The sequence below is a fragment of the Burkholderia sp. APQ4-4ca genome (assembly GCF_057837105.1).
This window is the reverse complement of sequence record NZ_JBYQCG010000232.1, coordinates 1-115,343: the sequence shown is the minus strand read 5'-3', so window position 1 is coordinate 115,343 and position 115,343 is coordinate 1. Positions and strand designations below refer to the sequence as shown.

Annotated in this window: 98 protein-coding genes and 4 tRNA genes (1 of these 102 running past the window's edge); 38 read left to right on the top strand and 64 right to left on the bottom strand. The window is 67.9% G+C overall.

Annotated features, from left to right (window positions below):
- From thiC to AC3IFE_RS28295, 5 genes are all read left to right on the top strand, one after another.
- Nucleotides 1-846: the 3' end of a phosphomethylpyrimidine synthase ThiC gene (gene thiC / locus AC3IFE_RS28315; RefSeq protein ID WP_089467059.1), read on the top strand. 1,086 nt of this gene lie to the left of the window's left edge; the window shows 846 of its 1,932 coding nt (coding positions 1,087-1,932); the start codon falls outside the window, past its left edge; its stop codon occupies nt 844-846.
- Between the two features lie 232 nt (nt 847-1,078).
- Complete coding sequence (locus tag AC3IFE_RS28310; protein ID WP_011545020.1) at nt 1,079-1,291, top strand: YMGG-like glycine zipper-containing protein; 213 nt, start codon at nt 1,079-1,081, stop codon at nt 1,289-1,291.
- A 228-nt stretch (nt 1,292-1,519) separates the two neighbouring features.
- A complete protein-coding gene (locus tag AC3IFE_RS28305; RefSeq protein WP_089467058.1) occupies nt 1,520-1,759 on the top strand; it encodes a hypothetical protein in 240 nt (79 codons plus the stop codon).
- Nucleotides 1,760-1,911: 152 nt separating this feature from the next.
- On the top strand, nt 1,912-2,838 hold the full coding sequence (locus AC3IFE_RS28300; RefSeq protein WP_089467057.1) for a DMT family transporter: 927 nt from the start codon (nt 1,912-1,914) through the stop codon (nt 2,836-2,838).
- 485 nt (nt 2,839-3,323) lie between these two features.
- Nucleotides 3,324-4,604: a sensor domain-containing phosphodiesterase gene (locus tag AC3IFE_RS28295; RefSeq protein WP_489193397.1), complete on the top strand. Its 1,281-nt coding sequence runs from the start codon at nt 3,324-3,326 to the stop codon at nt 4,602-4,604.
- Between the two features lie 49 nt (nt 4,605-4,653).
- Here the strand turns inward: AC3IFE_RS28295 and arfB are convergent, their stop codons facing one another.
- The 4 genes from arfB to recC are packed head-to-tail and all read right to left on the bottom strand — an operon-like array spanning nt 4,654 to nt 14,424.
- A complete protein-coding gene (gene arfB / locus AC3IFE_RS28290; RefSeq protein WP_489193395.1) occupies nt 4,654-5,058 on the bottom strand; it encodes an alternative ribosome rescue aminoacyl-tRNA hydrolase ArfB in 405 nt (134 codons plus the stop codon).
- Nucleotides 5,055-7,382 carry an AAA family ATPase gene (locus AC3IFE_RS28285; RefSeq protein WP_489193393.1) on the bottom strand — a complete coding sequence of 776 codons (2,328 nt, stop codon included), beginning with the start codon at nt 7,380-7,382 and terminating at the stop codon, nt 5,055-5,057. The genes arfB and AC3IFE_RS28285 overlap by 4 nt, the downstream gene beginning before the upstream one ends.
- A complete protein-coding gene (gene recB, locus AC3IFE_RS28280) occupies nt 7,379-11,089 on the bottom strand; it encodes an exodeoxyribonuclease V subunit beta (protein ID WP_489193391.1) in 3,711 nt (1,236 codons plus the stop codon). Before recB ends, AC3IFE_RS28285 begins: the two co-directional genes overlap by 4 nt.
- Complete coding sequence (recC, locus tag AC3IFE_RS28275; protein ID WP_489193389.1) at nt 11,086-14,424, bottom strand: exodeoxyribonuclease V subunit gamma; 3,339 nt, start codon at nt 14,422-14,424, stop codon at nt 11,086-11,088. The genes recB and recC overlap by 4 nt, the downstream gene beginning before the upstream one ends.
- A 180-nt stretch (nt 14,425-14,604) precedes the next feature.
- Here recC and AC3IFE_RS28270 point away from each other — a divergent pair, with 180 nt between their 5' ends.
- Together AC3IFE_RS28270 and AC3IFE_RS28265 are read left to right on the top strand one after the other, a co-directional pair.
- Complete coding sequence (locus AC3IFE_RS28270; protein WP_301739460.1) at nt 14,605-16,896, top strand: FUSC family protein; 2,292 nt, start codon at nt 14,605-14,607, stop codon at nt 16,894-16,896.
- Nucleotides 16,897-17,187: 291 nt separating this feature from the next.
- Entirely contained in the window at nt 17,188-17,838 is a 651-nt protein-coding gene (locus tag AC3IFE_RS28265; RefSeq protein ID WP_489193526.1) for an amino acid permease, read from the top strand.
- Nucleotides 17,839-17,984: 146 nt separating this feature from the next.
- On the opposite strand, the gene AC3IFE_RS28260 is transcribed toward AC3IFE_RS28265, so the two are convergent.
- Nucleotides 17,985-18,146: a hypothetical protein gene (locus tag AC3IFE_RS28260; protein ID WP_006476417.1), complete on the bottom strand. Its 162-nt coding sequence runs from the start codon at nt 18,144-18,146 to the stop codon at nt 17,985-17,987.
- A 243-nt stretch (nt 18,147-18,389) separates the two neighbouring features.
- Between AC3IFE_RS28260 and AC3IFE_RS28255 the strand changes: the two genes are divergently transcribed.
- Genes AC3IFE_RS28255 through AC3IFE_RS28245 form a run of 3 tightly spaced genes read left to right on the top strand, consistent with a single transcriptional unit; the run spans nt 18,390 to nt 21,898 of the window.
- Nucleotides 18,390-19,433 (top strand): Fe(3+) ABC transporter substrate-binding protein, encoded by a 1,044-nt coding sequence (locus AC3IFE_RS28255; RefSeq protein WP_489193386.1) that lies wholly within the window; start codon nt 18,390-18,392, stop codon nt 19,431-19,433.
- The gene (locus AC3IFE_RS28250; RefSeq protein WP_489193384.1) at nt 19,423-21,120 is read left to right on the top strand and encodes an ABC transporter permease; all 1,698 of its coding nucleotides are present in this window, start codon (nt 19,423-19,425) and stop codon (nt 21,118-21,120) included. Before AC3IFE_RS28255 ends, AC3IFE_RS28250 begins: the two co-directional genes overlap by 11 nt.
- Nucleotides 21,121-21,124: 4 nt before the next feature.
- Nucleotides 21,125-21,898, top strand: coding sequence for an ABC transporter ATP-binding protein (locus AC3IFE_RS28245; protein WP_489193382.1), 774 nt, complete (start codon nt 21,125-21,127; stop codon nt 21,896-21,898).
- A gap of 29 nt (nt 21,899-21,927) precedes the next feature.
- Here the strand turns inward: AC3IFE_RS28245 and AC3IFE_RS28240 are convergent, their stop codons facing one another.
- The 4 genes from AC3IFE_RS28240 to AC3IFE_RS28225 form a co-directional block, all read right to left on the bottom strand.
- Nucleotides 21,928-22,398, bottom strand: coding sequence for an Lrp/AsnC family transcriptional regulator (locus AC3IFE_RS28240; RefSeq protein ID WP_489193380.1), 471 nt, complete (start codon nt 22,396-22,398; stop codon nt 21,928-21,930).
- 238 nt (nt 22,399-22,636) lie between these two features.
- A complete protein-coding gene (locus tag AC3IFE_RS28235) occupies nt 22,637-23,278 on the bottom strand; it encodes an NAD(P)-dependent oxidoreductase (protein WP_489193378.1) in 642 nt (213 codons plus the stop codon).
- Nucleotides 23,279-23,434: 156 nt separating this feature from the next.
- Entirely contained in the window at nt 23,435-23,890 is a 456-nt protein-coding gene (locus AC3IFE_RS28230) for an Rrf2 family transcriptional regulator (RefSeq protein ID WP_175788300.1), read from the bottom strand.
- A gap of 90 nt (nt 23,891-23,980) precedes the next feature.
- Nucleotides 23,981-24,409, bottom strand: a complete 429-nt coding sequence (locus tag AC3IFE_RS28225) for a BCAL1086 family glycoprotein (protein WP_301739464.1) — start codon at nt 24,407-24,409, stop codon at nt 23,981-23,983.
- A gap of 195 nt (nt 24,410-24,604) precedes the next feature.
- On the opposite strand from AC3IFE_RS28225, the gene AC3IFE_RS28220 reads away from it, so the two are divergent.
- The 8 genes from AC3IFE_RS28220 to AC3IFE_RS28185 all read left to right on the top strand — a co-directional run bounded on the left by AC3IFE_RS28220 (nt 24,605) and on the right by AC3IFE_RS28185 (nt 38,547).
- Complete coding sequence (locus AC3IFE_RS28220; RefSeq protein WP_089467044.1) at nt 24,605-24,940, top strand: hypothetical protein; 336 nt, start codon at nt 24,605-24,607, stop codon at nt 24,938-24,940.
- Nucleotides 24,941-25,195: 255 nt separating this feature from the next.
- Nucleotides 25,196-26,389, top strand: coding sequence for an ammonium transporter (locus AC3IFE_RS28215; protein WP_489193375.1), 1,194 nt, complete (start codon nt 25,196-25,198; stop codon nt 26,387-26,389).
- Between the two features lie 190 nt (nt 26,390-26,579).
- Complete coding sequence (locus AC3IFE_RS28210; protein WP_489193525.1) at nt 26,580-28,538, top strand: PhoX family protein; 1,959 nt, start codon at nt 26,580-26,582, stop codon at nt 28,536-28,538.
- 606 nt (nt 28,539-29,144) lie between these two features.
- The gene (locus AC3IFE_RS28205; RefSeq protein ID WP_089467041.1) at nt 29,145-29,969 is read left to right on the top strand and encodes an IclR family transcriptional regulator; all 825 of its coding nucleotides are present in this window, start codon (nt 29,145-29,147) and stop codon (nt 29,967-29,969) included.
- A gap of 254 nt (nt 29,970-30,223) precedes the next feature.
- On the top strand, nt 30,224-31,588 hold the full coding sequence (locus tag AC3IFE_RS28200) for an MdtA/MuxA family multidrug efflux RND transporter periplasmic adaptor subunit (protein ID WP_489193373.1): 1,365 nt from the start codon (nt 30,224-30,226) through the stop codon (nt 31,586-31,588).
- A gap of 15 nt (nt 31,589-31,603) precedes the next feature.
- Complete coding sequence (locus tag AC3IFE_RS28195) at nt 31,604-34,717, top strand: MdtB/MuxB family multidrug efflux RND transporter permease subunit (RefSeq protein WP_089467039.1); 3,114 nt, start codon at nt 31,604-31,606, stop codon at nt 34,715-34,717.
- A gap of 3 nt (nt 34,718-34,720) precedes the next feature.
- A complete protein-coding gene (locus AC3IFE_RS28190) occupies nt 34,721-38,029 on the top strand; it encodes an efflux RND transporter permease subunit (RefSeq protein ID WP_089467038.1) in 3,309 nt (1,102 codons plus the stop codon).
- Between the two features lie 134 nt (nt 38,030-38,163).
- Nucleotides 38,164-38,547 carry a VOC family protein gene (locus AC3IFE_RS28185; protein ID WP_089467037.1) on the top strand — a complete coding sequence of 128 codons (384 nt, stop codon included), beginning with the start codon at nt 38,164-38,166 and terminating at the stop codon, nt 38,545-38,547.
- Nucleotides 38,548-38,645: 98 nt separating this feature from the next.
- Here the strand turns inward: AC3IFE_RS28185 and AC3IFE_RS28180 are convergent, their stop codons facing one another.
- Nucleotides 38,646-40,121, bottom strand: coding sequence for an NYN domain-containing protein (locus tag AC3IFE_RS28180; protein WP_489193370.1), 1,476 nt, complete (start codon nt 40,119-40,121; stop codon nt 38,646-38,648).
- Between the two features lie 269 nt (nt 40,122-40,390).
- On the opposite strand from AC3IFE_RS28180, the gene AC3IFE_RS28175 reads away from it, so the two are divergent.
- On the top strand, nt 40,391-41,020 hold the full coding sequence (locus tag AC3IFE_RS28175; RefSeq protein ID WP_489193368.1) for an SDR family oxidoreductase: 630 nt from the start codon (nt 40,391-40,393) through the stop codon (nt 41,018-41,020).
- Between the two features lie 85 nt (nt 41,021-41,105).
- Here the strand turns inward: AC3IFE_RS28175 and AC3IFE_RS28170 are convergent, their stop codons facing one another.
- Nucleotides 41,106-41,654 (bottom strand): peroxiredoxin, encoded by a 549-nt coding sequence (locus AC3IFE_RS28170; protein WP_089467034.1) that lies wholly within the window; start codon nt 41,652-41,654, stop codon nt 41,106-41,108.
- Between the two features lie 278 nt (nt 41,655-41,932).
- On the opposite strand from AC3IFE_RS28170, the gene cdpA reads away from it, so the two are divergent.
- Both cdpA and AC3IFE_RS28160 read left to right on the top strand, forming a co-directional pair.
- Nucleotides 41,933-43,675 carry a cyclic di-GMP phosphodiesterase CdpA gene (gene cdpA, locus AC3IFE_RS28165; RefSeq protein WP_218828341.1) on the top strand — a complete coding sequence of 581 codons (1,743 nt, stop codon included), beginning with the start codon at nt 41,933-41,935 and terminating at the stop codon, nt 43,673-43,675.
- Between the two features lie 27 nt (nt 43,676-43,702).
- A complete protein-coding gene (locus AC3IFE_RS28160) occupies nt 43,703-45,211 on the top strand; it encodes an HDOD domain-containing protein (RefSeq protein ID WP_301739469.1) in 1,509 nt (502 codons plus the stop codon).
- 93 nt (nt 45,212-45,304) lie between these two features.
- Here the strand turns inward: AC3IFE_RS28160 and AC3IFE_RS28155 are convergent, their stop codons facing one another.
- The 16 genes from AC3IFE_RS28155 to hpnI form a co-directional block, all read right to left on the bottom strand.
- Nucleotides 45,305-46,099 (bottom strand): ABC transporter substrate-binding protein, encoded by a 795-nt coding sequence (locus tag AC3IFE_RS28155; RefSeq protein ID WP_089467031.1) that lies wholly within the window; start codon nt 46,097-46,099, stop codon nt 45,305-45,307.
- Nucleotides 46,100-46,452: 353 nt separating this feature from the next.
- On the bottom strand, nt 46,453-47,562 hold the full coding sequence (gene astE, locus AC3IFE_RS28150; RefSeq protein ID WP_489193523.1) for a succinylglutamate desuccinylase: 1,110 nt from the start codon (nt 47,560-47,562) through the stop codon (nt 46,453-46,455).
- A 7-nt stretch (nt 47,563-47,569) separates the two neighbouring features.
- Nucleotides 47,570-48,910 (bottom strand): N-succinylarginine dihydrolase, encoded by a 1,341-nt coding sequence (gene astB / locus AC3IFE_RS28145; RefSeq protein ID WP_301739470.1) that lies wholly within the window; start codon nt 48,908-48,910, stop codon nt 47,570-47,572.
- Between the two features lie 14 nt (nt 48,911-48,924).
- The gene (gene astD / locus AC3IFE_RS28140; RefSeq protein ID WP_489193365.1) at nt 48,925-50,388 is read right to left on the bottom strand and encodes a succinylglutamate-semialdehyde dehydrogenase; all 1,464 of its coding nucleotides are present in this window, start codon (nt 50,386-50,388) and stop codon (nt 48,925-48,927) included.
- A 7-nt stretch (nt 50,389-50,395) separates the two neighbouring features.
- The gene (gene astA, locus AC3IFE_RS28135; RefSeq protein WP_489193363.1) at nt 50,396-51,427 is read right to left on the bottom strand and encodes an arginine N-succinyltransferase; all 1,032 of its coding nucleotides are present in this window, start codon (nt 51,425-51,427) and stop codon (nt 50,396-50,398) included.
- Nucleotides 51,424-52,491, bottom strand: a complete 1,068-nt coding sequence (gene aruF / locus AC3IFE_RS28130; protein WP_489193361.1) for an arginine/ornithine succinyltransferase subunit alpha — start codon at nt 52,489-52,491, stop codon at nt 51,424-51,426. Before aruF ends, astA begins: the two co-directional genes overlap by 4 nt.
- Before the next feature lie 30 nt (nt 52,492-52,521).
- Complete coding sequence (locus AC3IFE_RS28125; protein ID WP_489193359.1) at nt 52,522-53,754, bottom strand: aspartate aminotransferase family protein; 1,233 nt, start codon at nt 53,752-53,754, stop codon at nt 52,522-52,524.
- Nucleotides 53,755-54,755: 1,001 nt separating this feature from the next.
- Nucleotides 54,756-55,796, bottom strand: coding sequence for a GlxA family transcriptional regulator (locus AC3IFE_RS28120; RefSeq protein WP_089467024.1), 1,041 nt, complete (start codon nt 55,794-55,796; stop codon nt 54,756-54,758).
- Nucleotides 55,797-55,817: 21 nt separating this feature from the next.
- Nucleotides 55,818-56,618, bottom strand: a complete 801-nt coding sequence (locus AC3IFE_RS28115) for an ABC transporter ATP-binding protein (protein WP_089467023.1) — start codon at nt 56,616-56,618, stop codon at nt 55,818-55,820.
- Nucleotides 56,619-56,638: 20 nt separating this feature from the next.
- Entirely contained in the window at nt 56,639-57,352 is a 714-nt protein-coding gene (locus AC3IFE_RS28110; RefSeq protein WP_006476443.1) for an ABC transporter permease, read from the bottom strand.
- Nucleotides 57,349-58,038 carry an ABC transporter permease gene (locus AC3IFE_RS28105; protein ID WP_012328180.1) on the bottom strand — a complete coding sequence of 230 codons (690 nt, stop codon included), beginning with the start codon at nt 58,036-58,038 and terminating at the stop codon, nt 57,349-57,351. The genes AC3IFE_RS28110 and AC3IFE_RS28105 overlap by 4 nt, the downstream gene beginning before the upstream one ends.
- A 363-nt stretch (nt 58,039-58,401) precedes the next feature.
- Nucleotides 58,402-58,956, bottom strand: coding sequence for a hypothetical protein (locus AC3IFE_RS28100; protein WP_089467022.1), 555 nt, complete (start codon nt 58,954-58,956; stop codon nt 58,402-58,404).
- An 86-nt stretch (nt 58,957-59,042) separates the two neighbouring features.
- Nucleotides 59,043-60,092, bottom strand: coding sequence for a lysylphosphatidylglycerol synthase domain-containing protein (locus AC3IFE_RS28095; protein WP_301740311.1), 1,050 nt, complete (start codon nt 60,090-60,092; stop codon nt 59,043-59,045).
- Entirely contained in the window at nt 60,089-60,973 is an 885-nt protein-coding gene (gene hpnK / locus AC3IFE_RS28090; RefSeq protein ID WP_489193355.1) for a hopanoid biosynthesis-associated protein HpnK, read from the bottom strand. The genes AC3IFE_RS28095 and hpnK overlap by 4 nt, the downstream gene beginning before the upstream one ends.
- 3 nt (nt 60,974-60,976) lie before the next feature.
- Entirely contained in the window at nt 60,977-62,398 is a 1,422-nt protein-coding gene (hpnJ, locus tag AC3IFE_RS28085; RefSeq protein WP_489193353.1) for a hopanoid biosynthesis associated radical SAM protein HpnJ, read from the bottom strand.
- 154 nt (nt 62,399-62,552) lie between these two features.
- Nucleotides 62,553-63,728: a bacteriohopanetetrol glucosamine biosynthesis glycosyltransferase HpnI gene (hpnI, locus tag AC3IFE_RS28080; protein WP_489193351.1), complete on the bottom strand. Its 1,176-nt coding sequence runs from the start codon at nt 63,726-63,728 to the stop codon at nt 62,553-62,555.
- A 639-nt stretch (nt 63,729-64,367) separates the two neighbouring features.
- Between hpnI and AC3IFE_RS28075 the strand changes: the two genes are divergently transcribed.
- A complete protein-coding gene (locus tag AC3IFE_RS28075; protein WP_050011426.1) occupies nt 64,368-65,366 on the top strand; it encodes an LLM class flavin-dependent oxidoreductase in 999 nt (332 codons plus the stop codon).
- Nucleotides 65,367-65,402: 36 nt separating this feature from the next.
- Here the strand turns inward: AC3IFE_RS28075 and AC3IFE_RS28070 are convergent, their stop codons facing one another.
- A complete protein-coding gene (locus AC3IFE_RS28070; RefSeq protein WP_489193348.1) occupies nt 65,403-66,464 on the bottom strand; it encodes an alpha/beta fold hydrolase in 1,062 nt (353 codons plus the stop codon).
- 184 nt (nt 66,465-66,648) lie between these two features.
- On the opposite strand from AC3IFE_RS28070, the gene pdxY reads away from it, so the two are divergent.
- The 4 genes from pdxY (at nt 66,649) to AC3IFE_RS28050 (ending at nt 71,636) form a co-directional block, all read left to right on the top strand.
- Nucleotides 66,649-67,509, top strand: coding sequence for a pyridoxal kinase PdxY (gene pdxY, locus AC3IFE_RS28065; protein WP_050011428.1), 861 nt, complete (start codon nt 66,649-66,651; stop codon nt 67,507-67,509).
- 3 nt (nt 67,510-67,512) lie between these two features.
- Nucleotides 67,513-67,854 carry a hypothetical protein gene (locus AC3IFE_RS28060; RefSeq protein ID WP_489193346.1) on the top strand — a complete coding sequence of 114 codons (342 nt, stop codon included), beginning with the start codon at nt 67,513-67,515 and terminating at the stop codon, nt 67,852-67,854.
- 120 nt (nt 67,855-67,974) lie between these two features.
- Nucleotides 67,975-70,119, top strand: coding sequence for a phosphocholine-specific phospholipase C (locus tag AC3IFE_RS28055; protein WP_489193344.1), 2,145 nt, complete (start codon nt 67,975-67,977; stop codon nt 70,117-70,119).
- Between the two features lie 368 nt (nt 70,120-70,487).
- Entirely contained in the window at nt 70,488-71,636 is a 1,149-nt protein-coding gene (locus tag AC3IFE_RS28050) for a branched-chain amino acid ABC transporter substrate-binding protein (protein WP_489193342.1), read from the top strand.
- Nucleotides 71,637-71,776: 140 nt separating this feature from the next.
- Here AC3IFE_RS28050 and AC3IFE_RS28045 read toward each other — a convergent pair whose 3' ends face one another.
- Nucleotides 71,777-72,526, bottom strand: a complete 750-nt coding sequence (locus tag AC3IFE_RS28045) for a FadR/GntR family transcriptional regulator (protein ID WP_089467013.1) — start codon at nt 72,524-72,526, stop codon at nt 71,777-71,779.
- A gap of 352 nt (nt 72,527-72,878) precedes the next feature.
- Between AC3IFE_RS28045 and gudD the strand changes: the two genes are divergently transcribed.
- Complete coding sequence (gene gudD / locus AC3IFE_RS28040) at nt 72,879-74,231, top strand: glucarate dehydratase (protein WP_489193339.1); 1,353 nt, start codon at nt 72,879-72,881, stop codon at nt 74,229-74,231.
- 114 nt (nt 74,232-74,345) lie between these two features.
- On the opposite strand, the gene AC3IFE_RS28035 is transcribed toward gudD, so the two are convergent.
- Both AC3IFE_RS28035 and AC3IFE_RS28030 read right to left on the bottom strand, forming a co-directional pair.
- Nucleotides 74,346-75,146, bottom strand: coding sequence for a hypothetical protein (locus AC3IFE_RS28035; RefSeq protein WP_089467011.1), 801 nt, complete (start codon nt 75,144-75,146; stop codon nt 74,346-74,348).
- A 239-nt stretch (nt 75,147-75,385) separates the two neighbouring features.
- Nucleotides 75,386-76,450, bottom strand: a complete 1,065-nt coding sequence (locus AC3IFE_RS28030; RefSeq protein WP_006476459.1) for a glycosyltransferase family 4 protein — start codon at nt 76,448-76,450, stop codon at nt 75,386-75,388.
- A 559-nt stretch (nt 76,451-77,009) separates the two neighbouring features.
- On the opposite strand from AC3IFE_RS28030, the gene AC3IFE_RS28025 reads away from it, so the two are divergent.
- Nucleotides 77,010-78,842: an ABC transporter ATP-binding protein gene (locus AC3IFE_RS28025; protein ID WP_489193336.1), complete on the top strand. Its 1,833-nt coding sequence runs from the start codon at nt 77,010-77,012 to the stop codon at nt 78,840-78,842.
- Nucleotides 78,843-78,926: 84 nt separating this feature from the next.
- Here the strand turns inward: AC3IFE_RS28025 and otsA are convergent, their stop codons facing one another.
- On the bottom strand, nt 78,927-80,312 hold the full coding sequence (otsA, locus tag AC3IFE_RS28020) for an alpha,alpha-trehalose-phosphate synthase (UDP-forming) (RefSeq protein WP_124463587.1): 1,386 nt from the start codon (nt 80,310-80,312) through the stop codon (nt 78,927-78,929).
- The gene (otsB, locus tag AC3IFE_RS28015; protein WP_089467008.1) at nt 80,309-81,061 is read right to left on the bottom strand and encodes a trehalose-phosphatase; all 753 of its coding nucleotides are present in this window, start codon (nt 81,059-81,061) and stop codon (nt 80,309-80,311) included. The genes otsA and otsB overlap by 4 nt, the downstream gene beginning before the upstream one ends.
- A 309-nt stretch (nt 81,062-81,370) precedes the next feature.
- Between otsB and AC3IFE_RS28010 the strand changes: the two genes are divergently transcribed.
- Genes AC3IFE_RS28010 through AC3IFE_RS28000 form a run of 3 tightly spaced genes read left to right on the top strand, consistent with a single transcriptional unit; the run spans nt 81,371 to nt 83,338 of the window.
- Nucleotides 81,371-82,003 (top strand): SCO family protein, encoded by a 633-nt coding sequence (locus tag AC3IFE_RS28010; protein WP_489193333.1) that lies wholly within the window; start codon nt 81,371-81,373, stop codon nt 82,001-82,003.
- An 8-nt stretch (nt 82,004-82,011) separates the two neighbouring features.
- Nucleotides 82,012-82,458, top strand: a complete 447-nt coding sequence (locus AC3IFE_RS28005) for a copper chaperone PCu(A)C (protein ID WP_489193331.1) — start codon at nt 82,012-82,014, stop codon at nt 82,456-82,458.
- A 10-nt stretch (nt 82,459-82,468) separates the two neighbouring features.
- Complete coding sequence (locus AC3IFE_RS28000; RefSeq protein WP_301740321.1) at nt 82,469-83,338, top strand: cytochrome c oxidase assembly protein; 870 nt, start codon at nt 82,469-82,471, stop codon at nt 83,336-83,338.
- A gap of 22 nt (nt 83,339-83,360) precedes the next feature.
- Here AC3IFE_RS28000 and AC3IFE_RS27995 read toward each other — a convergent pair whose 3' ends face one another.
- Both AC3IFE_RS27995 and AC3IFE_RS27990 read right to left on the bottom strand, forming a co-directional pair.
- A complete protein-coding gene (locus AC3IFE_RS27995; RefSeq protein WP_089467004.1) occupies nt 83,361-83,852 on the bottom strand; it encodes a GNAT family N-acetyltransferase in 492 nt (163 codons plus the stop codon).
- 134 nt (nt 83,853-83,986) lie between these two features.
- Nucleotides 83,987-84,853, bottom strand: coding sequence for a pirin family protein (locus AC3IFE_RS27990; RefSeq protein ID WP_301740322.1), 867 nt, complete (start codon nt 84,851-84,853; stop codon nt 83,987-83,989).
- A gap of 111 nt (nt 84,854-84,964) precedes the next feature.
- Between AC3IFE_RS27990 and AC3IFE_RS27985 the strand changes: the two genes are divergently transcribed.
- Nucleotides 84,965-85,882: a LysR family transcriptional regulator gene (locus AC3IFE_RS27985; protein ID WP_301740323.1), complete on the top strand. Its 918-nt coding sequence runs from the start codon at nt 84,965-84,967 to the stop codon at nt 85,880-85,882.
- A gap of 102 nt (nt 85,883-85,984) precedes the next feature.
- Complete coding sequence (locus AC3IFE_RS27980) at nt 85,985-86,488, top strand: GAF domain-containing protein (RefSeq protein ID WP_301740324.1); 504 nt, start codon at nt 85,985-85,987, stop codon at nt 86,486-86,488.
- A gap of 103 nt (nt 86,489-86,591) precedes the next feature.
- On the opposite strand, the gene map is transcribed toward AC3IFE_RS27980, so the two are convergent.
- Both map and AC3IFE_RS27970 read right to left on the bottom strand, forming a co-directional pair.
- A complete protein-coding gene (map, locus tag AC3IFE_RS27975; protein ID WP_301740325.1) occupies nt 86,592-87,398 on the bottom strand; it encodes a type I methionyl aminopeptidase in 807 nt (268 codons plus the stop codon).
- Nucleotides 87,398-87,634, bottom strand: coding sequence for a ParD-like family protein (locus AC3IFE_RS27970; protein ID WP_301740326.1), 237 nt, complete (start codon nt 87,632-87,634; stop codon nt 87,398-87,400). Before AC3IFE_RS27970 ends, map begins: the two co-directional genes overlap by 1 nt.
- Nucleotides 87,635-87,780: 146 nt before the next feature.
- Between AC3IFE_RS27970 and AC3IFE_RS27965 the strand changes: the two genes are divergently transcribed.
- Nucleotides 87,781-88,401, top strand: a complete 621-nt coding sequence (locus AC3IFE_RS27965; protein WP_489193327.1) for a helix-turn-helix domain-containing protein — start codon at nt 87,781-87,783, stop codon at nt 88,399-88,401.
- A 51-nt stretch (nt 88,402-88,452) separates the two neighbouring features.
- On the top strand, nt 88,453-89,001 hold the full coding sequence (locus tag AC3IFE_RS27960) for a GNAT family N-acetyltransferase (protein ID WP_489193325.1): 549 nt from the start codon (nt 88,453-88,455) through the stop codon (nt 88,999-89,001).
- Nucleotides 89,002-89,087: 86 nt separating this feature from the next.
- On the opposite strand, the gene AC3IFE_RS27955 is transcribed toward AC3IFE_RS27960, so the two are convergent.
- From AC3IFE_RS27955 to uvrC, 6 genes are all read right to left on the bottom strand, one after another.
- Nucleotides 89,088-89,161, bottom strand: a tRNA-Cys gene (locus AC3IFE_RS27955).
- 98 nt (nt 89,162-89,259) lie between these two features.
- Nucleotides 89,260-89,335 (bottom strand) — tRNA-Gly (locus AC3IFE_RS27950).
- Between the two features lie 52 nt (nt 89,336-89,387).
- Nucleotides 89,388-89,463, bottom strand: a tRNA-Gly gene (locus tag AC3IFE_RS27945).
- Between the two features lie 52 nt (nt 89,464-89,515).
- Nucleotides 89,516-89,591: transfer RNA gene (locus AC3IFE_RS27940), tRNA-Gly, on the bottom strand.
- 140 nt (nt 89,592-89,731) lie between these two features.
- Nucleotides 89,732-90,319, bottom strand: a complete 588-nt coding sequence (gene pgsA, locus AC3IFE_RS27935; RefSeq protein ID WP_011544951.1) for a CDP-diacylglycerol--glycerol-3-phosphate 3-phosphatidyltransferase — start codon at nt 90,317-90,319, stop codon at nt 89,732-89,734.
- A 90-nt stretch (nt 90,320-90,409) separates the two neighbouring features.
- Entirely contained in the window at nt 90,410-92,467 is a 2,058-nt protein-coding gene (gene uvrC, locus AC3IFE_RS27930; protein ID WP_489193323.1) for an excinuclease ABC subunit UvrC, read from the bottom strand.
- A 76-nt stretch (nt 92,468-92,543) separates the two neighbouring features.
- Here uvrC and earP point away from each other — a divergent pair, with 76 nt between their 5' ends.
- The 3 genes from earP (at nt 92,544) to AC3IFE_RS27915 (ending at nt 96,082) form a co-directional block, all read left to right on the top strand.
- Nucleotides 92,544-93,734: an elongation factor P maturation arginine rhamnosyltransferase EarP gene (gene earP, locus AC3IFE_RS27925; RefSeq protein ID WP_489193321.1), complete on the top strand. Its 1,191-nt coding sequence runs from the start codon at nt 92,544-92,546 to the stop codon at nt 93,732-93,734.
- A 137-nt stretch (nt 93,735-93,871) separates the two neighbouring features.
- On the top strand, nt 93,872-94,429 hold the full coding sequence (gene efp, locus AC3IFE_RS27920; protein ID WP_044844759.1) for an elongation factor P: 558 nt from the start codon (nt 93,872-93,874) through the stop codon (nt 94,427-94,429).
- 267 nt (nt 94,430-94,696) lie between these two features.
- On the top strand, nt 94,697-96,082 hold the full coding sequence (locus AC3IFE_RS27915) for a sigma-54-dependent transcriptional regulator (RefSeq protein ID WP_089466995.1): 1,386 nt from the start codon (nt 94,697-94,699) through the stop codon (nt 96,080-96,082).
- 173 nt (nt 96,083-96,255) lie between these two features.
- Here the strand turns inward: AC3IFE_RS27915 and nagZ are convergent, their stop codons facing one another.
- The 21 genes from nagZ to rpmF all read right to left on the bottom strand — a co-directional run.
- Nucleotides 96,256-97,284 carry a beta-N-acetylhexosaminidase gene (gene nagZ / locus AC3IFE_RS27910; protein WP_489193318.1) on the bottom strand — a complete coding sequence of 343 codons (1,029 nt, stop codon included), beginning with the start codon at nt 97,282-97,284 and terminating at the stop codon, nt 96,256-96,258.
- A 16-nt stretch (nt 97,285-97,300) separates the two neighbouring features.
- Nucleotides 97,301-97,738, bottom strand: coding sequence for a holo-ACP synthase (gene acpS / locus AC3IFE_RS27905; protein ID WP_301740248.1), 438 nt, complete (start codon nt 97,736-97,738; stop codon nt 97,301-97,303).
- Between the two features lie 78 nt (nt 97,739-97,816).
- Nucleotides 97,817-98,593 (bottom strand): pyridoxine 5'-phosphate synthase, encoded by a 777-nt coding sequence (pdxJ, locus tag AC3IFE_RS27900; protein ID WP_011544945.1) that lies wholly within the window; start codon nt 98,591-98,593, stop codon nt 97,817-97,819.
- Complete coding sequence (recO, locus tag AC3IFE_RS27895) at nt 98,590-99,426, bottom strand: DNA repair protein RecO (RefSeq protein ID WP_006476492.1); 837 nt, start codon at nt 99,424-99,426, stop codon at nt 98,590-98,592. Before recO ends, pdxJ begins: the two co-directional genes overlap by 4 nt.
- Nucleotides 99,413-100,312: a GTPase Era gene (era, locus tag AC3IFE_RS27890; protein WP_050011463.1), complete on the bottom strand. Its 900-nt coding sequence runs from the start codon at nt 100,310-100,312 to the stop codon at nt 99,413-99,415. The genes recO and era overlap by 14 nt, the downstream gene beginning before the upstream one ends.
- Nucleotides 100,313-100,372: 60 nt before the next feature.
- A complete protein-coding gene (gene rnc / locus AC3IFE_RS27885) occupies nt 100,373-101,611 on the bottom strand; it encodes a ribonuclease III (protein ID WP_301740252.1) in 1,239 nt (412 codons plus the stop codon).
- 154 nt (nt 101,612-101,765) lie between these two features.
- Nucleotides 101,766-102,659 carry a signal peptidase I gene (lepB, locus tag AC3IFE_RS27880; RefSeq protein WP_489193314.1) on the bottom strand — a complete coding sequence of 298 codons (894 nt, stop codon included), beginning with the start codon at nt 102,657-102,659 and terminating at the stop codon, nt 101,766-101,768.
- A 16-nt stretch (nt 102,660-102,675) separates the two neighbouring features.
- The gene (gene lepA, locus AC3IFE_RS27875; protein ID WP_301740249.1) at nt 102,676-104,469 is read right to left on the bottom strand and encodes a translation elongation factor 4; all 1,794 of its coding nucleotides are present in this window, start codon (nt 104,467-104,469) and stop codon (nt 102,676-102,678) included.
- A 196-nt stretch (nt 104,470-104,665) separates the two neighbouring features.
- Entirely contained in the window at nt 104,666-104,902 is a 237-nt protein-coding gene (locus AC3IFE_RS27870; protein ID WP_089466989.1) for a glutaredoxin family protein, read from the bottom strand.
- Nucleotides 104,903-104,909: 7 nt separating this feature from the next.
- Complete coding sequence (locus AC3IFE_RS27865) at nt 104,910-106,415, bottom strand: DegQ family serine endoprotease (RefSeq protein ID WP_489193311.1); 1,506 nt, start codon at nt 106,413-106,415, stop codon at nt 104,910-104,912.
- A gap of 16 nt (nt 106,416-106,431) precedes the next feature.
- On the bottom strand, nt 106,432-107,484 hold the full coding sequence (locus AC3IFE_RS27860) for a MucB/RseB C-terminal domain-containing protein (RefSeq protein WP_089466987.1): 1,053 nt from the start codon (nt 107,482-107,484) through the stop codon (nt 106,432-106,434).
- Nucleotides 107,485-107,489: 5 nt separating this feature from the next.
- On the bottom strand, nt 107,490-108,107 hold the full coding sequence (locus AC3IFE_RS27855) for a sigma-E factor negative regulatory protein (RefSeq protein WP_489193308.1): 618 nt from the start codon (nt 108,105-108,107) through the stop codon (nt 107,490-107,492).
- 86 nt (nt 108,108-108,193) lie between these two features.
- Entirely contained in the window at nt 108,194-108,793 is a 600-nt protein-coding gene (gene rpoE, locus AC3IFE_RS27850; RefSeq protein WP_006490873.1) for an RNA polymerase sigma factor RpoE, read from the bottom strand.
- Between the two features lie 89 nt (nt 108,794-108,882).
- On the bottom strand, nt 108,883-109,347 hold the full coding sequence (locus AC3IFE_RS27845; RefSeq protein WP_089466985.1) for a hypothetical protein: 465 nt from the start codon (nt 109,345-109,347) through the stop codon (nt 108,883-108,885).
- Between the two features lie 11 nt (nt 109,348-109,358).
- Nucleotides 109,359-110,591 (bottom strand): beta-ketoacyl-ACP synthase II, encoded by a 1,233-nt coding sequence (gene fabF, locus AC3IFE_RS27840; RefSeq protein ID WP_059574009.1) that lies wholly within the window; start codon nt 110,589-110,591, stop codon nt 109,359-109,361.
- Nucleotides 110,592-110,755: 164 nt separating this feature from the next.
- Nucleotides 110,756-110,995, bottom strand: coding sequence for an acyl carrier protein (gene acpP / locus AC3IFE_RS27835; RefSeq protein ID WP_004197638.1), 240 nt, complete (start codon nt 110,993-110,995; stop codon nt 110,756-110,758).
- A 144-nt stretch (nt 110,996-111,139) separates the two neighbouring features.
- Nucleotides 111,140-111,889: a 3-oxoacyl-ACP reductase FabG gene (fabG, locus tag AC3IFE_RS27830; protein ID WP_006476504.1), complete on the bottom strand. Its 750-nt coding sequence runs from the start codon at nt 111,887-111,889 to the stop codon at nt 111,140-111,142.
- Between the two features lie 36 nt (nt 111,890-111,925).
- Entirely contained in the window at nt 111,926-112,858 is a 933-nt protein-coding gene (fabD, locus tag AC3IFE_RS27825) for an ACP S-malonyltransferase (RefSeq protein ID WP_089466984.1), read from the bottom strand.
- Nucleotides 112,859-112,942: 84 nt separating this feature from the next.
- Entirely contained in the window at nt 112,943-113,932 is a 990-nt protein-coding gene (locus AC3IFE_RS27820; RefSeq protein ID WP_089466983.1) for a beta-ketoacyl-ACP synthase III, read from the bottom strand.
- Nucleotides 113,933-115,039 (bottom strand): phosphate acyltransferase PlsX, encoded by a 1,107-nt coding sequence (gene plsX, locus AC3IFE_RS27815; protein ID WP_089466982.1) that lies wholly within the window; start codon nt 115,037-115,039, stop codon nt 113,933-113,935. It lies immediately after the preceding gene.
- A gap of 129 nt (nt 115,040-115,168) precedes the next feature.
- A partial coding sequence (rpmF, locus tag AC3IFE_RS27810; protein WP_489193521.1) for a 50S ribosomal protein L32 occupies nt 115,169-115,343 on the bottom strand: 175 nt, incomplete at its 5' end.

Here is a 115,343-nt window from a genome sequence, read left to right as displayed (position 1 = left end):
CGCGGCGGCTCGATCATGGCGAAGTGGTGCCTCGCGCATCACAAGGAAAGCTTCCTGTACGAACACTTCGAAGAGATCTGCGAGATCATGAAGGCGTACGACGTGAGCTTCTCGCTCGGCGACGGCCTGCGTCCCGGCTCGATCTACGACGCGAACGACGAAGCGCAGCTCGGCGAACTGAAGACGCTCGGCGAACTCACGCAGATCGCATGGAAGCACGACGTCCAGGTGATGATCGAAGGCCCCGGCCACGTGCCGATGCAGTTGATCAAGGAGAACATGGATCTCCAGCTCGACTGGTGCAAGGAAGCGCCGTTCTACACGCTCGGGCCGCTGACCACCGACATCGCACCGGGCTACGACCACATCACGTCGGGCATCGGCGCCGCGATGATCGGCTGGTTCGGCACCGCGATGCTGTGCTACGTGACGCCGAAGGAACACCTCGGCTTGCCGAACAAGGACGACGTGAAGGAAGGGATCATCACGTACAAGCTCGCCGCGCACGCCGCCGACCTCGCCAAGGGTCACCCGGGCGCACAGGTGCGCGACAACGCGCTGTCGAAGGCGCGCTTCGAGTTCCGCTGGGAGGATCAGTTCAACATCGGCCTCGATCCGGACAAGGCGCGCGAATTCCACGACGAGACGCTGCCGAAGGATTCGGCGAAGGTCGCGCACTTCTGCTCGATGTGCGGCCCGCATTTCTGCTCGATGAAGATCACGCAAGACGTGCGCGAGTTCGCCGCGCAGCAGGGCGTGTCGGAAACCGAGGCGCTGAAGAAAGGGATGGAGGTCAAGGCGGTCGAGTTCGTGAAGACCGGCGCCGAGATCTACCACCGTCAGTAAGCACACGCAGCGGGCCGCGCCGGCTCGCCTCGCGATGCACGCAGCTCGCTTTCGAGCGGGCTTTTTTGCGCATGCCGCGTGCCTGCCGGCGCATGCGAAACAATTGATTACGAAACCGCGCGAGCCTTAACAAGTCCTTACAGCAGCAGCGCGGGGCCGCGCGTAGATTGATTGCATGCGTGGCCGCCAGCCGGTCGCGCGCCTTCCGTTCACTACCACAAGGACAACGATCATGAACTCGATTCGGCGTTTTGGGGTATGCGCTCTCCTCGTCGCGACAGTGGCCAGCCTGTCGGCTTGCGATTCGATGTCGCGACGCCAGCGCGATACGGCAATCGGTGCGGGTGTCGGCGGCGTCGCCGGCGCGGCGATCGGCGGCAATGCGCTGTCGACGCTGGGCGGCGCGGCGGCCGGCGGCATCATCGGTAACCAGGTCGGCAAGTAAGCCAGCCGACATCGGCCGGTTGGGCGTCGTCGCCCAACTGCGGACCGAACGGTCCAACGGCGTTTCCGCGGTGCGGAAGCGCCGTTTTCGTCTGTGGTGCCGCAACCGGCGCGGCCGCTGCGCCCGGAGCGCCCGGAAATGATCGGTTACCGTTTTTCATACCGTGTCATCGGGACTCGGCCTAAGCTTGAAGCATCTGCCGATAGCCGGCTCCGCCGGAGACACATCATGAACAGGACCTTCGTCGCCGCGGCGCTTGCCTGCACGACCCTTGCCGGCTGCTACTACCCGTACGGCTACTACGCGGCTGCGCCGGTGCCGGTACAGCCCGCGCCCGTGTATGTCGATCCCGCTCCCACCTATTACTATCCGGCGCCTGCGTATGCGCCGGCATGGGGCGGTTATTGGGGCCCGGCGGTGTCGCTCAATTTCGGCTTCGGCGGACGCGGCGGCTGGCGTCATCACTGATCCGACCGGCCGCGCCGCACGCGCTCGTCCGGCCGCCGCCCGGCGGCAAACGGCCGGAATCGCCGTTTCTTGTCGTTTCATCCGATCATGAAACGACGGGGTGGTAACGCGGTGTAAGATTCCTCGCATCCCGTCCCCACCCTCGCCGATCGATGTCACCCAAAAACGCTTTCCTGCTGACCGTACTCGCTGCCCTGTGGGGCGCATCCTTCCTGTTCATCCGCGTCGGCGTGGTCGATTTCGGCGTCGCCCCGCTGATGGCGCTGCGCGTGGGCATCGGCGCGCTGTTTCTCGCGGGCTTCGCGCTGACGCGCTTCAAACCCGCCGATCTCGGCGCCCGGCTGCGCCGTCACGCGTGGCCGCTGTTCGTCGTCGGCGCGCTGAATTCGGGCATCCCGTTCTGCCTGTTCGCGTTCGCCGAGCTGACGCTGTCGGCCGGCGTGACGTCGGTGATCAACGCGACGACGCCGCTGTGGGGCGCGCTCGTCGCTTACCTGTGGCTGAAGGACAAGCTGTCGCTGCCGCGCGCGTTCGGCCTCGTCATCGGGTTTGCCGGCGTGCTCACGCTCGTGTGGAACCAGGTCGCGAACGCGCACGGCGACACGGGCGCCAGCGCGACCGCGCTCGCCGCGGCGGCCGCCCTCGGCGCGACGCTGCTGTACGGCATCGCGGCCAACTATACGAAGCGCAAGCTCAGCGGCGTCGATCCGCTCGTCAACGCAGCCGGCAGCATGATCGGCTCGACCGTGCTGCTGCTGCCGTTCGCGATCGCGACGTGGCCGGCCGCGCCGGTCGGCGTGCACGCATGGGGCGCGGTGCTCGCGCTCGGCGTCGCATGCACCGGCATCGCGTATTTCATCTTCTTCTATCTGATCGCGCACGTCGGGCCCGCCCGCGCGATTACCGTGACGTTCGTGATCCCCGTGTTCGGGCTGCTGTGGGGCGCGCTGTTCCTCGGCGAACACGTGTCGGCCGTGATGATCGAAGGCTGCGCGATCGTGCTCGTCGGCACCGCGCTCGCAACCGGCGTGATCAAGCGGATTCCCGGCGTCCGACCGCGCGGCGGCGAGGCGGCCTGACGATCGGCGCGCCGGGCGCGCACGAACCGCCGCCCGTCGCGCGGCAGATCGCGGCGCGGCGCGGCGCAGCGCGGCGCAGCGCGGCGCGAGGGTATTCGTTTCATTCGTCCGACGGCGGCCGCCGGCCGCCGGAATTTCCCGTATCGGCCCGCGCATCGGGCGGCAGCAACGCACGGTCATGACGCCGCGCTGATGCGGAATGGTTATCTGTCGCCGTCACGCACTTCGTTTCGCGACGGTCATGCACCGTATGCATGCACGCGGCGCCCGTCGCCCTGCCGCCGCGGACGGGCCGGAATCGCTGTGTACCGTTTGCGTCTGGAGTTACCCTGATACGCGCGCCGAGGCAATCCCGTTACACTCGGAAAACTTATCCGCAGAAGGCGTCTCGATGCCCCACGTTCTTTCGCGCCCGCCTGCGCATGCGGCTGCATCGGCGTGGCGGGGCGTCGGCGCCCCGCCGCCCGCTGCCGGGCACCGTTGACATGAAGCCCGCTCGCAACCTGTCGCTCGACGCCCTGCTCGAACGCCTCACGCCGACACCCCACGGCTGGCTCGCCACCTATCGCACCACGACATTGCGCAGCGTGTTCCAGCCCGTGCTGTCGATCACGCACAAGCGCGTCGTCGGCTACGAGGCGCTGCTGCGCGTCGTCGACGGAAACGGTGCGCTGGCGTCGCCCACCGCCCTGTTCGACAAGACGCGCGGCGACGCCGACGCGCTGCTGCTCGACCGGCTCGCGCGCTGCCTGCACACCGCCAATTTCGTCACGCAAGGCATCGGCGACGGCTGGCTGTTCCTGAACGTGACGCCGCGCGTGCTCGACACCGGCCTCGTGCAGCGCGAGTTCGTCGAGTCGCTGTGCCGGCATTTCGCACTGCCGCCGAACCGCATCGTGCTGGAAGTGGTCGAGCAGCCGGCGCGCGACGAAGCCGCGCTCGCCCGCACGATCGACATGATCCAGCATCGCGATTTCCTGATCGCGATCGACGATTTCGGCACCGGCTTCTCGAACTTCGACCGCGTGTGGCGGGCACGTCCCGACATCGTGAAGCTCGACCGCTCGCTCGTCGAGCGTTCGACCGGCTCGGCCGACGATCGCCGCATCATGCATCACCTCGTGTCGATGCTGCACCAGGCCGGCGCGATGGTGCTGGCCGAAGGCGTCGAAAGCGACGACGCGCTGCAGGCGCTGATGGAAGCCGACATCGATTTCGTGCAGGGTTTCCAGTTCGGCCAGCCCGACGCATCGATCGCGCACGCGAGCGCGGCGGCGCCCGCGATGCTCGACGCCGCGTGGCGGCGCTTCATCGCCCGCCGACACACACCGGTGGCCGCCGAGCAGCCGGGCTTCGACGCGATCGAACGGCTCGTGCTCGGCGGCGCGGCCGCGTTTTCGGCGAGCGGCAACCTGCAGGACGCCGCGCAACGCGTGTTCACGGTGCCGGCCGCGCGTCGCGTGTTCGTCACGGACGAGACCGGCGAACAGTTCCTGCCGTCGATCGGCGCACCGCCCGACGACAGCCAGGCAAGCGTGACCCGTCTCGCGCCGCTATTCCCTGAGACCCACAGCAACTGGTCGCGGCGCCCGTATTTCCAGCGCGCGATCGCCGCCCCAGGGCGCGTCGCGCTGATGGGCCCGCACTTCTCGCTGACCGAGGGCCGCGACTGCTACACGGCCGCCGTCGCGATCCGCGCGCAGAGCCGGATCGTCGTGTTCTGCGTCGACTTCGTGCTCGACAGCGCGGGGACCGTGATGCGGTAGCCAGCGCGCACGGCAGACGATCGCGTGCGACGGGCGCCGCCTTCATTCATCAGTCGACCACCTTTCCGCGCCCCGACTTCACCACGCTGCGGCGCGACTTGTGCTCGAGCCGCCGCTCCTTCGACGCGCGCGTAGGCCGCGTGGCGACCCGGGCGCGCGGCGTGTACGCGACGCTGCCGATCAGCGCATCGAGCCGAGCGAGCGCGGCCTCGCGATTCTTCTCCTGCGTCCGATATTCCTGCGACTTGATCACGACGATACCGTCGCGCGTGATGCGCTGGTCGGACAGCGCGAGAAGCCGCTCCTTGAGGACCGGCGGCAGCGACGACGCGCGAATGTCGAAGCGCAGATGAATCGCGCTCGACACCTTGTTCACGTTCTGCCCGCCCGCGCCCTGCGCGCGCACGGCCGTCCATTCGACCTCGGCCGGATCGAGCATGTAACGGATCATCATCGCGAAGCCTCCATGCGGCGCCGCGCGAGCGCCTCGTCGACGCGGGCCGCGAGCCCCGAATCGCGCTGCGTGCGCGTCGCGACCGCCTGCGCCAGCACGCGCCGCGGCCCGATCACCTGCACGCGCGTGCGCGCGCGCGTGACGGCCGTATAAACGAGCTCGCGCGTCAGCACCCGGCCGAACGACGCGGGCAGCACGAGCGCCGCTTCGTCGAATTCCGAGCCCTGCGACTTGTGCACCGTCAGTGCGAACGCCGTTTCGTGCGGCGGCAGCGCAGCCGGCGACACCGCACGCGCGGTGCCGTCCGCGCGCCGGAACCACACGCGCAGCACGCCTTGCGCGTCGGGCAGCGCAATGCCGATGTCGCCGTTGAACAGCCCCAGCGCATAGTCGTTGCGCGTGACCATGATCGGCCGCCCGGTGAACCAGTGCGCGCCGACCGCGAGCGGCACGCGCGCCGCATGCCGCACATGCGCGGCCACCAGCGCATTGACGTGTTCCGCGCCGCGCGAACCGCTGCGGGTCGCGCACAGGATCCGGAACCGGTTGAGCGCGTCGAACAACGGCAGCGGATCGGGCGCCGGCGCGGCCAGCGCGTCGCGCAATGCGTCGAGATAGGCGCCGAAGCGCCGTGCGAGCCGCTCGACCGTCGACGACGCCAGCGTGTCGCCCGCATCGTCGTGAAACGACGCGGCCGCCGAGTCGTCGGCGGGCAGCGCCTCGAGCGCCGCCTGCACGTCGCCGCGGCGGATCGCGAGCGACAGCCGCCCGATCGGCGAATCGAGACCGAAACGGTAATTGCGTTCGAGCCACACGACACAGTCCGCAAGCGGTGCCTGCGCCGGCGCGGGCGCGGGTGTGCCGGCGCAGGCGGCAGCGGCTTCGCCGGCCAATGGCGACGCGGCCGACGGCGCCGATACAAGCGCCGCGTCGCCTGCGTCGAACGGCGGCAACTCGACGGCGTCGAGCCATGCGAGTTCGTCGGCCTCGATCCAGGCGGGCGCATTGCCGCCCGGTGCGCCGGCATCGGTCGGCCCCGACCCGTTGGGCGGCGGCGACGCGATGTCGATGCCGGCCGGCGACACTTCGTCGTCCTGCGGTTCGTCGTCGAACAGCGACGCCTGCCGCGCATCGACTTTCGGCCGAGGCGCCGCTTTGCGCGACACCGGAGCAGACGCCGATGGCGACGCCGCAGCCCGTGCGGAAGCAGGAACCGGATGCGCGGCCGGAATCGCTGCCGGCGGTGCGGCTTCGTCCGGCACCGGCAACGCCGCGACGAACGCCGCCTCGTCGACACCCAGCGCCTGCGCGATACGCGTGCGCGCCGCGGCGGTGAACGCCGGCCGCGCGCTCAGCTCCGCGAATACGGCGCCGGCCTCGACCGCGGCCAGTTGATCCTTGTCGCCCAGCAACACGAGCCGCGCGCCCGGCGCGAGCGCGTCGAGCAGATGCGCGGCGAGCGCGACGTCGATCATCGACGCCTCGTCGACGACGATCAGGTCGTACGGCAGCGGATTGTCGCGATGATGCCGAAAGCCGGCCGCCCCGCCGCCGCCCAGCAGCCGATGCAGCGTATACGACGTATCGGGCAAGCGCGCCGCGAGCTCGGGCGGCAGATCGCCTGCCCGCGCGTGCAGCGCCTCCTGCATCCGCTGCGCGGCCTTGCCGGTCGGTGCGGCCAGCGCGATGCGCAGCCCCGGGTGCGCGTCGAGCAGACACGCCAGCACGCCGACGACGGTCGTCGTCTTGCCCGTGCCCGGCCCGCCGCTGACGATCGTCACGCGGCCCGTCAGCGCGACGATCGCCGCCACGCGCTGCCAGTCCACTTCGCCGGTAGCCGGCCCGAAGTAACGGACAAGACTGTCGCGCAGGCGCTCGGGCGACAGGCCTTCCTCCGGCGCGGCGATACCGGCCTGCGCGACGAGCGCATCGGCGAGCCGCCGTTCGTAATCGAAATAGCGCGACAGGTACAGGTGATCGAGCCGGTCGACGATCAGCGGCCGCTCGTCGCCGCGTGCAAGCGTGCCGAATGCGACCACGCCGCTCGCGGCGAGCGCGCTGCGCACCTCGTCGAGCGGCGCTTCGTAACGCTGCGCAAGCGCGGCCAACGCGACGCACACGTGGCCGCCGGCGGTCGCGCGGCTCGTCGCGAATGCGGCGCGCGCCGCCCAGCGCGTCGACGCGGACGGCGCACCCGCGCGCCGCGCGAGGTCGCCGATGCGACGCGCGAAGCCTTCCGCGAGCGCGATGCCGAAATCGGCCGGCTCGGGCAGCCGCGCGACGAGACCGCCGGTGAATTCGAGCATGTCGTCGGACGCGGTCATGCGCGGCCCCCTTCCATCATCCGGTCGAGTGCATCGACGAGCGCGCGGGCGGGCCGCCGCGCATGCACGCCGGCCGGCTCGCCGCCACTGCGCCAGCCGGGCCGCACCCCGCGCACGAACAGGTACAGGTAGCCCGCGATGTGCGTGTCGTAGTCGTAATCGGGCAGCCGGCCGCGCAGATAGCGATGCAGCGCGACCGTATAGAGCAGCGCCTGCAGGTGATACGCGTGGTCGGCCATCGCGACGTCGAGCGCACGCGGGCCATAGGCATCCGGCGTCGTGCCGAGATGGTTCGACTTCCAGTCGACGATCCAGTAACGGCCGTCGTGTTCGACGATCATGTCGATGAAACCCTTGATGAAACCGGCGAGCGTACCCGCCTCCAGTGCAACGTCCGGATAGCCGTGCGCGACCAGCAGCCGGCGCAGCGCCATCAGGTCGAGCGACGGCGCCGGGAACAGGAAGCCCATTTCGTCGAGCCGCCTCGCCGGATCGAGATCGGCGAGCCGCATGCCCGGCACGAGCTCGGTGTGCACGACGTCGTCGACGAGCCGCACCATCATCGCCGGCAGGCGCGTCGCAAGCTCAGGTTCGGCCTCGACCGGCCGGTCGTGCAGCGCGCCGAGCGCGGCCGCGTGCCACGATTCGGGCGCCGCGAACCGGCTGAGCTCGAACAGGCGGTGCAGGCATTCGCCGGCCGCCGCGCCGCGCGGGAACGCGAGGATGTCGTCGTCCGGCGGATCGGCCGCAACCGTATCGGCCAGCATCAGTTCGCCGTCCGGCGTCACCGCGGCGAGCGCATCGTGATCGGGCCGCAGTTCGTCGTCGGGCACGGCCGCGACGCCCGCCTCCTCGCGCGCCATCGATGCGGTCAGCGAGCTGAAGCTCGCCATCCGCCACGCATCGCGCAGCACGCGCGTCGCATGGCGCGCCGCGAGCGTCTGCGACGCGTCGTGCCCGGCCGCGAGACGCTCGCGGCGTGCAGGCACCGGCAGCGGCGAAACGCTCACGGGGCCGCCCGCAAGCGCGCGCCACGCCGCATCGAGCGCGGCTTCGTCGGGTGGCTCGTCGAGCCACGCATCGAACGCATGGCCGGCGCCCGCGACGAGCCAGTTGAGCACGCTGCGCCGCGCTTCGCGCGTCGAGCGCGACGACAGGTAGGGGCCGGCCACGACATAGCAGCGATAGACCGCGCGCGTGAGCGCCACGTAGACGAGCCGCGCGCGCTCCGCGGCCTGCTCGCGCAACACCTGCCGCGCCGCGTGCGCGGCCGCTTCGTCGTCGCATCCGTAATGCAGCACCGCATCGCCCGCGTCGTCGTGATACTCGCGCGCATCGGGCAGCGCGGACGACGGCGGCTCGCGCAGCCCGCCGTCGTTCAGGAACGGACAGAACACGATCGCGTATTCGAGCCCCTTCGACTTGTGCACCGTGACGATCTGCACGAGGTTGCGGTCGGACTCGAGCCGCAGCTGCGCTTCCTCGCCGCCGCCGTCGAGCCGCTGCGCGGCAAGCCAGCGCAGCGTCGGCGCGATGCCCGGCTGCGCGGATGCACGCGCCTGCGTCAACTCGGCCAGATGGTTGATGTCGGTCACGCGGCGCTCGCCGTCCGCACCGGCCATCAGCCGTTCGGCGATCCGCAGCTCGCGCGTGAACGTGCGCCACATCACCGCGAAGCCGCGTTCGCGCCATAGCAGCCGATACCGCGAGAAGCGCTCGACCCAGCTCATCGCATCGGCACTGTCGGCCGCCGCTGCGCCGGGTGGCGCATCGCCGTCGCCCTGCTCCATGCGCCACAGCGCGCCGGCATCGAGCCCGAACCAGTCGGACGCGAGCGCCGCGCGCAGACGCCGCAGGTCGCCCGGCGCGTCGATCGCCGCCAGCACGCGTTCGAGCTGCTCGGCGTCGCCGGTCGAGAACACCGACGCCTGCGCCAGCTCGACGCTGCCGATGCCCCACGTCGCGAGCACGCGCTTCACGAGGCTGCCCTGCCGGTGCGTCTGCACGAGCACCGCGATGTCGCCCGGCGACAACGGCGTGTCGCCCAACCGCACGCGCCCGTCACGCGCGCCGCGCATCAGCCGCGCGATCTCGGCCGCGCAGGCTTGCGCGGCCTGCGCTTGCGCATCGCGCTTGAGCAGCGTGCCCTCGCCGCCCGGCAGCGCCCACACGCGGAAATCGCCGGCTGGACCCGGATCGGTTTCGTCGACGAACGGCGCACGCACGCGCGTGCCGGCGCGCACCGCGTAATAGTCGAGCCCGTCGAGCACGAATGCGCGCGGATTCGACATGAAGAAGCGGTTGCACGCATCGACGATCGCAGGCGTCGAGCGCTGGTTCACCGCGAGCGTGTAGCACGCGCTCGCCCGTGCGCGCGCCGCGAGATAGGTGTGCAGATCGGCCGCGCGGAAACTGTAGATCGCCTGCTTCGGATCGCCGACGAGGAACAGCGGGCCGCCCGGCGCGAAGATCCGGTCGAAGATCGCGAACTGCAGCGGATCGGTATCCTGGAACTCGTCGATCAACGCGGCCGGATAACGTGCGCGCAGCGTCTCGGCAAGCCACGGATGCGCGTGCAGTGCGTGATACAAGTTCGCGAGCAGATCGTCGAACGACACGACGCGCCGCGTGCGCTTGCGCTCGGCCAGCGCGCCCGGCGCCATGTCGAGCCATTCGGCGATCAGCGCGAGCCAGCGCGCGCGCTGCGCGGCCTCGGCCGCGGCCACCGCCGCTTCGAGCGCGTCGGCCACTTCGAAGAACGCGTGTGCGGGCGTCGCGCCGCCTTTTTTCGTCGCCTTCGTCAGCGCGGTTTGCGTAAGCTTCAACGCGGCTTTCGGCAGTGCGGCCGTCGCGTCGCCCTGCTCGAAATGCACGGCCCACGCGGCGAGCGCATCGGCAACCGCGTCCGGCTTGTGCGAGCGCTGATTGAGCGCGGGCTGCGCGGCGCGCAGTAGCGCATCGATCGCGTCGCGCTCGGCGGCCCACATCCGCGCCGCCTCGGCGAAACATTCGGCCGCCGCCGCTTCGGCCGATTCGTCCGGCTCGGTCACGCCGTCCCAACGCAGCGCGGCGAGCGGCTTCTTCAGCCGGCGCGCGAGCTGCGCATCGAGCGCGGCCGGGCCGGCGCCCGATTCGACGAGCCAGGTCGCGAAGCCCGGCCAGCGCGCGGCCGCCGGTTCGACGCGCGTGCGCCAGAAATCCGCCGCGAGTTCGAAACGCAGCGACGCATCGTCGGCCTCCATGTCGAACGCGAACGGCATCGCCGCCGCGAACGGCGCTTCCTGCAGCGCGCGCTGGCAGAACGCGTGAATCGTATGGATCGCGGCCTGGTCGAACGCGCGCAGCGCGCGGCGGATCCGCTTCACGGCCGTCTCGGGATCGAGCGCGCCGCCTTCGCCGAGCGTGGTCTCCAGCAGACGCGCGATGAACGGATCGCCGCCGTCGTCGCCCGTGTCGAGCGCATGCGCAAGCTGCGCGAGCCGGCCGCGAATCCGCTCGTGCAGCTCGGCCGTCGCCGCTTTCGTGAAGGTCACGACGAGGATTTCGTCCGCGCCGAGATCCTTTTCGAGCAGCAGGCGCACGTACAGCGCGCAAATGTTCCAGGTCTTGCCGGTGCCGGCCGACGCCTCGATCTGGTTGACGCCGTCGAGCGGGCACGCGAACACGTCGAGTTCGAGCGCCTGCTGCGGCTGCGACATAGCGCTCATGCGACCTCCTTCAGATGCTCGACGAGCGGCTCGAACACGAGCCGCGCGAGCGTGCCGAACGGCTCGTCGAGCGACGGATGCGCACCGCGCCACGCGATCGCGATAGCCGGATCGTCGGCTTCGCTCACGACCCGCTCGTTGATCCACACGCTCGCGGCCTTCGCCTCGCCATCGGATACCCTCGCCCATGCACTGCGCGGGAAAAACCGCAGTGGCATGCGCCGCCCCGCACGAAACAGCGCGGCCAGCGGCGCGAGCCGTTCGAGCGGCGCCGCGACGGGCGTCAGCTCGAACGCACCGCCGCTGCCGAACCACAGCGTGCGGCGCGGGCCGCCGGGCTCGACCGCGCAATAGACGAGATGGGCGAGCCACGCGGACAGATAGTCGCGCGCGCTCGGCCGCGCATAGCGATAGATGACCTGCCCGGCCGGCGTCAGCCGGTTCAGCGTGCCGTGCAACTCGAGCGGCGCACTCACCGCGTCGGCCGACAGCATCGCGTCGTCGGCGCCGAACAGCGCCTGCTCGGTGTCGGGCCACTTCGGCACGACGGTGAGCGAGAACGGCCGCCGCTCGATGCCATCGGCGAGCGCGCGGCGTACGTTCGACGCAAGCTGCGTCATCGAACCAAGCGCCTGGTCGCGCCACACCGCGCCCGTCGCGCCGCCGGGCAGCTCGGGGCTCGCGTCCGCGATGCGCAACGCGTGATCGTGCACGCCGCCGTCGCCCGCTTCGATCAGGAGCGGCAGCACGCGCTCGGCCAGCGCGTCGCTACCGGCAAAGTCCAGTGCGAACGGCTCGGTATCGAGCAGTTCGGCTTGCGCGTCGGCCAGCACGATGCCGAGCCGGCCGCGCAGCAACGCACGCGCCGGATGCCGCCAGAAGCGTTCGAATTCGCTGAATGCGACGGGCTCGACCGGCTCGGCCGGCAGCGGCTGCGCGAAGAACGGCTGCTCGCGCGGCCCGTCGCGCGACGCGTCGGCAGCCAGCAGCGACGCGAGCGTCGCCCGCTCGGCGTCGTACGAAACGAGATCGCTGCCCGGCTGGAAATATGCGGCGGCGAACGGTTGCAGCGGATGCTCGACGATGAACGCGCGGCGCGCGGCGTCGACCGCGTCCGGTGCGGCGCCGGGCCCGGCCGTGACGATCGCCAGATGATCGAGCAGTTCGTCGACGAGCGCCGCGGGCGGCAACGGCGCATTGTCGCGAATGCTGCGGCCCGTATAAGCGATCAGCAACCGGTCGCGTGCGGCCAGCAGCAAATCGAGAAACAGATTGCGCTCGTCGTCGCGGCGCTGCCGGTCGCCCAGCTTCGGCAGCACGGCCATCAGGTCGAATTCGTCCGCGCGCGCGAGGCTCGGCAGCACGCCGTCGTCCATCCCGAGCAGGCACACGACGCGATACGGCAGCCCGCGCAAGCTCGTCAGCGACGAGAACGTGACGCCGCCCCACGGCACGCCGCCGCGGGCCGGATCGTCGAGCGCCGCCGCGAGCCCCGCGCGGACGACGGCCGCCGGCAACGCCTCGTCGGGTGCGCCCTCCGTCATCGCGGCCAGCATCGCGTCGAGCGCGTCGCGCACGCCGGCCAGCGCGTCGGCATACGCGGCGCCCGAATCGAAGAAGCGCGCGAGCGTGTCGGCAAACAGTTCGCTCCAGCCGCGCGGCGTGTGCGACTCCGCGAGCCGCCGCGCAAAGCCGTCGAGATCGTCGGTGAAGCGCGCGAGCCGGCCGAGCAGTTCGGCCTCGCTGCCGGTGGCCGCCTCGATGGGTAGCCACGCGCCGATCGGAGCCGCGCCTTCGGGCATCGCATAGCCGAGAAAGAGCCGCGCGAGCGCATCGGAGAACGTATGGCGCGGCGCGGGCACGGCCGCGTCGTCGCTCGCGAGCGGCGACAAACCGCGCCGCGCGCCGGCGGCCGCGAGCCAGGTCTGCACCGTTTCGAGCGCGGCCGCGTCGATGTCGTAGCGCGCGGCCACCGCGTCCACGCGCAGCCATTCGACCAGCTCCGGCGCGCCGACCTGCCGCTCCGGCAACGCGAGCCAGTCGAGCAGCACGCGCGCGACCGGGTTCGCCTGCGACGGCGGCAAGCCGGTGATCCGGTAAGGCACGCGCGCGCCGCCGGCGCCGGCCGTGCCGAACACCGCGTCGATCAGCGGCCCGGCCGCGGCGAGATCGGCCACCGCGACGAGCACGTCGGACGGCTGAAGGCTCGCATCGGCGTCGAACCACGCGAGCAGCCGGTCGTGCAGCACCTCGAGCTGGCGCGCGAGGCTGTGGCACACATGCACCTCGATTCCGCGCTCGATCGGCGTGTCGCCGAGTTCGGCTTCCGGCTGCAGGTCGAGGATCGCGTTCTGCACGCGCGCGAGCCAGGTGGGCGCGGGATTCTCGACAAAACGCGACGCATCGCCCGACGCGGCGCTTTCCGTCAGTTCGTGCAGCATGTGCAATTGCGCCTGCGTCTGCCTGCCCCATTCGGCGAGCAGCGGATGGCCGACTTCCTGATAGTCGCGCCGCCCGGCCGCATCGAGCGCCTCGGCGTGCGCGGCGGTCACGATGTCGAACCAGAATTCGCGGCACGGGTTCAGCGCGTAGACGCGCACGTCGATCCAGCGCGACAGTTCGCGCAACAGCGCGACGTGCAGCGGCGGCATCGTCGGCAGCGCGAACACGCTGACCGATTCGGGCCAGTCGGCACGTGCGAGCGCATCGGCATCGAGATGGCGCGCCTCGACGAGGAAGCGGTGCGCCGGCGGCGTGCCGCTGTCGCTCAGCTCGGCGAGTAGCGCGCGCCACAGCGCGGCCTGCCAGCGTTCGTCGTCGCGCGCGGCGTCGCCGATCCCGCGCGGTGCGCCGTCGCCCGCGAGCACCGATTCGCCGGCCTGCCACGCGGCCAGCCATTCGGGGCGATAGGTCAGGTAGTGATCGAGCACGGCCGCGACGCGATGGGCCAGTTCGTAGCGCATCGCGTCGTCGGAGGCCGACAGATACGCGGCCAGCCGCGGCGACGCGAGCCACGGCGCGTCGCCTGCCGCCTGCGCGAACAGCCGGTAGCAGCGCCACACGAGGCGGTCGGGCGCGAACGGCGAACGCTTGGGGACCTCCATCACGCGGCCGATCTGCGCCCACAACCATTGCGCGAGATAGGTGAACTCGACGTTCGCGCACACGCCGTTGCGCGCGGCGATGTCGAGCTCGAGGCGGCGGCGCAGCGCCGCGCTCGGCACGATGACCTGTTGCGGCGCCCACGGGCCGCTGCGGGCCGGGAACGCGGCCAGATCCTCGAGCAGCGCGTCGGCCAGCGTTTCGTGACGGTTCGAATAGAAGAGATGGAGCATGAAGCGGGCGTCGGAACCTTGCACCGGCGGGGCCGGGCGAACAGGATCACCAAGGATAGCAAATGGGCCGCCGCCGCGAACCTCGGCCGGAAAGCCAGGTTTTGCGGAACGCGAAATACGATAGACTCGTCGCCAGTCAATACGCCGCCCCGGCGTCTTCGTCTGTCATTCAGCTCATCGATGCGCTATTCGGTCGAAATCAGAAAGTTTTTCTACAGCCAGTACTTTTTCGGCGGCCTGCGGATCGCGGTCGGCGTGTCGCTGCCGGCCGTGTTGTGCCTGATCGTGTTTCACAACCGGGACCTCGGCTTCACGATCTCGACGGGCGCGCTCGGCGCGTGCGTGGTCGACATGCCGGGCCCGCTCAAGTACAAGCACAACGAAATGCTCGCGTGCAGCGTGATCGGCTTCCTTGCCGCGCTCGCGACCGGCCTCGCGACACCGAACATCTTCGCGCTGTGGCTCACGATCGTGCCGCTCACGTTCGTGCTGTCGCTGATCGTCGTCTACGGCAACCGCTGGCCACAGATCAGCTTCGCGACGCTGTTCATGATGGTGATGACGCTCGAGGAGAAGTTCACGCCGCTGCAGGCGTTCGTCAACGCCGGCTGGATTCTCGCGGGCGGCCTCTGGTACACGTACTGGGCCACGCTCGTGTCGCAATGGCAGGCGCGCCGGATCGAGCAGCAGGCGCTGGCCGAAAGCCTGTTCGCCTGCGCCGACTACCTGCTCGCGCGCGCGCAGTTCTACGATCTCGACGCCGATCTCGACGAGTGCTACCGCAATCTCGTCGCGCGGCAGATCACCGCGGTCGAAACGCAGGAAACCGCGCGCGACATCGTGCTGCGCAACCTGCCGAAGCTGCGGCGCGGCAAGCTCGACCCCGGCCGCACGGCGATGTACAACCTGTTCATCAACAGCGTCGACCTGCACGAGCTGTTCGTCGGCGCGCACACCGATTATCCGCTCGTGCGCAACACGTTCGGCGGCTCGGACCTGATCATTTTCTATCGCGACCTGATCCGCAAGGCCGCCGCCGATCTCGAGGAGGTCGGCCTCGCGGTGCTCGAAAATCGCGCGCCGCATTCGCACATCAGCGTGAAGGCGGAGCTGCGCGCGATCGAGTACGAGATCGAGCTGATGCGCAAGAAGAACTTCGCGGCCACCCACGCGGAAGCCTATGCGGCCGTGCTCGCGACGTTCCGGCGCATCTGGAGCGCGACACGCCTGATCGACCGGATGCGCCGCAACCTGTCGGGCCGCGCCGATCCGCAGCAAACCGAACTGAAGATCGACAAGGCGCTCACGCGCTTCCTGCAGCGCCGCCGCATGTCGCCGCTGCTGATCTTCTCGAACCTGAACATGCGCTCGCCGAGCTTTCGCCATGCGCTGCGCGTGACGATCGCCGTCGCGGTCGGGTTCTGGATCGGCCGGCTGCTGCCGCTCACGAACGCATACTGGATCGTGATGACCACCATCATCATCCTGAAGCCCGGCTATTCGCTGACCAAGCAGCGCAACGCGGCGCGTATCGTCGGCACGCTGATCGGCTGCGCGGCGAGCGTCGCGCTGATCTACACGGTCAAGGATACGCACCTGCTGATCGCGATCATGTTCGGCTCGATGGTGATGAGCTACAGCCTGCTGCTGTTCAACTATGCGGCGAGCGTGGTCTTCACGTCTTCGTACGTGCTGCTGATGTTCCACCTGCTCGCGCCGGGCAGCATGCGGATCATCGGCGAGCGCGCGATCGACACGGTGGTCGGCTGCATGATCGCGATCGCCGCGAGCCGGCTGTTCCCGTACTGGGAATACCGGCTGATGGGCAAGCTCGTCACCGACATGCTGACCTCCACCCGCAAGTATTTCGAGGCCGTGTGGCGCGCCGGGCGCGGCATGTCGCCGCCACCGGTGCCGGCCGCCGACGGCGCCGCCGTCGTCGCGGGCGTCGCGGCCGCGATCGAGTCGCCGGCCGCCAGCCTCGACGACGACTACCGCTACCGCCTCGCCCGCAAGGACGTGCACATCGCGTTCGCGAACCTCGGGCAGGCGTTCCAGCGGATGATGATCGAGCCGAAGGCACATCAGCGCTTCGTGCCCGAACTGAACGACCTGCTCGTGCAGACGCACGTGCTCGGCGCGCAGATCACCGCTGCCGCGCCGCTGATCCGCAGCGCATGCGCGGCCGATGGCAGCCTCGTCCACGACGACGCGCTGCAGCGCGGCCTCGCCGCCGTGCTCGACAATCTCGAAAAGGCCGAGGCCGGCGAACCGCCGCCCGCCGACCAGCTCGAAGCGTCGAAGCAGATCACGCGCGATCTCGACGCGATGGTCGTGTCCGCGGAAAAATCCGACGCGGTCGGCGCCGAGCTCACGCACGATCTGAAGGTGCTCGCGCACCAGTGCAAGCAGATGCTCGCGTCGTCGCTGCTGATCCGCAAGGATGCGAGCGTGATCCGCCTGCCCGCCTGACGGCCGATGTCCGCGCCGGCAGGCCGGCCCGCGCACGACGCGGCTCGGCCACCGGCGCGCTCCGGTTCAACGATCGCCCGAAGCATGCCCCGCCCGCTTCAAGCGGCCTGCGCCCGCAGCGCGCGACTGCCCGACGCCCCGTTCCATTCGCCCGCCATTCTGGGAATACCCGATTCCGACCGCGAGGTCCGGCTTGTTATCATTCGTTCACATTCAAGTTGTATAGGCAACTTGACGCATTCGAACCGGCCTCGCGCGCCAGGTTCGTCGCATAACGATATCGGAGACTCGATAAAAAACTTGCAGCGCCATCTGAGCGCGCGGCACATCCGCTTTCTCGCGCTGGGCTCGGCGATCGGCACGGGCCTGTTCTACGGTTCGGCATCCGCGATCCAGCTCGCCGGCCCGGCCGTGATCCTCGCGTACATCCTGGGCGGCGCGGCCGTCTACATGGTGATGCGCGCGCTCGGCGAGATGGCCGTGCGCGAACCCGTCGCCGGCTCGTTCGGCCACTACGCGACCGGGAACCTCGGCCCGTTCGCGGGCTTCGTCACCGGCTGGACCTACACGCTCGAAATGGTGATCGTCGCGATCGCCGACATCACCGCATTCGGCATCTACATGGGCTTCTGGTTTTCGGACGTGCCGCAATGGATCTGGGTGCTCGGCGTCGTCGCGATCATCTGCGGGCTGAACCTGTGCCACGTGAAGGTGTTCGGCGAGCTCGAATCGAGCGCCGAAGTCGCCGCGCTGAAGTTCAAGGTGCCGCTGTGGCCCGTCGCGCCGGCGCTGACGATCGCCTTCATGGGCTTCGTGATCGTGATGCTCGGCTGGTTCGACGATACGCGCGTCGCGCTCTACGTCGGCGCGGCGTGGCTCGCGCTGCTCGCGGCCGTGTTCTACATACGGATCCGCCCGAAATGCGCCGCTGCGTCACGTTGACGCACGGCTGACCTGCCGATGCGGCGCGCCGGTTCCGCGCGCGCCTTCCGCCGTCCCGGTTCCGCACGGCGCCCGTCGCGCCGGACACCGCGGAGCCACTCCCTTCGCCTGCCCACGCGCGACCGGCCGGGCCGCGCACCGGCCCGTCAGTGCGACGCCGCGCTCGCGGCCTCGGCCGGATGGGCCTCGTCGTACGCGTGCTTCTGCGAAATCGCGTTGTACAGGATCGTCCCGATCACGAGCAGCACGGCCACGACGATCAGGATGCTCACGTTGCGGACAGGGTTCTTCTTGCGCTGATCGTTCATGGTCGGTGCCGCTCCGTCAAATTCGTCGAAGCGGGCATTCTACGCGCTTGCGCCCGCGCTGCGCCGCCTCGCTCGCCGGTCTCCGTCCCCGGCCGCTCCCCCGCTTTCCGCAAGCTTTCGTTTGTTAATCATTCCCATTTCGATTTAGAATCCAGCGTCTTTCAATTTGTAATGTTTCGGGTCGCGCGGGCGGCAGGCGCGCCGCGGAACGCTCCCTCGTCCACCTGCCGCACCGGAGTCTCCATGTCGAATCCGCGCACCCGCCTGCTGCCGCTCGCCGGCGCCCTCGCCCTGACCGCGGCCGCCTTCGCGCCGCTTGCCCAGGCGGCCGAGGAAGTGAGCCTGTACACCACCCGCGAGCCGAAGCTGATCCAGCCGCTCATCGACGCGTTCACGAAGCAGAGCGGCGTCAAGGTCAACACGGTGTTCGTGAAGGACGGCCTGCTCGAACGCGTGAAGGCGGAAGGCGCGCAATCGCCGGCCGACGTGCTGATGACGGTCGACGTCGGCAACCTGCTCGACCTCGTCGACGGCGGCCTCACGCAGCCGGTGCGCTCGAAGGCGCTCGACGACGCGATTCCCGCGAACCTGCGCGGCGCGAACGGCGACTGGTACGCGCTGTCGCTGCGCGATCGCGTGCTGTACGTCGAAAAGGACCTGAAGGTCGATGCGTTCCGCTACGAGGATCTCGCCGATCCGAAATGGAAGGGCAAGGTCTGCATCCGGTCGGGCCAGCATCCGTACAACACCGCGCTCGTCGCGGCGATGATCGCGCACGACGGCGAGGCCGCGACCGAGACATGGCTGCGTGGCGTGAAGGCGAACCTCGCGCGCAAGGCGACCGGCGGCGACCGCGACGTCGCGCGCGACATCCTCGGCGGCATCTGCGACGTCGGCCTCGCGAACGCGTACTACGTCGGCCACATGAAGCATGCCGAGGCCGGCAGCGATGCGCGCAAATGGGGCGACGCGATCAAGGTCGTGCGCCCGACGTTCGCGAATGCAAAGAGCGGCGGCACGCACGTGAACATCAGCGGCGCGACGGTGGCAAAGCACGCGCCGCACAAGGCCAACGCGGTGAAGCTGCTCGAATACCTGGTGTCGCCGGAAGCGCAGGCGCTGTATGCGCAGGCGAACTACGAATATCCGGTGCGCGCGAACGTGAAGCTCGACCCGGTGATCGCGAGCTTCGGCACGCTGAAAGTCGACCCGCTGCCGCTCTCGGATATCGCGAAGCATCGCAAGCAGGCGAGCCAGCTCGTCGACAAGGTCGGCTTTGACAACTGACGCATCGCCCGCGGCCCGCGCCTGCCGCGCGCCGCGCGGCCCACGTCCGCGGCCGCGACTACGCGCGGGCAGCCTGTGGCTGCTCGCGGCGTTGACGATCGCCGCGGCGGTCGCGGCGCCGGTCGCGGTGCTCGTGGCCGCCGCGTTCGACGCCGATCTCGCGCACTGGCGGCATCTCGCCGAATTCGTGCTGCCGCAGGCGCTCGTCAATACGCTGCTGCTGCTCGCCGGAGTCGGCACGATCGTGTCGATCGTCGGTACCGGCTGCGCCTGGCTCGTCACCGCGTACGATTTTCCCGGCCGCCGGATCCTGACCTGGGCGCTGCTGCTGCCGCTCGCCGTCCCCACCTACATCGTCGCGTTCGCGTATCTCGACCTGCTGCATCCGATCGGCCCCGTGCAGGGCGCGATCCGCTGGCTGCTCGGCTTCGACAGCCCGCGCCAGTTCCGCCTGCCCGACCTGCGCTCGCTGCCCGGCGCGATCTTCGTGCTCGGCTTCGTGTTGTATCCGTACGTCTATCTGAGCACGCGCGCGATGTTCGTCACGCAATCCGCGAGCCTGCTCGAAGCCGCGCGCACGCTCGGCGCCGGCCGCGTCGCGACGTTCTGGCGCGTCGTCGTGCCGCTTGCCCGGCCGGCGATCGCGGTCGGCGTGAGCCTCGCGCTGCTCGAAACGCTGAACGATATCGGCGCATCGGAGTTCCTCGGCGTGCAGACGCTGACCGTGTCCGTCTATACGACGTGGATCACGCGCTCCGATCTCGCCGGCGCCGCGCAGATCGCACTCGCGATGCTCGCGATCGTCGTCGGCATGATCGCGCTCGAACGCTACGGGCGCCGCCGTCAGCGCTACGCGCATGGCCGGCGCATGCGGCCGATCGCGCCGCGCCGCCTGACCGGCCCGGCCGCGCTGGGCGCCGCGGTGCTCGGCTGGCTGCCCGTCCTGCTCGGCTTCGGCGCGCCGGCCGCGTACCTCGCGGTCGAAACGGCCAAGCGGCTGCACCTCGTCGGCGGCGTGTCCGCGCAACTGATGACGGGGCTCGCGAACACGCTGACGATCGCGACCGCCGCCACCGCCGCGACGCTCGCGTGCGGGCTCGTCGTCGCGTGGGCCGCGCGCACGCAGCGCGACAGCGCCCGGGCGGGCCCTGCCCGCCTGTGCGCGCGGATCGCGAGCCTCGGCTACGCGGTGCCGGGCACCGTGCTCGCGATCGGCCTGCTGATGCCGTTCGCGGCGGCCGATCGGCTGTTCGGCGCGGTGCTCGGCCGCGACGGCCTGCTGCTGATGGGCTCGGCCGCCGCGCTCGTGATCGCCTATACCGTGCGCTTTCTCGCGATCCCGGCCGGCGGCATCGAGGCCGGCCTCGCGCGCATTCCACCGTCGCTCGAACAGGCCGCGCGCTCGCTCGGCGAGACGGCCGGCGGCACGCTGCGCCGCGTCCACCTGCCGCTGTTGCGGCCCGCGCTCACGACGAGCGCGCTGCTGGTGTTCGTCGACGCGATGAAGGAATTGCCGGCCACGCTGCTGCTGCGCCCGTTGAACTTCGACACGCTCGCGACCTGGCTATATGCGGAAGCCGCGCGCGGCACCTATGAAGAAGGCGCGGTCGCCGCGCTCGCGATCGTGCTGGCCGGGCTCGTGCCCGTGATCCTGCTCGCCCGCACCCGCCACAAGATCGGAGCCTGACACCGTGAACCTGCTCGAACTCGACGACCTCTGCGTCGCCTACGACACGCCGCACGGCCGCCGCATCGTGGTCGACGGCCTGAGCCTCGCGCTGCCGCGAGGCGACATCGGCTGCCTGCTCGGTGCGTCCGGCTGCGGCAAGACCACCGTGCTGCGCGCGATCGCCGGCTTCGAACCCGTGCGCATGGGGCGTATCGTGCTGGACGGCACGCCGGTCGCGACGCCGTCGCTCGACGTGCCGCCCGAGCGACGACGCATCGGCATGATGTTCCAGGATTACGCGCTGTTCCCGCACCTGAGCGCGGCCGACAACGTCGCGTTCGGGCTGCGGCGCATGCCGAAGGCCGAACGGCGGCTGCGCGTCGCGGAGATGCTCGACCTCGTCGGCCTCGCCGATGCCGGCGACGCGTATCCGCACGAACTGTCGGGCGGCCAGCAGCAGCGCGTCGCGCTCGCGCGCGCACTCGCGCCGTCGCCGGAACTGCTGCTGCTCGACGAACCGTTCTCGAATCTCGACGTCGATACGCGCGAGCGACTCGCGTTCGAGCTGCGCGACATCCTGAAGCGCACGGGCCACACCGCGATCCTCGTCACGCACAACCAGGCGGAGGCGTTCGCGATCGCCGACCGGATCGGCGTGATGAAGGACGGCGAACTCGCGCAATGGGACACGCCGTATGCGCTGCATCACCATCCGGCCAGCCCGTTCGTCGCGGATTTCGTGCGCCGCGACGCGCTGGCCGACGAACGTGCACGCGCACTGGCGCGCGGCCGCTGAAGCCGCGCCGCCGCGCGGCGGCATGCCCGTCAGGCGGGCTCGGCCAGATCGCGCACGGGCAGCGCGGTCGAATACTTGATCTGCTCCATCGCGAACGACGAACTGACGTCGAACAGCGGCACCGTGCGAATCAGCTGCTTGTAGACGCGGTCGTAGTCGTCGATGCCCGTCACGACGACGCGCAGCAAGTAATCGGTCTCGCCGCTCATCCGGTAGACCTCGACCACTTCCGGCATGTCGCGCACCGTCTGCGTGAAGCGCTGCGCCCATTCCTCGGTGTGCTGGTTCGTGCGGATCGCGACGAACACGGTCGTGCCGACCCCGAGCTTGCGCGGATCGCACAGCGCGACCTGCGCGCGAATCGCGCCGGTTTCCTTCAGCCGCTGCACGCGCTTCCAGCACGGCGTCTGCGACAGGTTCACGCGCTGTGCCAGCTCCGCGATCGGCAGCGTGGCATCCGCCTGCAGCAGCTCCAGCAGCTTGCGATCGATGGCGTCCATTTCTCCGTTCCCTCGTCGATAGAAATTTATTCTATTCATCCTGCCCGACGGGGAACAATATGAAAACTGTCTCGGCGCGTCGACCGGTGTAAATACCGATCCGTCACGCACTCGCCGCGCCAATGAAACAGGCGACGCCACGCACGCGGGTGGCGTCGCCTGAAATGACTGCTCGGCGCGTCGCGGCTTGCGCGTCGCGCCCTGGCCGGCGCGCACACGCCGCCGGCCGTCATGCCGCTCAATACGCGACCGTCGCGACCTCGCGCACGAAGCTGTCCTGCTCGAGCGCGTCGACGAACGCGACCGCGTAGTCTTCCGCCGAGATCTTGCTGTTGCCTTGCGCGTCCACGATCAGCTTGCCGACGCCCGTGCGGAACGTGCCCGTGCGCTCGCCCGGCGCGATCAGCGCGGCCGGCGCGAAGAAGGTCCAGTCGAGATCGGCGACCGTCTTCAGGTAGTCGAGTGCGTCGCGGTGCGCAAGCGCGACCGCCTTGTACGCGTCCGGGAAGCCTTCGGTGTCGACGAGCTGCTTGCCCGGCGCGACTTCCAGCGAACCGGCGCCGCCCACCACGACGAGCCGCTTCAAGCCGGCCTGGCGCGTGCCGGCGACCAGCGCCTTCGCGACCGCGACGACCTGCGCCACATCTTCCTGCTTCGGACCGTACGCGCTCGCGACGACGTCATGGCCCGGCAGCGCGACCGCGATGCTGGCCGCGTCGAACAGGTCGGCCGCCTTCGCGGTGATGCCGTCGCCGGATGCGCCCGGACGGCGCGACAGCGCCGTGACGCGGTGGCCGCGCCGCACGGCTTCCGCCGCGATGCGCGAGCCGATCATGCCGGTGGCGCCGAACAGCGCGATATTCAACGAACGTTGCGTCATATCGATTCTCCAGAGTTGAAAATATGTAACACGATTAATTACACATAAGGCCGAAAAAAACGGGCGAAGCCCCCGTTGCGCCGATCGCCGCGCATGCGCGCCGTCCGGCTTCCTGCCCTGCCTGTCGTCGGCCCCCCCGTCGGCACCCGCCGTCGGTCATCCGCCGGCGCGCGCCGCCCGTTGCGTGCGCTGCTCCCGATCCAGCATGTCGGCCGTCACGTCAACGAGCGTGCGCGTGGCGAGCGACGCCTCCATCGCGCGCTGCGCGTCGCCGATATAGCCGGTCAGCACGCCCTGGATGTGCCGCCCGACGAGACATGCCGGATTCGGCGCCTCGCGGTGCAGCGCGAACAATTGCGCATCGTCGACCGCGCGATACACGTCGAGCAGCGTGATCTCGCCGGGCTCGCGCGCCAGCAGCGCACCGCCGCCCGCGCCGAGTTGCGACGTGGTCAGCCCTGCGGCCGCCAGCATCGACAACAACCGGCGAATCAGCGCCGGATTCGTATTCACGCTGCCCGCGATGATATCGGACGACAACGGTGCGCCTTCCTGCATCGACAGCAAGGCGAGCACGTGAACGGCAAATGCAAACCGGCTGCTGGTATTCATTCGTGACTCACTCGGCGACGCCGCCCCAAACCGCGACCGGCGACATGTGTAACCATCATAATTACATTTTACGGATTGTGCAAGCCCGCGTTATTCGCCGCTCGCGGGTTGGGTCCCCGCGGCGCCCTGCTGGCTCCACTGCTGGAGTTTCTTGCCGGCTTCGGCGATCTTCGCGCCCGCTTCGGAAGCCGCATGCGCGACGACGGCGGACGCCGCCGCGTCGAACTGTGCCTGCGCGGCCGACGCGAGGCCGCTCGCGGACAACGGCGGCACGGCCGACGCCGCTGACGCGATGCCGGCCTTCGCCGCGTTGATCTGTTGATTGACGGTGCTCGCCACCTGATCGAGCGCCTTGGCCGCATTGTTCGCGGCATCGGCGGCCGCGCTCGCGGCCGTATCGGCTTGCGTGGCCGGCGTGCCGGACTTCTCGCACCCCGCGAGCAACAACAGCGCACCGGCGGCCACGGCCGCCAGCACGGACCCGGGCGCGCGACGCGCCCGCGATGTCTTCATGTTCATCAGCAATCTCCGGCCGCACGTGGCGCGACCTCGTGGTTGGACCGGGGTCGATGATACCGCCTGTGGAACAGGCCCAATGACGACCCGCCATTAAAAATGCCTTTCAATTTCGGATTCGTCTGATTCAATCGCACGCGCCACGCCTCTAAAGTGGGCACGCTTCAATCCGCTTCGTACCTGCCCCCTTTTCCCCGTATGGCTTTCCTCGTTGATTGGCTCATCGCCCTGGCCGCGCTGCTCGCCGCCACCCTGTTCCTGTGCCTGCGTGCGCCATCGGCGCGCCGGCTCGCCGAATCCGGCCGGCCGCGCCGCATCGCCTGTGCGCGCCTGCTCACGCAGGCCGTGATCGGGTTCTGGACGGCCGCGCTGATCGTCGCGCAAGGCATCCTCGGCGCCGACGGCGACGGCCAGTCCCTCGCCAGCTTCGCCGCGCTCGCGTTCGCCGCGCTCGGGCTGGCGACCGTCGCCGCGTACTGGTCCGCGTGCGCGCTGCGGCTGCGCCGGCCGCCCACCCTCTTCCCGCGGCACTGACGCGCCAGATCGGTGCGCGTCAACGCGCCCAGCCGCCCCACCTCGTTCGTCGTACGCACCAGTTCGACACACACCGCACCACGTCCGTGCACCAGGCACCCGCCGCGGCCCACGCGGATCACGCCCCGATCCCGTGCACGATTCACCGGAATACCGCATCGCGCGGGAGCGCGGGCACCAATTCCACGCAATCGTTCACCACGTTGGCTCGATACTTGCATTCCTCGCCCGTTTTTTGCGCAAGGAAGCCACGGCATGGATGGTCTGAAATCCGGCGTCGACACACTGTTCCTGTTGATCGGCGCCGTCATGGTGCTCGCGATGCACGCGGGCTTCGCATTTCTCGAACTCGGCACGGTCCGCAAGAAGAACCAGGTCAACGCGCTCGTGAAGATCCTGGTCGACTTCTCGGTGTCGACGCTCGCGTATTTCCTCATCGGCTATACGATCGCGTACGGCGTCGAATTCTTCGACGACATCGGCACGCTGTCGCAGCACAACGGCTACGCGCTCGTGCGCTTCTTCTTCCTGCTGACGTTCGCGGCGGCGATCCCGGCGATCGTGTCCGGCGGCATCGCCGAGCGCGCGAAGTTCAATCCGCAGCTCGTCGCCACGCTGATCATCGTCGGCTTCATCTATCCGTTCTTCGAAGGAATCGCGTGGAACGAGCGCTTCGGTGTGCAAGCCTGGCTCACGCACGCGTTCGGCGCGCCGTTCCACGACTTCGCGGGCTCGGTGGTCGTGCATGCGTTCGGCGGCTGGGTCGCGCTGCCGGCCGTGCTGCTGCTCGGCGCGCGCCATGGCCGCTATGCGAAGGACGGCCGGATCGCCGCGCACCCGCCGTCGAACATCCCGTTCCTTGCGCTCGGCGCGTGGGTGCTCGCGGTCGGCTGGTTCGGCTTCAACGTGATGAGCGCGCAGACGCTCGACAAGATCAGCGGCCTCGTCGCGGTGAACTCGCTGATGGCGATGGTCGGCGGCACGCTCGCCGCGTGGATGGCCGGCCGCAACGACCCGGGCTTCACCTACAACGGGCCGCTCGCGGGCCTCGTCGCGGTATGCGCGGGCTCCGACGTGATGCACCCGATCGGCGCGCTCGTCACGGGCGCCGCGGCTGGCGCGCTGTTCGTCGCGATGTTCACCTGCGTGCAGAACCGCTGGCGCATCGACGACGTGCTCGGCGTCTGGCCGCTGCACGGGATGTGCGGCGCGCTCGGCGGCCTCGCGGCCGGCGTGTTCGGGCTGCCCGCGCTCGGCGGGCTCGGCGGCGTGTCGTTCCTGTCGCAATTCGTCGGCACGCTCGGCGGCATCGCGATCGCGACCGCGGGCGGCACGCTCGTCTACGGCGCGCTGAAGGCGACGGTCGGCCTGCGTCTCGATCGCGAAGCCGAATTCGACGGCGCGGACCTGTCGATCCACCGCATCTCGGCCACGCCGGAGCGCGATTGAGCGCAAACGCTTGCGGCCGGCGTCCGTCGGCTCACCCGACGGACGCCCGACGCATCATTACGTTTTCGATTCAAAAAACTTTCATCTAGCGTCCTTACACTTCGGTCCAGTTTTCAATACGCCTTCGCGAAGCTTGCCGCTCGCGTGCTTCGCGAAGGCCATGCTTCCAACCACCGAAACTGGACTCCACATGCCCGCGTTGCCCAATGCTTCCCGTCGTCAGGCCCTGAAGATCCTCGCCGGCGCGCCGATGCTTCCCCTTTCCGGCCTCGCGCTGCCCGCCCTGCTGACGGGTTGCGCCGGCGACGACGATCCCGCGTCGACGCCGGTCGCCGCTGCCTATACGTCGGCGGCATTCTCGGCGATGGCCGCGCCGACGCTCGACAACGCGGCCGCGATGGCCACGACGACGGTCGGCTCGACGCTGTCGGTGTCGTTCTCGGACGGCTCGTCGCGCAACTTCAAGCTCGCGTACAAGCCGTTCTTCGTGACGGGTGATCTGGTGCCGGACGGCAACGGCGGCACGACGCTCGCGGGCGGCTACTACGACATCAACAACCAGCCGATCATCGATCGCTCGGTCGCGGGCAAGGAACGCCAGTTCTATTCCGACTGCCCGGACGGCAGCTCGCTGCTCACGCTGAAGAACGCGAACGTGCCCGGCGTGAAGGGCAACGCGGTGTTCGCGGTCGTGCAGTTCGAATACACGACGCGCGACCAGGCGAGCGCGTCGCAGTACGGCCAGCTGCCGTCGCCGATCGCGGTGATCACGCTCGACCAGGACCCGGCCACCGGCGCGCTGAAGGTCGTGAAGTACCACAACGTCGACACGTCGAAGGCGCACGGCCTGTGGATCACCTGCGGCGCGAGCCTGTCGCCGTGGGGCACGCACCTGTCGAGCGAGGAATACGAGCCGGACGCGACGAAGGCCGCGACCGACGCGCAGTTCAAGGCATTCAGCAAGAACACGTTCGGCGACGAGACGAAGGCAAACCCCTACCACTACGGCCACCTGCCCGAGATCACCGTGAACCCGGACGGCACCGGCACCGTGAAGAAGCACTACTGCCTCGGCCGCATCTCGCACGAACTGATCCAGGTGATGCCGGACCAGCGCACCGTGATGATGGGCGACGACGCCACCAACGGCGGCCTGTTCATGTTCGTCGCGGACAAGGCGGCCGACCTGTCGGCCGGCACGCTGTACGTCGCGAAGTGGACGCAGACGTCGTCCGCCGGCGCGGGCACCGCGACGCTCACGTGGATCAGGATCGGCCACGCGACCAGCAGCGAGATCGAAGCGCTCGCGAATACGCTGAAGGCGTCGGACATCATGGATCTGGTGACCACCGATCCGAACGATGCGAGCTACACGAAGATCCACTTCGGCGGCAAGTTCAACTGGATGCGCGTGAAGCCGGGGATGGAAAAGGCGGCCGCGTTCCTCGAGACGCACCGCTACGCGGCGCTGCTCGGCGGCAGCATGGCGTTCACGAAGCTCGAAGGCACGACCGTGAACGCGAAGGACAAGATCGTCTACACGGCGATGTCGCGGATCGAAACGTCGATGGTCAAGGGCAACGCGGTGTCGCGCGGCGTCGCGCTCGACAAGAAGATCGCCGCTGGCGCCGTCTACGCGCTGAACCTGAAGGCCGGCCAGCGCGATACGACGGGCGCCGCGATCGACAGCGAATGGGTGCCGGTCGACATGGGCGCGCCGGCCGCGCTGGTCGGCGAGGATCTCGCCGCGGCCGACGCGCTCGGCAACCTCGCGAACCCGGACAAGATCGCGAACCCGGACAACCTGAAGTTCTCCGAAAAGCTGCGCACGCTGTTCATCGGCGAAGACTCGGGCATGCACGTGAACAACTTCCTGTGGGCCTACAACGTCGACACGAAGTCGCTCGCGCGCGTGCTGTCGTGCCCGGCCGGCGCCGAATCGACGGGCCTGCACGCGGTCGACGAGATCAACGGCTGGACGTACATCATGAGCAACTTCCAGCACGTGGGCGACTGGGAATCGCCGCTGCACGACAAGGTCAAGCCGACGCTCGATCCGCTCGTGCGCGCGAACTACAAGGATCGCTTCGGCGCCAGCGTCGGCTACCTGACGGCCGAGCAGACCGGCATCAAGCTCGCGAAAGGCTGATCGGCCGCGCGCGAGGGGCGTTGCTCGTCAGCCGGGCAGGCCCGCCCCTTTCTTCATCATCGTTCATTCGTCGGCGCTCCACGCCGTTTCACGCGCGATGCCCCCTGCGGGCATCGCGCTTTTTTTGCGTGCGGCAATCGTGCTGGCGGCGCAAATCGCGCGCGCAAGCAGGCGCGACACCGGCCAGCGCGAGTGTTTGCGGCGACGGGGGGATAATACGGGCCTGACGCGTCCGGGCGGACGGTCGGAAAGACGGGCAAAAAAAAGCGCCACGGAGACCGTGGCGCTAAAAAAGTTCTAGCCATTCCGAGGGCCGTGCTAGAACCTGAGAGACTGCGCAAAACATCGTTGCCGGTTAAACTCTTGAAACGATGTTTCGAAAACGTGAGACATTCTTTCCGTTTCCGCCCGACAAGTCAAGCGGTATTTGCACCGGTTCATGCACTTTCCGGCAATGCTCTTTTGAGCGTTTTCCTAATAAACCAAGGGTGAACCCGTAAAATCTCATCCAGTGACCGGATCGCCCGCGGAACGTGCATCCTTTGACAATAGTCCTACAATACCAACAAAATTGAAATCGAGTTTCGGAATTAGAGAGAATCCCTCGTGTCGACACCTGTAACCTCGCCCGCGTCGCGGGACCGTGAATCGTCGCCCGACGAGATCACCGCCCTTGCCCGCGGTCTCGCCGTGCTGCGCCGCATCGCGGCTGCCGACGCCCCCGTCAGCAACCGCGAACTGACCGAATTGACCGGCATCCCGAAGCCGACCGTCTCGCGCATCACCGCGACCCTCGTCAGCGCCGGCTTCCTGTTCCAGTTGCCCGACAGCGAGCGCTTCGTGCTCACCGCGTCGGTGCTCGAACTGAGCCACGGCTTCCTGCGCAACTTCGACATCCGCGCGCGTTCGCGGCCGTTCATGATCGAGCTGGCCGAGCGCACGTCGCTGTCCGTGCACCTCGCGGTGCGCGACCGGCTCGACATGGTCGCGATCGACGTGATCCGCCCGCGCTCGGCCGTGCTCGTCACGCGCCTCGAAATCGGCTCGCGGATGGACATCGCGCGGACGGCCGTGGGCCGCGCGTATCTCGCCGCGCTCGAGGACGACGAACGCCGCCTGCTGCTCGAGTCGCTGCGCGCCACCGCCGGCGACGACTGGCCGCACGTATCCGCCCGCCTGACACCCGCGCTCGACGAAGCGATGCGCGACGGCCACGCGATCGCGATCGGCGAATGGCGCGAAGGGCTCAATGCGGTCGCGGCCGGTTTCGTCGGCCCGTCGGGCCAGCGCTACTCGGTGAATTGCGGCGGCGCCGCGCATCAGTGCCCGCCCGAATGGCTGCGGGAACACGTGGTGCCCGCGCTGCAGGAATGCATCGCGAAAATCACCCGCGAAATCGGCGGCGCGCCGGCCCGGCGCATCGGCCTGTAATCGTTTCGTCATCGCGCCGTCGCGTTGTGTAACGACCGTAACCCGTTGAAAGATAGACCGCTGGACTGTAACGGGGACGGCACGTAGGATCATGCCCATCGTCGCGCCGCACTCGCGGTGCGCACCGCTCTTTTCCCGCGCGGATCGGCGGGGCCCCGGACCGAGCCGGGCCGCCCCGTCCCGTCACCCGCACGCCCACGCGCGGCCAGCAGCCCGATTTCCGGCCCGCCGCGCCGTCTTCCTGACAGAACACGATGGATAACGAACAAAAGCCCACGCCCCCTTCGAAAGACCCCGCACCCGCTGTCGCCCGGCGCCCGCGCCGCACGCTGCTGATCGGCACCGTCGCGGTCGTCGTGATCGGCGGCCTGTTGTGGTGGCACCCGTGGAACCGCACGCCGGCGGCCGGCAGCACCGCGAAAGGCGCGGGCGCCAGCGCCGCCGCGGGCAGCCATCGGGGCCGCGGCGGCCCTGCGGCGATGGCGAACATTCCGCAGCCGGTGCAGGTCGCGACCGCGACGCAGGGCGAGATGCCGATCGTGCTGTCCGCGCTCGGCACCGTCACGCCGCTCGCGAACGTGACGGTGAAGACGCAGCTGTCGGGCTACCTGCAGTCGGTGTCGTTCCAGGAAGGCCAGCTCGTCAAGAAAGGCGACGTGCTCGCGCAGATCGACCCGCGCCCGTACCAGGTCGCGCTCGAGAACGCCGAAGGCACGCATGCGCGCGATGAGGCGCTGCTCGCGACGGCCCGCCTCGACCTGAGGCGTTACCAGACGCTGCTGTCGCAGGACTCGATCGCGTCGCAAACGGTCGATACGCAGGCGTCGCTCGTCAAGCAGTACGAAGGCGCGGTGAAGACCGACCAGGCCGCGATCGATTCGGCGAAGCTCAATCTCACGTATGCGCGCATCACGGCGCCCGTCTCGGGCCGCGTCGGCCTGCGCCAGGTCGACCCCGGCAACTACGTGACGCCCGGCGACACCAACGGCATCGTCGTGATCACGCAGTTGCAGCCGATGAGCGTGATCTTCACGACGTCGGAAGACAACCTGCCGCAGATCCTCAAGCAGGTGAACGCGGGCCAGAAGCTGTCGGTCACCGCCTACAACCGCAACAACACGGTGCCGCTCGAGACCGGCTCGCTCGCGACCTTCGACAACCAGATCGACACGAGCACCGGCACGGTCAAGCTGCGCGCGAATTTCGATAACAAGGCAGGCATGCTGTTCCCGAATCAGTTCGTGAACACGCGGCTGCTCGTCGACGTGGTGCGCAACGCGACGATCGTGCCGACCTCCGCGGTGCTGACGGGCTCGATCGGCCAGTTCGTCTATGTCGTGAAACCCGACAACACGGTGACGGTGCGCAAGGTCACGATCGGCCCGGTCGACGGCGAACGCACGAGCATCGTCAGCGGCGTCGCGCTCGGCGAGCGCGTGGTGACCGACGGCTCGGACCGCCTGCGCGAAGGCTCGAAGATCTCGATTCCGGCCGACAAGCCGAAGGGCGCGTCGGGCACGCACGGCGCCAGCGCGGCGTCGGGTGCCTCGGGCGCCGCCGGTCATCGCGGCGGACACAAGCACGGCGCGTCGCAGGCCGCGGCCCCCGCGGCCCAGTAACGCGCGGGCCGCTCGATGAATCCATCCCGTCTCTTCATTCTCCGGCCGGTCGGCACCGCCCTCCTGATGGCGGCGATCATGCTGGCCGGTCTCGTCGCGCTGCGCTTCCTGCCGCTCGCCGCGCTGCCCGAGGTCGACTATCCGACGATCCAGGTCCAGACCTTCTATCCGGGCGCGAGCCCGGAGGTGATGACGTCGTCGGTCACCGCGCCGCTCGAACGCCAGTTCGGGCAGATGCCGTCGCTGAACCAGATGTCGTCGCAAAGCTCGGCCGGCGCGTCGGTGATCACGCTGCAGTTCTCGCTCGACCTGCCGCTCGACATCGCCGAACAGGAAGTGCAGGCCGCGATCAACGCGGCCGGCAACCTGCTGCCGTCCGACCTGCCGGCCCCGCCGATCTACGCGAAGGTGAACCCGGCCGACGCGCCGGTGCTGACGCTCGCCGTCAAGTCGAAGACGCTGCCGCTCACGCAGGTGCAGGATCTGGCCGACACGCGCCTCGCGATGAAGATCTCGCAGATCGCCGGCGTCGGCCTCGTCAGCCTGTCGGGCGGCAACCGCCCGGCCGTGCGGATCCAGGCGAACCCGACCGCGCTCGCGAAGTACGGGATGAACCTCGACGACCTGCGCACGACGATCTCGAACCTGAACGTCAACACGCCGAAGGGCAACTTCGACGGCCCGACGCGCGCGTACACCATCAACGCGAACGACCAGCTGACGAGCGCCGACCAGTACAACAGCGCGGTCGTCGCGTACAAGAACGGCCGCCCGGTGATGCTGACCGACGTCGCGACGGTCGTCGCCGGCTCGGAGAACACCAAGCTCGGCGCGTGGGTGAATGCGGACCCGGCGATCATCCTGAACGTGCAGCGCCAGCCGGGCGCGAACGTGATCGCGACCGTCGACGCGATCAAGGCGCAGTTGCCGAAGCTGCAGGAAACGCTGCCGGCCGCGCTCGACGTCGAGATCGTCACCGACCGCACGACGATGATCCGCGCGGCCGTGCGCGACGTGCAGTTCGAGCTGCTGCTCGCGGTCGCGCTCGTCGTGCTGGTGATGTACCTGTTCCTCGCGAACGTCTACGCGACGATCATCCCGAGCCTGTCGGTGCCGCTGTCGCTGATCGGCACGCTCGCGGTGATGTACATGGCCGGCTTCTCGCTGAACAACCTGTCGCTGATGGCGCTCACCATCGCGACCGGCTTCGTCGTCGACGACGCGATCGTGATGATCGAGAACATCGCGCGCTACGTCGAGGAAGGCGAGACGGGGCTCGAGGCCGCGCTGAAGGGCTCGCGGCAGATCGGCTTCACGATCATCTCGCTGACGGTGTCGCTGATCGCGGTGCTGATCCCGCTGCTGTTCATGGGCGACGTGGTCGGGCGCCTGTTCCACGAGTTCGCGATCACGCTCGCGGTGACGATCGTGATCTCGGCGATCGTGTCGCTCACGCTCGTGCCGATGCTGTGCGCGAAGCTGCTGCGCCATTCGCCGCCGCCGGAGAGCCACCGCTTCGAGGCGCGCGTGCACCGCGCGATCGACTGGGTGATCGCGCGCTACGCGGTCGCGCTCGAATGGGTGCTGAACCGCCAGCGCTCGACGCTCGTCGTCGCGCTGCTGACGCTCGGGCTGACCGCCCTGCTCTACGTGTACGTGCCGAAGGGCTTCTTCCCCGCGCAGGACACCGGCGTGATCCAGGCGATCACGCAGGCGCCGCAGTCGATCTCGTACGGTGCGATGGCCGAACGCCAGCAGACGCTCGCGGCCGCCATCCTGAAAGACCCGAACGTCGACAGCCTCACGTCGTTCATCGGCGTCGACGGCAGCAACATCACGCTGAACAGCGGCCGGATGCTGATCAACCTGAAGGCACGCGACGCACGCACCGAAACCGCCGCGCAGATCATCCGCGACCTGCAGCAGCGCGTCGCGAACGTCACCGGCATTTCGCTGTTCATGCAGCCGGTGCAGGACCTGACGATCGACTCGACGGTCAGCCCGACGCAGTATCAGTTCATGCTGACGAGCCCGAACTCGGACGAATTCGCGACCTGGGTGCCGAAGCTCGTCGCGCGGCTGCAGCAGGAGCCGTCGCTCGCCGACGTCGCGACCGACCTGCAGAGCAACGGCCAGTCGGTCTACATCGAGATCGACCGCGCGAGCGCCGCGCGCTTCGGCATCACGCCGGCGACCGTCGACAACGCGCTGTACGACGCGTTCGGCCAGCGCATCGTGTCGACGATCTTCACGCAGTCGAACCAGTACCGCGTGATTCTCGAGTCGGAGCCGAAGGAGCAGCACTACGCGCAATCGCTGAACGACATCTACCTGCCGTCGGCCGGCGGCGGCCAGGTGCCGCTGGCGTCGATCGCGTCGTTCCACGAGCGGCCGTCGCCGCTGCTGGTCGCGCACCTGTCGCAGTTCCCGTCGACGACGATCTCGTTCAACCTCGCACCGGGCGCGTCGCTCGGCGAAGCCGTCAAGGCGATCGAGGCCGCCGAGAAGGACATCGGCCTGCCCGGCTCGTTCCAGACCCGCTTCCAGGGCGCGGCGCTCGCGTTCCAGGCGTCGCTGTCGAACCAGCTGTTCCTGATCCTCGCGGCGGTCGTCACGATGTACATCGTGCTCGGCGTGCTGTACGAGAGCTACATCCACCCGATCACGATCCTGTCGACGCTGCCGTCGGCCGGCGTCGGCGCGCTGCTCGCGCTGATGATCACCGGGCACGACCTCGACATCATCGGGATCATCGGCATCGTGTTGCTGATCGGCATCGTGAAGAAGAACGCGATCATGATGATCGACTTCGCGCTCGAGGCCGAACGCGTCGAAGGCAAGCCGCCGCGCGAGGCGATCTACCAGGCGTGCCTGCTGCGCTTCCGGCCGATCCTGATGACGACGCTCGCCGCGCTGCTCGGCGCGGTGCCGCTGATCGTCGGCTCCGGCGCGGGTTCCGAGTTGCGCCAGCCGCTCGGGATCGCGATCGCCGGCGGCCTGATCGTGTCGCAGGTGCTGACGCTGTTTACGACGCCCGTGATCTATCTCGGCTTCGACTCGCTCGCGCGCCGCGCGCGCGGCTGGTTCGAACGCCACGGCCCCGACGCCGGCAAGCGTACGGGTGCGTAATCGATGAACCTGTCGCGCCCCTTCATCACCCGCCCCGTCGCGACGACGCTGCTCGCGCTCGGCGTCGCGCTCGCGGGCCTGTTCGCGTTCATCAAGCTGCCGGTGTCGCCGCTGCCGCAGGTCGACTTCCCGACGATCTCGGTGCAGGCGTCGCTGCCGGGCGCGAGCCCGGAGACGGTCGCGACCAGCGTGACGAGCCCGCTGGAGCGACACCTCGGCTCGATCGCGGACGTCTCCGAAATGACGTCGACGAGCACGGTCGGCAATGCGCGGATCATCCTGCAGTTCGGCCTGAACCGCGACATCGACGGTGCCGCGCGCGACGTGCAGGCCGCGATCAACGCGGCGCGCGCCGACCTGCCCGCCGCGCTGAAGAGCAACCCGACCTACCGCAAGGTCAACCCGGCCGATTCGCCGATCATGGTCGTGTCGCTGACCTCGGAGACGGCGTCGCCCGCGAAGGTGTACGACGCCGCGTCGACGGTGCTGCAGCAGTCGCTGTCGCAGATCGACGGAATCGGCCAGGTCACCGTGAGCGGCTCCGCGAACCCGGCCGTGCGCGTCGAGCTCGAACCGCAATCGCTGTTCCACTACGGGATCGGCCTCGAGGACGTGCGCGCGGCGCTGGCTTCCGCGAACGCCAACGCGCCGAAGGGCGCGATCGAGTTCGGCCCGCAGCGCTTCCAGCTCTACACGAACGACCAGGCGTCCCAGGCATCGCAATACCGCGACCTCGTCGTCGCGTACCGCAACGGCTCGGCCGTGCGGCTGTCCGATCTGTCCGACGTCGTCGATTCGGTCGAGGACCTGCGCAACCTCGGTTTGTCGAACGGCAAGCGCGCGGTGCTCGTGATCCTCTACCGCTCGCCGGGCGCGAACATCATCGAGACGCTCGACCGCGTGCGCGCGGCGCTGCCGCAGCTCACCGCGTCGCTGCCGGCCGACATCACGGTCACGCCGGTGCTCGACCGCTCGACCACCATCCGCGCGTCGCTGAAGGACACCGAGCACACGCTGCTGATCGCGATCAGCCTCGTCGTGATGGTCGTGTTCCTGTTCCTGCGCAACTGGCGCGCGACGCTGATCCCGAGCGTGGCGGTGCCGATCTCGATCGTCGGCACGTTCGGCGCGATGTACCTGTTGGGCTTCTCGATCGACAACCTGTCGCTGATGGCGCTGATCGTCGCGACCGGCTTCGTCGTCGACGACGCGATCGTCGTGCTCGAGAACATCTCGCGGCACATCGAGAACGGCAAGTCGCGGATGCAGGCCGCGTTCGACGGCGCGCGCGAAGTCGGCTTCACGGTGCTGTCGATGAGCATCTCGCTCGTCGCGGTGTTCCTGCCGATCCTGCTGATGGGCGGGATCGTCGGGCGCCTGTTCCGCGAATTCGCGCTGACGCTGTCGCTCGCGATCGCGGTGTCGCTCGCGGTATCGCTCACGGTCACGCCGATGATGTGCGCGCGCCTGCTGCCCGAACAGCACGACCCGCAAAGCGAGGGCCGCTTCGGGCGCTTCCTCGAACGCGGCTTCGCGCGCATGCAGCGCGGCTACGAGCGCTCGCTGTCGTGGGCGCTGCGCCGGCCGCTGCTGATCCTGCTGACGCTGTTCGCGACGATCGGGCTGAACGTCTACCTGTACGTCGTCGTGCCGAAGGGCTTCTTCCCGCAGCAGGACACCGGCCTGATGATCGGCGGCATCCAGGCCGACCAGTCGACGTCGTTCCAGGCGATGAAGCTGAAGTTCTCCGAGATGATGCGGATCGTGCAGGGCAACCCGAACGTGAAGAGCGTCGCGGGCTTCACCGGCGGCACGCAGACCAACTCCGGCTTCATGTTCGTCACGCTGAAGGACCGCACCGAGCGCAAGCTGTCGGCCGACCAGGTGATCCAGCAGCTGCGCCCGCGGCTGGCGGACGTGGCGGGCGCGCGCACGTTCCTGCAGGCGGCGCAGGACATCCGCGTCGGCGGCCGGCAGAGCAACGCGCAGTACCAGTTCACGCTGCTCGGCGATTCGAGCGCCGACCTGTACAAGTGGGGGCCGATCCTGACCGAGGCGCTGCAGAAGCGCCCCGAGCTGACCGACGTGAACTCCGACCAGCAGCAAGGCGGCCTCGAGGCGATGGTGACGATCGATCGCGCGACCGCCGCGCGGTTCGGCATCAAGCCCGCGCAGATCGACAACACGCTGTACGACGCGTTCGGCCAGCGCCAGGTCTCGACAATCTACAACCCGCTGAACCAGTACCACGTCGTGATGGAGGTCGCGCCGAAGTACTGGCAGAGCCCGGAGATGCTGAACCAGGTATGGATCAGCACGTCGGGCGGCAGCGCGAACGGCTCGCAGACCACCAACGCCGCCGCCGGCACCTACGTCGCGACCTCGGCCGGCACGTCGAGCGCCGGCACGGCCGCGCAGAGCGCCGCGGCGATCGCGTCCGATTCCGCGCGCAACCAGGCGCTCAACGCGATCGCGGCGAGCGGCAAGTCGAGCGCGTCGTCGGGTGCGTCGGTGTCGACGTCGAAGTCGACGATGATCCCGCTGTCGGCGATCGCGACGTTCGGGCCGAGCACGACGCCGCTGTCGGTCAACCACCAGGGGCTGTTCGTCGCGACGACGATCTCGTTCAACCTGCCGCCGGGCGTGTCGCTGTCGCAGGCGACCCAGGTGATCTATCAGACGATGGCGCAGATCGGCGTGCCGCCGACGATCGTCGGCAGCTTCCAGGGCACCGCGCAGGCGTTCCAGCAGTCGCTGAACGATCAGCCGATCCTGATCCTCGCGGCGCTGCTGGCCGTCTACATTGTGCTCGGGATCCTGTACGAGAGCTACATCCACCCGATCACGATCCTGTCGACGCTGCCGTCGGCCGGCGTCGGCGCGCTGCTCGCGCTGCTGCTGTTCAAGACCGAGTTCAGCATCATCGCGCTGATCGGCGTGATCCTGCTGATCGGTATCGTGAAGAAGAACGCGATCATGATGGTCGACTTCGCGATCGACCAGACGCGCAACAATGGGAAGTCGTCGTTCGACGCGATCCACGAGGCGTGCCTGCTGCGCTTCCGGCCGATCATGATGACGACGATGGCGGCGCTGCTCGGCGCGCTGCCGCTCGCGTTCGGCAACGGCGACGGCGCCGAATTGCGCGCGCCGCTCGGGATCGCGATCGCCGGCGGCCTGATCGTGTCGCAGGTGCTGACGCTCTATACGACGCCCGTCGTCTACCTGTACATGGACCGCTTCCGCGTCTGGGCCGAAAAGCGCCGCAACCGCCGCGGCAATACCGGCGGGCCGGCGGTCGCCGGCGAGTGACGAAAGCGGCTGCCCCTCGGGGCAGCCGTCTTTTTGCGCCTGGTTGACGCGCTCGGTTGCCGGCCTTGTTTGCCGGCCGCGATCGGCTATCGTGTGCCCATGTCCACCGCCGCCCCGCTGCACGGGAGTCCGCCATGAACGTCCAGCTCAATCACACGATCGTCTGGTGCCGCGACAAGCATGCGTCGAGCCGCTTCCTCACCGAACTGCTGGACTTGCCGCCGCCGACGCCGTTCGGCGCGATGCTGGTCGTCGCGCTCGACAACGGCGTGTCGCTCGATTTTTACGAACAGGCGGGAGAGATCCGGTCGCAGCATTACGCGTTCCTGATCGACGAAGCCGCCTTCGATCGCGTGCTCGCGCGCATTCGCGAACGGGGATTGCCGCACTGGGCCGATCCGGCGAAGCGGCACGCCGACGACATCTACCGCCACAACGGCGGACGCGGCGTGTACTTCGACGATCCGGACGGTCACTTCCTCGAAGTGATGACGCGGCCGTATGTGCTGAACGGGTAGCGCGGCCGGCCGGCGTGGCGCCGGCCCGGCCTGCGCGGCGCGGGTGTCGCCCGGTTGCGGACGAGACCCGGCCGACTGCGCGGCTGCCGCCGCTGCCGTTACTCGGCCGCAGCCGTCGTCTTGCGCGGGCGACGTGCGCGCGGCACCGCCTTGCGGGCCGGTTTCTTAGGCTTGGCGGCGGCCGGTGCTTCGGGAGTGCCTTCGACCGGTGCGACGTCATGCGACGGGTGCACGGCCTCGTCCCGAGCGCTGGAAGCGCCGTGCGCCGGCTCGGCGGAGGTCGCCGCGTGCCGCTCGTCATGCGCGGCGTCGCGATGCGGTTCGTCCGCATGCCGGCCGGGCGCGTGCGCTTCGCCACCGTGCGCCGCATCGCCTTGCGCGGCGGCGTCCGGCTTGCCCGCCGCCTGGCGACCGGCGCCCTTCGCGGCCGCCCCCTTCTTCGCGGCGGTCTTCTTGGCCGCGCTCTTGCGCGCGCGCTTGCGGCCATCCTTCGCGTCGCCGTGCGCGTCGGCCACCTCGGGCGTGTCGGCCGTATCGGCCGTGTCGGCCGGCGCCGCGGCGGCGATCTCGGCAAACGCCGCGTCTTCCGCATCGATCTGCACGCTTTCGTGAACGAGCGCTTCCGCCCGCTGCCCGCGGCGGCGCGCCTCGCGGCCGGCCGGCACCGGCTCCGCCGCGCGCGCGCCGTGGTGGCCGCCGTGGTGCGCCGCACCGCCTTCACCGCCCGCCGCAACGTGCTCGGCTGCGGCCGACTGGCGAGCCCGCGACACGAACGCGCCCGACTTGTCGTCGCGCCCCACTTCGAGCAGGCCGCGCGCCTGCGCCTCGTCGAGCAGGTTGCCGAACGCGCGGAACCCGTAGTACGACTCGTTGAAATCCGGCTTGCGGCGCTTGATCGCGCTCTTGAGCACCGACGCCCAGATCTTGCCGACGTCGTCGCGCTCCGACGCGAGCGCGTCGAACGTCTCGACCGCCAGCGCGATCGCCTCGGCCTTGCGCGCGTCCATGTCGTGCTTGCGCGACGGCTCGTCGGGCCGCTTCGCGCCGCCGTTGCCCGCGCGCTGCTGCTGTTCGCGCTTCGCGAGCGCACGCTGCTGCTCGCGCACCAGATCGTCGTAGAAGATGAATTCGTCGCAGTTCGCGACCAGCAGATCCGACGTCGATTTCTTCACGCCGACGCCGATCACCTTCTTCGCGTTCTCGCGCAGCTTCGACACGAGCGGCGAAAAATCCGAATCGCCGCTGATGATCACGAACGTATCGACGTGCGACTTCGTGTAGCAGAGATCGAGCGCGTCCACGACGAGCCGGATGTCGGCCGAATTCTTGCCCGACTGGCGCACGTGCGGGATCTCGATCAGCTCGAAGCTCGCTTCGTGCATCGACGCCTTGAAGCCCTTGTAGCGATCCCAGTCGCAATAGGCCTTCTTCACGACGATGCTGCCTTTCAGCAGCAGGCGCTCCAGCACGGGCTTGATGTCGAATTTCTCGTACTTCGCATCGCGCACGCCGAGCGCGACGTTCTCGAAGTCGCAGAACACGGCCATGCTGACGTTGTCCAGGGGTAATGCCATGTGTACTCCAACCGGTGGGCCGACGCGTTATGCACACGTAGCGGCGAAAAATGCATCGCGCACATGATAGCCGGTCGGCGCGTCATTCCCGAATCCGTGTGAATGAATGACCGCCAGCCCCGCGTGCCGGTGTCCGCGTTGCCGGTATGCCCGCTGCCGGTATGCCCCTGATTACACACCCGCCGCCGGCGCCGATTCGACATTACACTTGAGTTATCGGTCGTCCGTCCCTATCTGGACGGATGACGCATCGAGCAAGGAGCGGTTTCATGACGACGAAGGTACTGCTGATTGGCGCGACCGGACGGACGGGTCAGGCCTGCGCGGATCTGCTGCTCAAGCAGCCGGAGTTCGAGGTCACGGCGCTCGTGCGCCGGCACGGCTATGCGCTGGCGGGCGCACGGGTCGTCGAGGCCGATCTGACGAACGATTTCTCGCACGCTTTCCAGGGCATCACGCACGTGATCTACGCGGCCGGCTCGGCCGAATCGGAGGGCGCCACCGAAGAGGAACAGGTCGACCGCGATGCGGTCGCCCGCGCGGCCGACTACGCGCTCGCCTACAACGCGCAGAAGCTCGTGGTGGTCAGCTCGCTGTCCGCCTACCGGCCCGAGCAGGGCCCAAACGCGCTGCACCACTATTCGCAGATGAAGCGCGAAGGCGACGATCGCGTGATCGCGTCGGGCGTCGACTACGTGATCCTGCGCCCGGGCCCGCTCACGGACGATCCGGGCGTCGGCAAGATCGCGCTGACCGACACGTGGCTCGAGCCCGCGCCGCCCGTCTCGCGCCAGGATGTCGCATGGGCCGCGATCGAGGCGATCAAGCTCGGCATCTCGCGCAAGGTCGTCGGCTTCGTCGGCGGCAGCGTGCCGATCGAGCAGGCGCTGCGCGCGTAACGGCCGGTTGCGCGCCGCCGGGAGGCGGCGCATGCCCGTGAACGCGGCCCGCACGACGGGCCGTTTTCACGCGCGGGCCAGCCGCTTACTGCTTCGGATGCGCGTCGGCCCACGCCTTCACGGCGGCGAGCGTGTTCTCGACGTGCTTGTCGGGCGACAGGCTCGTGTATTCGTAGAGAACCTTCCCTTCCGGCGAAATCACGTAGGACACGCGGTTCGCGCGATCGAGCGCCGGCAGCTTCGCGTCGTACTCGCGGATGATCTTCGCGTCCGGGTCGGCCGCCACCGGGAACTTGCTGCGGCACTCGCTCACCGAGAACTTCGTCAGCGTGTCGATGTTGTCGGCCGACACGCCGATCACCGTCGCGCCGTAAGCCTTGTAACGGTCGACCGCGTCCGCGAACGCATGCGCCTCGATCGTGCAGCCCTTCGTGAACGCCGCCGGATAGAAATACAGCACGACCGGCCCCTGCTTCAGCGCGTCCGCGAGCGAGTACGTGTAAGTCTTGCCGCCCAGCGACGCCCGCGTCGTGAAATCGGGCGCCGCGGCGCCCGGTTTCAGTTCCGCCTGCGCCAGCAGCGCATGGCCGGCCACCAGCGCCGCCACGGCGCCCAGCAACAGTTTTCGCTTCATCTGCGTCCTCATTTCTTATAAAGTCGGCCTCAATATAGGCCACGCGGGCGTTCGCCTGACGAACATCCGCCTGGAAAATCCGGCTCCGCGGCAGCGCGCCTGGGGCCGGCCCGTTAAAGATTTCGCACAGTCTGCCGTTATTCCTTCCGGACAACCGGTTCCAGCCCTTCACGTCAGCGAGAAACATGGAAGCCAACAGGAAACAGACGTCACGCAAGGGCTCCTGGCGCAGCGCCTTGCATACGCTGCGCCGCTTCGCTCGGTCGGGCGGCGCGCTGATGCCCGCGCGCGCCGTGGCGCCGCGACGCGACGACTCCGTGCGCAACTGGCTGGAACAGACGGTCGGCACGGTGGATTTCCTCGCCCACGTCGACCGCGAGCTACGCTTTCTGTACGTGTCCGACGCGAGCCTGCGCTTCATCGGCTACCACCGCGACTACCTGCATACGCTGACGCTGCGCGACCTGATCGCCGAACAGGATACCCCGGCGCTCGAAGGCCTGCTCGCTCGCGCCGCGCGTTCGGGCCAGGTCGAGAAGGCGACGATGTGCATCGTCAAGTCGCTCACCTACCCGCTGGACGTCGAGGTTCGCGCGTTCAAGAGCCGCCACCACGGCGTCGACGGCTTCGCGATCGCGGCGTTCGACGTGTCGTCGTGGCGCGCGCTCGAGGCACGCCTGACGTACGAAATGCATCACGACCCGATGACGGGGCTCGGCAACCTGTCCGCGCTCGTGCCGGCGCTGATGCGCGCGCAGCAGACCGCCGACGAGGACGGCACCTGCGCGGCGCTGCTGCTGCTCGACCTCGACGACTACCAGCGGATCAATCGCGCGCTCGGCTACGACGCGGGCGACATGCTGCTGCGCGAGACCGCGCAGCGGTTGAAGGCGCGCATCACGCCGGACGTGCAGCTCGCGCGCGTCGCGAGCGACAAGTTCGCGATCGTGCTGGGCGCGCCGGACCGCGCGCAGGCGAGCCACGCCGCCGATTCGCTCGCGCGCCGGCTGCAGGCCGCGGTGCGCGAGCCCTACGTGTTCCAGGGGCAGACCGTGCACCTGTCCGCGAGCATCGGCATCGCGCTCTATCCGGACGAACGTGCCGCGCCGCATCGCGCGCAGCATCACAGCCCGCTGCTGCGCCGCGCCGACCACGCGCTCTCCCAGGCGAAGGCATCGGGCGGCAACGCGCTCGCGTTCCACGCGCCCGTCGACGATCCGGCCGACGCCGAACGGCTCAAGCTCGAAGCCGACCTGTACGACGGCGTGCGCAACGGCGAGTTTTCGCTGCATTTCCAGCCGATCACGCGCAGCCAGTCGGGCGCGGTGGTCGGCGTCGAGGCGCTGATCCGCTGGCGCCATCCGGTGCACGGCCTCGTGCCGCCGGCCACCTTCATCCCGCTCGCCGAATCGATCGGCCTGATCAACTACCTCGGCAACTGGGTGCTCAAGGCCGCGTGCATGCAGCTCGTCGCGTGGGACGGCCAGGGGCTCGCGCTGCAATACGTGGCGGTCAACGTGTCGCCGCAGCAGTTCCGCGACCCGCGCTTCACGCAGAACGTGCGCGAGGCGATCGCGCTGACCGGCATCGACCCGCGCCGCATCGTGCTCGAAATCACCGAAAGCCTGCTGATGCACGATCCCGCGCACGCGAAAATGCTGCTCGAGGAACTGACCGGTCTCGGCATCCGCTTCGCGATCGACGATTTCGGCACCGGCTACTCGAGCCTTGCCTATCTGCAGCGCTTCCCGCTCGCGAAGCTGAAGATCGACCGCAGTTTCGTCGAGAACCTGCTCACGTCGCGCAACGACCGCGCGATCGTGTCGGCGGTGGTCGGCCTCGCGCAGACACTGGATCTCGAGCTCGTCGCCGAAGGCGTCGAGACCGAGGCGCAGCGCGAGCTGCTGACGGAGATGGGCTGCAATCACATCCAGGGCTGGCTCGTCTGCCAGGCGCTGCCGTCCGAGGAGCTCGCGCGGCGCTTCGAGGCGCAGCAGCTGCACCTGCACGCCGCCGCCTGACGCGCGCGGCGAACCGAACAGATCCGTATGTCAACCACCGAATACCTGCCCCGCACCGCACTGCTCGACAAGCTGTGGGCCCGGATGAACGAACGGGGCGATTTCCCGCTGCTGTCGGAATCGCTGCGCGCGACGATGGCCGCGATGAAGAACGACGACCTCGACTTCACCGCGCTCGTGCGCGTCGTGCTGTCGGACTTCGCACTCACGCAGAAAGTGCTGCGGCTCGCGAACTCCGCGATGTACATGGCGTTCGGCGGCAACATCACCACCGTGACGCGCGCGCTGATGGTGCTCGGCATGGACGCCGTCGGCCATCTCGTGGTCGGGCTGAAGCTCGTCGACCACTTCCATCAGAGCACGCCGCGGCGTATCGACGCGAAGCTGGAGCTCAACCGTGCGCTGCTGTCCGGCTGCGTCGCGCGCAAGCTCACCGAGCACACCGAACTGCGCGGCGGCGAGGAAGCCGTCGTCTGCACGCTGATGCGCCAGGTCGGCAAGCTGCTGGTGGTCTGCTATCTCGACAGCGAATGGGACCGCATCCGCCGCCGCGCGGCCGAGCTGAACGGCGACGAAGCGGCCGCCTGCGTCGACGTGCTCGGCGTCGGCTTCGACGAGATCGGCCTCGAAGCGGCCGCGCGCTGGCGGCTGCCCGACATGATCCGCGCGGGGATGGCCGACGACGATCACGCCACCCGCACCGACGCGTTCGACGACGATAACGGTGACGGCCGCCGCGCGGCTCCGGCCGACGACGGTCCGGCCGCGCGCGTCCATTGGCTGCGCGCGGTGAGTCGCTGCTCGACCGACGTCGCCGGTGCGCTCGCCATGTCCGCGGGCGCGCAGCGCGACGCGCGCATCGCGGCGCTCGCGCAGCACTACGGCGCCGAACTCGGCATGGAATCCGACGCGCTCGTCGAGATCGCCGAGCGGCTGGCCCGCGAGGAAACGAGCGACACCGTGATGCGCGAGATCGTCGAGCTGCGCGCGAACGCCGATGCGATCGCGCGTGCGCAGGCCGAGCCCCAGGCATGCCTCGAAGCCGGCCTCGCCGACCTGCGTGCGCTGCCGTCCGAGCACGTGCTGACGCCGGTGCTCGCGCTCGCGTCGGAAAGCCTGCTGGCCGGCCTCGCGTTCACGCGCACCGTGATGTTCTTGCGGCACGACGACGGCACGTTCGCCGCACGCCTGGGCTTCGGCCCCGGCGTCGATACGGCGCTCGACCGGCTGCATTTCGACGAACGCTTCGAGCCGGACGTGTTTCATCTCGCGATCTCGAACTCGGTCGGCATCTTCATCGAGCAGGCGCAGGAGCCGAAGATGATGAAGCGCCTGCCCGTGTGGTATCTCGACGCGTTCGACGACACGCGCGCGTTCGTGCTGCTGCCCGTGCGCGTCGGCACGACGAGCGTCGCGCTGCTGTACGGCGACTGGGCCGGCGCGCAACCCGCGCGCAAGATCTCGCAGCAGGAGATGGCCGTGCTCAACGAACTCGCGCGCGAACTGGGCCGGTTCTTCGCCGCGCAGCCCGGCTGACGGCCGGCGCGCCTTCCGTCGTTTTCGCTCCGCAAAAGCAAACCGGCCGCATCGGCGGCCGGTTTTTTTACAGCGTGCGCTTGGGCGCGGCGCTTACTTGAGCGTCACGGGCACGCTGAAGTACTTCTTCGCGAGGGTGTCGATCGTGCCGTCGGCCTTCAGGTCCTTCAGCGCCTGATCGAGCGCGGTCTTCAGCGCCGCGTCGTTCTTGCGCAGACCGAAGCCGACGCCCGAGCCGAGGATCTCGGCGTCGCTGACCGTGCCGCCCGCGAACGCGAAGCCCTGGCCTTGCGGCTTCGTCAGGAAGCCCTTCGAGCCGGCTTCCGAATCCTGGAACGTCGCGTCGAGACGGCCCGACTTCAGGTCGGCATAGGCCAGATCCTGCGTCTGGTACGGCACGACTTCAACGCCGGCCGGCGCCCACTTCTTCTTCGCGTACGCTTCCTGGATCGTGCCCTGCAGCACGCCGACGCGCTTGCCCTTCAGCGATTGCGGGGTCGGCAGCAGGCCGCTGCCCTGCTTCGCGATCAGCTGGTTCGGAATGGTGTAGATCGGATCGGTGAACGCGATCGCGTGCTTGCGCTGGTCGGTGATCGTCATGTCCGAGTTGATCGCGTCGAACTTGCGCGCCTGCAGCGCCGGGATCAGGCCGTCGAAGTCGTTCTCGACCCACACGCACTTCGTCTTCAGCTTCGCGCACACCGCGTTGCCGATGTCGATGTCGAAGCCGGTCAGCTTGCCGTCGGGCGTCTTGTATTCGAACGGTGCGTACGAGGCCTCGACGCCGAACCGGATCTCCTTCAGATCCGCGGCAAACGCGCTGCCTGCCGCCACCGCCGATGCCGCCACCACCGCATGTGCGGCCACTTTACGCCAATCCAACTTCATCAGGTGTTCTCCTCGATACTCGAATGTTCCGGAACAACGGGCGCATGCATCATTGCAGGGTCGGATGACATCGACAATGCCGACGCCGCGCCGTGATGCGGCGCAACAGCCGCAAGGGCGCGATTGTACCAATCCGCGCGCCCCGATACGGCAAAGCGGCCACCGCCACGCGATGCTGCGCCGCGGGCACGGCGGCCGTCATGCGTGCCGTCGAACTTGCAAGACGATGTCGCAAATACGCAAGCACGACACGCGGGCCGTCTGCGCGGCGGGTGGACGTCATCCCAAAAATGAATGTCCACGGGACGATGCGCAGACGGCGAGTCGCCGCGGTCCGCATACTTGCGCATCGATCAGACGAGTGCGGCCAGCGTGTCGCGCGTCGTATCGATCACGAGCAGGCCCGCCCGCAAACCCGGCTTCACGGTCGGGTTCGGAAACACGATGCGCTCCTCGTCGTGCTTCACCGTGTAGCGGTAGTCGCCGTCCTGCGCGAGCACGGTGCCGCGCGCAAACGCGGTGAAGTTCGCGACGTCGGCCGCGACGAACAGCTCGAGCGCATCGCTCTGCTTCGTGATCTGGTCGATCACGGTGAACACGCGCGGCAGCGACGGATGGCCAACCCCGGCCTCGACATCCACCGGCGGACGGCCGCCCCGCAGATGGCCACCCCGCGGGTGGCCGCCCCACCCACCCGACACCAGCTTGCGCACCGCGCGGTCGGCCGGCGCGAAGCGCGTCAGGTCGTTCTGGCCGAACGGTCGCACCTTGCCGAGTTCCAGCGTGCACGCGAGCGCGCCGCAATGCTCGGCCGTGAAATGCGAATACGTGTTGCCCTTCGCCGTATGCAGCAGCACGGCCGCGATGCGGGCATCGCCGAGCCATTCGACCATCGCGCGCGTCGGCGGCGTGCCCGTATGCGGCAGCAGCGCGAATTGCTCGAACACCGATGCGCGAATCGCCGTGTGCATGTCGATGTGCCAGCGCGCGCCGCCCGCCGGCGCGGCCGCGAAGAATGCGGCGGCCGCCGCTTCGAGCTGCGCGGCACGCGGCGCTTCGCGGCTCGCGGGCACCTGCGCGTGACGGCCGCTGAACAGGCGGTTCAGGTCGTCGTCGAGATAGCGCTCGCCCGCGCGCATCGCCGGCACGTTGCCGAGCACGACCAGCAGCCGGCACGCGAGCGGCAGCGTGCCCGCCGCGAGATCGCGCACGAGCAGCGACAGCAGTTCGATCGGCGCGGTTTCGTCGCCGTGCACGCCGGCCGACACGACCACGCTCGCGCGCGTCGCGGCGGCGTCGGCGTCGGCGTCGTCGGCGGCGGCTGCCGGTTCGAACACGAGCAGCCCGTCGCCGAGCCATTGCCAGCGCACCGCGCCGCCCGCGCACGCGCCGTCCTTGTCGGCCGGTGCGCCACCGGCGAGCGTGAACGCGAGGAAGTCGTCGAGCAACGCGTTCGCCGGCATCCGTGCCTCAGCGCTGGAAGTCATACAGCGACCCGACGCGCAGGATCTGCGTGAGTTCGTCGAGCGCCGTGCGCGATTCGTCGAGCAGCGCCGGATCCGCGAGGTCTTCCGGGGCGAGGCGATCGCGATAGTGCGTGTCGATCCACGCGTCGAGCGACGCGAACAGCGTGTCGTTGATCCACACGTTCGACGTGACGGCCGCGCGCTCGGCTTCGGTCAGCACGACGCGCAGGCGCAGGCACGCGGGGCCGCCGCCGTTCTTCATGCTTTCGCGCAGGTCGAACACGAGCACGTCGTGAATCGGGCCGTTGCCGGCGGCGAGCTGGTCGAGATAGGCGGCGACCCGCTCGTTCTCGCGGCATTCCTGCGGCACGACGAGCACCTGCGAGCCGTCCGCGCGCGACAGCAGCTGGCTGTTGAACAGATAGGACGTGACGGCATCGTTCACGCTCACCGCCGCGTCGGGCACCTCGATCACGTTCAGGCGCGCACCGCGTGCGTCGAGCGCGGCGGTCAGCGTGTCGTAGATCGCCTGCTTGTCGACGAACGCACGTTCGTGCGTGAACAGCGTGTCGCGGTTGCCGACCGAGATCACGTCGTTGTGAAACACGCCCGCGTCGATCACGTCCGGATCCTGTTGCGCGTAGACCGTCGCTTCCTCGGCGAGGCCGTGGCGATGCGCGACCGCGCGGCTCGCCTCGAAGGTCTGGCGCGCCGGGAAGCGCTTCGGCTCGGGGCCGCGGCGGTATTCGGCGCGGCCGTACACGAAGAATTCGATGCCCGGCTTGCCGTATTCCGCGCAGAAGCGCGTGTGGTTCGCCGCGCCTTCGTCGCCGAGCGCCGGCGTGCCCGTCAGCGCTTCGTGCACCGCGAAGTGCGTGGGGTCCGCGAACAGCGTCGACAGCGTGCGACGCGTCGCTTCGTGCTCGATCGCGCGATGCAGCTTGCTGCACAGGTTCGCCGGCGTGAAGTGCACGCGGCCGTCGCTCGTGTCGGCCGACGGGCTGACGGTGGCCGCGTTCGCGGTCCACATCGCCGACGCCGAGCTCGCCGCGGCGAGCAGTTCGGGCGCCTGCTTCGCGGCCTTCGCGATCACGTCCGCGTCCTTGCCGGAGAAGCCGAGCTCGCGCAACAGGCGCAGCGACGGCCGCTCCTGCGGCGGCAGCACGCCTTGCGCGAAGCCGAGATCGGCGAGCTGCTTCATCTTGCGCAACCCCTGCTTCGCGGCGGCCTTCGGATTCGCGGCCGACTTCTCGTTGTTCAGCGACGCCACGTTGCCGAACGACAGCCCGGCGTAGTTGTGGGTCGGGCCGACGAGCCCGTCGAAATTGGCTTCTTGTGCGTTCATCGTCGTTCCCTCGATCAGAAATGCAGGCCCGGCGACAGGCTCGCGGGCAAGGTCAGTTGCGTGCTTTCCACCGACGCCATCGGGTACGCGCAATAGTCGGCCGCGTAGTACGCGCTCGGCCGATGGTTGCCCGAGCGGCCCGTGCCGCCGAACGGCGCGGCCGACGACGCGCCGTTGGTCGGGCGGTTCCAGTTGACGATCCCCGCACGGATCGTGCGGCGAAAGTGCTCCCATGCGTTGGCGTCGTCGGCGAGCAGCCCGGCGGACAGGCCGAACGCCGTGTCGTTCGCGCGCTCGATCGCTTCGTCGAACGTCGCATGGCGGACGATCTGCGCGAGCGGGCCGAAGTGCTCTTCGTCCGGCAGGTTCGCGACGCCCGTCACGTCGACGATCGCCGCGTTCACGAAGCCCAGGCGCGGATCGCGCTGCGTCATCGCGACGATCGGCTTCGCGCCCTGCTCGATCAGGCGCGCCTGCGCGTCGACGAGTTTCGCGGCCGCGCGCGCCGAGATCACCGCGCCCATGAACGGCTGCGGATCGGCGTCGAACACGTCGGCCGTGATCTTCGACGTGACGTCGGCGAAGCGTGCGAGGAAGCGGTCGCCGAACGCGCCCTGCGGCACGAAGATGCGGCGTGCGCACGTGCAGCGCTGGCCGGCCGACAGGAACGCCGACTGGATCGTGTGATGCACGGCCGCGTCGATGTCCTCGACTTCACCGATCACGAGCGGGTTGTTGCCGCCCATCTCGAGCGCGAGCACGATTTCCGGACGGCCGCCGAACTGCTTGTGCAGCAGCGTGCCGGTATCCGAACTGCCGGTGAAGAACAGCCCGTCGATCTGCCGGTGATTCGCGAGCGCGATGCCGGTGTCCTTCTCGCCCTGCACGAGGTTCAGCACGCCGGCCGGCAGCCCGGCTTCGCGCCACACCTCGACCGTCGCGCGCGCGACGCCCGGGGCGAGCTCCGACGGCTTGAACACCACGGTGTTGCCGGCGATCAGCGCCGGCACGATATGACCGTTCGGCAAGTGGCCGGGGAAGTTGTAAGGGCCGAACACGGCCACGACGCCGTGCGGGCGGTGACGCAACACAGCGACGCCGTCGGCCATGTCCTGGCGCTTCTCGCCGGTGCGTTCGTGGTACGCCTGGATCGAGATGCCGACCTTCGCGGCCATCGCCGCGACTTCGGTGCGCGCTTCCCACAGCGGCTTGCCGGTCTCGCGGCCGATCGCGGTCGCGATCGCTTCCTTGCGTTCGGTGAGCAGCGCGGCGAAGCGCTTGACGATCGCGCAGCGGGCTTCGAAGTCGAGCGCCGACCAGCCGGCGAATGCGCGGCGCGCGCTCGCGACCGCGCGGTCGACGTCCGCCGCCGACGCGCTTTCGCCCTGCCATGCGATGTCATCGGTGCCCGGGTTGCGCGAAGCGAAGACGGGGCCCGAGCCTGCGACCCAGGCGCCGTCGATGAAGAGTTCCGTCATGATTCGTTTATCCCTGTTTGACTTTGAGCGGCAGCACGCGGACCGGATCGCCGGCCTTCACGTCCAGCGCGGCGGCATCGTCGGCCGACAGCACGAATGCGCCGTTCTCGACCACGCCCGGCGCGACGCCGACGCGGAAGTCGCCGAGCGACGTGTTCGATACGAGCGACTTCGGCGCGTCGTCTCGCGCGTCGGGCACGCCGATCGCGACCGGCACGACGACGCTCTCGCGCACCGTGCGCAGATCGTTGACGTGGCATTCGAGCACCGGGCCCGCGTCGAAGATGTCGACGTGATTCTGGTAGCGCAGCCCTTCCGCTTCGAGCATCTTGCGGGCCGGCAGCGTGTCGCGGTGCGTGAGGCCGACCGCGTCCTGCGCGTCCTGCGGCAGCAGGTCGACGTACACCGGGTAGCGCGGCATCAGTTCCGCGAGGAACGACTTGCGGCCGTGCGAGCTCAGGTAATCGGCCGCGTTGAAATCGATCTGGTAGAAGTGCGAACCGACCGCGCGCCAGAACGGGGACGTGCCGTCCTCGTCGAAGTGGCCGCGCAGTTCCGCGCAGATGCGTTCCGGAAAGCGCTCGCGGAACTGCGCGATGAACATGAACCGCGAGCGCGACAGCAGGCCGCCGACGCCGCCCGTGCGATAGCGCGGGCTCAGGAACAGCGAGCACACTTCCGCGTAGCCCGTGAGGTCGTGCGAGATGTTCAGCGCGGACATCCGCGTCCACACGCCGAGCTCCTGGCTCGCATGCACGACCGTGCTCACGCGATAGTTGTAGAACGGCTGCTCGAGGCCGACCTGCGTTTCGATTCCGCACACGCCCGCGATGTCGCGTGTCTTCGAATCTTCCATCACGAAGAAGTAGCCGGCTTCGCCGGGCGCCGCGCGGCCTTCGAGCGTGCGGCGCGAGCGTTCGATGCGCGCGGCGAGCGCGTCGCGGTCGGGCTTGAACGTGGTCAGGCCCGGCCCGGTTTCCTTCGCGAGCGACACGAGCGCGTCGACGTCGCCCGTTTGTACGACCCGAACGACGATCATGCTGCGCCTCCCTTCAAATCTTCATCGTCGCGGCGATGCAGCGGCACGCAGCGCACGACATCGCCTTCCTTCACGTCGAGCGCCGCGCGCACGTCGCCGGCGAGCGGCGCCTCGGTGCTCCGCGCGTCGGCCGTGTCGCCCGGCAGGTCGGCCAGCACGCAGCGGAACGATTCGCCGCTGCCCGTCGACACCATGTATGCGACGTCGCCCTGCTGATGCGCGGCCTCGCGCACGACGCGCTCCGCCGCCTGCTTCACGCACGCGGTGCGGTCGACCTGCGCGGTCAGCACCGGGCCCGCGTCGAAGATGTCGACGAAACGGTCGGGCTCGAAGCCTTCCTCGAGATGGATGTCGTACGCGAGCAGCGCCGTTTCGTTCGGCTCGCCGAGCACGCGCTGCGCGGCTTCCGGCAGCAGCGGCACGTACAGCGGATAGGCGGGCATCACTTCCGCGATGAACGTGCGGCTGCGGCCGCCCGACGCGATGTCGACGTCGGTGAAATCGCGGCCGAAGAACTTGCGGCCCACCGCTTCCCAGAACGGCGACGCGCCGTTGCCGTCGCTCACGCCGAGCAGCAGCGTGAACACTTCCGGCGTGAAGCGGCGGCGGTTCGCGGCGATGTACATCATCCGGGCGCGCGAGATCAGGTGCGCGGCCGCGTCGCCGCGCAGCGACGGATCGACGTAGAAGCCCGCGAGCCGGCTCTTGCCGGTCAGCTCGTGCGACATCGTGAGCGCGTGGATCTTGCGGTTCACGTGCAGCTCGCGCGACGCGTGGATCAGCGCGTCGTTACGGAACGCATAGAAAGGCTCCGAGTAGCCGGCCGCGGCCACGATGCTCGCCGTGCCGAGCAGCTTGCCCGTCGACGCATCCTCGAGCACGAAGAGGTAGAACTCCTCGCCGGCGAAGTCGACGTCCGCGCGAAACGAATCCTCGGAGAGCGCCACGCGTGCTTCGAGCGCCGCGCGGTCGTGCGGCAGCGAGTGCAGGACCGGCTGCGCGGTGCGCGCCATGTGCGCGAGCGCATCGAGATCCGTGAGTTTGCCGGGGCGAACAAATAGCATCGTCGTTCCTGTCTGCGATGGGCGCGCCGATCAGCGCGCGGTGGCTTCCTGGGCCGCGAGCACCTGCTCGACCGCCTTTTCGAAGCGCTTCACGCCTTCGTCGAGCAAGTCGAACGGGATCACCAGCGACGGCACGAAGCGCAGCACGTTCGGGCCGGCGATCAGCATGATCAGGCCGTGCTCGGCGGCGGCGGTGACGAAGTCCTTCGCGCGGCCGTCGAATGCGGCGGTGAGTTCCGCGCCGACCAGCAGGCCCTTGCCGCGCACGTCCTTGAAGATGCCGAAGCGTGCGTTGATGCGTTCGAGCGCGCCCTTCAGGCGCACGCTGCGTTCGCGCACGCCTTCGAGCAGCGCCGGGTCGCCGATCAGTTCGACGACCTTGTCGGCGATCGCCGATGCGAGCGGATTGCCGCCGTACGTCGTGCCGTGCACGCCGACCTTGAAGTGCGCGGCCAGTTCGTTCGTCGTCAGCATCGCGCCGATCGGGAAGCCGTTGCCGAGCGCTTTCGCGGTCGTGAGGATGTCCGGCGTGACGCCCGTGTCCATGTATGCGTAGAACTGGCCCGTGCGGCCCACGCCCGTTTGCACTTCGTCGAAGATCAGCAGTGCGTCGTGCGCGTCGCATGCTTCGCGCAGAGCCTTCAGGAATGCGGGATCGGCCGGGATCACGCCGCCTTCGCCTTGCACCGGCTCGACGATCACCGCGCAGGTTTTGGGGCCGATTGCGGCCTTCGCGGCTTCGATGTCGTTGAACGGGAGGTGCTTGATGCCTTCCGGCACCGGGCCGAAGCCTTCCGAGTACTTCGGCTGACCGCCGACGCTGACCGTGAAGAACGTGCGGCCGTGGAACGACTGCACGAACGACACGATTTCGTACTTATCGGCGCCGTGGCGGTCGAACGCGACGCGGCGTGCGAGCTTCAGTGCGGCTTCGTTCGCTTCCGCGCCCGAGTTCGCGAAGAAGGCGCGGTCGGCGAAGGTCAGCGATTCGAGGCGCTTCGCGAGGCGCAGCACTGGCTCGTTCGTGTAGCCGTTGCCGATGTGCCAGAGCTTGCGGCCTTGTTCGTCGAGGACTTTCAGCAGTTCCGGGTGGCCGTGGCCCAGCGACGTGACCGCGATGCCGCACGCGAAATCGATGTACTCGCGGCCGGCCGTGTCCCACACGCGGGAGCCCTCTGCACGGTCCGGCACGAACGGGGCGGGAGAGAATACCGGCACCATCACTTCGTCGAATGTCTGGCGGGTCACGGTCGAGGTCGTCATGGTCGTTCCTTTCGGTTTCGTAAGAGGGTTCAACAGGATCAAGTTTAGGTAAGGGTGATGCAAGCGTCTTGCGGAATTGCGACGGGTTCTATCGGAAGGTTCTGTTTTTGGTTTTTGCCCTCTCGGGGAGCGGCTATGCCGTGTCGGTGGGTTTTTCTTACTATCGGTGGTCGGCTTAGGGTGTCGTGAAGCACCTATGATCGTGTCGGTCTATTAGCGTCGCCCCTCCGCGGGGCAGCGGTTACTTTTCTTTGTCTTGCCAAAGAAAAGTAACCAAAAGAAAGGCGCTCGGATATCGCATGACCTCCCGGTGCCATCGCCAACAGAGTGGTCCGCATAAAAGTGTCCGCGCCAGTCAGGAATCCGGAGTGGTTCGAGCAATGGTTCCGACACCACTCGCTACCCCACGGAGCGGTATACCGCCCGCTAGCTCCGTCCTCGCTTCGCTCGGCCGACAGGTCCATCCCACCCAATACCAGTATCGCCTCCCTCGCGGGACCCGCTGTACTTTCAATAATCGAATTCGCTGCTTTGCCCGCGAGAAAAATGCGGGGCGCAAACACATCGTCGTCGCGAAAAATCATCGTTAAACGATCGGTCACCCAAATGGGGAGAGCAGAAAAAGTGCCTGGCTGCCGACATCGGATACAGGAAGCCGAACGCGAGCTCTCGCCTTGAAGTACCTTGCAGCCGAGCGTAGCGAGGATGGAGCTAGCGGGCGGTATACCGCTCCGTCGGGTAGCGAGTGGTGTCGGAACCATTGCTCGAACCACTCCGGATTCCTGACTGGCGCGGACACTTTTATGCGGACCACTCTGTTGGCGATGGCACCGGTAAGTCATGCGATCTCCGAGCGCCTTTCTTTTGGTTACTTTTCTTTGGCAAGACAAAGAAAAGTGACCGCTGCCCCGCGGAGGGGCGACGCTAATAGACCGACACGATCACAGGTGCTTCACGACACCCTAAGCCGACCACCAAACAACCCAAGCCCACCCCCACCTTCAATCCTTCCCGCGCTCGACGAGCGCCCCCGCCCGAGGTTCGCTGCCGCCGCCCGTCTGCTTTTCGAGCCACGCCCGCCGATCCTCCCGAGGCGTCACCCCGAACCTTTCGCGATAAGCATTAGAGAAGTGCGCAGCAGAAGAGAACCCACAAGCGAGAGAAACCTGAACGACGGACTTACTGGTCCGCTGCAACTGCGTCCGGGCCTTGAGCAGCCGAAGATTGAGGTAATACTTGGAGGGCATCGCCCCGAGATACTGCCGAAAGAGCCGTTCCAATTGCCTCCGGGAAACGCCCACGAGCCCGGCGATCTCATCGGTAGCAAGCGGATCCTCGACATTGGCTTCCATCAAAAGCAACGCATCATTGAGCCGAGGATGCCGCTCCCCCGGAGCCGTCACGAAAGGAATCCTCTGCCGCTCCTCGCCACTGCGCAAAACCCCGACCCCCAGCGCATCGCCGATCCGCTCCGCGAGATCCACCCCATGTTCCCGGCCAATCATGGCCAACATGAAATCGACGGTCGCCTGCCCACCGGCACAGGTCGCCCGATCGCGATCGATCTCGAAGATCTGCTGCGTGACGATCGACCGCTCGAACTGCTCGGCGAATTGCTGATACGTCTCCCAGTTCACGCTCACGCGATACCCGGAAAGCTGCCCCGCCATCGCCAGCCACCACACGCCGTGATGAATCCCGGTCACGACCGGCGTGCGCTGCCCGACCCGCGCGAGACTCGCGAGAAACAGCCGGTAATCGGCAAACTGCTGAAACCGCTCGGACACGACGATCAACCAGTCGCACGCGATCGCATCGTTGAACGCCGCATCGGCATGCCACTGCGCGCCGCCCGCGAGCGGCACCGGCCGCCCGTCCCACGAACATACCTGCCAGCGGTACAACAGCCGCCCGTCGATCTCGTTCGCGAGATTCAACGCATCGACGATCGGCCCCACGCCCGACATCGACACGGGCGGCAATGCAACGATCGCCACCTGCGTCGTGCGGGTGGCGCCTGCGGGACGAGACACCGGTACCACGTTGAAACCCGCCCTGTCGCGTTACTTGAGGCTGCCCGACAGGAACTGCTTGAGCCGCTCGCTCTGCGGACGCACCAGCACCTCCTTCGGGTCGCCCTCTTCCTCGGTCCGCCCCTGATGCAGGAACATCACGTGGTTCGACACGTTGCGCGCGAAACCCATCTCGTGCGTGACGACGATCATCGTGCGCCCTTCCTCGGCCAGCTTCTGCATCACCTTCAGCACTTCGCCCACCAGTTCCGGGTCGAGCGCGGAGGTCGGCTCGTCGAACAGCATCACGTCCGGATGCATCGCCAACGCACGCGCGATCGCCACGCGCTGCTGCTGGCCGCCCGACAGATGCGACGGATACTGCTTCTCGACGCGCGGCGGCAGACCGACCTTCTCCAGGTACTCGCGCGCACGCTCCTCGGCTTCCTTCTTCGAAATGCCGAGCACGTGCACGGGCGCTTCCATCACGTTCTCGAGCACGTTCATGTGCGCCCACAGGTTGAAGTGCTGGAACACCATCGCGAGCTTCGTGCGAATGCGCTGCAGTTGCTTGTGATCGGCGACTTCGAGCGCGCCGGCGCGGTCGGCCTTCGTGCGCACGGCCTCGCCGTCGACGACGATCTGCCCCGCATTCGGTCGCTCGAGAAAATTGATGCAGCGCAGGAACGTGCTCTTGCCCGAGCCGCTCGCGCCGATGATGCTGATGACGTCGCCGGCCTTCGCGTTCAGCGACACGCCCTTGAGCACCTCGTTGTCGCCATAGCGCTTGTGGATGTCGACCGCGGCAAGCTTGACGGAAGCGGACGCGCTCGTTTGAGTGATCTCGGCCAACTGGCTCTCCTCGAAGTAATTCAATGACGGGCGGCCGCGAGATACGCGAGCCAGTGGCGCTCCGCGCGGCGAAACGCCGCGACGAGTGCGAACGATACCGCAAGATAGATCAGCGCGGCGATCCCGAACGACTGGAACGCCATGTAGGTCGCGGAATTGGCGTCGCGCGCGACCTTCAGGATGTCCGGCACGGTCGCGGTGAACGCGACGGTCGTCGCGTGCAGCATCAGGATCACCTCGTTGCTGTACAGCGGCAGCGCCCGGCGCAGCGCCGACGGCAGGATCACGCGGCGGTACATCGTGAACGGCGACATCCCGTACGCCCGCGCCGCCTCGACCTCGCCGTGCGGGATCGCACGAATCGCCCCGGCGAAGATCTCGGTCGTGTACGCGCAGGTATTCAGCGCGAACGCGAGAATCGCGCAGTTGAAGCCGCTGCGGAAAAACGCATCGAGCAGCGAGTGCGAGCGCACGAACTCGAGGCTGTACATGCCCGTGTACATCAGCAGCAACTGCACGTAGAGCGGCGTGCCGCGGAACACGTACGTGTAGAACCGCACCGGCATCGACACCCACTTGTTCCTCGACACGCGCGCGACCGCGAGCGGCACCGCGCACACGAAGCCGAGCGAAATCGAGGCGACGAGCAGCCACAGCGTCACCGCGAGGCCGGACAGGCGCTGGCCGTCCCAGAAAAGGAACGCCTTGCCGAATTCCTGGAGGATCTCGATCATAGTTCTGCGTGCCGCACGCCCATGGAATAACGCTTCTCGAGCTGGATCAGCACGAGGTTGGAGACGGTCGTGATCGCCAGATAGATCAGCGCCGCGACGAGGATGAAGAAGAACATGTTGAACGTGCTCTTGCCGGCGTCCTGCGCGGCCTTCACGACGTCCGCGAGACCGATGATCGACACCAGCGCGGTCGCCTTCACGAGCACCTGCCAGTTGTTGCCGATGCCCGGCAGCGCAAAGCGCATCATCTGAGGAAACATGATCCGCGCGAACACGCGCGCGCCGCTCATCCCGTAGGCCGAACCGGCTTCGAGCTGGCCGCGCGGCACCGACAGGAACGCGCCGCGAAACGTCTCGGTGAAATACGCGCCGTAGATGAAGCCGAGCGTCAGCACGCCGGCCACGAACGGGTCGATGTCGATCTGGTTCCAGCCGACGAGGTCGGTGAACTGGTTCAGCCAGATTTGGATGCTGTAGAACAGCAGCAGCATCAGCACAAGATCGGGCACCGAGCGGATCAGCGTCGTATAACCGGTCGCGATCGCTCGCAACACCCGGTTGTGCGACAGCTTCGCCACCGCGCCGATCAGCCCCAGCGCCACCGCGGTGGCGAGCGACAGCACCGACAGCTCGATGGTCTGCACAGTGCCGGCCCAGAGGACGGGACCAAAGCCGTAAAGGAACACGCGCGTCTCCAGAGTTGAATGAATGCCGACGCGTATGCCTGTCCCGCGCCGGGCTGACGCGGATAGTCGCAAGCGAAATTATTTGCCTCAAATCACTGTGCGCGTGATTGCTGCGTCGCAACAATTCATCCCATCATTTCCGCGCACGGCCTACGCTGCTGTTTCAAAAGGAAAAAGCCCGCTTCCTGACAGTCCGATGACACGCCGGGAAGCGGGCTTTTTGCAATTTTCCGGTCGCTTTTTCGATATAGCGCCGGGCGGGCCGTCAGGCCGAACGGGCAGGTCCGGGGCCACGCGACACAATCGCTCGCTCATGCCCGCGACGCGCTGCGCGACCGGTTGCACAAGCGCCGCGCGTGAGCGTCACCGCCCTTTCAGGATGTCGGAGCGCGAAGTCGTATAGACGAGCCCGTCCGGGCCGAAATGGACGTTGAAGAACGCGTCGGTGTTGACGCCGTCCTCGAGCCAGCGCCAGCTCCAGACCGTCTCGGGCTTCAGCGGATACTGCGCGACGTCGCCGGGCTTGCCGAGCAGGCGCCGCACCTCGTCCTCGTCCATCCCCGGGCGCACTTTCGCGAAATTCTCGGCGGTCAGCACCTGGGTCGCGCCCGTGTAGCGCCCGTTCGCATCGAGGTCGACGAACCAGGTCTGGTTGCCCATCGGGCCGCGCGGATATTCGAGACGCTTCGAACCATCGGTAAACGTGCGCTCGGTCTCCGGTTTGCCCATCGTGCCGCGCACGTCGGCCTCGGTCGATTCGCCGACCTTCAGCCCCTTGAGCAGCAGCGGCGCGGGCTTGATCGCGTTGAAGAAGTCGCTGATACGTTGCACGTCGAGATGGCCTTGGTCGTCGCAACCGGTCAACGCCAGCGCGGCGGCCAGCATCGTCACGGAAAGCAGCGGGAAACGGAAAATCATCGGAAGAATGGCGCGTGGAGAAAACACGCGAAGGATACCCGCGCGACGCCGAAAGCGCGAGACGGGCCGCGCGGCCCGTCCGGTGTTCAATGCGTCGTTTCGGTTTCGGCCGGGGTTTCGGACGCCCGATTCGCCGGTGGCGCCGCGCGCGGCACGGCCGGCGGCGCACCTGGGCGGCCGCGCGTGCGCATCAGCTCGGCAAGCTGCCACGAGCCGAGCGCGAGGCAGCCGAACAGCACTTCGCGGCCGCGCTTGACCACCGCGAGCGACAGCGCCGTCTCGCGGTCGACGCCGAACATCTGCGCGAGCAGCACGACGGTCGCCTCCTGCACGCCGAGCCCGCCCGGCACCATGAACGCCGCATGCCGCACGGCCTGCGTCATCGCCTCGATCGCGATCGCGCCGCCGATCGACACCGGGTGGCCGAGCAGCGCGAGCGCCCAGTAGATCTCGAGCGCGCCGAGCACGTAGCCGGCCAGTTGCCAGAAAAAGGCGCTGAACAGCAGGCCCGTGCGCGACATCAGCGAATCGATGTCGGCGTCGAGCCGGCGGCCGTCGACGCCCTGCAGCAGCCGGTGCGAATCGCCGAGCAGGCGGCCCGCGAAACGCTCGATCGCGTGGAAGACGCCGCCGCGCCGCATCAGCACGACGCCGAGCACCGGCAACGGCAGCGTCAGCAGCAGCGCGAGGCCGATCGTGCCGCCGCCCATGTTGTCGGTCGTCGCGAGCAGCAGCACGAGGCCGAGCGCCGCGAACGCGTACTGGACCACGATCGTCACGAGCACCTCGACGATCACCGACGCGGTCACACGGCTCGCGTCGGGCACCTGCCAGCGCGCGAGCCGGATGCCGACGATCTCGCCGCCGATCCCGACCACGGGCAGCAGCCGGTTCACGGCCTCGCGCACGGTCGCGATCCACCACAGGAACGCCAGCGACGCGCGCCGATCGAGCAACTGATGCCATGCATATGCATCGAGCAGCAGCGGCAACGCGTGGAACGGCACGAGCCACAGCAGCGCGTAGCCGGCGCGCGCGAGCATCTGCGTCACGTCGCCGACGCCTTCGTGCAGCCCCAGCGCGAGCAGGATGCCGATGCCGATCGGCCAGCCGAGCCACTTGATCCACTTGCTCATGACGGCTGCGCTCCCGGTGCGCGCGACGCGGGCGCGCCGCGCCGTGCCGCGGGTTCGCCGAACACGTCGGCAAAGCCGCCGGTCGCGACGCCCGCCGCCTTCAGCGCGGCGGCAACGCGCGGCGACAGCAGCGCATCCAGTTCGTCGACCGGTCGGTAGCCGGCCATCGTCGGCGTAATCGGGCCGTCGCCGGCTTCGGCCGGATGGCAGTAGATCTCGCCGACGCCCGGCGGCAGCTTCGCGAGCGCGTCGAGCAGCACGGCCTCGTCCATCGCGCCCGTGTGCTCGATGCCGACCACGTAGTCGTTGTGCGCGAGCCCCGCGCGATCGAGCCGCGCGCGCACCAGCGCGATCCACGGCTTGAGCAGCGCCGGCGCGCTCGTTTCGTACGGCAGCCGCACCGCGCGCAGCCCGTAGTCGCGGCCGATCTCGATGATCATCGACAGCACGGTCGGATGCAGGTGGAAGTGCTTGTGCGCGTTCACGTGGTCGAGCGGCAGGCCGCTCGCCGCGAACGCGTCGAACTGCGCGCGGATCTCGCGGCGCAGTTGCGCACGCACGTGCGGCAGGAAGAAGAAGCGGCAGCCGTCCTTCGCCATCGCGTCGCCGAAGCGCCCGTCGGGGCCGACGAGCGCGGGAATTTCATGCGCGGGCAGCGTGGCCGGGCCGTCCGCGAGCACCAGATGCAGGCCGACCGCGAGCGACGGCAGCCGCCGCGCGCGTTCGATCGCATCCTGCGCCGCGCTCGCGCCGACCATCAGGCTCGCGGCGTTCAGCACGCCGTCGCGGTGCGCGCGCTCGACCGCCGCGTTGACGCGCGGGTGCAGCCCGAAGTCGTCCGCGGTGAAGATCAGCGCCCGCGCCGCCCGCTGCGTCGTCACGGATCAGGCCTCGTGCGCGCGCAGGAAGCGGAAGAACTCGACGCCTTCGCGCAGGCGGCGCTTCATCATGTCCCAGCTCGTCAGCATCTCGCGCACGATTTCCCAGATCTTCGACGGGCGGAAGTAGAACTGGCGATAGAACTGCTCGAGATGGTGATAGATCTCGTCGCGCGACAGGTGCGGATAGCCGATCGCCGCGAGCTGCACGCCTTCCTTGCTGACCAGGTTGATGGTCTTGTTCTCTTCCATCCAGCCGTTTTCGACGGCCTGCTTGTAGAGCGTCGTGCCCGGATACGGCGCGGCGAGCGAAACCTGGATCGTGTGCGGGTTGATTTCCTTCGCGTACTCGATCGTCTTCTTGATGGTCTCTTGCGTCTCGCCCGGCAGGCCGAGGATGAAGGTGCCGTGGATCTTGATGCCGAGCTTCTTGCAGTCCGCGCTGAAGCGGCGCGCGAAATCGGTGCGCACGCCCTTCTTGATGTTCACGAGGATCTGGTCGTCGCCCGATTCGAAGCCGACCAGCAGCAGGCGCAGGCCGTTGTCCTTCATGATCTTCAGCGACTTGTACGGCACGTTGGCCTTCGCGTTGCACGACCACGTGATGCCGAGCTTGCCCAGGCCGACGGCGATGGCTTCGGCGCGCGGCAGGTCGTCGGTGAAGGTGTCGTCGTCGAACATCAGTTCCTTCACTTCCGGCATGTTGTCGCGGATCCACTTCGCTTCCGCGAGCACGTTCTCGACCGAGCGCGTGCGGTAGCGATGGCCGCTGACCGTCTGCGGCCACAGGCAGAACGTGCAGCGCGACTTGCAGCCGCGGCCCGTGTAGATCGACACGTACGGATAGTTCAGGTAGCCGATGAAGTAGTTGTCGATCTTCAGGTCGCGCTTGTAGACCGGCGCGACGAACGGCAGCTCGTCCATGTTCTCGAGGATCGGACGCGCTTCGTTGTGCTCGATCGAGCCGTCCTTCGCGCGCCAGCTCAAGCCCTTGATCTCGGGGAACGGCTTGCCTTCGGCGATTTCCTTGCAGGTGTAGTCGAATTCCTCGCGGCACACGAAGTCGATCGCGTCGCTCGCCGTCAGCGAGTTGTGCGGATCGACCATCACCTTCGCGCCGACCATGCCGACCCGCATCGACGGCTTCATCTTCTTCAGATCCTGCGCGAACATCGCGTCGGTCGGGAACGACGGCGTGCTCGTGTGGATGATCACGAGGTCGTAGTCGTTGGCGATCTTCAGCGTTTCCTCGACCGACAGCCCGTCGGCCGGCGCATCGACGACGCGGCTGCCCGGCACGAGCGCGGCCGGCTGCGCGAGCCACGTCGGATACCAGAAGGAACGGATTTCGCGCTTCGCCTGATAGCGCGAGCCGGCTCCGCCGTCGAAGCCGTCATACGAAGGGGCCTGCAAGAACAGCGTTTTCATGAATGCTCCGGTAGCCTGCATAGTTCGTTTCGTTGCAACGATTCAGTCAAAAACCGCGGGCCGCCCTGCCGGCGCCCGCCTCTCTGTTGTGTCGCGCCGCGCGGCTTCGCCGTGCGACGCGTCTCGGCCCGTGGGCCGGGTTCGATCGACGGCCCTAGCGGCCGTCCACTGCTTCCACGGCCGCCGTCGCGCGTTCGCCGCCGACGACCGTCATCCTGGCGCCGCGCCATACCACATGCGTGCCGAACGCGGCCACGAGCCACTCGAGCGCGAGCAGCGTGTCGCGCACCGCGACGAGCGGCAGGTCGCGCCAGAACGCGCGCCAGCCGTCCTCGCCGCGTGCGTGCAGCACGAGCCGCCCGAATGCGCCGAGCGCGGCCGCGCCGCCCGCCAGCGTGCCGGCGAACGTGCCGTCGAGGCGCAATGCCAGCAGCGCGCCGATCGCGAGCCACGGCACGGTAAACGTAATGAACAGGAACGCGAAGCCGGCCGGATTCAGCGAACGGATCGTGCGCAACCAGCGCGTCTCGCGGCGCCACAGCGGCCCGAACGACGGTTCGATCACGTCGGTCGCGACCTCGACCTCGGACAGCACGGTGCGGCGCCCGAGGCGGCGCGGCAGCTCGGCCAGCCAGAAATCGTCGGCCAGCTCGTCCTTCAGCGCGAAGAGACCGCCGATCCGGTCGAGCGTGTCGCGCGTGAGCGCGAGCGTCGCGCCGAAGCCGAAGCGGCTCGAACCGCCGAGGTGCGTGATCCGCACCGACGGCGCGAACCACGCGTCGACGAATTGCGCGCCGATCCGCGTCCAGAGGCCGCCGACGCTGCGCGCATGATACAGGCACGTGACGACCCCCACCGACGGGTCGGCGAGCGGCGCCGTCACGCGCTCCAGATAGTCGGGCTGCACCGCGATGTCGCTGTCCGCGATCACGATGCGGCCGTATTTCGCGCGCTCGGCGAGATTGATCAGGTTGCTGACTTTCAGGTTCTTGCCATGCACGCGCGCGTCGATCACGAGCGTGATGTCGCAATCCGGATGATCGGCGCGCAGCCGCTCGACGACGGCCGCGGCCGGATCGGCCGACGATGCGACGCCGAACAGCACCTCGTAGCGAGGATGGCGCTGCACGCAGAAGGTCGCGAGGTTTTCATACAGGTGCGGCTCCGCGCCGCACAGCGGCTTCAACACACTGACCGGCTCGAAGCCGTCGCGCGCGGCCGTGCGCGGTGTGCGCGGCGGCGGCGCGAAGGCCGCGACGAGCGCATAGCCGGCCGCGGCCAGCGTGAACGCGATCAGGAGCCAGTCGAGCAGCGTGGCGGTAGGCGTCATGCGCGATGCCTCCCGGCGACGCGGGCGCCATGGCAAACGCTTGAGCGTGATTGAACGTGATGCGGTATTCCGACGACGACGAACGCGGGCACGACCCGACTCCTTGTTCCTGCAGCGTCTGTAATGGGGGAGGCGCGACCCGTTGTTCGGGTTCGGCCATGCCCGGCTTCGCGTGGCGTATCCCCGCGCAGCGCCCGGACGGCATGCGGGAAGACTCGAATGGCTCCATCGGCACAAGATGGGCAGGCGGCGGATTTTAGCAGTCTGCGCCCCCCCGCGCTCGGCGCTACGCGAAACGGACTAGTGCAATTTCGGCAAAGCTGAGGGATCGACGAGCCTGATCGGCCCGGCCACGTTCACGGTAGCGTAAGCACTTTGCAGGCGTATTGCAGTCTTTAAAATCAAACGTTTCGTGCAAATTTGTGTGTCGACGCGGTTTCACTTCCAATCGCCGTAAAATTTGGTAATTAATCGGTGATTAGATTGATTTTCGCAACGATTGTCGGAAGCCAGCCTGCGCCCCTGTAAGGCGCATGGGTATCCTCGCGCCGCCAGCACGTTCCGGAACCCTTTGGCAAAATCGTCGGCGTCTGTTGCGTCAGCGCATCACCACGCCACCCCGTTTTCGAAGGTCTTCCGATGACACCGTTTTCCGTACTCGATCTCGCCCCCATTCCGGCCGGCGCCGACGCCTCGCAGGCATTCCGCAACACCGTCGATCTCGCGCAGCACGCGGAACGCTGGGGCTACCGGCGCTACTGGCTGGCCGAGCATCACAACATGCCGGGCATCGCGAGTGCGGCCACCGCCGTCGTGATCGGCCACGTCGCGGGCGCCACGCAGACGATCCGGGTCGGCTCGGGCGGCATCATGCTGCCGAACCATGCGCCGCTCGTGATCGCCGAGCAGTTCGGCACGCTCGCGTCGCTGTATCCGGGGCGCATCGACCTCGGCCTCGGCCGCGCGCCCGGCACCGACCAGACCACGTCGCGCGCGCTGCGCCGCGACCTGATCGGCAGCGCCGATTCGTTTCCGGACGACGTCGCCGAGCTGCAGCGCTACTTCGCGGAGCCCGTACCCGGCCAGCGCGTGCGCGCGGTGCCCGGCGCGGGGCTCGACGTCCCGGTGTGGCTGCTCGGTTCGAGCCTGTTCAGCGCGCAACTCGCGGCGATGCTCGGGCTGCCGTTCGCGTTCGCGTCGCACTTCGCGCCCGACTATTTGATGCGGGCGCTCGAGATCTATCGCGCGCAGTACCGGCCGTCGGCCGCCTGGCCGAAGCCGCATGCGATGGTCGGCGTCAACGTGTTCGCGGCCGAGACCGACGATGAGGCGCGGCGCCTGTTCACGTCGCTGCAGCAGCAGTTCATCAACCTGCGGCGCGGCACGCCGGGCAAGCTGCCGCCGCCCGTCGACGCGCTCGAGGCGAACGAACTCGAACTCGCGACCGTCGCGCATTCGCTGTCGTTCGCGGCGGTCGGCTCGCGCGACACGGTCCGCGACAAGCTGCGCGACCGTATCGCACAGACGGGCGCCGACGAGCTGATCATCACCGCGCAGATCTACGATCATGCCGCGCGGCTGCGTTCGTTCGAACTGGCCGCGCAGATCCGCGACGAACTCGCGAACGAGGCAAGCTGACGGCACGACCGCGCGCGGCCGCCCGCCCGCGCCGCCTCACTGCGGGCGCACGGCGTCCAGCCCGTCGAGCAGCGCCTTGTGGAACGCGTCCGGGTCCTGGATCTGCGGCGCGTGGCCGAGCGCCGGGAATTCGACGAGCTGCGCGCCGGGAATCGCGGCCTGCGTGCGCTTCGCGAGCTCCGGATAGCGGCCGAGCTTCGCGTGCACGTCGGGCGGCGCGACGTCCTTGCCGATCGCGGTCGTGTCCTTGTCGCCGATCATCAGCAGCGTCGGCACGCGAATCGCGCCGAATTCGTAGACCACCGGCTGCGTGAGGATCATGTCGTAGATCAGCGCGGAGTTCCACGCGACCGCGTCGCGGCCCGCGCCGCGATACATGCCGGCGAGCATCTGCACCCAGCGCTCGTACGACGGCGCCCACTTGCCCGCGTAGTAGGTCGCCTGCTCGTAGCGGCGGATGCCGTCGGCGTTGGTCTTCAGCTCGCGCGCATACCAGTAGTCGACCGACAGCGGCGGCACGCCGAGCGCCTTCCAGTCCTCGAGGCCGATCGGATTCACGAGCACGAGCTGGTCGGTCGCCTTCGGATACATCAGCGCGTAGCGGATCGCGAGCATCCCGCCCGTCGAGTGGCCGACGATCGTCGCCGACTTCACGCCGACCGATTCGAGCAGCGCGTGCGTGTTGCGCGCGAGTTGCTGGAAGCTGTACTGGTAGCGCTCGGGTTTCGACGATTTGCAGAAGCCGATCTGGTCCGGCGCGATCACGCGATAGCCGGCGCGACTCAGCACGCCGATCGTGTCCTCCCAGGTCGCCGCGCAGAAGTTCTTGCCGTGCAGCAGCACGACGGTGCGGCCGTTCGGGTGCGCGGGCTGCACGTCGAGGTACGCCATCTCGAGGGTTTCGCGCTGCGACACGAACGCATATTCGTGCACGGGCGCCGGATACGCGAACCCTTCCAGGCGCGGGCCGTACGCGGGCCCTTCGTTGGCGGCGGGCGGCGCGGCGACGGCCGCAACGGGCATCGCGCACGCGGCGGCGGCGCTCGCGCCGAACACGGCGGCGCGCGCGACAGACAGGATCTTGCAAATCGAAAGCATGGCGATCACGGTGAGTGGAGACGCGCGCGGGCAGCCGGGTTGCAGCGCGGCTGTCTCGCGCCCCGCGATTCTACGCGGTCGCGTGACGACGGCGCGCAACACTCCAGCGCCGCGCGACTTCCGCGCGTACGACGAACTCGGGTATCGTGTGACGTGACCCTGAAACGCGTGCAGGCGAATTCCCATGAAAAACGTCCTCAGCATTCAGTCGCACGTCATCTACGGCCATGCCGGCAACAGTGCGGCCGTGTTTCCGATGCAGCGCCTCGGCGTCAACGTCTGGCCGCTCAACACCGTCCAGTTGTCGAATCACATGCAGTACGGCCACTGGGCCGGCAGCGCGATCGACGCCGCGAAGATGGAACAGCTCGTCGACGGCATCGCCGCCATCGGCGCGCTCAAGCGGTGCGACGCGGTGCTGTCCGGCTTCCTCGGCTCGCCGCCGCAGGCACGCGCGGCGGTCGAGATCGTGCGCTCGGTGAAGGCGATGAATCCGAACGCGTGGTACTTCTGCGATCCGGCGATGGGCCAGACGGGCGGCGTCCGGCCCGAGCCCGGCGTCGAGGAATTCATCGTCCAGGAGGTGCCGGCGCTCGCGGACGGCATGTCGCCGAACCATACCGAACTGCAGAAGCTCGCCGGGCGACGCATCGAGACCGTCGCGGAAGCCGTCGACGCGTGCCGCGCGCTGATCCGCCGCGGCCCGAAGATCATCCTCGTCAAGCACCTGCACGACCGCAACAGCCCGGCCGACCGTTTCAACATGCTCGCCGTCACCGAAACCGAAGCGTGGATCGGCCAGCGGCCGCTGTATGCGTTTCCGCGCCATCCGGTCGGCGTCGGCGACCTGACCAGTGCGATCTTCGTCGCGTGCCGGCTGCGCGGCGACTCGGTGCGCGCCGCGTTCGAACACACGCTCGCGGCCGTGCACGCGGTCGTGAAGGCCACCTACGACGCGCGCCGCTACGAGCTCGAGCTCGTCGCCGCGCAGGACGAAATCGCGCGGCCGAGCGAATGGTTCGGCGCGTGGGTGACCGACGCCTGACGCGTGCGTATCGCCCTCCTCGCCGCGGCGGCCCGCCGCTGCGCCTCAGCCGTCCTGCTACTCCCTCGCTGTTCTGCTGTTCTGCTGTTCTGCTGTTCTGCTGTTCTGCTGTTCTGCTGTTCTGCTGTTCTGCTGTTCTGCTGTTCTGCTGTTCTGCTGTTCTGCTGTTCCGCTGTTCCGCTGTTCCGCTGTTCCGCTGTTCCGCTGTTCCGCTGTTCCGCTGTTCTCCGCGTGCCGCGCAACGCCCGCCTCGCCCGCCGCCGCTTCCCGCAGTCCGTGCGGCGGCGCACCGCCGGCCGCGACCTGATTCACGCGTGCAAACGTTTCCGGACTTCACATGAATGACACCGATTCCTCGCTATGCTCGCGGCGGCACCCACCGGCGCAGCCGCATCCTGCGACCCGGTGTGCGCCGTTCCCGCAGGTCCCGCCAATCGGCTCCCTCTTTACCCCACGATAACGACCATGACCCGATCGAACCGTCGTGACTTCCTGCGCGTCGCCGCCGGCACTGCCGGCGCCGCCGCGCTGAACCTGTTTCCGCCCGTGATCCGCGATGCGCTCGCGATTCCCGCGAACCGCCGTACCGGCACGATCCGCGATATCGAACACATCGTGATCCTGATGCAGGAGAACCGTTCGTTCGACCACTACTTCGGCACGATGCGCGGTGTCCGCGGCTTCGGTGACCCGCGCCCGCTGCGCCTCGCGAACGGCAAGTCGGTGTTTCACCAGCCGGTCGGCCCGGCCGAACTGCTGCCGTTCCACCCGGGCGCCGACAAGCTCGGCCTGCAGTTCCTGCAGGATCTGCCGCACGGCTGGCAGGACATGCACGCCGCCTGGAACAAGGGCCGCTACGACCAGTGGGTGCCGAACAAGGGCACCACGACGATGGCGTACCTGAAGCGCGACGACATCCCGTTCCACTATCAGCTCGCCGACGCGTTCACGATCTGCGACGCGTACCACTGCGCGATCCCGAGCTCGACCGACCCGAACCGCTACTACATGTGGACGGGCTACGTCGGCAACGACGGCACGGGCGGCGGCCCGGTGCTCGGCAACGAGGAAAAAGGCTACGGCTGGACGACCTATCCGGAAGTGCTCGAACAGGCCGGCGTGTCGTGGAAGATCTACCAGGACGTCGGCACCGGGCTCGACGCGAACGGCTCGTGGGGCTGGACGCAGAACCCGTACATCGGCAACTACGGCGACAACGCGCTGCTCTACTTCAACCAGTACCGCACCGCGCTGCCCGGCACGCCGCTGTACGACAAGGCGCGCACCGGCACCAACATCAGCGCCGGCGGCACGCTGTTCGACGTGCTGCAGCAGGACGTGAAGAACGGCACGCTGCCGCAGGTGTCGTGGATCTGCGCGCCGGAAGCCTATTCCGAGCACCCGAACTGGCCGGCGAACTACGGCGCGTGGTACATCGAGCAGGTGCTGAAGGTGCTCGTGTCGAATCCGGAGGTGTGGAGCAAGACCGCGCTCTTCATCACGTACGACGAAAACGACGGCTTCTTCGACCACGTGGCGCCGCCGTTCGCGCCGCAGTCGCGCGACAACGGGCTGTCCACGGTCGCGACGACCAACGAGGTGTTCGCCGGCGACGCGTCGCACATGGCCGGCCCGTACGGGCTCGGGCCGCGCGTGCCGATGCTCGTCGTGTCGCCGTGGACCAAGGGCGGCTGGGTCTGCTCGCAGACGTTCGATCACACGTCGCTGCTGCAATTCATCGAGGCGCGCTTCGGCGCGCAGTATCCGGTCACGGCCGCCAACGTGTCGCCGTGGCGCCGCGCGGTGTGCGGCGACCTGACGTCGGCATTCGACTTCGCGACCGCGGACGCCGCGTGGCCGACGCTGCCCGACACGAGCGGCTACGCGCCGCCCGACCGCGCGCGCCATCCCGACTACATCCCGGTGCCGCCGGTGCTGCAGACGCTGCCGAAACAGGAAGCCGGGCTGCGTCCGGCGCGCGCGCTGCCGTACGAGCTGTTCGTGCACGGCCGCGTCGAAGCCGCGAACGGCCAGTTCCGGTTGACCTTCGCGAACACGGGCCGGGCGGGCGCCGCGTTCCAGGTCCAGTCGCGCAACCGCGTCGACGGCCCGTGGGCATACACGGTCGAAGCCGGCAAACGCGTCGCCGATACGTGGAGCGCCGCCGCGTCGCTCGGCCTGTACGACCTCGACGTGTACGGCCCGAACGGCTTCTACTGCCATTTCCGCGGCCCGTTCGCGACCGGCATCGGCAGCGCGAACGTGAACCCCGAAGTGATCTACGGTTACGACGTCGCGAACGGCAACATCACGCTGCGCCTGATGAACCGCGGGCACAAGGCCGTGCGGCTGAAGGTCACGAACGCGTACGGCCACGGTCGCGCGCGCACGTTCGACCTCGCGCCGGGCGCGCACGTTGACGACTACTGGGATCTGCGCGGCAGCCACGGCTGGTATGACCTCACCGTCAGCGACGGCCGCCTGCTCGGCTTCCTGCGCCGCTTCGCGGGCCACGTCGAAACGGGCCGCCCGAGCACCAGCGACCCGCTGATCCGCACGACCGCGTCGCACGACGACGCCGAAGCCGCGTCGGACGCCCTGGCCGACTGACGCCGCCCCACGCGCGGCGCGGCCCCGGCGGGCCGCGCCGCGTTTTTAGCCCGCACCGCCCCCCTCTTTCTGCCCGTTCCGTTCGCGACGGGAAACTCCCGATACCGGCCGCCCGTGCTCGCGCGGAAGCTATGCGCAAATCCGCATCGAATGCGCGGCAAATTTCCAAGACCCGCGCATATCGGCGACCTATATATCGATGCAATCGGGGCTCTTCGCGGAGCCTGACGGGAGACGTTTCCGAGGATCACGATGCCGACCTCCCCGCCCGATTCCGAGAAGCGGTCGAACCGCCCGCCCGTCGCACGCGCCCGGCCCGCCCGGACGCGCGCGGTACCCACTCGCCGGTGTCGAACAAGAGGAACAACATGAAATTCCGTCATTCCCTGCTGTCGGTGTCCATTGCATCCGCGCTTGCCCTCCTCTCGCAACAGGCCGCCCAGGCTGCCGACGCAACCGACGTGAAGGTCGGCTTCGCCGCGCCGCTCACGGGCGTGAACGCCGGCTACGGCAAGGATCTGCAAAACGGCGTGCAGCTCGCGCTCGACGATGCGGTCGCGCAGAAGGTGCAGATCGCCGGCAAGCCCGCCCACTTCAATCTCGTCGTGCAGGACGACCAGGCCGACCCGCGCATCGGCGTGCAGGCCGCGCAGGCGCTGGTCGACCAGAACGTGTCGGTCGTGGTCGGCCACTTCAACTCGGGGACGACGATTCCGGCGTCGGTCGTCTACGACAAGGCCGGCATTCCGGTGATCGACCCGGCCGCGACCAATCCGACGCTCACGTCGCGCGGGCTCGCGAACATGTTCATGGTGATCGCGACCGACGGCCAGAACGCCGGCAACGCGGGCAAGTACGCGGTCGACGTGACGAAGGCGAAGCGCATCGCGATCATCGACGACCGCACCGCGTTCGGCCAGGGCGAGGCCGACGAGTTCGAGAAGGCCGTGAAGGCCGCCGGCGGCACGATCATCGGCCGCGAGTTCACCAACAACCAGGCGGTCGATTTCCGCGCGCAGATCACGAGCCTGAAGGGCAAGAACCCGGACCTGATCTTCTTCGGCGGCCTCGATTCGCTTGCCGCGAACTTCATCAAGCAGATGCGCCAGCTCGGGCTGAACGCGCAGTTCGTCGGCGGCGGCGGCGTGAAGGACAACGAGTTCATCAAGATCGCGGGCCCGGCAGCCGAAGGCGCGATGGCATGGGAATACGGCCGGCCGCTCGACGAGCTGCCGCAGGGGAAGGATTTCGAGGCGCGCTTCAAGAAGCGCTTCGGCGTCGACGTGCTGTCGTACGCGCAGTTCGGCTATGACGCGGCGTGGGCAGCGATCAAGGCGATGCAGGCGGCCGGCTCGACCGACCCGAAGGCCTATCGGCCGGCGCTCAAGAAAGTCGACTTCGAAGGCGTGACCGGCCGCATTTCGTTCGCGAACGACGGCTCGCTGAAGAGCGGGATGTCGACGCTGTACCAGGTGAAGAACGGCGCGTGGAAGACGATCGTGACGAAGGGAGGCTGATCGGCGAGGCAGGCGGCCGGCGGCGGGAACGCCGCCTGGCCGCGAAGATCGACACGGCTACGCCGACCTCATACGACGACTGATGTTGAGGCGACGACGAGAGCGGGCCCGCGACAGTCGCGAGCCGCCGCGACGCAAGGTCAGCCGGCCTCGGCCTCGGCTGCCTCGTGCGCGCGGCGCAGCCGCTCGCGGCTGTTCGTGAGGTGCGTGCGCATCGCGGCGCGGGCCGCTTCCGGGTCGTGGCGCGCGATCGCCTCGTAGATGTCCTCGTGCTCGTGATTCAGCCGGCCGACGTAACGCTCGAGATCGTCGCCGGCAAAGCGCGCCGAATTCACGCGCGTGCGCGGGATGATCGACGTGCCGAGCTGCGTCATGATGTCGACGAAATAGCGGTTGCCGGTGGATTGCGCGATCTGCAGGTGGAACTGGAAATCGAGCTGCGCGGTGTCGCGGCCGCCGCCCGCGCCCGTCGCGATCGCGTCGAGCGCGCGCCGCAGCGCGGCGAGGTCGGTGTCGTTCGCGCGCTGCGCGGCCAGGCTCGCGCACTCGCTTTCGAGACTGATGCGCAGCTCCAGCACCGCGAGCACGTCGCGCAGCGTCGTGATCGTCGCGGGATCGATGCCGAGCGTCTGGCGGCGCGACGGCTCGAGCACGAAGCTGCCGATGCCGTGGCGCGTCTCGACGAGGCCGCTCGCCTGCATCCGCGAGATCGCCTCGCGCACGACCGTGCGGCTCACGCCCTGCGCCGCCATGACTTCGGTTTCGGTCGGCAGCTTGTCGCCGGGACGCAGCGTGCCGTTTTCGATCTGCGCGGTCAGCGCGTCGACGACATCTTGTGCGAGGCTGCGTGCGCGACGGCGCGGCGCTGCGGGAAGCGTAGGCACGGACATGTGGCCGGTTCCTTTTTGAATGATCGTAATGTGAGCCGAGGGTTTACGCGGGGTTTGAGCGAAAGCCGATGATTCATTATACTGCGTCACAAGTCATCCGACGACTGATGATCTACGCACGGTTCTCCTGTCGACTCAGGTCGGCTGTTCAGCCCCGCCTGGTCCCGTGCGTAACGATCCGGCCCCTGTTCGCGTGCTGCGCTCCATGGGCCCGGTTGTCGCTGCCACCCCGTTGCGTCGACATGCGGGGCTTGCGCGCCGCGCACGTCGGTTGTCGAATGATCGCACCTCCCGCCGCGCGCGGCAAAGCTTTTGCCGCACGGCATCGCCTACTCTTTCGCCATCGCCGCCCATGAACGCCGTCACTGCCTCGCCCTCCCCCGACACGCCGCGCATCGTCGACCTGCAAGCGATTCCGGTCGCCGGCCACGACAGCATGCTGCTCAACCTGAGCGGCGCGCACGGCCCGTTCTTCACCCGCAACCTCGTGATCCTGAAGGACAGCGCGGGTCGCACGGGCGTCGGCGAGGTGCCGGGCGGCGAGAGCATCCGCCGCACGCTCGACGACGCGCGCGCGCTCGTCGTCGGCCAGCCGGTCGGCAACTATCATGCGGTGCTCAACGACGTGCGGCGCACCTTCGCCGACCGCGACGCGAGCGGCCGCGGACTGCAGACCTTCGACCTGCGCACGACAATCCACGCGGTCACCGCGCTCGAAGCCGCGCTGCTCGACCTGCTCGGCCAGCATCTCGGCGTGCCGGTCGCCGCGCTGCTCGGCGAAGGCCAGCAACGCGAGCGCGTCGAGATGCTCGGCTACCTGTTCTACGTCGGCGATCGCACCAGGACGGCGCTCCCCTATCGCGACGGCCGCGGCGCGACCGACGACTGGACACGCGTGCGCGACGAGGCGGCGCTGACGCCGGAGGCCGTCGTGCGGCTCGCCGAAGCCGCGCATGCGCGCTACGGCTTCAACGACTTCAAGCTGAAGGGCGGCGTGTTCGAAGGCGCGCGCGAGATCGAGGCCGTGACGGCGCTCGCCGAGCGCTTCCCCGACGCGCGCGTGACGCTCGATCCGAACGGCGCATGGTCGCTCGACGAGGCCGTGCGGCTGTGCCGCGATCAGCATCACGTGCTCGCGTATGCGGAAGATCCGTGCGGGGCGGAGAACGGCTACTCGGGCCGCGAGGTGATGGCCGAATTCCGCCGCGCGACGGGGCTGCCGACGGCGACCAACATGATCGCCACCGACTGGCGGCAGATGGGCCACGCGGTGCAGCTGCACGCCGTCGACATCCCGCTCGCCGACCCGCACTTCTGGACGATGCAGGGCTCGGTGCGGGTCGCGCAGATGTGCCGCGACTGGGGCCTCACGTGGGGTTCGCATTCGAACAACCACTTCGACGTGTCGCTCGCGATGTTCACGCACGTCGCGGCCGCGGCGCCGGGCCAGGTCACCGCGATCGACACGCACTGGATCTGGCAGGACGGCGAACGGCTGACGCGCGAGCCGCTGAAGATCGAGAACGGGCTGGTGGAAGTACCGAAGCGGCCGGGGCTCGGCATCGACATCGACATGGATGCGGTCGCGCTCGCGCACGAGTTGTACAAGCAGCACGGCCTCGGCGCCCGCGACGACGCGGCGGCGATGCAGTACCTGATCCCGGGCTGGACGTTCAACAACAAGCGCCCGTGCCTCGTGCGCTGAGCACGGGCCGACCGGGCGGCAAGGTCGCCCGGTCATGCGCGGCTGGGCACTCCTGAGCGGGCGTCCCTGACCGGGCGTCCCTAACCCCCGCGCCATCCAGGACGCAGCGAACAGTCAGACGATCTGCTTGAGCGCCGCGTCGAGCGCGAGCACCGCGACGCGGTCGCCTTCGGTCGCGAGCGGCGTGCGCATCACGATCTGCCGGTTGTGGCCGACAGCCGCCGGCGAATCCCACAGCAGTTCCACCTTCGGTCGATTGAACAAGCTGCCGCGACGCGGCGGCACGACCGCCGGCTGCGCGCCGTGCTCACCCGCGGCGGGCGCCGCGTGGCCGGGCCAGCGCACCGACAGTTCGCGCGCGTCGTACTGGCCGACCTTGCGGCTTTCCATCCAGACGATCGCGGTGCGCGTCAGCACGTCGAGCGAGATCGCATACCGGCCGACCGCGAAGCGGCGCGCGGCCACGTTGGTCCGCCACAGCGGCCGCGGCCGGCAGATCCAGACGATCGCCGCATACAGCGCCGGCGCGGCGACGAGCCAGCCGTTGGTCGCCGTCACCGCATGCAGCGCGCGGCGCCAGCCGGCCGCCCACGTGAACGCGCCGATCGACCACGCGGCGAACAGGAAACCGATCAGCGCGAACACGCGCAGCGCCTGGCGCAACCACTGCGGCAGCGGATGGAACGGCCGCTCGGCCCGGGCGGCGGCGCCCGGCAGCGCGAGCAGCAGGAAGATCAGGATGAGATAGAGGAATGCCCACGGCGACGACATCATCGCCGACAGCGACGCGCGATAACCCATCTGGGACATCGAGAACAGCCAGCGCGCGAGCAGCACGAGACCGATCGCGCGCAACGCGAAGATCACACCGGCGCCGGGGGCCGGCGCTGCGCGCGTGGTTTTCGTTCTCGCCAAGACTGCTCTCCTCTGGATAGTCGTACCGGGCCGGATTTCACGGCACGGCGGCCATTATAGGGACATTACCGTCTGGACAGACGGCAGGATGGCGTGCCGGGCCGCTTCCGCGGCCCTTCTCGGCGCCGGGCGCGGCGAGAATACAACACATCCGCGCCGCAGATATGACAACGCCCCGCCGGAAAACCCGGACGGGGCGTCGTGGCGGCCGCGCGCCGCCACGCGGCGGCGGCCCGCGATCAGCTTGCGTTGACTTCGCGGAGCACCGTGCGGCGCTTCTGGCGCAGCAGTTCCTCGTAGCCCTTCACGTAGTTCTGCGCCATCACCTTCGACGAGAAACGGGCTTCGAACGCGGCCCGAACCTTCTCGCGCGGCAGCGTATCGAGGCGCTTGAGCGCGGCGACGGCCGACAGTTCGTCCTCGACGACGAAGCCCGACACGCCGTTGTCGATCACCTCCGGCACCGAACCGCGCTTGAACGCGATCACCGGCGTGCCGCAAGCCATCGCCTCGATCATCACCAGGCCGAAGGGCTCCGGCCAGTCGATCGGGAACAGCAGCGCATGCGCGTTGCCGAGGAATTCGGTCTTCTCCGACTCGCTGATTTCGCCGATGTACTCGACGTGCGGCAGCGCGAACAGCGGCTTAATCTTCTCTTCGTAGTACGCGCGGTCGGCCTTGTCGAGCTTCGCGGCGATCTTGATCGGCAGGCCGGCCTGCTCGGCGATGCGGATCGCGGTGTCGACGCGCTTTTCCGGCGAGATGCGGCCGAGGAACGCGAGGTAGCTCGGCTTCACGTTCGGGATCGGCGTCAGCAGGTTTTCCGGCAGGCCGTGGTAGACGGTCGACAGCCAGTTCGCCTGCGGCAGCGGAATGCGCTGGTTGTCGGAGATCGACACGACCGGCACGTCGCTGAACGCGTTGAAGATCGGCTGCAGTTCCGGCAGGTCGAGACGGCCGTGCATCGTCGTCAGATGCGGGACCGGCTGGCGCGAGAACAGCGAGAACGGGTAGTAGTCGATGTGGCAGTGCAGGACATCGAACTCTTCCGCGCGGCGGCGCACCTGCTCGAGCAGCAGCATGTGCGGGGCCATCACGTCGCGGATCGTCGGGTCGAGGCGCAGCGCCTGCGGCCAGCACGCTTCGAGCTTCGCGGAAGTCTGCGAATCGCCGCTCGCGAAGAGCGTGACGTCATGCCCCATCTCGACGAGTGCTTCGGTCAGATAGGACACCACGCGCTCGGTGCCACCGTACAGTTTCGGGGGCACCGCTTCATGCAACGGAGCGATTTGGGCGATTCGCATGCGTAACTCCTAAAAAATCGGCAAAAAACCAGGTATGGGTCGGCAACCTGCCGGTGGTCCGGGCTGGAAACATGTCGTCCGAACCTCGGACGACTCAGCCTGCCGGGGGCGTCGAACCCGCGCTGCTCAAGGAGCGTCGGCGACGCGACAGGCATAGAACGTTTGAAACGAAGACCCGTTGACAGGGGTTCGTAAAAAAACCTGGAATCGAACCCGGAGCCGATTATCTAGGGTTATTCCCGATACGGCGCACGACATTTCAAACACTTTACTTTGTTACAAAGGCGCAACACTTTGCAACCCGCGGACTCGGGCGTCCGTTCTAGAGTGGAAGGCCGTTTTGGCGATCCTTGTTAACCCGCAGCTGCCGGCAGCGTGATTCCGGCACACGACGGGATGCCGGATTTTATCTCAAAATCGAGCGCGAGCCCCTGGCCAAGGCAAGATTCGCGCAGCGCGACGCGCGGCGTTGTTTACAATGCCGGATTATTCAGTCCGGGCGAACGCCGGCCTGCAACCCAGCCGCCACGCTCACTCACCGAATCACCGCACCCATATTTTGGAATCTCTCACCCCCGCCCAGCGCAACGCCCACAACGCGAAGCTGTCGAGCTACGCGCATCGGCCGATCGCGTTCCTGTTCCGCTACATCCGCCTCCACCCCGTCGCGCACCTGGTCGTGCTCTGCAGCGTGCTGGCCGCCGTCGGCTGCGCGCTCGGCTCGCAATATGCGATCAAGCACCTGATCGACGTGCTCGCGACCGGACGCCATCACCCGGGCCCGCTGTGGAGCGCGTTCGCGCTGCTCGTCGGGCTGATCGCGGCCGACAACATGCTGTGGCGCGTCGGCGGCTGGGTCGCCGCGCACACGTTCGTCGCGGTCACGGGCGACCTGCGGCGCGACCTGTTCCAGTACCTGATCGGCCATTCGCCGACGTATTACTCGGAGAAGCAGCCGGGCACGCTCGCGAGCCGCATCACGGCCACGTCGAACGCGGTCTACACGTCGGAGAACACGATGGCGTGGAACGTGCTGCCGCCGTGCATCGCGGTGATGGGCGCGATCCTGATGATCATCGTCGTCAATCCGCTGATGGCGGCCGGCCTGCTCGGCTGTTCGGCCGTGCTGTCCGTCATCCTGTTCAAGCTCGCCGGCCGCGGCTCCGCGCGCCACCATGCGTTCGCGGCGAAGGCCGCGGCGGTCGACGGCGAGCTCGTCGACGTGATCGGCAACATGGGCCTCGTGCGCGCGTTCGGGATGACGCTGCGCGAACAGAAGCGCTTCAGCGCGACGGTGAAGGCCGAGATGGATGCGCGCCAGCAAAGCCTGCTCTATCTCGAAAAACTGCGCCTGCTGCACGCGGTGATCACCGCGATGCTGTCCGCCGGCCTGCTCGGCTGGGCGCTGTGGCTGTGGGACCAGGGCCGCGCGACGTCGGGCGACATCGTGCTCGTCAGCTCGCTCGGCTTCACGATCCTGCACGGCACGCGCGATCTCGCGGTCGCGCTCGTCGACGTCACGCAGCACGTCGCACGCCTGTCCGAAGCGGTGAAGACGCTGCTCGAGCCGCACGGGATGCCGGACCGCTCCGACGCGCAGCCGCTGTCGGCCACGGGCGGCCGCGTCGACTTCGAGCGCGTGACGTTCGCGTACCCGCACCGTCGCGCGATCCTCGACCACTTCGACCTGCATATCGAGCCGGGCCAGCGCGTCGGCCTGATCGGCAAGTCGGGCGCGGGCAAATCGACCGTGCTCGCGCTGCTGCAGCGCTTCTACGACACGCAGGACGGCGTCGTGAAGGTCGACGGCCAGGACGTGAAGGCCATCACGCAGGACAGCCTGCGCCACGCGATCGCGCTGGTGCCGCAGGACATCTCACTGCTGCACCGGACCATCTACGACAACATCGCGTACGGCCGCCCCGACGCGACCCGCGACGAAGTGCTCGCCGCCGCGCGCGACGCGCGCTGCGCGGAGTTCATCGAGGCGATGCCGGAAGGCTATGACACGATCGTCGGCGACCGCGGCGTCAAGCTGTCGGGCGGCCAGCGCCAGCGCATCGCGATCGCGCGCGCGATCCTGAAGGATGCGCCGATCCTGCTGCTCGACGAAGCGACGTCGGCGCTCGACAGCGCGTCCGAGGAGGCGATCCAGAGCGCGCTCGACCGGCTGATGGTCGGCCGCACGGTGATCGCGATCGCGCACCGCCTGTCGACGCTGCGCAACTTCGACCGCATCATCGTGATGAGCAACGGCAAGGTGATCGACGACGGTCCGCCCGAGGTGCTGCGCAACCGCCCCGGCCTGTACCGCGACCTGCTCGCGAAGCAGCACGGCCGCCATCATGCGGCCCCGGACGGCAACGCGCCGACCGGCGAACGCGTGGCCTGACGCACCGGCATCCCGCCGACGAAAAAAGCCGCCGTGCTTCACGCACGGCGGCTTTTTCAATTCCAGCGGCAGCAACGGACGGGATCAGACCTGCTGCAGATCGCGCAGGAAATTGTCCCGCCACACCGACACGTTGTTCTCGCGCAGTTGCGCGATCATGTCCGCGTAGCGCGCGCGCCGTTCGGCGAGCGGCATCGTCAGCGCCTGCGACAGCGCATCGGCCATCCCGTCGATATCGATCGGATTGACGATCAGCGCGCCCGTCAACTCACGCGCGGCGCCCGCGAAGCGCGACAGCACGAGCACGCCCGGATCGTCGGGATTCTGCGCGGACACGTACTCCTTCGCGACGAGGTTCATCCCGTCGCGCAGCGGCGTGACGAACCCCACGCGCGCGAGCCGGTACAGCGCGGCCAGCACTTGCCGGTCGTACTGGCGGTGAATGTAGAGGATCGGCGCCCAGTCGAGCTCCGCGTAGCGCCCGTTGATGCGCCCCGACTCCGCTTCGAGCTGCAGCCGGATGTCCTGGTATGCGCGCAGGTCAGCGCGCGTCGACGGCGCGATCTGCAGGAACGATACGCGGTTGCGAATCGACGCCTGATGCTCGAGCAGCTTCTCGAACGCCCGGAAGCGCTCGACGAGCCCCTTCGAATAATCGAGCCGGTCGACGCTCATGATCAGCTGCCGCCCGCGCAGCGACGTCGCGAGCGTGCGCACCGCCTTGCCGTGCTCGCCCGCCTGCGCGAGCGACGCGATCTCGTCCGGATACACGCCGATCGGATAGGCGGCCGCGCGCAACGTCTGGCCGAACGCCCGTACGCGCACCGTGTGCCCGTCGTGTTCGACTTCGCCGTCCGCCTCGAACTCGACGTAGTCGCAGAACGCGCGCAGATCGGGCTCGGTCTGGAAGCCGAGCAGATCGAACGCGCACAGCGACTCGACGAGCTCGCGGTGCGGCGGCACGTTGACGAGCACCTGCGCGGCCGGAAACGGGATGTGCAGGAAGAAGCCGATGCGGTTCTTCACGCCGGCATCGCGCAGCGCACGCGCGAACGGAATCAGGTGATAGTCGTGCACCCAGATCACGTCGTCGTCCTGCAGCAGCGGCACGAGCTGCTGCGCGAGCCACACGTTGACGCGGCGGTAGCCGTCGAATTCGTGGCGGTCGTACTGGATCAGGTCCGCGCGGTAATGGAACGCGGGCCACAGCGTCGCGTTCGAGAAACCGCGGTAGTACTGGTCGTAATCGCGGCGCGTCAGCCCGACGGTCGCGAACGTCACGGGCCCGCGCTCCTCGATGCGGATCTGCGGCTGCGGCGCGCCGGACGCCACCACTTCGCCGCTCCAGCCGAACCACATGCCGCCGGTTTCCTTCAGCGCGTCGTAGACGCCGATCGCGAGACCGCCCGCCGCCGGTTCGCCTTCCGAAATCGGCGCGACGCGGTTTGAAACGATGATGAGCCGGCTCATGCGTGCGGTTGCCCCGCGCCGAGCCAGCGTGCGATCTGCTCATGCAGCGCGTCGACCGAATCGAGCCGCATCCGCGCGGACGTCTCGCCCGCGCCAACCTTGATCGACAGGCCGCCGCGCGCGTTGACCACCGCGAAGCCCTTCTCGTCGGTCAGGTCGTCGCCCGCGAACAGCGGCACGCGGCCCGCAAAGGGCGGCTCGTCGAGGAAAGCGGCCAGCGCACGCCCCTTGTCGACGCCCTTCGGCTTGATCTCGAACACCATCTTGCCCGGCTGCAGCACGTACGCATCCGGATAGTCGGCGACGAGGCGCTCGGCCGCTTCGCGCGCCACCGCCTCGCGCTCGGGCGCATTGCGAAAGTGCAGCGCGACGGCCGCGCCCTTGATTTCGAGCAGCATGCCCGGATGGCGGTCGACCACGCCCGCGAGCTCGCGCTCGATGCGCAGCAGCCGCTCGTCGTTGAAGCCGATGCGCTGTGTGTCGCCGTTCGCGTCGCGGCGCTCCGCGCCGTGCAGGCCGGCGATCGGCAGGCCGGGCATCTTCAGGAACGTGTCGAGGTTGTCGATCCCGCGACCGGACACGACCGCGACCGCGCCGTGAGAGCGGCGCGACAACTCGTCGAGCAGCGTCGGCAGCGACGGCGGAACGTGAATGCTGTCGGGGGTCGGCGCCAGCTCGACGAGCGTGCCGTCGAAGTCGAAGAAGAACGCGGTATCGGTCAGGGACAGGGAAGCCGGAACGGATTGCATCGATTCGATAGTCTGAGGGCGACCGGAAAATGCCGGGCGCCGCTGCGCGAATGGAGTTGTGCGCATCTTACCGCGCCTGCGCCCCCAGATGGGCGAAACCGGGGCCACGCGAACATCGCTCCGGCCGCCGCGTCAACTGCGACATATTGCCCCGCTCGCCCGCGCCGTATTGGTTTCGAAAGGACGCGGGCGCGCGAATTGCGCTACAGTCGCAACCGCCTGCCGCGCGTCGCTCGTTCGGCGCGGCCGAACGGCGCTCCTTACCCCTTGCCCTACGAGCAATTTCGGACATTCGCATGCGCGTTCCATATGGAAACGGTCCCTAAGATGCCGTCCCGCCTCTTCCGCCTCATCCGCACGGCCGCGGCCCTCACCGCCGCCGTGGCGCTCGCCGCGTGCACGCACGACGAGCCGCGCTGGAACCTCACCAACGTCACCGGCCACCTGCCCGACCTGTCGTTCGAGCTGACGGGCGGCGACGGCCGTCCCGTCGACGCCGATGCGTTCCGCGGCCGCGTCGCGCTCGTCTACTTCGGCTACACGCACTGCCCCGACGTCTGCCCCGAAACGCTGGCGCGGCTGATGGAAGTGCTGGCGAAGCTCGGCCCGCAGGCGGACGACGTGCGCATCCTGTTCGTCTCGGTCGATCCCGCACGCGATACGCCGCAGGCGATGCAATCCTATGTCGCCGCGTTCGACGCCGCGCATGCGCGCGGGCTGACCGGCACCGACCGCCAGATCGAATCGCTCGCGAAGCGCTATCGCGTCGCGTACCAGATGGAAAAACGCGATCCGTCAGGCGGCTACGAGGTGACGCACAGCTCGGCCGTCTACATCTTCGATGCGACCGGCCGTGCGCGCCTGCTCGCGACCGATCGCGATTCGCCCGACGCCATCGCCGCCGATGTGCGCCGGATCATCGACACTGCCTCCACGACCTGAATTCCGCCATGAACACGAAAACGACCCTCAAGACGTTCGCCCTCGTCGCCGCGCTGTGCACGGGCGCCCACGCGTATGCCGCCGGCGCGATCAGCGCGCAGAACGCGTGGGTGCGCTGGCTGCCGAACAAGCTACCCGCGGGCGGCTACGTGACGCTCGTGAACACCGGCGACAAACCGATCGACCTCGTCGACGTCGACAGCCCCGACTACGGGATGGCGATGCTGCACCAGACGGTATCGAACGGCTCGACGCAGAAGATGGAAATGGTCGACAAGCTGACGATCCCCGCGCGCGGCAAGGTCGACATCGCGCCGGGCGGCTATCACTTCATGCTCGAGGAGCCGAAGCACGCGATCAAGCCGGGCGACACCGTGCACCTGCGCCTGAAGTTCTCCGACGGCGAAACGGTCGACACGCCGTTCGCCGTGAAATCGCCGGCCAAGACGAAGTGATGCGCGCGCGATGAACGTCCTGTACTGGCTCGATCCGTGGGAACCGTCGCCGACCGTGGTCATCGCGGTGCTGACGGCCGCCGTGCTGTTCGCGCGCGGCGTGAAGAAGGCGAAGGTGTCGCCGCTGCGGCAGTTCTCGTTCTGGTTCGGGCTGACGGCGCTCTACATCGCGCTGCACACGCGGCTCGACTATTTCTTCGAGCACGAATTCTTCATGCACCGCGCGCAGCACCTCGTGCTGCATCACCTCGGGCCGTTCTTCATCGCGCTGTCCTACCCGGGCGCGGCGATCCGTGCGGGCATTCCGTTCCGCTGGCGGCAGCGCTTCGTGCACCCCGCGCTCGCGTGGGCGCCGGTACGGGCGACACTCGACGTGGTGTTCCATCCGGTCGTCGCGGTCGTGCTGTTCGTCGGGCTGATCTATTTCTGGCTGCTGTCGCCGATCCACTTCATCGCGATGCTCGACTGGCGTCTGTATCGCGTGATGAACTGGAGCATGGTGATCGATGGGCTGCTGTTCTGGTGGCTCGTCGTCGATCCGCGTCCCGCGCCGCCCGCGCGGCTGTCGCCGGGCCGCCGGATCCTGATCGTCGTCGCGGCGATCCCGCCGCAGATCGCGCTCGGCGCGCTGATCTTCTTCACGCCGCACGAGCTGTATCCGATCTACTCGATCTGCGGCCGCGCGTTCACGTGGCTGAGCCCGCTGCGCGACCAGCAGATCGGCGGCCTGCTGCTGTGGATTCCCGGCTCGATGATGAGCGTGATCGGTGCGCTGATCGCACTGCGGCACTGGCTGCGACTATCCGCGCGCGGGCGCCTGATCGGCGAGCGGGTCGCGCAGCGCGGGGACCCACCATCGGTCGCGCGCACCGCGCACTGACCGCCGCGCAGCGCGGCGCGCGTCACGCGCGCGCGCTGCTCATCCACACGTGCGGGATGCCGTCCTCGTCGTGCACGTCCGAACTCGGCGCGAAGCCGAATGCCCCGTAGAAACGCTGCAAGTGGGCCTGCGCATGCAGGCTCACCGGCGTGTCCGGCCATTGCGCGCGGATATGCTCGAGCGCGCGCGACAGCAGCCCGTTGCCGAGGCCGGCGCCGCGAAACGCGGCGGTCGTCAGCACGCGGCCGATGCGCACGTCGGTGTGCTGCGCGTCCGGCAGCAGCACGCGCAGATAGCCGGCCAGGCGACCCGCCGGATCGAATGCCGCCAGATGCCACGCGGCCTGGTCCGCATCGTCGATGTCGCGGTACACGCAGTTCTGTTCGACGACGAACACGGCGCTGCGCGCTTCGAGGATCGAATAGATTTCCCGCGCCGTCAGCGCGTCGAAGGGTTTCCAGCGCCAGTCGAGATCGGCGGTGCTCGAGGATGCGGCGGGTGCGGAAGCGTTCATGGTCGGTCCTGATTCGGGCGCGCCGGCCGGCGCGCGGCAACCGTCGATTATGCCTCGAAGCGCCTATCGCGCGCGATCGCCTGCCCGTGCGCGAAAAAAGGCCCCGCATCGCGCGGGGCCTGCTCGTCATGCCGTCATGCCGGCATCTCGCCGAAGCGGCCGCTGTTGAAGTCCTCGATCGCGGTCCGGATTTCCTCTTGCGAGTTCATCACGAACGGGCCGTAGCCGACGACCGGCTCGTCGATCGGCTCGCCGCTCAGGATCAGCAGCTTCGCGTCGCCGTTCGCTTCGATCTCGACGTCGCTGCCGTCGCGGCCGAGTTGCACGAACTGCGCTTCGCGCGCCACCGTCTCGCCGTTCACCAGCACGGTGCCGCTCAACACGACCACCGCGAGCGTCCGCCCTTCGGCGACCGGGAACCGCGCATGGCCGCCCGCCACGAGCCGCACGTCCCACACGTCGATCGGCGTGTGCGTGCGGGCCGGGCCGCGCCGCCCGTCGAACTCACCGGCGATGATCCGCGCGCGTCCCGCGCCGTCCGGCAGCTCGACCACCGGAATATCGGCGTTCAGCAGCGTCTGGTAGCCGGGCGCGCCCATCTTGTCCGCGGCGGGCAGGTTCACCCACAGCTGCACCATCTCGAGCGGGCCGCCCCGCTTCGTGAACGCCTCCGAGTGGAATTCCTCGTGCAGGATCCCGCTCGCGGCCGTCATCCACTGCACGTCGCCCGGGCCGATCGTGCCGCCCGCACCCGTCGAGTCGCGGTGCGCGACTTCGCCGTCATAGACGATCGTCACCGTCTCGAACCCGCGGTGCGGATGCTGGCCGACGCCGCGCGGTGCGCTCGCCGGTTCGAACGTCGCCGGACCGGCGTAATCCAGCAGCAGGAACGGGCTCAGGTGCGTGCCGTGAGACTGGTAGCTGAACATCGAACGCACCGGGAACCCGTCGCCGACCCAATGGCCGCGCGGCGCACTGTACACACCCTGGATCTTCTTCATTGCCCCTCTCCATATTGCGGCGAAACCCGTGTTTCGCATCCATGAGTCACAATATAGAGATGGAACGATCGATCCGGTAGACTGCCGAAATCGCACTCAGCGTTCCATTTCATGAACGATAAAGCGCGGGATCTGAACGATCTCTACTACTTCGTGCAGGTCGTCGAACATGGCGGCTTCGCGCCGGCCGGGCGCGCGCTGGACATGCCGAAATCGAAGCTGAGCCGCCGCATCGCGCTGCTCGAGGCACGGCTCGGGATGCGGCTGATCCAGCGTTCGACACGCCGCTTCACGGTCACGGACGTCGGCCAGACCTATTACGCGCATTGCCGCGCGATGCTCGTCGAGGCCGATGCCGCCGACGAGGCGATCGCACTGCTGCACGAGGAGCCGCGCGGCATCGTGCGCGTCAGTTGCCCGATCGTGCTGCTCGATTCGCTGGTCGGCACGATGATCGCCGCGTTCATGGCCGCGTGCCCGCGCGTCGAGATCCACCTGGAAGCGACCAACCGGCGCGTCGACGTGGTCGGCGAAGGGATCGACGTCGCGATCCGCGTGCGGCCGCCGCCGCTCGAGGACAGCGATCTCGCGCTGCGCGTGCTCGCCGAGCGCGGCCAGTGCCTCGTCGCGAGCCCTGCGCTGCTGCGCGAGCATGGCGTGCCGGCCGTTCCCGCCGATCTGACGCGCCTGCCGAGCCTCGACCACGGCGTGCCGCAGTCCACGCACGTGTGGCGGCTGCGCGGGCCCGACGGCGCGCACGCGGAGATCCATCACCAGCCGCGCTTCGTGACGGGCGGCATGCTCGCGCTGCGCACGGCGGCCGCCGCAGGCGTCGGCGTCGTGCAGTTGCCGACGATGATGGTGCGCGACGAGGTGTCGCGCGGTGAACTGGTCACGGTGCTGCCGGACTGGGCGCCGCGTCGCGAAATCGTGCACGCGGTGTTCGCGTCGCGCCGCGGGCTGCTGCCCGCGGTGCGGGCGCTGCTCGACTTTCTGGCCGAGCGGTTCGCCGAACTCGAACCCGATTGAGCGCGCCGCATCGCACACAGCCATGCGCTGCAGAGCGCCCGCGCGTGCCGTAGACTGCGGTACGCGCAGTGCGCATTTTTCAACCCCTATCGCTTTCCCGCCATGTTCACGCTGTCCAACGACCCTACCGCCTCCAAAGCCGATCAATACGCGACGCTCGTCGAGCAGGCACGCGCGCTCGTCGAATCCGAACGCGACCTGACCGCGAACGCGGCGAATTTCTCCGCGCTCGTCTATCACTCGCTCGATCGGCTGAACTGGGCCGGCTTCTACTTCTTCGACGGCGCCGAGCTCGTGGTCGGCCCGTTCCAGGGCAAGCCCGCGTGCGTGCGGATCGCGCTCGGCAGAGGCGTGTGCGGCACGGCCGCGCAGACGCGCGAGACGCAGGTCGTGCGCGACGTGCACGACTTCCCCGGCCATATCGCGTGCGATGCGGCGTCCGAATCGGAAATCGTCGTGCCGCTGGTGGCCGGCGACGGCACGCTGATCGGCGTATGGGACGTCGACAGCCCGGTCGCCGCGCGCTTCGACGACGAAGACCGCCAAGGAATGGAAGCGCTGTGCCGCGTGTTCGTCGAACACGCGTGGCAAAAGGCCCGCGGTTAAGCATCGCGGCGTCGCGGCGCTGGTCGCCGCGAACGACACGGGCCCCGCAAAGGGGCCCGTTTCATTGCAACACCGCGCCGCCGCATGCGACGCACGGCCGGCGTCAGGCCGCGTGCGAGCCCGACAGCGCCGCGAACGCCTGCGGCTTCGCGTCGTCGGTCAGCACCTCGAAGCCCGTTTCCGTCACCACGACCATGTGCTCCCATTGCGCGGACAGCGAATGGTCCGCCGTGACGACGGTCCAGCCGTCGGCCAGCACGCGCGTGTCGCGCTTGCCCGCGTTCAGCATCGGCTCGATCGTGAAGATCATCCCCGGCCGTAGCGGCAGGCCGGTGCCCGGGCGACCGTAGTGCAGCACCTGCGGCTCGTCGTGATAGACGTCGCCGATGCCGTGCCCGCAATACTCGCGCACCACGCTGAACCCTTCGCGATGGGCGACCTGCTGGATCGCATAGCCGACATCGCCGAGCGTCGCGCCGGGACGCACCGCGCGGATGCCGGCATGCATCGCCTCGTAGGTCGACACGACGAGCCGCCGCGCGAGCTCGTTCGGTTCGCCGACGAAATACATGCGGCTCGTATCGCCGAACCAGCCGTCCTTGATCACCGCGATGTCGAGGTTCACGATGTCGCCGTCGCGCATCGGCCGCGACGTCGGAATGCCGTGACAGACCACGTGGTTCACCGACGTGCACAGCGTCTTCGGGTAACCGTGGTAGCCGATGTTCGCGGGGATCGCGCCCAACTCGTCGACGATGTATTCGCGACAGCGCGCATCCAGCTCGTCGGTGGTGACGCCCGGCTTCACGTGCTCGGTGATCATCGTCAGCACCTGCGACGCGAGCTTCGCGGCTTCGCGCGACTTGGCGATTTCCGCGGCACCGCGGATCGGGATTTCGCGTTTCGCCATTACGCCACCTGCTCGATGCCTGGCGCGACCGTCTCGGCCGGCCCCACGTCGTCGCCCCGCGCCTCGGCCTCGATCAACATCTTGCAGATGTCGCCGTAGGACAGCGCCGGGTTGAGTTCCGCCAGCATCCCGACGCGCAGCCAGTGTTCGGCCTGCGCGTTGATCGAACGGCTCAGCGCCGTGCTCGTCGAGCGCAGCCGCTCATGCATGTGCTCGGAAATCTTGATGATACCCATATATCCCCAATTAAACGAAACGTAGTTGTTTCGTATATTACGCCACGCACGACGACCGGACAAGCCGTTCGTATACCCCCTCCCGCCGCCCGCCGCGGGAAATGCCGTTGACATCGAATTCCAGTTTGCTGGAAAATCAATCCATCATGAAAGAATCAGCGAACACCACGGCCGACGATACCGGCATCAACGAGCGCATTGCCCGGCGCGTGCGCGAGCTGCGCGCCGTTCGAGGCTACACGCTCGACGCGCTGGCCGCGCGTTCCGGCGTCAGCCGTTCGATGATCTCGCTCATCGAGCGCGCGTCGGCCAGCCCGACGGCCGTCGTGCTCGACAAGCTCGCGGCCGGCCTCGGCGTGTCGCTGGCCGGGTTGTTCGGCGGCGACCGGACGGACGCGCCCGCCCAGCCGCTTGCACGGCGCGGGCAGCAGGCCGAATGGCGCGACCCGGCGTCCGGCTATGTGCGACGCAACCTGTCGCCGGCCGCCTGGCCGTCGCCGATCCAGCTCGTCGAGGTCGATTTCCCGCCCGGCGCGCGCGTCGCGTACGACAGCGGCGGACGCGAAAGCGCGCTGCATCAGCAGGTGTGGATCATCAGCGGCCGCGTCGACGTCACGTTGGGCGATTCGCTTCACGAACTTCGCGAAGGCGACTGCCTCGCCATGCGGCTTGACCGGCCGCTGATCTTCAGCAATCCGTCGTCGCATGCCGCGCGCTATGTCGTCGCGATCTGCGATGCGTCCGCCGCCGGCATGCGAAGCGCGTGATGCGCGCATCGTGCGCACCACCGGTTTAAAGCCAAACAGGAAGGAACCCGTATGAATGCCCCGACACAGCGCGACGACGTGCGCCTGATCGATTGCAGCGAGGCCGAGCACGCAGCGGCCATTCTCGAGATTCTGAACGACGCGATCGTGAACTCGACCGCGCTGTACGACTACCAGCCGCGTCCGCCGGAAGCGATGGTCGCGTGGTTCGCGACGAAGCGCGCGGGCGGTTTTCCGGTCATCGGCGCCGTCGACGCAGCGGGCACGCTGCTCGGCTTCGCGAGCTGGGGCACGTTCCGCGCGTTCCCGGCCTTCAAGTACACGGTCGAACACAGCGTCTATGTGCGCAACGATCAGCGCGGGCGCGGGCTCGGCGAACTGCTGTTGCGCGAAGTGGTGCGGCGTGCGCGCGACGCGCAGGTGCACGTGCTGGTCGGCTGCATCGACGCGGCCAATGCCGGCAGCATCGCACTGCATACGAAGCTGGGGTTCGCGCACTCGGGCACGGTCGCGGAGGCGGGATTCAAGTTCGGCCGCTGGCTCGACGCGGCGTTCTATCAGTTGAAGCTCGAGACGCCGGTGCAGCCGGTGGATGGGTGATCTCGCGTGGCGGCCGTCGCATGCATCGTGCGCGACGGCTTTCCGGCGATGCAAAAAGAAAAGCCCCGCCGAAGCGGGGCTTTTTCTGGAGGCGCGAGCCGGAGTCGAACCGGCCTAAACGGCTTTGCAGGCCGCTGCATAACCGCTTTGCTATCGCGCCAAAAGCGGACTGTCCGGATGCCGTGAGGCAAGCGACAGATTTCCATTCGAGGACCGGAAGTCCATCAAATAAAAAGGGAAGCGTGGCTTCCCCATTACTGGAGCGGGAGACGAGTCTCGAACTCGCGACCTCAACCTTGGCAAGGTTGCGCTCTACCAACTGAGCTACTCCCGCATTGTCCTGCACCTGCAGCGCTTCGCCGACCAACACGCTGCCAGAAAAAATCTGGAGCGGGAGACGAGTCTCGAACTCGCGACCTCAACCTTGGCAAGGTTGCGCTCTACCAACTGAGCTACTCCCGCATGTGTCCTGCATCTGCAGCGCTTTGCCGACCAACACGCTGCCAGAAAAATCTGGAGCGGGAGACGAGTCTCGAACTCGCGACCTCAACCTTGGCAAGGTTGCGCTCTACCAACTGAGCTACTCCCGCGTATTGCTACGCTACTGCTTGCCCGTCACACACTTAATTCGTCGTGCAGCGGAGAAGCGAGATTATGTCGAAGGCACATTCGTGTGTCAAGGGCTTTTCCAGCCCTTTTTACAAAAACCGCTGCCGAACAGGCGCGCGGGTCACGCGCCGCCGCGCTCGCGAATCTGCGGCCACGCGAGCTTCATGTAGTACAGCATCGACCAGATCGTCAGCACCGCGGCCAGATACATCAGCCACTCGCCCCACACGCGCGTATCGATCGTCACGACGCCGAGCGGCAGCGGCCCGTAGAACAGCAGCATCGGAATCGCGACCATCTGGCACGCGGTCTTGAACTTGCCGAGCTGGTTCACAGCGACGCTCTTCGACGCGCCGATCTGCGCCATCCATTCGCGCAACGCCGAAATCGCGATCTCGCGACCGACGATCACGAGCGCGATCGCCGCGTCGACCCGCGAAATCTGCACGAGGATCAACAGCGCGGCCGTCACCATCAGCTTGTCCGCCACCGGGTCGAGAAACGCGCCGAACGACGACGTCTGGTTCCACTTGCGGGCCAGGAAGCCGTCGAACCAGTCGGTCAGCGCCGCGAGAATGAAGATCGCCGCCGCCGCGAGATTGCGGTGCGCGCCGCCCATCACCGTGTCCGGCAGATAGAACACGCCGACCACGAGCGGAATCAGCACGATCCGTACCCACGTCAGGAAAATCGGGAAATTGAACGGCATGGCATGCGGGACAGTAAAGGATTCGCAATTGTGCCGTGTCGACCGGCCTGCCACAAGAACGCTGGCAACGCCGCCGGCCGCACGGCCGCGTCAGTGAAGCTGCTTGTAGATCTGCTCGGCGAGCGCGTGCGAAATGCCTTCGACGCTCGCCAGCTCCTCGATACTCGCGGCCACCACGCCGCGCAGCCCGCCGAAGCGCGCGAGGAGCCGTTGGCGGCGCTTCGCGCCGACGCCTTCGAGCTCCTCGAGCCGCGACGTCTGGCGCGCTTTCGCCCGCTTCGCCCGCATGCCGGTGATCGCGAAGCGGTGCGCCTCGTCGCGGATCTGCGCGACGAGCATCAGCGCGGCGCTCTCCTTGCCGAGTTCGAGCGGCGCGCGGCCGTCCGCGAACACGAGCGTCTCGAGGCCGACCTTGCGCCCCTCGCCTTTCGCGACGCCGACCAGCATCGACGTGTCGAGGCCGAGCTCGGTGAACACCTGCCGCGCGATCTCGACCTGACCCTTGCCGCCGTCGATCAGCACGATGTTCGGCAACAGGCTCGACGCTTCGGCCTCCCGGGTCGATTCGCCGTCGATGCCGGCCGCTTCGTCGGCGGCCGCAGCCTGCGCGGCCTGCTCGACCATCTTCTCGTAGCGGCGCGTGAGCACCTGCCGCATCGCCGCGTAATCGTCGCCCGGCGTGATGCCCGTGATGTTGTAGCGACGGTATTCGCTCGACTGCATCTTGTGATGGTGATAGACGACGCACGACGCCTGCGTCGCCTCGCCCATCGTATGGCTGATGTCGAAGCATTCGATCCGCAGCGTCGCGAGATCGTCGCTGTCGTAGCTCAGCGTATCCGCCAGCGCGCGCGTGCGCGCCTGTTGCGAGCCTTGCTCGGACAGCAGCCGTGCGAGCGCGAGCCGCGCGTTCTGCTCGGCCATCGCCAGCCACGCGCGCCGCTGCCCCTGCGGTTGCCGCACCAGCGACACCTTGTAGCCGGCCTGCTCGGACAGCAGCGCCAGCAGGCCGCGGCTCGCGGGCGCATGGCTGACGACGAGCACGGGCGGCACGCGGTTGCCGAGATAGTGTTGCGCGATGAATGCATCGAGCACCTCGGCCTCGACCGACGCTGCCGCCGCGCCGCGCGCGCTGCCCGCCTCTTCCGCGGGCTGATCGGGCACCGCATCGACCGGCGTATCGACCGTCGAGTCGACCGTCGCACCGGCCGCCTCCGCCGGCTCGGTCTCTTCGCCGAGGCCGCCTTCGGCGAGCGTCAGCGCGCTCTCGACGTGCGTCGGAAAATACGCCTTGTCGCCGAGGTGCCGGCCGCCGCGCACCATCGCGAGGTTCACGCACACGCGTCCGCCCAGCGCGACGACGGCCAGGATGTCGACGTCGCTGTCGCTGCCGACCTCGATCGCCTGCTGGTGCAGCACCGTCGCGAGCGAGCTCATCTGGTTGCGCACGGCCGCCGCCTGCTCGAATTTCAGCTCGGCCGCGAACGCGTGCATCTTCTGCTCGAGTTCCTTCATCACTTCGGACTGCCGGCCGAGCAGGAACCGCGCGGCGTTCGACACGTCGACCGCGTAATCCTCGTCGGAGATCGCGCCGACGCACGGCGCCGTGCAACGCCCGATCTGATGCAGCAGGCACGGCCGCGTGCGGTTGTTGAAGACCGAGTCCTCGCAGGTCCGCAACTGGAACACGCGCTGCAGGATCTGGATGCTCTCGCGCACGGCCCATGCGCTCGGGAACGGCCCGAAGTACTGGTTCTGCTTGTCGACCGAGCCGCGGTAGTAGGCCATCCGCGGAAAGCGGTGCGCGGTGAGCTTCAGATACGGATACGACTTGTCGTCGCGAAACAGGATGTTGTAACGCGGCGCGAGCGCCTTGATCAGGTTGTTCTCGAGCAGCAGCGCTTCGGCTTCCGAGCGCGTGACGGTCGTTTCGATGCGCGCGATGCGCGTGACCATCATCGCGATGCGCGGCGACAGTTGCGTCTTCGTGAAATAGCTCGACACGCGCTTTTTCAGGTCGCGCGCCTTGCCGACGTAGAGGACGGCGCCCGCCGTGTCGTAATAGCGATAGACGCCCGGCATGTGCGGCAACTGCGCAAGGATCTTCTTCGGTTCGAACGGAGTATCGGGGGCTTCTGGGGATGTCATGCGTGATCCGGGCGCCTTGTAACGCGGAACGGGTCTATTAGAATCGCCAGTTTAGAGCATTCACCCGTCCGCTTCGATGCCACCCACCGCCGCTGCTCCCCTCTCCGCCGTCCCGCTCGCGGACGAACCGATCGCTTGCGACCTCTTCTGCACGGTGATCGACAATTTCGGCGACATCGGCGTGTGCTGGCGCGTCGCGCGCCAGCTCGCGCACGAGCACGGCTGGCAGGTTCGGCTGTTCGTCGACGACCTGCACACGTTCGCGCGCCTGCTGCCGGAAGTCGATCCCGACGCGGGGCGGCAGACGGTCGACGCGATCGTGATCGAGCACTGGCATGCGGAAGTCGGCGACGCGCTGGACATCGCCGATGTCGTGATCGAGGCGTTCGCATGCGAGCTGCCCGGCGCGTATCTCGCAGCGATGGCGCGGCGCGCGCGGCGCCCCGTGTGGATCAACCTCGAATACCTGAGCGCCGAGGACTGGGTCGCCGATTTCCATTTGCGGCCGTCGCCGCATCCGCGCTACCCGCTGCTGAAGACGTTCTTCTTCCCGGGCCTGTCGGCCGGCACCGGCGGCGTGCCGAAGGAGCGCGACCTCGACGCGCGCCGCGCGGCCTTCGATGCCGATCCGGCAGCCCGCGCCGCGTGGTGGCAGCGCGCGACCGGCGGGGCGCCCCCCGCGCCCGACACGACGGTCGTCAGCCTGTTCGCGTACGAAAACCCGGCCGTCGACGCGCTGCTCGCGCAGTGGCGCGACGGCCCGTCGCCGGTCGTCGCGCTCGTGCCGGCCGGGCGGCTGTCGCCCGCCGTCGCGCGCTTTTTCGGGGTCGAAGCGTTCGCGGCGGGCGCGCACGCGCGCAGCGGCAACCTGACCGCCCATGGCCTGGCGTTCGTTCCGCAGGCCGACTACGACCCGCTGCTGTGGGTCGCCGACCTCAATTTCGTGCGCGGCGAGGATTCGTTCGTCCGCGCGCAGTGGGCGCGCAAGCCGTTCGTGTGGCACATCTACCCGCAGGCCGACGACGTGCACCTGCCCAAGCTCGATGCCGCGCTCGCACACCTGTCGGCCGGCCTCGCCGATGCGCCGCGCGCGGCGCTCGAGCGGTTCTGGCATGCGTGGAACGGTGCCGGCACGCCCGACTGGGCCGATTTCTGGCAACACCGCGCCGCGCTGGACGCCAATGCGCTCCGCTGGGCCGACGCGCTCGCGGCCGTCGGCGATCTCGCGGGAAAGCTGGCGGAATACGCAAAATCTCAGTTAAAATAAGCGGTTATCCGACGGCTGACCACGCAAGCGCTCGCGCATGGGCACTTGGCGCCCACCGGAACGCCCCGCCGCTTGCGCCGTCAGCCGTTGCGCAACGCTCAGGCACCTATTTATTTGATTGGATCAGGACAGTTTTTATGAAGACCGCACAGGAACTCCGCGTAGGCAACGTCGTGCAGATCGGCAGCGAAGCATGGGTCATCGCAAAGGCGGAATACAACAAGTCGGGTCGTAACTCGGCCGTCGTCAAGATGAAGATGAAGAACCTGCTGACGAACGCAGGTCAGGAATCGGTCTACAAGGCCGACGACAAGTTCGACGTCGTCGTGCTCGACCGCAAGGAAGTGACGTACTCGTACTTCGCCGACCCGATGTACGTGTTCATGGACGCCGACTACAATCAGTACGAAGTCGAAGCCGAAATGATGGGCGAAGCGCTGAACTACCTTGAAGACGGCATGGCTTGCGAAGTCGTGTTCTACAACGAGAAGGCGATCTCGGTCGAACTGCCGACCATCCTCGTTCGCGAAATCACCTACACGGAACCGGCCGTCAAGGGCGACACGTCGTCGGGCAAGGTGCTGAAGAACGCGAAGCTGGCGACCGGCTTCGAACTGCAAGTGCCGCTGTTCTGCAACACCGGCGACAAGATCGAAATCGATACGCGCACGAACGAATACCGCAGCCGCGCGTAACCGTCAGCGATACCCGCATCGAACAAAGCGCCCCTCGGGGCGCTTTTTGTTTGTCCGGCGACAACAGCTGCCACAAGTCGGCGCGAGAAGCAGCACAAAAGCCACCGGTAAAGATATTCAATTTGTATCATCGGTAACTGTTTTATAGCGCCGGAGAAATAATGCGCGTGACGCGTTCGGTGGGGCATAAAATCAGTCTTTAATCCGATATGCGGCTGCGGTCCGCTGCCCGACAGCCCGCCTCTCTTGACTCGACTCGCGTCCACCATGCCACACGCCCTGATTGTCGAAGACGATCCCAACAGCCTGTCAGGCCTCACCGCGCTGCTCGCCGCAGACGGCTTCTCGGTCGACACGGCCACGTCGCTCGCCGAAGCGCGCACGGCGCTCGGCCGCTCGATTCCCGACGTCGTGCTCGTCGACCTGAACCTGCCGGACGGCAGCGGCTTCGACCTGCTCCAGCACCTGCCGCAGCAACAGCCGAACGGCTCGCTGCCCGTGATCGTGCTGACGGGCAACGCGACGGTCGAGAGCGCCATCGAAGGCCTGCGTCACGGCATCTGGGACTACCTGCTCAAGCCGATCAACATCCCGCGCCTGCGCAGCCTGCTCGCGCGAATTCCCCGTCCTTACGAACTGATCGACGAAGTGCAGTCGCTGCGTGCATCGCTGCGCCATCTCGGCCGCTTCGGCGCGCTCGTCGGCCGCAGCGACGCGATGCAGCACGTGTACGACATGATCGAGCACAACGCCCGCACCGAAACGGCCGTGCTGTTCTCGGGCGAAGCCGGCACCGGCAAGAAGCTGGCCGCGCGCACGCTGCACGAGCTGAGCCGGCGCCGCAAGGGGCCGTTCGTGTCGTTCGACTGCCGCCTGCTCGCGCAGGGCGGCCGGCACGGCGCGTCGCTCGACAGCGTGCTGTTCGGCCACGAACGCGGTGCGTTCGACGGCGCCGAGCGCCGCGAATCGGGCCTGTTCGAGCAGGCCGGCGGCGGCACGCTGTTCCTCGACGAAATCACCGCATTGCCGCTCGTGCTCCAGGAAGCGCTGCTGCACGCGCTCGATTCGCAGAACTTCATGCGGATCGGCGGCACGAGCTCGATCACCAGCGATTTCCGGCTGATCGCGGCCACGCGCCGCCCGGCACGCGAAGCGGTGGCGAACGGCACGCTGCGCGAGGATCTGTGGCTGCGCCTCGACGCGGCGTCGATCACGATGCCGCCGCTGCGCGAGCGCGACGGCGATGCGCTCGCGATCGCCGACGCGCAGATCGACGAACTGAACCGCGAAGCGCGCGCGACCGGCCGCAGCACGACCGACAAGCGGGCGGCGCCGGGCTTCGTGCGCGAATGCCTGTCGTACGAATGGCCGGGCAACGTGCGCGAACTGCAGGAGCGCGTGCGTTTCGCATACGACGCCTCGGGCGACTTCATCGAGACGCTGCGTGCGGGCGAGGCCAGCTTCTCCGCCGGCGCCGCGCTGAACGGCAGCAGCGTGCAGATCAAGGTCGGCACCCCGCTGTCGGACGTCGAGGATCTGCTGATCCGCGCGACGCTCGACGCGGTCGGCGGGACGCGCCACCGTGCGGCGACGCTGCTCGGCATCAGCCCGAAGACGCTGTACAACAAGCTGCAGCGGATGAAGGTGAACTGAGCGGGCGGGCTCGAATACGGGCGCTGCCGGATCTGACCGTTAGTTGCGCAGAAGCGCGTTCCGACGACTGCACGATCGGGCTGTCGCAGCCCATGAAAAAGCCGTGCAACCGCGCGGCTTTTCGTTTGGCGCGACCGAATCGGGACGGCGCGCGGCGCGCCCTCCCCGGCCGCTTACGCCAGCGCGCTGCTCAGCAGCGCCTGCGCCTGCCGATATTCGGGCTGCGCGATCAGCTTGTCCCACTTGAGCGCCTTGCCGCGCGCGCGCATCCGCTTGATGCGCTGCGCCGACTCGGCCGAGGCCCGCGCCTTCAATCCGTTGAGCACGACTTCGGCCGCGTCCGGCTGGTTGCAGACGAGCACCATGTCGCACCCGGCGGCGAGCGCGGCGTCGGCGGCCTGCGTGAGCGTGCCGCCTTCGCGGGCGGCTTCCATCGACAGGTCGTCGCTGAAGATCGCGCCCGTGAAGCCGAGCTTGCCGCGCAGAATGTCCTGCAGCCACACGCGCGAGAATCCGGCCGGCCGCTTGTCGACCTGCGTATAGATCACGTGCGCGGGAATCACTGCGGCAAGCGACAGCCCGAGCCAGTCGTACGGCGCGACGTCCTGCTTAAGGATCGCCTCGAGCGTGCGGTCGTCGGTCGGAAGCGCGACGTGCGAATCGGCCTCCGCGAAGCCGTGCCCGGGGAAATGCTTGCCGCAGTTCGCCATGCCCGCGAGCGACAGCCCGTGGTTCAGGCTCTTCGCGAGCAGCGTGACGACGCGCGGGTCGCGATGGAATGCACGATCGCCGATCACCTTCGAGTGCCCGTAGTCGAGATCGAGCACGGGCGTGAAGCTCATGTCGATCCCGCACGCGCGCAACTCGGCGGCCAGGATGTAGCCGACGGCGGTCGCGACCTTCGTCGCGAGCAGCACGTCGCGATCCCACAGTTCGCCCAGGCGGCGCATCGCGGGCAGCACCGTGAAGCCGTCGGTGCGGAACCGCTGCACGCGCCCGCCCTCGTGATCGACGGCGATCAGGATGTCTTCGCGCACCGCGCGGATCGCGTCGGTCAGCGCGGTCAGTTGCGCACGGTTCTGGAAGTGCCGCGCGAACAGGATCACGCCGCCGGTATTCGGATGCGCGAGGCGCCGCGCATCGTCGCGCGACAGGGTCGTGCCGACGACGTCGAGCATGACCGGGCCGGGAGTCGTTTTCATCAAATCGGGAATTCCGTCAGGAGGAGGTTCGGGAAACAGGTGCAGGTGCAGGCGGCGCGGCGTCCGTTTCGGCGACCACGAACGACACCGCGTAATCGCGTTCGTCGCTGACCGTCACGCGCGCCGTGATGCCGCGCGCGGCCAGCCAGTCGGCCAGCTCGCCCGATGCGACCACGTACGGCTCGCCGCTCGGATGGTTGAGCGTCTGCAGCGCGCGCCACGTCATCGGCCAGTGCATGCCGAGCCCGATCGCCTTCGAGAACGCTTCCTTCGCGGAGAAGCGCGTCGCGAGAAACGCGATGCCGCGCGCCTCGGAACGTGCGCGCCGCGCGTGGAACACGCGCAGTTCGTCGGGGCCGAGCACCTTCTCGGCAAACCGGCCGCCCGTGCGTTCGAGCACGGCCGCGACGCGGCTCACCTGCGCGATGTCGGTACCGATGCCGTAGATCGCCATGTCAGTCTCCGTCGGCACGCCCCGGCGAGACCGGGTCAGGCGCGTCGCACACGGCGTGCGTGGCGCGGCCTCGCATCGTCACCGCGCGCCGCCGTGCAGCGCGGCGACGCGTGCGGCGACCATGATCGCCTTCATCTCGCGCACCGCGTTGTCCCAGCCCGCGAAGATCGCGTGCGCGACGATCGCGTGGCCGATGTTCAACTCGACGATGCCGTCGATCGCGGCGATCTGCTGCACGTTCGTGTAATGCAGCCCGTGGCCCGCATTGACCTTCAGGCCGAGCCGCGCGCCGGCCTGCACGCCCGCGACGATACGCTCGTATTCTCGCTGCTGCTCCGCTTCGTCGTGCGCTTCGGCGTAGCGGCCCGTATGCAGCTCGATCACCGGCGCGCCCGCTTCGTGCGCGGCGCGGATCTGCGTGTCGTCCGGATCGATGAACAGCGACACGCGCACGCCCACGTCGGCAAGCTGCTTGCACGCCGCACGCACGGCCTCGAAGTGACCGGCCACGTCGAGCCCCCCTTCGGTCGTCAGCTCCTCGCGCTTCTCCGGCACGAGGCACGCGTCGTGCGGACGCACCTCGCACGCGATGTCGAGCATCTCGGCCGTCACCGCGCATTCGAGGTTCATGCGCGTCTTCAGCAGCGGGCGCAGCTCGCGGACGTCCGCGTCGACGATGTGGCGACGATCCTCGCGCAGGTGCAGCGTGATCGCATCCGCACCGGCCTCTTCGGCCGCGAGCGCCGCGCGGATCGGATCGGGATAGCGCGTGCCGCGCGCATTGCGCAGCGTCGCGACGTGGTCGATGTTCACGCCAAGATCGATGGCGGTGGGCGTGGTCAGGAAGAAGCTCATAGGTTTTGCAGGTCGATCAGGATCTGACGCGTGGCGAGCGGCGTACCGCCGAGATAGGTGTTCAGCAGGAAGCGCATCAGCGTCTTGCTCTGCGCGACCGTCTGGGCTCGATGGTAATCGTCCTGCTCCATGTCGAGCAACGTCTGTCCGGTAATCACCGGCCAGTGCGACGGCACGTCGTCGTCCGCATTGCGCACGCCGCGCTCGGGATCGAACACGTAGCGGCGCTCGGGTTCGACCGCGCGGCGGGCGACCGTGCGGTTCAGCGCCATCGCGTAGCCGGTCTCGCGCAGCAGCACGCGCTCGAACGAGCGCAGCACCTGCACGGCGGGCTCGCCGTGCGCGAGACGCGTAAGGGTCAGCACGTAATGATTGAACAGCGGCGGCTGCGGATCCTCGCGCGCGCAGAATTTCACGAGCAGTTCGTTCGCGTAGAAACCGCACAACAGCCCATCGCCGCCGAGCGGCAGCATCCCGCCGACCCACTCGGCGCCCGTCAGCGTGCGCACCTCGGATTTGCCCGACCACGACAGCAGCAGCGGCTGGAAGGTCTGCAATACACCGCGCAATGCGGAGTGCGGGCGCTTCGCGCCCTTCGCGACGAGCGCGAGCCGGCCGTGGTCGCGCGTCAGCACGTCGACGATCAGGCTCGTTTCCCGATACGGATAGCTGTGCAGCACGAACGCCGGCTGCTCGGCGACGCGGAAATCGGACGTGCGAGACGTCGCGCGCCGCGCCTTGCGCGGCGGTTCGGGCGGTGCCGGCAGCGGCGCGTCGTTCGCGCCGGCCGTCACCGCGTCTTCGGTCGACGTCAGCGCGTCATTCGTACCCATAGGCACGCAGCCCCGCCTCGTTGTCGGCCCAGCCGCTCTTCACCTTCACGAAGGTCTCGAGGTACACGGGGCCGTCGAACAGCTTCTCCATGTCCATCCGCGCCTCGGTGCTGATCTGCTTGAGCTTCTCGCCCTTCTTGCCGATCACCATCGCCTTGTGCGAATCGCGCTCGACGAGGATCGTCGCGAAGATGCGCTTCAGGCGCCCCTCCTCCTCGAACTTGTCGATCAGCACGGTGCTCGTGTAGGGCAGCTCGTCGCCGGTCCAGCGAAATACCTTCTCGCGCAGGATTTCGGCCGCGAGAAAGCGCGAGCTGCGGTCGGTCAGCTCGTCCTCGCCGTAGATCGGCTCGCCTTCCGGCAGATACGGCTTGATCGTGTCCAGCAGGCGCTTGATGTCTTCCGGCTTCTGCGCCGACAGCGGCACGAGCTCGGTGAATTCGCGCAGCCCGCTCACCTTCTGCATGAACGGGAACAGCGTGGCCTTGTCGTTCACGCGATCGATCTTGTTCGCGATCAGCAGCGTCGGCATGCCGGGCGGGATCAGGTCGAGCACCTTCTGGTCGTCGGGGCCGAAGCGGCCGGCCTCGATCACGAACAGGATCACGTCGACCGAGGTGAGCGTCGACGTGACCGCGCGGTTCAGCGAACGGTTCAGCGCCGTGCTGTGACGGGTCTGGAAACCGGGCGTGTCGACGAACACGAATTGCGCGTCGTCGAACGTGTTGATGCCGGTGATGCGGTGACGGGTCGTCTGCGCCTTGCGCGACGTGATGCTGATCTTCTGGCCGACGAGTGCGTTCATCAACGTCGACTTGCCGACGTTCGGACGGCCCACGATCGCGATCATGCCGCAACGGAAACCGGTAGGAGCGGGAGTATTCATATCGTTTGGGAGACAGGTTCGGAAACGGCCGCGCGACGCGCGGCACGATCGATGGGCAATTCAGTGGTCGGCATCGGCCACGCGCGCCTGCGCGGCAGCCAGGCTCGCGCCGCCGGGCGGCGTATCGGCGTCGGGTGCCGCGGCATCGCGTGCGCGCGCCGGCGTGCGCGCGGCGGAATCGGTGCCCGCGGCAAGCTTGTCGGCCGACGACGATGCCGGATCGGCTGCATGGCCGGCCGGCTTGTCGGCTGCGCGCGGCGCGGCCTCGGCGGGCTTGTCTGCGGCCTTGTCGGCCCGCTCGGCCGGTTTGTCGGCAACCTTGTCGGCCGCCGGCTTCGCCGCCCGTTCGCCCTTGTCCGTCGGCGGCTCGACATGCGCCGCGCGAATCGCGGCCATCGGCGCGACGGCCGGCTCGGCGCCCGCCGCCGCGGCGGTTGCAGCCGCGGCGGTTGCCGCCGGCACCGCACCACCCGCCCGGGCCTCGCGCGCCGCCGCACGTTCCTTCCGCTCGGGCGAGCGCAGGTCGAGCGCTTCCTGCACGCCCTTCACACCCGGCACGATCTCGGGCTCGACGTGCTTGGAGCCGCGCGCGTTTTTCGAGCGCTTCGGCTTCGCGGCCAGCATCGGCGCGGCCGCCATCACTTCGTCGAGCGCCTTCTTCGCGGCGGCCTGCTCGGCCGCGCGCCGGCTCGCGCCGGAGCCCGCTACCTTCACGTCCAGCTTCGGCACCGTGCACTCGACCTCGAACTGCTGATTGTGCGCCGCACCATGCGTCGCGACGACCGTATAGGTCGGCAGCGCGATCTTGTGTCCCTGCAAGTATTCCTGCAGCAGCGTCTTCGCGTCCTTGCCGAGCGTGCGCGGATCGATGTGGTCGAGAATCGGGATATAGAGGCGCTTGATGACCCCTTGGGCGGCTTCGAAGCCGCCATCGAGGAACACGGCCCCGATGATGGCTTCGAACGCGTCCGCGAGGATCGACGGGCGACGGAACCCGCCGCTGCGCAGCTCGCCCTCGCCCAGCCGCAGGCCGTCCGAGATATTCAGGGCCTGAGCGATTTCGTACAGCGACTGCTGTTTGACGAGGTTGGCGCGTACGCGCGACAGGTCGCCTTCGTCCAGCTTGCCGAAGCGCTGGAACAAAAGGGCGGCCACCGCGCAATTCAGAACGGAATCGCCGAGAAACTCGAGCCGTTCGTTGTGCGTGGCACTGTGACTGCGATGGGTCAAAGCCTGGCGCAACAATTCCGCATTGCGAAATTCGTAGCGCAGCCGGCTTTCCAGCTGGGATGAGGGCATGTGCAGGAGTATAACGCGGGCGGCCGGTCGGGCCGAAACGGCACGGCCGGACACGAAAAGGCGTGACGAGGCGGTGTTACCGCCGGTTCTTAAAGTAGTTCGGCAATACGCGGCGCGGCCCGTGCGTCGCGTATTGCGTGTGCATCGAATGCGATCAGTTGAAGGAACCGATGCGCTTCAGGTCGCTGAAGTTCATCCAGATGAAGAACGCGCGGCCGACGATGTTCTGGTCCGGCACGAAACCCCAGTAGCGGCTGTCCGCGCTGTTGTCGCGGTTGTCGCCCATCATGAAGTAGTGCCCGGGCGGCACCTTGCAGATCACGCCGCGGCTGTTGTACGTGCAGTTGTCGCGATACGGATAGTCGTATGCGCCCATCACGAACGGCGGCACGGCCGGGTTGTTGAGGATCGCGTTCTTCTTGTTGCCGATCGTTTCCTCGAACTGCTTCGCGTAATTCTGGCGCTCGTCGTCGAAGAAATCGGGCAGCGGCGTTTCGGGCACCGGCTGGCCGTTGATCGTCAGTTGCTTGTCCTGGTACGCGACGGTATCGCCCGGCAGGCCGATCACGCGCTTGATGTAGTCGACCGACTCGTCCTTCGGATAGCGGAACACGACGACGTCGCCGCGCGACAGCGGGCTGCCCTGCGTGATCTTCGTGTTGGTGATCGGCAGGCGCAGCCCGTACTCGAACTTGTTGACGAGGATGAAGTCGCCGACGAGCAGCGTCGGCACCATCGAGCCCGACGGAATCTTGAACGGCTCGACGACGAACGAACGCACGAGGAACACGGCCAGGATCACCGGGAAGAAGCTTGCCGTGTACTCGAGCCACCACGGCTGGCGCAGCTTTTCGTCACGCAGCTTCGAACGCGTCTGCGCCGCGTTTTCGTCCGCGAAACGCTTGTCGATGCGCGACTGCTGGCGATCGAACTCTTCGATCGCCGAGTCGGCCGCCTTGCGACGCCGCGGCAGGAACACCAGTTTGTCCAGCACCCACGCTACGCCCGTCACGACGACGAGCACAAAAAGAATCAGCGCAAAATTCATAAAAGGATCAGTCCTGTTATTTGTCTTCGACGCGCAAGATCGCGAGGAACGCCTCCTGCGGGATCTCGACCGAACCCACCTGCTTCATGCGTTTCTTACCTTCTTTCTGCTTCTCGAGCAGTTTCTTCTTCCGCGTGATGTCGCCGCCGTAGCACTTCGCGAGCACGTTCTTGCGCAATGCCTTGATGTTCTCGCGCGCGACGATGTGCGCGCCGATCGCGGCCTGGATCGCCACGTCGTACATCTGGCGCGGAATGATCTCGCGCATCTTCGCGGCGACTTCGCGGCCGCGGTATTGCGACTGCGACCGGTGCACGATGATCGACAGCGCGTCGACCTTGTCGCCGTTGATCAGCATGTCGACCTTCACGACGTCCGACGAGCGGTATTCCTTGAACTCGTAGTCCATCGACGCATAGCCGCGCGACACCGACTTCAGGCGATCGAAGAAGTCGAGCACGATCTCGGCCATCGGGATCTCGTACGTGAGCTGCACCTGGCGGCCGTGATACTGCATGTTGATCTGCGAGCCGCGCTTCTGCTCGCACAGCGTGATCACCGAGCCGACGTAATCCTGCGGCATGTAGAGATTCACGGTGACGATCGGCTCGCGCACTTCGGCGATGCGGCCGGGCTCCGGCATCTTCGCCGGGTTCTCGACCATGATCGTCGAGCCGTCGCTCTGCACGACCTCGTAGACGACCGTCGGCGCGGTCGTGATGAGATCCATGTCGAATTCGCGCTCGAGCCGCTCCTGCACGATTTCCATGTGCAGCAGCCCGAGGAAGCCGCAGCGGAAACCGAAGCCGAGCGCCTGCGACACTTCCGGCTCGTACTGCAGCGAGGCGTCGTTCAGCTTCAGCTTCTCGAGCGATTCGCGCAGCGCATCGTACTGGTTCGCCTCGACCGGATAGAGCCCCGCGAACACCTGCGGCTTCACTTCCTTGAAGCCCGGCAGCGGCTCGGCGGCGGGCTTGGCGGCATGCGTGACGGTATCGCCGACCTTCGCGGCCGTCAGCTCCTTGATGCCCGCGATGATGAAGCCCACCTGCCCGGCCGACAGCGACTCGAGATTGCGCGACTTCGGCGTGAATACGCCGACGTGCTCGACCGGGTACTGCGCGCCGGTCGCCATCATCTTGATCTTGTCCTTCGGACGCAGCGTGCCGTTGACGATGCGCACGAGCATCACGACGCCGACGTAGTTGTCGAACCACGAATCGATGATCAGCGCCTGCAGCGGCGCGGCCGGGTCGCCCTTCGGCGGCGGCACCTTCGCGATCAGCGACTCGAGCACGTCTTCCACGCCGAGGCCCGTCTTCGCGCTGCAGCGCGTCGCGTCGGTCGCGTCGATGCCGATCACGTCCTCGATCTCCTCGATCGCGTTCTCGGGGTTCGCGGCCGGCAGGTCGATCTTGTTCAGCACCGGCACGACCTCGACGCCGAGCTCGATCGCCGTGTAGCAGTTCGCGACCGTCTGCGCCTCGACGCCCTGGCTCGCGTCGACCACCAGCAGCGCGCCTTCGCACGCGGACAGCGAACGGCTGACCTCGTACGAGAAGTCGACGTGCCCCGGCGTGTCGATCAGGTTCAGGTTGTAGACCTTGCCGTCGCGTGCGCGATAGGACAACGCGGCCGTCTGCGCCTTGATCGTGATGCCGCGCTCGCGCTCGATATCCATCGAGTCGAGCACCTGCGCTTCCATTTCACGGTCGGCGAGGCCGCCGCATACCTGGATGATGCGATCCGCGAGTGTCGACTTGCCATGGTCGATGTGCGCGATGATCGAGAAATTGCGAATATGATCCATTCAGTGCCGATCAAGCGAAAAAGGCGCGCTCGACGACTGCGGAGCACGCCTTGTGTAAGTCGGTGAAAAAACGGCTTATTTTAGCCGAAAAGGCTTACGCCGGGCGGGATTTCGGACGCCCGCCCCGCGCGAGCCCGGCCGGGCGCCCGCCGGATCAAACCCCGTACGAGCGGCACGGGCCGGCGGCAGGTCACGCTCAACGCCGGGCCGCCAGCGCACCGCGCACCCGCACGTCGTCGAACCGGTGGCGGCACACTTCCACGCCGTCCAGCAGCAGCACCGGCACGTCCTCGTCGTAACGCGCGACGAGCGCCGCATCGGTGTCGATGTCGACGTAGTCGACCGCGACGCCGAATTCGGCCGCCACCGGCGCCAGTGCGTCGCGCATGTCGTCGCACAGGTGGCACCAGCCGCGGCCGTAGAGCGTGAACATCCGCGCGTTACTTCTGGGTCGCGCGCGGCCGCACGGGCACGAACTGCGTGTTGTCGCCACGCCGCACGAGCACCGCGACCGCCTTCTGCGGATCGAGCTGCGCGGTCACGTCGGCGAACTGCTTCGCGTTCGCGATGTCGATGTCGCCGACGCGCAGCACGATGTCGCCGCGCTGCAGGCCCGCGCGGGCGGCGGGGCCGTCGACGCCGTCGATCTGCACGCCGTTCTTCAGCTTCAGCGTCTTCATCTGCTCCGCCGTCAGGTCGCTGACCGTCAGGCCGAGCGAATTGGTCTGACGGGGCTTCTGCGGCGCGTTCTTCCGCTGCTCGGCCTTCGCCGTCGACTCGGCCGGCGTCTCCGCGATCGTGATCGGCAGATCGCGTGCCTGACCCTTGCGCCACACGTTGACCGTCGCCTTCGTGCCGGGCTTCGTATCGCCGACCATGCGCGGCAGGTCCGACGCCGCATCGACCGGACGGCCGTTGAACTTCAGGATAATGTCGCCCGGCTGGATGCCGGCCTTGTCGGCCGGGCCGCCCGGCTCGACGCTGCTGACGAGCGCGCCTTCGGCCTTCGGCAGCCCGATCGAATCGGCCACGTCCTTCGTCACCTCGCCGATCGCCACTGCGATCCGGCCGCGCGTGACCTTGCCGGTCGCCTTCAGTTGGTCGGCCACGCGCATCGCCTCGTCGATCGGAATCGCGAACGAAATGCCCATGAAGCCGCCGGTGCGGCTGTAGATCTGCGAGTTGATGCCGATCACCTCGCCCTGCATGTTGATCAGCGGGCCGCCCGAGTTGCCGGGGTTCACGGCGACGTCGGTCTGAATGAACGGCAGGTAGTCGCCCGTGTTGCGACTCTTCGAGCTGACGATGCCGGCCGTGACCGTGTTGTCGAGACCGAACGGCGAACCGATCGCGACGACCCACTCGCCGACGCGCACCTTGTTCGAATCGCCGATCGCGACGACCGGCAGGTTCGACGCCTGAATCTTGACGACCGCGACGTCCGTGCGGTCGTCCACGCCGATCAGCTTCGCCTTGAATTCGCGCTTGTCGGTCAGCGTCACGTAGATGGTGTCGGCATCGTCGACGACGTGCGCATTGGTCATCACGTAACCGTCGGCCGACACGATGAAGCCCGAGCCGACGCCACGGTTCTGCTCGGTGTCGGGCCCGTTGTCCGGCGCCGGCGCGTTCTTCGGGCTGCCGCCGTTGCCGCCGCCACCATTGCCGGGCGCCTGCGGCAGCGGAATGCCGAAGAAGCGCCGGAAGAATTCCGACATGTCGCCGTTGTCGAAGCCGGGCGGGAGCACGCCGCGCGGGTCGGGTACCGGCACGTTCGCGGTGGTCCGGATGTTCACGACCGCGGGGCCGACCTTTTCGACGAGGTCGGCAAAATCGGGCAGGCTGGCAGCGGGAGGCGTGACAGCGACCGCGGTTTGCGGGACGAGCGGCAGGCAGGCACACAGCGCCGCCGCCGCGAGCACTTTGCGCAGCGTGAGTTTCGTCATGTCGGAAGCCGTAGCGTTACTTGGAAGCCTTGTATTCTATGGCAGACGCGAACTGCTGCAACGTTGCTGGCGGCACTTCGCCGAGCACGGTGATCCAGTAGTCGCCGCGGCGCTTCACGAGAACGTGCGTCGCACCGGTGCTGCCCGCGCCTTCCTTGCGCGTATTTTTCTCGGCCGGCTCGATGAAGACCGAGACCGTCGCGAGGCCGTCGGTGAAAACGGCCTGGTCGACCGGGATCGGCGGATCGCCCGCATCGCGCGCGGCCATCGGCCGGCGCACTTCACGAATCTTCTGGAAACCGGCGACGCTCGGCGCGAGCTGCCAGCCCTGCGCTTCCATGTCGACCGTCGCGACCGGCGGGCGCACAACCGTCCAGCCGCTCAGGTTGCGCATGCCGGCTGCAATCGCAGCCTTGTCGCCGCTTGCGCCGCCCGTCTGCACTTGCGAGAACGCGATCTGTTCGAGCACGCGATCGTTGGCGTCGAGCGTCTGCGAACGCAGCAGCAGCCCGGTGCGCGCATCGGCCCACAGCTTGTACGTGAAACGGTACGCATCCTTCGGCACGAGCTCGACGACCTGCGCGTCGATCCCGGCCACGCGGTCCTTGCCGAGCGACTTCGCATCGTAGACGGACATCACGTGCTCGCCGCTCGCGCCGAGCAGCGCGGGGAACGCGTCGCGCGTCTGACGGCGCTCGACCACGCACAGCTTGCGCTCGGGCACGAACGTGTACAGCTCGTCGTTGTGCCGCAGCAGCTTGCGCGGCTTGCCGTCGAGCGTCTCGATCCGCTCGAACTCGCCGTCGCGGGACGACACGTGCGCGATGCGCGACGACTGCACGTACCCGCCGCGCTGATAGACGAACGTACCTTCGTAGCTCTGCTGCTGCGCGGCCTGCTGGACGCGGTCGAGCCAGTCCGCGGCGCCCTTGCGGGTCGCGACGGGATCGTCCGGTTGCTGGGCGCTGGCGGGAAGGGAGTGAACGGACAACAGGGCAGCTGCGCAAAGCAGGAGGGCCGGCAGCCGCTTCCATCCGGAGATGGCGTGATTCAACTGCAATGTCCGCATCGGGTTTATTGGCCTGGCGTGGTGGTCACGGCAGCGCGGATCAGCGGCATCGAACCCGTGACGACGGGCTGCTGCGCGAATTGCTGGTGCGCTTCAAGGTATTGGTCGAGGCTCGCGTCGCGGATGATGTTGACGTCTTGCAGACCCGGCTGGGCCGATGCCTGCGCAACCGTCACGCGCTGCAGGTTGCCGTTCTGCGGCGCGCCTGCCGATGCGACCTGAACGGCGCCTGGCGCACCGGCCGTCTGCATCTGCGGGACGACGATCCACGTCAGCGTGGCGGCCGCGGCGGCCACCGCGAACGCGGGCACGACACGGCGGCGCAGCGACAGCAGCTTGCGCGCGACCGGCGCGGCCGCCGGTGCCAGCAGGTGCGGCTCGCTTTCGAGCGCGGCCGACATGCGCGCGGTGAACGCAATGCTCAACGCGGGCGACAGCGCGAGCTCGTCCGAGCGCAGCGCATCGCCGATCAGGTGGTAATGGGCCCACACGGCGCGATCCGCGCGGTCGAGCTCAGCCAGAAACTGCCCGTGATCCGGGCCATCGAACATTTCGCCGTCGACCAGCGCGGAAAGGCGCTCGCCGCGCGAGCACGCTTGCGATTGCGTATTGACCGACCCCATGATGCTCCCCATCTTGCACACCCCGTCGTGACTTCACGACTCTATCCGTAACTAGACCCCGACCCGCGTCGCTCCGCCTGTCGCGCTTACCAGCGCTTTCCTTCGGGCGTATCGAGCAGCGGACGCAATTTGGCAGCGATTGCTTCGCGCGCGCGGAAGATCCGCGACCGAACCGTCCCGATCGGACAGCCCATCATTTCCGCGATCTCTTCGTAGCTCAGGCCCTCGATCTCGCGCAGCGTGATTGCCTGGCGCAGTTCTTCGGGCAGCAGAGCCATTGCAGCGTTGACCGTTTCGGCAATCTGCTTGCTCATCAACATCGACTCAGGCGTGTTGATATCCCTTAGTTGGTCTGCGTCGGAGAAAGTTTCCGCTTCCTCCGCATCGGCCTCGGTCGAGGTCGGCGCCCGGCGGCCTTGCGTCGCAAGGTAGTTCTTCGCCGTGTTGACGGCAATACGGTACAACCACGTATAGAACGCCGATTCGCCGCGGAATTGCGGCAGCGCACGATACGCCTTGATGAACGCGTCCTGGGCCACGTCCTCGACCTCGGCGGGATCCCGCACGAGGCGCGAGATCAGCCGAATGATCTTGCGGTGGTATTTGGAGACCAGGAGTTCGAACGCCGCCTTGTCGCCCTTCTGTACGCGCTCGACCAGAGCCTGATCGATTTCTTTTTCACTCACCTGACAAATCCGTTAACTAGGGATGCAACGCGGAGCGTTATTGTAGCGTTCCGGCGCCGGCCGCTGGTTACGGTCGGTAACTGCCGCCGTCATGCCCGCCCCGCCGCCCCGGCCGTTCTCGCCAGCACCGATAGCGCGCTGAACGACGCGGCGTCGAGCGCGTCGGCCGGAATCAGCAGCGGCCGCGCGCGCCGGGCGCCCTGCCCGACCGACAGCACCAGCAGCAGGCTGCTCCAGTGCGCATGGCCCGTCACGCGGCCGCGAGCCAGCAATCGCCCGGTGCGGCCAAACGCCGCAATCTCCCCGAACGCATCGATTTGCAGCTCGGCCGGCAACCGGCGGGCGCAAGCCCGCGCCGCGCATACGGCCAGCAGGGCCGCCGTCGCGGCCGACACGCCTGCGCCGGCGGCAGCGCCCGCGCGCGGCGCCCAGAACAGGTACGCCGACGCGGCAGCCGACGCGACGAACGCGGCCAGCACGAGATACGACACGGCCGAGGCCCGCAACGCAAAGCGCTGCGGACGCCCGGCCGGAGCATCGAATGGACTCGTCAAGCGATTCGACGTCAGACGCGCTTGAACACCAGCGTGCCGTTGGTCCCGCCGAAGCCGAAGTTGTTCTTCACGGCCACGTCGATCTTCATGTCACGTGCGGTGTTCGCGCAGTAATCGAGATCGCACTCGGGGTCCTGGTTGAAGATGTTGATGGTCGGCGGCGACACGTTGTTGTGCAGCGCCAGCACCGTGAACACCGATTCGAGGCCGCCCGCGCCACCCAGCAGGTGGCCCGTCATCGACTTCGTCGAGTTGACCACCATCTTGTACGCGTGCTCGCCGAAGGCCGCCTTCACCGCGTCGGACTCGTTCTTGTCGCCCAGCGGCGTCGACGTGCCATGCGCGTTCAGGTACTGGACCTCGTCGGGGTTCACGCCGGCGTCGCGCAGTGCGGCGACCATGCAGCGGCGCGGGCCGTCCATGTTCGGCGCGGTCATGTGGTACGCGTCACCCGTCATGCCGAAGCCCGAGACTTCCGCGTAGATCTTCGCGCCGCGCGCCTTCGCCGCCTCGTATTCCTCGAGCACCATCACGCCGGAACCCTCGCCCAGCACGAAGCCGTCGCGGTCCTTGTCCCACGGACGCGACGCGGTAGCCGGATCGTCGTTGCGGGTCGACAGCGCGCGCGCTGCCGCGAAACCGCCGATGCCGAGCGGCGACACCGTCGATTCGGCGCCGCCCGCGACCATCACGTCGGCGTCGCCGGCCTGGATCAGGCGCGCGGCGAGGCCGATGCTGTGCAGGCCGGTCGTGCAGGCCGTGACGGCGGCGAGGTTCGGGCCCTTCAGGCCGAACATGATGCTCAGGTGGCCCGAGATCATGTTGATGATCGAACCCGGCACGAAGAACGGCGAAATCCGGCGCGCACCGCGATCGACGTAGGTCTGGTGCGTATCCTCGATCATCGGCAGGCCGCCGATGCCGGAACCGACCAGCACGCCGATGCGTTCCGCGTTGGCTTCGGTCACTTCCAGCCCGCTGTCCCGCATGGCCTGGACGCCGGCGGCGATGCCGTAATGGATGAACGTGTCCATGTTCCGGGCTTCCTTCGCCGGGATGTATTCCTCGGCGCTGAAACCCTTCACTTCGCCCGCGAAATGGCACGCGAGGTTCGACGCATCGAACTTCGTGACGGTGGCGATACCGGACTTGCCGGCGACGAGATTGGCCCAGCCGTCGGCAACATTATTGCCAACAGGCGAAATCAGCCCCAGGCCTGTAACGACAACACGACGGCGGCTCACGGTAACCTCTTTTCCATTATTGGATGACAAAAACAAAAGCCACAGTGGCCACAGGAACCAGCCCTGCGAGCCCTGTGGCTGTTAGTCCGTCCGGCGCGAAGCCGGCAGGATGGCGCGTCAATCGCGAAGATCGCGGCGACGTGGCGGACAAGCGCGAAAGGCGCTTACGCCTTGACGTTTGCGCGAGCGTAGTCGATCGCTTGCTGAACGGTCGTGATCTTCTCTGCTTCTTCGTCCGGGATTTCCATGCCGAACTCGTCTTCCAGAGCCATCACCAGTTCGACCGTGTCGAGCGAATCGGCGCCCAGGTCGTTCACGAACGAAGCTTCGTTCTTGATCTCGGCTTCCGCGACGCCCAGTTGCTCAGCGACGATCTTCTTGACACGTTGTTCGATGTTGTCCATTACCCCTCCGAGGGAAAGTTCAGATTTACAAGTGCGCGCATTTTATCAGGTTTGCTGACGGCAAAACGCGCGTTGGCTTGATGGTCGATCAAGCGCCGATCCGCCTGAAAAACGGGATACGGCGCGGATGGTAAACGAAAACCGTTACGACATGTACATGCCGCCGTTCACGTGCAGCGTCGTGCCGGTGATGTAACCGGCCTGCGGCGATGCGAGGAACGCGACGGCATGGGCGATGTCCTCCGGGCTGCCGAGGCGGCCGAGCGGAATCTGGGTCTTGAGCGCGGCCTGCTGTTCTTCCGGCAGCGTCTTCGTCATGTCGGTGTCGATGAAGCCCGGCGCCACGCAGTTCACGGTGATGCCGCGGCTGCCGATCTCGCGCGCGAGCGCCCGCGTCATGCCCGCGACGCCGGCCTTCGCGGCCGCGTAGTTGACCTGACCCGGATTGCCGGCCGAGCCGACCACCGACGTGATGTTGATGATGCGGCCGCCGCGCGCCTTCATCATCGGGCGCAGCACCGCGCGCGACAGGCGGAACACCGACTTCAGGTTGGTGTCGATCACCGCGTCCCAGTCCTCGTCCTTCATCCGCATCGCGAGCTGGTCTTGCGTGATGCCCGCGTTGTTGACGAGCACGTTCAGCGCGCCGAATTCCTTCACGGTCGCATCGATCAGCGCCTCGGCGGCGGCCGCGTCGTTGACGTTCAGCACCGCGCCGCGGCCCGTGACGCCCGCTTCCGCGAACGCCGCGGTGATCGCGGCGGCGCCCGATTCGCTCGTCGCCGTACCGATCACCGTCGCGCCCAGGCGCGCGAGTTCGAGCGCGATCGAACGGCCGATGCCGCGCGACGCGCCGGTCACGATCGCAACCTGTTTATCGAGAGTCTTGTCCATGAATCGAATATCCGTTGCTTGGGAAAAAGCGCCGCGTCAGGCGGTCGCGAGCTTGAGCGCTTCGTCGAGCGAAGCCGGATCGAACACCGAGGCGCCCACCAGGTTGCCGTCGATGCGCTTCGTCAGGCCGGCGAGCACCTTGCCCGGACCACATTCGATCACGTGCGTGACGCCCGTGCTCGCGATGTGTTGCACGCACTCGACCCAGCGCACCGGGCCCGCGGCCTGGCGCACCAGCGCGTCCTTGATCGCCGCCGGATCGCTGACCACCGCGACGTCGATGTTGTTGACGACCGGAATCTGCGGCGCCTTCACGTCGACGTTCGCGAGATAGTCGCGCAGTTGATCCGACGCCGGCTTGAGCAGCGACGAATGGAACGGCGCCGACACCGGCAGCGGCAGTGCGCGCTTCGCGCCCTTCGCCTTCGCGATCTCGCACGCCTTGTCGACCGCGCCCTTGCTGCCTGCGATCACGACCTGCGCGGGTGCATTGAAGTTCACCGCTTCGACGACGCCCGCTTCCGCGGCTTCGGCACACACCGCGCGCACCGTGTCGTCGTCGAGGCCCAGGATCGCGGCCATGCCGCCCTGACCGACCGGCACGGCCGTCTGCATCGCCTGCGCACGGAAGCGCACGAGCGGCACCGCGTCCTTGAACGCGAGCGCGCCGGCCGCGACGAGCGCCGTGTATTCGCCGAGGCTGTGGCCGGCGACGATCGACGGCGCCGGGCCGCCTGCCTGCTGCCACGCGCGGTAGCACGCGTACGCGGCGGTCAGCATCACGGGCTGCGTGTTGGTGGTCAGGTTCAGCTCTTCGGCCGGACCTTCGGCGATCAGCTTGCCGAGATCCTGATTGAGCACATCGGACGCTTCCTGGAGCGTCTCGCGCACGACGGCCAGATCGGCGAATGCATTGAGCATGCCGATCGCTTGCGAGCCCTGCCCCGGAAAAACGAATGCAAATTTCATATCGTCCCCAATTGAATCGATTCGGACGGCGCGCATGAACGGCGCGCCGACGGGATCCGCGCGCGGCTTGTCGCGCGCCGCGGATCAGAAGCGGAAGACCGACGCGCCCCAGGTGAAGCCGCCGCCGACGCCTTCGATCAGCACGTGCTGGCCGCGCTGGATGCGGCCGTCGCGCACCGCGGCGTCGAGCGCCAGCGGAATCGACGCGGCCGACGTGTTGCCGTGCTGGTCGACCGTCACGACCATGCGCTCCTGCGGCAGGCCGAGCTTGCGGCAGGTGCTGGTCATGATGCGGATATTGGCCTGATGCGGAATCAGCCAGTCGATTTGCTCGGGCGCGAGATTCGCCTTCGCGAGCGCTTCGATCGCGACCTTTTCGAGCACGTTGACCGCGAGCTTGAACACGGCCTGCCCGTCCATGTGCAGGAACGCGCTACCGTCGATCACGCCGCGATTGACGTTGCCCGGCGTGCACAGGATGTTCGAGTAGCTGCCGTCCGCGTGCAGCGCACTGCCGAGCACGCCCGGCTCTTCCGATGCGGACAGGATCACCGCGCCCGCGCCGTCGCCGAACAGCACGCAGGTCGTGCGGTCCTTGAAGTCGAGAATGCGCGAGAACGTCTCCGCGCCGACGATCAGCGCGGTGCGGTGCTGGCCGCTGCGGATGAAGCTGTCGGCGGTGGCCATCGCATACGCGAAGCCCGAGCATACGGCCTGCACGTCGAATGCCGCGCCGCCGCTCTTGATGCCGAGCTTGTTCTGCAGCAGGCACGCAGTGCTCGGGAACACGAAATCGGGGGTCGAAGTCGCGACGATGATCAGGTCGATCGACTGCGGATCGACGCCGGCCGCTTCGATCGCACGACGCGACGCCTCGAGCGCGAGATCGCTCGTCGTGACGTCGGGTGCGGCGAAATGGCGCGCATGGATGCCCGTGCGCGCCACGATCCATTCGTCGCTGGTCTCGATGCCTTCCTTCGCAAGACGATCGGTCAACTGCTGGTTCGTGACGCGGTCGGGCGGCAGGTAGCTGCCCGTGCCGAGCACGCGGGAATAGAGAGTCGATTGGGCCATTTATGCTTTAGAGGATTGCGCGGCGGAAGGTTCGGCGTGATGGCCTGCGGCCGGGCTTGCCTGGCCCGCGCCGCCCGCGTCGTGTCCGCCGTCGCCGAGCGACACTGAATTATCCGCCATCGCGCGCGCGAGGCGCTCCAGCACCCCGTTTTTGACGGCATCATACCCGCGTTTGATCGCCCACTCAAACGCGTACGCGTCGGCCGAACCGTGGCTCTTGATCACGAGGCTCTTCAGCCCCAGCAGCGCCGCGCCGTTGTACTGGCGGTGGTCGACGCGCTTCTTGAAGCGCATCAGCACCGGCAGCGCGAGCAGCGCCATCAGCTTCGACATCAGCGAACGGCCGAACTCCTCGCGGATGATGTCCGACAGCATCTGCGCGAGGCCTTCGGACGTCTTCAGCGCGACGTTGCCGACGAAGCCGTCGCACACGATGACGTCGACGGTGCCCTTGTAGATGTCGTTGCCTTCCACGTTGCCGCGGAAATTGAGCGTGCTGGCGCGCAGCAACTCGCCTGCGCGCTTGATCGTCTCGTTGCCCTTGATGACCTCTTCGCCGATGTTCAGCAGGCCGATGGTCGGGCGCTCCTTGCCTTCGAGCGCGGCCACGAGCGCGTGCCCCATCTCCGCGAACTGCAGCAGGTGCTGCGGCTCGCAGTCGACGTTCGCGCCGAGGTCCAGCATCATCGTGTAGCCGCTCGGGTTCGGCAGCGCGAACGCGATCGCGGGCCGCTCGATGCCGGGCAGCGTCTTGAGGACGTAACGGGAAACGGCCATCAGCGCGCCGGTATTGCCGGCGGAGATGCAGGCCTGCGCCGCGCCTTCCTTGACGTGGTTGAGCGCGACGCGCATCGAAGAATCCTTCTTCTTGCGCAGCGCCACTTCGACAGGGTCGTCCATCGCCACGACTTCGGTGGCGGGCACGATGGTCAACGCGGGATCGTCGAGGGCTTTCAGCTTCTTCAGCTGAGCGCGAATCGCGCTTTCGATGCCGACGAGCATCAGGTGCGCATCAGGATGCGCGCGGACGAACTTGACTGCCGCGGGAACGGTCACGGACGGGCCGTGGTCGCCTCCCATGCAATCGATTGTGAGCTTTACGGTCATGGAATGCGACGAATTTCAGGCACAAAAAAGCGGCAGTTGAATGCCGCCTTTTTGTTGAGCCAGGAAAGTGTCAAGCGAACCAGTTGTCACGCGAACGGCGAGCGTAGCGCGCAACGCGTGACTTGACGCTTAGTCGTTCTTCGTCTTGACGACTTTCTTGCCGCGATAGTAGCCGTTCGGGCTGACGTGGTGACGCAGATGCACTTCACCCGTGCTCGGCTCGACTGCCAGCGGCGCTGCCGTCAGGAAATCGTGCGAACGATGCATGCCGCGCTTCGACGGCGACTTCTTGTTTTGCTGGACT

Excerpts from the sequence above, each read along its gene's own strand:
- AC3IFE_RS28160 (WP_301739469.1), top strand. The coding sequence starts at position 43,703 with ATGTCAACCACCGAATACCTGCCCCGCACCGCACTGCTCGACAAGCTG.
- AC3IFE_RS28100 (WP_089467022.1), bottom strand. The coding sequence starts at position 58,956 with ATGATTTTCCGTTTCCCGCTGCTTTCCGTGACGATGCTGGCCGCCGCG.
- AC3IFE_RS28295 (WP_489193397.1), top strand. The coding sequence starts at position 3,324 with ATGAAGCCCGCTCGCAACCTGTCGCTCGACGCCCTGCTCGAACGCCTC.
- pdxY (WP_050011428.1), top strand. The coding sequence starts at position 66,649 with ATGAAAAACGTCCTCAGCATTCAGTCGCACGTCATCTACGGCCATGCC.
- AC3IFE_RS28180 (WP_489193370.1), bottom strand. The coding sequence starts at position 40,121 with ATGGCATTACCCCTGGACAACGTCAGCATGGCCGTGTTCTGCGACTTC.
- AC3IFE_RS28260 (WP_006476417.1), bottom strand. The coding sequence starts at position 18,146 with ATGAACGATCAGCGCAAGAAGAACCCTGTCCGCAACGTGAGCATCCTG.
- AC3IFE_RS28270 (WP_301739460.1), top strand. The coding sequence starts at position 14,605 with ATGCGCTATTCGGTCGAAATCAGAAAGTTTTTCTACAGCCAGTACTTT.
- astB (WP_301739470.1), bottom strand. The coding sequence starts at position 48,910 with ATGAACGCACAAGAAGCCAATTTCGACGGGCTCGTCGGCCCGACCCAC.
- AC3IFE_RS27970 (WP_301740326.1), bottom strand. The coding sequence starts at position 87,634 with ATGGGTATCATCAAGATTTCCGAGCACATGCATGAGCGGCTGCGCTCG.
- AC3IFE_RS28305 (WP_089467058.1), top strand. The coding sequence starts at position 1,520 with ATGAACAGGACCTTCGTCGCCGCGGCGCTTGCCTGCACGACCCTTGCC.
- AC3IFE_RS28005 (WP_489193331.1), top strand. The coding sequence starts at position 82,012 with ATGAACACGAAAACGACCCTCAAGACGTTCGCCCTCGTCGCCGCGCTG.
- acpS (WP_301740248.1), bottom strand. The coding sequence starts at position 97,738 with ATGGCGATCTACGGCATCGGTACCGACATCGCGCAGGTGAGCCGCGTC.
- AC3IFE_RS27860 (WP_089466987.1), bottom strand. The coding sequence starts at position 107,484 with ATGCGGACATTGCAGTTGAATCACGCCATCTCCGGATGGAAGCGGCTG.
- AC3IFE_RS28300 (WP_089467057.1), top strand. The coding sequence starts at position 1,912 with ATGTCACCCAAAAACGCTTTCCTGCTGACCGTACTCGCTGCCCTGTGG.
- hpnJ (WP_489193353.1), bottom strand. The coding sequence starts at position 62,398 with ATGAAAACGCTGTTCTTGCAGGCCCCTTCGTATGACGGCTTCGACGGC.
- AC3IFE_RS27855 (WP_489193308.1), bottom strand. The coding sequence starts at position 108,107 with ATGGGGTCGGTCAATACGCAATCGCAAGCGTGCTCGCGCGGCGAGCGC.
- AC3IFE_RS27960 (WP_489193325.1), top strand. The coding sequence starts at position 88,453 with ATGAATGCCCCGACACAGCGCGACGACGTGCGCCTGATCGATTGCAGC.
- AC3IFE_RS28175 (WP_489193368.1), top strand. The coding sequence starts at position 40,391 with ATGACGACGAAGGTACTGCTGATTGGCGCGACCGGACGGACGGGTCAG.
- AC3IFE_RS27820 (WP_089466983.1), bottom strand. The coding sequence starts at position 113,932 with ATGGCCCAATCGACTCTCTATTCCCGCGTGCTCGGCACGGGCAGCTAC.
- astE (WP_489193523.1), bottom strand. The coding sequence starts at position 47,562 with ATGCCGGCGAACGCGTTGCTCGACGACTTCCTCGCGTTCACGCTCGCC.
- AC3IFE_RS28125 (WP_489193359.1), bottom strand. The coding sequence starts at position 53,754 with ATGACGACCTCGACCGTGACCCGCCAGACATTCGACGAAGTGATGGTG.
- hpnI (WP_489193351.1), bottom strand. The coding sequence starts at position 63,728 with ATGACGCCTACCGCCACGCTGCTCGACTGGCTCCTGATCGCGTTCACG.
- otsB (WP_089467008.1), bottom strand. The coding sequence starts at position 81,061 with ATGCAATCCGTTCCGGCTTCCCTGTCCCTGACCGATACCGCGTTCTTC.
- AC3IFE_RS28200 (WP_489193373.1), top strand. The coding sequence starts at position 30,224 with ATGGATAACGAACAAAAGCCCACGCCCCCTTCGAAAGACCCCGCACCC.
- AC3IFE_RS28210 (WP_489193525.1), top strand. The coding sequence starts at position 26,580 with ATGCCCGCGTTGCCCAATGCTTCCCGTCGTCAGGCCCTGAAGATCCTC.
- AC3IFE_RS28075 (WP_050011426.1), top strand. The coding sequence starts at position 64,368 with ATGACACCGTTTTCCGTACTCGATCTCGCCCCCATTCCGGCCGGCGCC.
- era (WP_050011463.1), bottom strand. The coding sequence starts at position 100,312 with ATGAATACTCCCGCTCCTACCGGTTTCCGTTGCGGCATGATCGCGATC.
- AC3IFE_RS27980 (WP_301740324.1), top strand. The coding sequence starts at position 85,985 with ATGTTCACGCTGTCCAACGACCCTACCGCCTCCAAAGCCGATCAATAC.
- AC3IFE_RS28055 (WP_489193344.1), top strand. The coding sequence starts at position 67,975 with ATGACCCGATCGAACCGTCGTGACTTCCTGCGCGTCGCCGCCGGCACT.
- recB (WP_489193391.1), bottom strand. The coding sequence starts at position 11,089 with ATGAGCGCTATGTCGCAGCCGCAGCAGGCGCTCGAACTCGACGTGTTC.
- AC3IFE_RS28170 (WP_089467034.1), bottom strand. The coding sequence starts at position 41,654 with ATGAAGCGAAAACTGTTGCTGGGCGCCGTGGCGGCGCTGGTGGCCGGC.
- otsA (WP_124463587.1), bottom strand. The coding sequence starts at position 80,312 with ATGAGCCGGCTCATCATCGTTTCAAACCGCGTCGCGCCGATTTCGGAA.
- AC3IFE_RS28220 (WP_089467044.1), top strand. The coding sequence starts at position 24,605 with ATGGCTTTCCTCGTTGATTGGCTCATCGCCCTGGCCGCGCTGCTCGCC.
- AC3IFE_RS27965 (WP_489193327.1), top strand. The coding sequence starts at position 87,781 with ATGAAAGAATCAGCGAACACCACGGCCGACGATACCGGCATCAACGAG.
- rnc (WP_301740252.1), bottom strand. The coding sequence starts at position 101,611 with ATGCCCTCATCCCAGCTGGAAAGCCGGCTGCGCTACGAATTTCGCAAT.
- AC3IFE_RS28050 (WP_489193342.1), top strand. The coding sequence starts at position 70,488 with ATGAAATTCCGTCATTCCCTGCTGTCGGTGTCCATTGCATCCGCGCTT.
- AC3IFE_RS28045 (WP_089467013.1), bottom strand. The coding sequence starts at position 72,526 with ATGTCCGTGCCTACGCTTCCCGCAGCGCCGCGCCGTCGCGCACGCAGC.
- AC3IFE_RS28285 (WP_489193393.1), bottom strand. The coding sequence starts at position 7,382 with ATGACCGCGTCCGACGACATGCTCGAATTCACCGGCGGTCTCGTCGCG.
- AC3IFE_RS27995 (WP_089467004.1), bottom strand. The coding sequence starts at position 83,852 with ATGAACGCTTCCGCACCCGCCGCATCCTCGAGCACCGCCGATCTCGAC.
- recC (WP_489193389.1), bottom strand. The coding sequence starts at position 14,424 with ATGCTCCATCTCTTCTATTCGAACCGTCACGAAACGCTGGCCGACGCG.
- AC3IFE_RS28215 (WP_489193375.1), top strand. The coding sequence starts at position 25,196 with ATGGATGGTCTGAAATCCGGCGTCGACACACTGTTCCTGTTGATCGGC.
- AC3IFE_RS28255 (WP_489193386.1), top strand. The coding sequence starts at position 18,390 with ATGTCGAATCCGCGCACCCGCCTGCTGCCGCTCGCCGGCGCCCTCGCC.
- AC3IFE_RS28095 (WP_301740311.1), bottom strand. The coding sequence starts at position 60,092 with ATGAGCAAGTGGATCAAGTGGCTCGGCTGGCCGATCGGCATCGGCATC.
- AC3IFE_RS28110 (WP_006476443.1), bottom strand. The coding sequence starts at position 57,352 with ATGATCGAGATCCTCCAGGAATTCGGCAAGGCGTTCCTTTTCTGGGAC.
- AC3IFE_RS28010 (WP_489193333.1), top strand. The coding sequence starts at position 81,371 with ATGGAAACGGTCCCTAAGATGCCGTCCCGCCTCTTCCGCCTCATCCGC.
- AC3IFE_RS28195 (WP_089467039.1), top strand. The coding sequence starts at position 31,604 with ATGAATCCATCCCGTCTCTTCATTCTCCGGCCGGTCGGCACCGCCCTC.
- AC3IFE_RS28225 (WP_301739464.1), bottom strand. The coding sequence starts at position 24,409 with ATGAACATGAAGACATCGCGGGCGCGTCGCGCGCCCGGGTCCGTGCTG.
- arfB (WP_489193395.1), bottom strand. The coding sequence starts at position 5,058 with ATGATGATCCGTTACATGCTCGATCCGGCCGAGGTCGAATGGACGGCC.
- earP (WP_489193321.1), top strand. The coding sequence starts at position 92,544 with ATGCCACCCACCGCCGCTGCTCCCCTCTCCGCCGTCCCGCTCGCGGAC.
- AC3IFE_RS28240 (WP_489193380.1), bottom strand. The coding sequence starts at position 22,398 with ATGGACGCCATCGATCGCAAGCTGCTGGAGCTGCTGCAGGCGGATGCC.
- fabD (WP_089466984.1), bottom strand. The coding sequence starts at position 112,858 with ATGAAATTTGCATTCGTTTTTCCGGGGCAGGGCTCGCAAGCGATCGGC.
- AC3IFE_RS28000 (WP_301740321.1), top strand. The coding sequence starts at position 82,469 with ATGAACGTCCTGTACTGGCTCGATCCGTGGGAACCGTCGCCGACCGTG.
- map (WP_301740325.1), bottom strand. The coding sequence starts at position 87,398 with ATGGCGAAACGCGAAATCCCGATCCGCGGTGCCGCGGAAATCGCCAAG.
- acpP (WP_004197638.1), bottom strand. The coding sequence starts at position 110,995 with ATGGACAACATCGAACAACGTGTCAAGAAGATCGTCGCTGAGCAACTG.
- AC3IFE_RS28235 (WP_489193378.1), bottom strand. The coding sequence starts at position 23,278 with ATGACGCAACGTTCGTTGAATATCGCGCTGTTCGGCGCCACCGGCATG.
- astA (WP_489193363.1), bottom strand. The coding sequence starts at position 51,427 with ATGATCGTCGTTCGGGTCGTACAAACGGGCGACGTCGACGCGCTCGTG.
- aruF (WP_489193361.1), bottom strand. The coding sequence starts at position 52,491 with ATGCTATTTGTTCGCCCCGGCAAACTCACGGATCTCGATGCGCTCGCG.
- cdpA (WP_218828341.1), top strand. The coding sequence starts at position 41,933 with ATGCCCGCGCGCGCCGTGGCGCCGCGACGCGACGACTCCGTGCGCAAC.
- plsX (WP_089466982.1), bottom strand. The coding sequence starts at position 115,039 with ATGACCGTAAAGCTCACAATCGATTGCATGGGAGGCGACCACGGCCCG.
- nagZ (WP_489193318.1), bottom strand. The coding sequence starts at position 97,284 with ATGAAAACGACTCCCGGCCCGGTCATGCTCGACGTCGTCGGCACGACC.
- astD (WP_489193365.1), bottom strand. The coding sequence starts at position 50,388 with ATGACGGAACTCTTCATCGACGGCGCCTGGGTCGCAGGCTCGGGCCCC.
- AC3IFE_RS28155 (WP_089467031.1), bottom strand. The coding sequence starts at position 46,099 with ATGAAGTTGGATTGGCGTAAAGTGGCCGCACATGCGGTGGTGGCGGCA.
- fabG (WP_006476504.1), bottom strand. The coding sequence starts at position 111,889 with ATGGACAAGACTCTCGATAAACAGGTTGCGATCGTGACCGGCGCGTCG.
- lepA (WP_301740249.1), bottom strand. The coding sequence starts at position 104,469 with ATGGATCATATTCGCAATTTCTCGATCATCGCGCACATCGACCATGGC.
- AC3IFE_RS28310 (WP_011545020.1), top strand. The coding sequence starts at position 1,079 with ATGAACTCGATTCGGCGTTTTGGGGTATGCGCTCTCCTCGTCGCGACA.
- recO (WP_006476492.1), bottom strand. The coding sequence starts at position 99,426 with ATGGGTACGAATGACGCGCTGACGTCGACCGAAGACGCGGTGACGGCC.
- AC3IFE_RS27865 (WP_489193311.1), bottom strand. The coding sequence starts at position 106,415 with ATGACGAAACTCACGCTGCGCAAAGTGCTCGCGGCGGCGGCGCTGTGT.
- pdxJ (WP_011544945.1), bottom strand. The coding sequence starts at position 98,593 with ATGAGCTTCTTCCTGACCACGCCCACCGCCATCGATCTTGGCGTGAAC.
- AC3IFE_RS27985 (WP_301740323.1), top strand. The coding sequence starts at position 84,965 with ATGAACGATAAAGCGCGGGATCTGAACGATCTCTACTACTTCGTGCAG.
- AC3IFE_RS27870 (WP_089466989.1), bottom strand. The coding sequence starts at position 104,902 with ATGTTCACGCTCTACGGCCGCGGCTGGTGCCACCTGTGCGACGACATG.
- AC3IFE_RS28190 (WP_089467038.1), top strand. The coding sequence starts at position 34,721 with ATGAACCTGTCGCGCCCCTTCATCACCCGCCCCGTCGCGACGACGCTG.
- lepB (WP_489193314.1), bottom strand. The coding sequence starts at position 102,659 with ATGAATTTTGCGCTGATTCTTTTTGTGCTCGTCGTCGTGACGGGCGTA.
- AC3IFE_RS27990 (WP_301740322.1), bottom strand. The coding sequence starts at position 84,853 with ATGAAGAAGATCCAGGGTGTGTACAGTGCGCCGCGCGGCCATTGGGTC.
- gudD (WP_489193339.1), top strand. The coding sequence starts at position 72,879 with ATGAACGCCGTCACTGCCTCGCCCTCCCCCGACACGCCGCGCATCGTC.
- pgsA (WP_011544951.1), bottom strand. The coding sequence starts at position 90,319 with ATGCCGTTCAATTTCCCGATTTTCCTGACGTGGGTACGGATCGTGCTG.
- AC3IFE_RS28230 (WP_175788300.1), bottom strand. The coding sequence starts at position 23,890 with ATGAATACCAGCAGCCGGTTTGCATTTGCCGTTCACGTGCTCGCCTTG.
- AC3IFE_RS28030 (WP_006476459.1), bottom strand. The coding sequence starts at position 76,450 with ATGCGAATCGCCCAAATCGCTCCGTTGCATGAAGCGGTGCCCCCGAAA.
- uvrC (WP_489193323.1), bottom strand. The coding sequence starts at position 92,467 with ATGACATCCCCAGAAGCCCCCGATACTCCGTTCGAACCGAAGAAGATC.
- efp (WP_044844759.1), top strand. The coding sequence starts at position 93,872 with ATGAAGACCGCACAGGAACTCCGCGTAGGCAACGTCGTGCAGATCGGC.
- AC3IFE_RS27915 (WP_089466995.1), top strand. The coding sequence starts at position 94,697 with ATGCCACACGCCCTGATTGTCGAAGACGATCCCAACAGCCTGTCAGGC.
- AC3IFE_RS28070 (WP_489193348.1), bottom strand. The coding sequence starts at position 66,464 with ATGCTTTCGATTTGCAAGATCCTGTCTGTCGCGCGCGCCGCCGTGTTC.
- AC3IFE_RS28185 (WP_089467037.1), top strand. The coding sequence starts at position 38,164 with ATGAACGTCCAGCTCAATCACACGATCGTCTGGTGCCGCGACAAGCAT.